General features: G+C 36.9%; 96 protein-coding genes and 6 pseudogenes (1 of these 102 running past the window's edge). 71 read left to right on the top strand and 31 right to left on the bottom strand.

Annotated features, from left to right (window positions below):
* From GHC26_RS05705 to panD, 3 genes are all read left to right on the top strand, one after another.
* Nucleotides 1-1,504 carry the final stretch of an AAA family ATPase gene (locus GHC26_RS05705; protein WP_163970302.1) on the top strand. It extends 1,589 nt beyond the left edge of the window, so only the last 1,504 of its 3,093 coding nucleotides appear in the window; its start codon lies beyond the left edge, outside the window; the stop codon is at nt 1,502-1,504.
* A 106-nt stretch (nt 1,505-1,610) separates the two neighbouring features.
* Nucleotides 1,611-2,036, top strand: a complete 426-nt coding sequence (locus tag GHC26_RS05700; protein WP_163970301.1) for an OsmC family protein — start codon at nt 1,611-1,613, stop codon at nt 2,034-2,036.
* A 112-nt stretch (nt 2,037-2,148) separates the two neighbouring features.
* Nucleotides 2,149-2,541 (top strand): aspartate 1-decarboxylase, encoded by a 393-nt coding sequence (panD, locus tag GHC26_RS05695; protein ID WP_163970300.1) that lies wholly within the window; start codon nt 2,149-2,151, stop codon nt 2,539-2,541.
* 497 nt (nt 2,542-3,038) lie between these two features.
* On the opposite strand, the gene GHC26_RS05690 is transcribed toward panD, so the two are convergent.
* The 3 genes from GHC26_RS05690 to GHC26_RS15895 form a co-directional block, all read right to left on the bottom strand.
* On the bottom strand, nt 3,039-3,416 hold the full coding sequence (locus tag GHC26_RS05690) for a hypothetical protein (protein ID WP_163970299.1): 378 nt from the start codon (nt 3,414-3,416) through the stop codon (nt 3,039-3,041).
* Between the two features lie 41 nt (nt 3,417-3,457).
* The gene (locus tag GHC26_RS05685; protein ID WP_163970298.1) at nt 3,458-3,664 is read right to left on the bottom strand and encodes a hypothetical protein; all 207 of its coding nucleotides are present in this window, start codon (nt 3,662-3,664) and stop codon (nt 3,458-3,460) included.
* A gap of 190 nt (nt 3,665-3,854) precedes the next feature.
* Entirely contained in the window at nt 3,855-3,932 is a 78-nt protein-coding gene (locus GHC26_RS15895) for a YgaP-like transmembrane domain (RefSeq protein WP_226376880.1), read from the bottom strand.
* Nucleotides 3,933-4,247: 315 nt separating this feature from the next.
* Between GHC26_RS15895 and GHC26_RS05675 the strand changes: the two genes are divergently transcribed.
* A complete protein-coding gene (locus GHC26_RS05675) occupies nt 4,248-6,191 on the top strand; it encodes a C40 family peptidase (protein WP_163970297.1) in 1,944 nt (647 codons plus the stop codon).
* A 312-nt stretch (nt 6,192-6,503) separates the two neighbouring features.
* Nucleotides 6,504-6,886 (top strand): annotated as a pseudogene (locus GHC26_RS16185) (EAL domain-containing protein).
* 22 nt (nt 6,887-6,908) lie between these two features.
* Here the strand turns inward: GHC26_RS16185 and GHC26_RS05660 are convergent.
* A complete protein-coding gene (locus GHC26_RS05660; protein ID WP_226376869.1) occupies nt 6,909-8,915 on the bottom strand; it encodes a bifunctional diguanylate cyclase/phosphodiesterase in 2,007 nt (668 codons plus the stop codon).
* A gap of 314 nt (nt 8,916-9,229) precedes the next feature.
* Here GHC26_RS05660 and GHC26_RS05655 point away from each other — a divergent pair, with 314 nt between their 5' ends.
* From GHC26_RS05655 to GHC26_RS05550, 23 genes and pseudogenes are all read left to right on the top strand, one after another.
* The gene (locus tag GHC26_RS05655) at nt 9,230-11,299 is read left to right on the top strand and encodes a PAS domain S-box protein (protein ID WP_163970294.1); all 2,070 of its coding nucleotides are present in this window, start codon (nt 9,230-9,232) and stop codon (nt 11,297-11,299) included.
* A 171-nt stretch (nt 11,300-11,470) separates the two neighbouring features.
* On the top strand, nt 11,471-12,601 hold the full coding sequence (locus GHC26_RS05650) for a glycerate kinase (protein ID WP_163970293.1): 1,131 nt from the start codon (nt 11,471-11,473) through the stop codon (nt 12,599-12,601).
* Nucleotides 12,602-13,419: 818 nt separating this feature from the next.
* The gene (locus GHC26_RS05645; protein WP_163970292.1) at nt 13,420-13,722 is read left to right on the top strand and encodes a metal-sensing transcriptional repressor; all 303 of its coding nucleotides are present in this window, start codon (nt 13,420-13,422) and stop codon (nt 13,720-13,722) included.
* A 13-nt stretch (nt 13,723-13,735) separates the two neighbouring features.
* On the top strand, nt 13,736-16,120 hold the full coding sequence (locus GHC26_RS05640; protein ID WP_163970291.1) for a heavy metal translocating P-type ATPase: 2,385 nt from the start codon (nt 13,736-13,738) through the stop codon (nt 16,118-16,120).
* 69 nt (nt 16,121-16,189) lie between these two features.
* On the top strand, nt 16,190-16,396 hold the full coding sequence (gene copZ, locus GHC26_RS05635) for a copper chaperone CopZ (RefSeq protein ID WP_163970290.1): 207 nt from the start codon (nt 16,190-16,192) through the stop codon (nt 16,394-16,396).
* A gap of 664 nt (nt 16,397-17,060) precedes the next feature.
* Nucleotides 17,061-17,279, top strand: a complete 219-nt coding sequence (locus tag GHC26_RS05630; RefSeq protein ID WP_163970289.1) for a hypothetical protein — start codon at nt 17,061-17,063, stop codon at nt 17,277-17,279.
* A 33-nt stretch (nt 17,280-17,312) separates the two neighbouring features.
* On the top strand, nt 17,313-18,764 hold the full coding sequence (locus tag GHC26_RS05625; RefSeq protein ID WP_163970288.1) for a sodium:solute symporter family protein: 1,452 nt from the start codon (nt 17,313-17,315) through the stop codon (nt 18,762-18,764).
* 30 nt (nt 18,765-18,794) lie between these two features.
* Nucleotides 18,795-19,370, top strand: coding sequence for a hypothetical protein (locus GHC26_RS05620; protein WP_163970287.1), 576 nt, complete (start codon nt 18,795-18,797; stop codon nt 19,368-19,370).
* Between the two features lie 338 nt (nt 19,371-19,708).
* On the top strand, nt 19,709-20,395 hold the full coding sequence (locus GHC26_RS05615) for a Crp/Fnr family transcriptional regulator (protein WP_226376868.1): 687 nt from the start codon (nt 19,709-19,711) through the stop codon (nt 20,393-20,395).
* Between the two features lie 187 nt (nt 20,396-20,582).
* Nucleotides 20,583-22,193, top strand: a pseudogene (locus GHC26_RS16180) (SLC13 family permease).
* A 549-nt stretch (nt 22,194-22,742) separates the two neighbouring features.
* Nucleotides 22,743-23,975, top strand: coding sequence for an arginine deiminase (gene arcA, locus GHC26_RS05600; RefSeq protein WP_163970285.1), 1,233 nt, complete (start codon nt 22,743-22,745; stop codon nt 23,973-23,975).
* A gap of 33 nt (nt 23,976-24,008) precedes the next feature.
* A complete protein-coding gene (locus GHC26_RS05595; RefSeq protein ID WP_163970284.1) occupies nt 24,009-24,689 on the top strand; it encodes a M20/M25/M40 family metallo-hydrolase in 681 nt (226 codons plus the stop codon).
* Between the two features lie 20 nt (nt 24,690-24,709).
* Nucleotides 24,710-26,200, top strand: coding sequence for a YfcC family protein (locus tag GHC26_RS05590; RefSeq protein WP_226376866.1), 1,491 nt, complete (start codon nt 24,710-24,712; stop codon nt 26,198-26,200).
* Nucleotides 26,201-26,319: 119 nt separating this feature from the next.
* Nucleotides 26,320-27,318, top strand: a complete 999-nt coding sequence (gene argF, locus GHC26_RS05585; RefSeq protein WP_163970282.1) for an ornithine carbamoyltransferase — start codon at nt 26,320-26,322, stop codon at nt 27,316-27,318.
* A gap of 309 nt (nt 27,319-27,627) precedes the next feature.
* Nucleotides 27,628-28,599 carry a carbamate kinase gene (gene arcC, locus GHC26_RS05580; protein WP_163970281.1) on the top strand — a complete coding sequence of 324 codons (972 nt, stop codon included), beginning with the start codon at nt 27,628-27,630 and terminating at the stop codon, nt 28,597-28,599.
* Between the two features lie 702 nt (nt 28,600-29,301).
* Nucleotides 29,302-29,475: pseudogene (locus GHC26_RS15885) on the top strand (cation-transporting P-type ATPase); the annotation flags it as partial.
* A complete protein-coding gene (locus GHC26_RS15880) occupies nt 29,473-30,708 on the top strand; it encodes an HAD-IC family P-type ATPase (protein WP_318936990.1) in 1,236 nt (411 codons plus the stop codon). The pseudogene GHC26_RS15885 and the gene GHC26_RS15880, both read left to right, overlap by 3 nt.
* Nucleotides 30,659-31,993 (top strand): HAD-IC family P-type ATPase, encoded by a 1,335-nt coding sequence (locus GHC26_RS15875; protein WP_226376865.1) that lies wholly within the window; start codon nt 30,659-30,661, stop codon nt 31,991-31,993. The genes GHC26_RS15880 and GHC26_RS15875 overlap by 50 nt, the downstream gene beginning before the upstream one ends.
* 17 nt (nt 31,994-32,010) lie before the next feature.
* Nucleotides 32,011-32,995 (top strand): annotated as a pseudogene (gene uvsE, locus GHC26_RS05570) (UV DNA damage repair endonuclease UvsE).
* 100 nt (nt 32,996-33,095) lie between these two features.
* Entirely contained in the window at nt 33,096-34,445 is a 1,350-nt protein-coding gene (gene mgtE, locus GHC26_RS05565; protein WP_163970280.1) for a magnesium transporter, read from the top strand.
* Between the two features lie 122 nt (nt 34,446-34,567).
* Nucleotides 34,568-36,136, top strand: a complete 1,569-nt coding sequence (locus GHC26_RS05560) for an NAD(P)H-hydrate dehydratase (RefSeq protein WP_163970279.1) — start codon at nt 34,568-34,570, stop codon at nt 36,134-36,136.
* 373 nt (nt 36,137-36,509) lie between these two features.
* A complete protein-coding gene (locus GHC26_RS05555) occupies nt 36,510-38,495 on the top strand; it encodes a S9 family peptidase (RefSeq protein WP_163970278.1) in 1,986 nt (661 codons plus the stop codon).
* 480 nt (nt 38,496-38,975) lie between these two features.
* The gene (locus GHC26_RS05550; protein WP_163970277.1) at nt 38,976-39,266 is read left to right on the top strand and encodes a hypothetical protein; all 291 of its coding nucleotides are present in this window, start codon (nt 38,976-38,978) and stop codon (nt 39,264-39,266) included.
* Nucleotides 39,267-39,291: 25 nt separating this feature from the next.
* On the opposite strand, the gene GHC26_RS05545 is transcribed toward GHC26_RS05550, so the two are convergent.
* The 4 genes from GHC26_RS05545 to GHC26_RS16045 all read right to left on the bottom strand — a co-directional run bounded on the left by GHC26_RS05545 (nt 39,292) and on the right by GHC26_RS16045 (nt 42,710).
* The gene (locus tag GHC26_RS05545) at nt 39,292-40,065 is read right to left on the bottom strand and encodes an ABC transporter permease (RefSeq protein ID WP_163970276.1); all 774 of its coding nucleotides are present in this window, start codon (nt 40,063-40,065) and stop codon (nt 39,292-39,294) included.
* Entirely contained in the window at nt 40,062-40,790 is a 729-nt protein-coding gene (locus tag GHC26_RS05540; protein WP_163970275.1) for an ABC transporter ATP-binding protein, read from the bottom strand. The genes GHC26_RS05545 and GHC26_RS05540 overlap by 4 nt, the downstream gene beginning before the upstream one ends.
* A 48-nt stretch (nt 40,791-40,838) precedes the next feature.
* Complete coding sequence (locus GHC26_RS05535) at nt 40,839-42,425, bottom strand: peptide chain release factor 3 (RefSeq protein ID WP_163970274.1); 1,587 nt, start codon at nt 42,423-42,425, stop codon at nt 40,839-40,841.
* A 162-nt stretch (nt 42,426-42,587) separates the two neighbouring features.
* Nucleotides 42,588-42,710, bottom strand: coding sequence for a hypothetical protein (locus GHC26_RS16045; protein ID WP_264175952.1), 123 nt, complete (start codon nt 42,708-42,710; stop codon nt 42,588-42,590).
* A gap of 536 nt (nt 42,711-43,246) precedes the next feature.
* Between GHC26_RS16045 and GHC26_RS05530 the strand changes: the two genes are divergently transcribed.
* Nucleotides 43,247-44,032: a sulfite exporter TauE/SafE family protein gene (locus tag GHC26_RS05530; RefSeq protein ID WP_163970273.1), complete on the top strand. Its 786-nt coding sequence runs from the start codon at nt 43,247-43,249 to the stop codon at nt 44,030-44,032.
* Nucleotides 44,033-44,191: 159 nt separating this feature from the next.
* Entirely contained in the window at nt 44,192-45,268 is a 1,077-nt protein-coding gene (locus GHC26_RS05525; protein WP_163970272.1) for a DUF5050 domain-containing protein, read from the top strand.
* A gap of 44 nt (nt 45,269-45,312) precedes the next feature.
* Here the strand turns inward: GHC26_RS05525 and GHC26_RS05520 are convergent, their stop codons facing one another.
* The gene (locus GHC26_RS05520) at nt 45,313-46,035 is read right to left on the bottom strand and encodes a Crp/Fnr family transcriptional regulator (protein WP_163970271.1); all 723 of its coding nucleotides are present in this window, start codon (nt 46,033-46,035) and stop codon (nt 45,313-45,315) included.
* Between the two features lie 150 nt (nt 46,036-46,185).
* Here GHC26_RS05520 and GHC26_RS05515 point away from each other — a divergent pair.
* The 5 genes and pseudogenes from GHC26_RS05515 to GHC26_RS15865 form a co-directional block, all read left to right on the top strand.
* Nucleotides 46,186-46,542, top strand: a pseudogene (locus tag GHC26_RS05515) (SDR family NAD(P)-dependent oxidoreductase); the annotation flags it as partial.
* A 163-nt stretch (nt 46,543-46,705) separates the two neighbouring features.
* Nucleotides 46,706-48,529 (top strand): MotA/TolQ/ExbB proton channel family protein, encoded by a 1,824-nt coding sequence (locus GHC26_RS05510; protein ID WP_163970269.1) that lies wholly within the window; start codon nt 46,706-46,708, stop codon nt 48,527-48,529.
* Complete coding sequence (locus GHC26_RS05505) at nt 48,519-49,217, top strand: OmpA family protein (RefSeq protein ID WP_163970268.1); 699 nt, start codon at nt 48,519-48,521, stop codon at nt 49,215-49,217. The genes GHC26_RS05510 and GHC26_RS05505 overlap by 11 nt, the downstream gene beginning before the upstream one ends.
* A gap of 205 nt (nt 49,218-49,422) precedes the next feature.
* Nucleotides 49,423-49,767, top strand: a complete 345-nt coding sequence (locus GHC26_RS15870) for an enolase-like domain-containing protein (RefSeq protein WP_226376864.1) — start codon at nt 49,423-49,425, stop codon at nt 49,765-49,767.
* An 87-nt stretch (nt 49,768-49,854) separates the two neighbouring features.
* On the top strand, nt 49,855-50,541 hold the full coding sequence (locus GHC26_RS15865) for a mandelate racemase/muconate lactonizing enzyme family protein (protein WP_226376863.1): 687 nt from the start codon (nt 49,855-49,857) through the stop codon (nt 50,539-50,541).
* Between the two features lie 190 nt (nt 50,542-50,731).
* On the opposite strand, the gene GHC26_RS05495 is transcribed toward GHC26_RS15865, so the two are convergent.
* Together GHC26_RS05495 and GHC26_RS05490 are read right to left on the bottom strand one after the other, a co-directional pair.
* Nucleotides 50,732-51,202: a CoxG family protein gene (locus GHC26_RS05495; RefSeq protein WP_163970267.1), complete on the bottom strand. Its 471-nt coding sequence runs from the start codon at nt 51,200-51,202 to the stop codon at nt 50,732-50,734.
* A gap of 178 nt (nt 51,203-51,380) precedes the next feature.
* Nucleotides 51,381-51,824, bottom strand: a complete 444-nt coding sequence (locus GHC26_RS05490; protein WP_163970266.1) for an Lrp/AsnC family transcriptional regulator — start codon at nt 51,822-51,824, stop codon at nt 51,381-51,383.
* 289 nt (nt 51,825-52,113) lie between these two features.
* Here GHC26_RS05490 and nikB point away from each other — a divergent pair, with 289 nt between their 5' ends.
* The 7 genes and pseudogenes from nikB to GHC26_RS05455 all read left to right on the top strand — a co-directional run bounded on the left by nikB (nt 52,114) and on the right by GHC26_RS05455 (nt 59,172).
* Nucleotides 52,114-53,055, top strand: a complete 942-nt coding sequence (nikB, locus tag GHC26_RS05485) for a nickel ABC transporter permease (RefSeq protein ID WP_163970265.1) — start codon at nt 52,114-52,116, stop codon at nt 53,053-53,055.
* A gap of 79 nt (nt 53,056-53,134) precedes the next feature.
* Nucleotides 53,135-53,971 carry an ABC transporter permease gene (locus tag GHC26_RS05480; protein WP_404821768.1) on the top strand — a complete coding sequence of 279 codons (837 nt, stop codon included), beginning with the start codon at nt 53,135-53,137 and terminating at the stop codon, nt 53,969-53,971.
* Between the two features lie 21 nt (nt 53,972-53,992).
* Complete coding sequence (locus tag GHC26_RS05475; RefSeq protein ID WP_163970263.1) at nt 53,993-55,549, top strand: glutathione ABC transporter substrate-binding protein; 1,557 nt, start codon at nt 53,993-53,995, stop codon at nt 55,547-55,549.
* An 8-nt stretch (nt 55,550-55,557) separates the two neighbouring features.
* Nucleotides 55,558-56,553, top strand: coding sequence for an ABC transporter ATP-binding protein (locus GHC26_RS05470; protein WP_163970262.1), 996 nt, complete (start codon nt 55,558-55,560; stop codon nt 56,551-56,553).
* Nucleotides 56,528-57,499, top strand: a complete 972-nt coding sequence (locus GHC26_RS05465; RefSeq protein WP_163970261.1) for an ABC transporter ATP-binding protein — start codon at nt 56,528-56,530, stop codon at nt 57,497-57,499. Before GHC26_RS05470 ends, GHC26_RS05465 begins: the two co-directional genes overlap by 26 nt.
* Nucleotides 57,500-57,654: 155 nt before the next feature.
* A pseudogene (locus tag GHC26_RS16115) lies at nt 57,655-57,729 on the top strand (hypothetical protein); the annotation flags it as partial.
* Between the two features lie 15 nt (nt 57,730-57,744).
* Nucleotides 57,745-59,172, top strand: coding sequence for a serine hydrolase (locus GHC26_RS05455; protein WP_163970260.1), 1,428 nt, complete (start codon nt 57,745-57,747; stop codon nt 59,170-59,172).
* Between the two features lie 195 nt (nt 59,173-59,367).
* On the opposite strand, the gene GHC26_RS05450 is transcribed toward GHC26_RS05455, so the two are convergent.
* Both GHC26_RS05450 and GHC26_RS05445 read right to left on the bottom strand, forming a co-directional pair.
* Complete coding sequence (locus tag GHC26_RS05450) at nt 59,368-59,982, bottom strand: hypothetical protein (protein WP_163970259.1); 615 nt, start codon at nt 59,980-59,982, stop codon at nt 59,368-59,370.
* 29 nt (nt 59,983-60,011) lie between these two features.
* The gene (locus tag GHC26_RS05445) at nt 60,012-61,190 is read right to left on the bottom strand and encodes a M20 family metallopeptidase (protein WP_226376862.1); all 1,179 of its coding nucleotides are present in this window, start codon (nt 61,188-61,190) and stop codon (nt 60,012-60,014) included.
* A 254-nt stretch (nt 61,191-61,444) separates the two neighbouring features.
* On the opposite strand from GHC26_RS05445, the gene GHC26_RS05440 reads away from it, so the two are divergent.
* From GHC26_RS05440 to GHC26_RS05385, 12 genes are all read left to right on the top strand, one after another.
* Nucleotides 61,445-63,166 carry an ABC transporter substrate-binding protein gene (locus tag GHC26_RS05440; protein ID WP_163970258.1) on the top strand — a complete coding sequence of 574 codons (1,722 nt, stop codon included), beginning with the start codon at nt 61,445-61,447 and terminating at the stop codon, nt 63,164-63,166.
* 65 nt (nt 63,167-63,231) lie between these two features.
* On the top strand, nt 63,232-64,209 hold the full coding sequence (locus tag GHC26_RS05435) for an ABC transporter permease (protein WP_163970257.1): 978 nt from the start codon (nt 63,232-63,234) through the stop codon (nt 64,207-64,209).
* Between the two features lie 5 nt (nt 64,210-64,214).
* A complete protein-coding gene (locus GHC26_RS05430; RefSeq protein ID WP_205599200.1) occupies nt 64,215-65,069 on the top strand; it encodes an ABC transporter permease in 855 nt (284 codons plus the stop codon).
* Nucleotides 65,066-66,097 (top strand): ABC transporter ATP-binding protein, encoded by a 1,032-nt coding sequence (locus GHC26_RS05425; RefSeq protein WP_205599199.1) that lies wholly within the window; start codon nt 65,066-65,068, stop codon nt 66,095-66,097. The genes GHC26_RS05430 and GHC26_RS05425 overlap by 4 nt, the downstream gene beginning before the upstream one ends.
* Nucleotides 66,094-67,176: an ABC transporter ATP-binding protein gene (locus GHC26_RS05420; RefSeq protein ID WP_163970256.1), complete on the top strand. Its 1,083-nt coding sequence runs from the start codon at nt 66,094-66,096 to the stop codon at nt 67,174-67,176. The genes GHC26_RS05425 and GHC26_RS05420 overlap by 4 nt, the downstream gene beginning before the upstream one ends.
* Nucleotides 67,157-68,539: a M20/M25/M40 family metallo-hydrolase gene (locus GHC26_RS05415; RefSeq protein ID WP_163970255.1), complete on the top strand. Its 1,383-nt coding sequence runs from the start codon at nt 67,157-67,159 to the stop codon at nt 68,537-68,539. Before GHC26_RS05420 ends, GHC26_RS05415 begins: the two co-directional genes overlap by 20 nt.
* Before the next feature lie 4 nt (nt 68,540-68,543).
* Nucleotides 68,544-69,902: a M20/M25/M40 family metallo-hydrolase gene (locus GHC26_RS05410; RefSeq protein WP_226376861.1), complete on the top strand. Its 1,359-nt coding sequence runs from the start codon at nt 68,544-68,546 to the stop codon at nt 69,900-69,902.
* 86 nt (nt 69,903-69,988) lie between these two features.
* Nucleotides 69,989-70,648, top strand: coding sequence for a GntR family transcriptional regulator (locus GHC26_RS05405; protein WP_163970253.1), 660 nt, complete (start codon nt 69,989-69,991; stop codon nt 70,646-70,648).
* 22 nt (nt 70,649-70,670) lie between these two features.
* A complete protein-coding gene (locus tag GHC26_RS05400) occupies nt 70,671-71,876 on the top strand; it encodes a CaiB/BaiF CoA transferase family protein (RefSeq protein WP_163970252.1) in 1,206 nt (401 codons plus the stop codon).
* 20 nt (nt 71,877-71,896) lie between these two features.
* Nucleotides 71,897-72,685, top strand: a complete 789-nt coding sequence (locus GHC26_RS05395; RefSeq protein WP_163970251.1) for an enoyl-CoA hydratase-related protein — start codon at nt 71,897-71,899, stop codon at nt 72,683-72,685.
* A complete protein-coding gene (locus GHC26_RS05390; protein WP_226376860.1) occupies nt 72,642-73,217 on the top strand; it encodes a gamma carbonic anhydrase family protein in 576 nt (191 codons plus the stop codon). Before GHC26_RS05395 ends, GHC26_RS05390 begins: the two co-directional genes overlap by 44 nt.
* A gap of 212 nt (nt 73,218-73,429) precedes the next feature.
* Nucleotides 73,430-74,689, top strand: coding sequence for a M20/M25/M40 family metallo-hydrolase (locus GHC26_RS05385; protein ID WP_163970250.1), 1,260 nt, complete (start codon nt 73,430-73,432; stop codon nt 74,687-74,689).
* A gap of 50 nt (nt 74,690-74,739) precedes the next feature.
* Here the strand turns inward: GHC26_RS05385 and GHC26_RS05380 are convergent, their stop codons facing one another.
* From GHC26_RS05380 to GHC26_RS05360, 5 genes are all read right to left on the bottom strand, one after another.
* Nucleotides 74,740-76,002, bottom strand: a complete 1,263-nt coding sequence (locus GHC26_RS05380) for a M20 family metallo-hydrolase (RefSeq protein ID WP_163970249.1) — start codon at nt 76,000-76,002, stop codon at nt 74,740-74,742.
* A gap of 22 nt (nt 76,003-76,024) precedes the next feature.
* On the bottom strand, nt 76,025-76,741 hold the full coding sequence (locus tag GHC26_RS05375) for a small-conductance mechanosensitive channel (protein ID WP_163970248.1): 717 nt from the start codon (nt 76,739-76,741) through the stop codon (nt 76,025-76,027).
* 44 nt (nt 76,742-76,785) lie between these two features.
* On the bottom strand, nt 76,786-77,493 hold the full coding sequence (locus GHC26_RS05370; protein WP_163970247.1) for a DUF5058 family protein: 708 nt from the start codon (nt 77,491-77,493) through the stop codon (nt 76,786-76,788).
* 29 nt (nt 77,494-77,522) lie between these two features.
* A complete protein-coding gene (locus GHC26_RS05365) occupies nt 77,523-78,731 on the bottom strand; it encodes a M20 metallopeptidase family protein (protein ID WP_226376859.1) in 1,209 nt (402 codons plus the stop codon).
* A gap of 121 nt (nt 78,732-78,852) precedes the next feature.
* A complete protein-coding gene (locus GHC26_RS05360) occupies nt 78,853-80,286 on the bottom strand; it encodes an amidase (RefSeq protein WP_163970245.1) in 1,434 nt (477 codons plus the stop codon).
* Nucleotides 80,287-80,527: 241 nt separating this feature from the next.
* On the opposite strand from GHC26_RS05360, the gene GHC26_RS05355 reads away from it, so the two are divergent.
* The 4 genes from GHC26_RS05355 (at nt 80,528) to GHC26_RS05340 (ending at nt 84,741) form a co-directional block, all read left to right on the top strand.
* Nucleotides 80,528-81,172, top strand: coding sequence for a GntR family transcriptional regulator (locus GHC26_RS05355; protein ID WP_163970244.1), 645 nt, complete (start codon nt 80,528-80,530; stop codon nt 81,170-81,172).
* Between the two features lie 734 nt (nt 81,173-81,906).
* Nucleotides 81,907-82,704, top strand: coding sequence for an enoyl-CoA hydratase/isomerase family protein (locus GHC26_RS05350; protein WP_163970243.1), 798 nt, complete (start codon nt 81,907-81,909; stop codon nt 82,702-82,704).
* A gap of 1 nt (nt 82,705) precedes the next feature.
* Nucleotides 82,706-83,917, top strand: coding sequence for a CaiB/BaiF CoA transferase family protein (locus GHC26_RS05345; RefSeq protein ID WP_163970242.1), 1,212 nt, complete (start codon nt 82,706-82,708; stop codon nt 83,915-83,917).
* 20 nt (nt 83,918-83,937) lie between these two features.
* Nucleotides 83,938-84,741, top strand: a complete 804-nt coding sequence (locus GHC26_RS05340; protein ID WP_163970241.1) for a P-loop NTPase family protein — start codon at nt 83,938-83,940, stop codon at nt 84,739-84,741.
* A gap of 61 nt (nt 84,742-84,802) precedes the next feature.
* On the opposite strand, the gene GHC26_RS05335 is transcribed toward GHC26_RS05340, so the two are convergent.
* The gene (locus GHC26_RS05335) at nt 84,803-86,290 is read right to left on the bottom strand and encodes a BCCT family transporter (protein WP_163970240.1); all 1,488 of its coding nucleotides are present in this window, start codon (nt 86,288-86,290) and stop codon (nt 84,803-84,805) included.
* A 177-nt stretch (nt 86,291-86,467) separates the two neighbouring features.
* On the opposite strand from GHC26_RS05335, the gene GHC26_RS05330 reads away from it, so the two are divergent.
* Nucleotides 86,468-86,791, top strand: a complete 324-nt coding sequence (locus tag GHC26_RS05330; RefSeq protein WP_163970239.1) for a DUF4870 domain-containing protein — start codon at nt 86,468-86,470, stop codon at nt 86,789-86,791.
* A 630-nt stretch (nt 86,792-87,421) separates the two neighbouring features.
* Here GHC26_RS05330 and GHC26_RS05325 read toward each other — a convergent pair.
* The 4 genes from GHC26_RS05325 to GHC26_RS05310 form a co-directional block, all read right to left on the bottom strand.
* Complete coding sequence (locus GHC26_RS05325) at nt 87,422-88,786, bottom strand: sodium/glutamate symporter family protein (RefSeq protein ID WP_163970238.1); 1,365 nt, start codon at nt 88,784-88,786, stop codon at nt 87,422-87,424.
* Nucleotides 88,779-89,999 carry a lysophospholipid acyltransferase family protein gene (locus GHC26_RS05320; protein ID WP_163970237.1) on the bottom strand — a complete coding sequence of 407 codons (1,221 nt, stop codon included), beginning with the start codon at nt 89,997-89,999 and terminating at the stop codon, nt 88,779-88,781. Before GHC26_RS05320 ends, GHC26_RS05325 begins: the two co-directional genes overlap by 8 nt.
* A 431-nt stretch (nt 90,000-90,430) precedes the next feature.
* Nucleotides 90,431-90,592 carry a hypothetical protein gene (locus GHC26_RS05315; protein ID WP_163970236.1) on the bottom strand — a complete coding sequence of 54 codons (162 nt, stop codon included), beginning with the start codon at nt 90,590-90,592 and terminating at the stop codon, nt 90,431-90,433.
* Nucleotides 90,593-90,605: 13 nt separating this feature from the next.
* Nucleotides 90,606-92,078 (bottom strand): aldehyde dehydrogenase family protein, encoded by a 1,473-nt coding sequence (locus GHC26_RS05310; protein ID WP_163970235.1) that lies wholly within the window; start codon nt 92,076-92,078, stop codon nt 90,606-90,608.
* Nucleotides 92,079-92,484: 406 nt separating this feature from the next.
* Here GHC26_RS05310 and GHC26_RS05305 point away from each other — a divergent pair, with 406 nt between their 5' ends.
* A complete protein-coding gene (locus GHC26_RS05305) occupies nt 92,485-92,766 on the top strand; it encodes a VOC family protein (RefSeq protein ID WP_163970234.1) in 282 nt (93 codons plus the stop codon).
* A gap of 98 nt (nt 92,767-92,864) precedes the next feature.
* On the opposite strand, the gene GHC26_RS05300 is transcribed toward GHC26_RS05305, so the two are convergent.
* Nucleotides 92,865-93,254: a hypothetical protein gene (locus GHC26_RS05300; RefSeq protein WP_163970233.1), complete on the bottom strand. Its 390-nt coding sequence runs from the start codon at nt 93,252-93,254 to the stop codon at nt 92,865-92,867.
* A gap of 293 nt (nt 93,255-93,547) precedes the next feature.
* Here GHC26_RS05300 and GHC26_RS05295 point away from each other — a divergent pair, with 293 nt between their 5' ends.
* From GHC26_RS05295 to GHC26_RS05275, 5 genes are all read left to right on the top strand, one after another.
* Nucleotides 93,548-95,167, top strand: a complete 1,620-nt coding sequence (locus tag GHC26_RS05295; protein WP_163970232.1) for a glutathione ABC transporter substrate-binding protein — start codon at nt 93,548-93,550, stop codon at nt 95,165-95,167.
* A 256-nt stretch (nt 95,168-95,423) separates the two neighbouring features.
* Nucleotides 95,424-97,028 carry a glutathione ABC transporter substrate-binding protein gene (locus tag GHC26_RS05290; protein WP_163970231.1) on the top strand — a complete coding sequence of 535 codons (1,605 nt, stop codon included), beginning with the start codon at nt 95,424-95,426 and terminating at the stop codon, nt 97,026-97,028.
* A 477-nt stretch (nt 97,029-97,505) separates the two neighbouring features.
* Nucleotides 97,506-98,165: a DUF3889 domain-containing protein gene (locus tag GHC26_RS05285; protein WP_163970230.1), complete on the top strand. Its 660-nt coding sequence runs from the start codon at nt 97,506-97,508 to the stop codon at nt 98,163-98,165.
* A 472-nt stretch (nt 98,166-98,637) separates the two neighbouring features.
* A complete protein-coding gene (locus GHC26_RS05280) occupies nt 98,638-99,543 on the top strand; it encodes a hydroxymethylglutaryl-CoA lyase (protein WP_163970229.1) in 906 nt (301 codons plus the stop codon).
* A 53-nt stretch (nt 99,544-99,596) separates the two neighbouring features.
* Complete coding sequence (locus tag GHC26_RS05275; protein WP_404821767.1) at nt 99,597-100,214, top strand: helix-turn-helix domain-containing protein; 618 nt, start codon at nt 99,597-99,599, stop codon at nt 100,212-100,214.
* A 45-nt stretch (nt 100,215-100,259) separates the two neighbouring features.
* On the opposite strand, the gene GHC26_RS05270 is transcribed toward GHC26_RS05275, so the two are convergent.
* Both GHC26_RS05270 and GHC26_RS05265 read right to left on the bottom strand, forming a co-directional pair.
* On the bottom strand, nt 100,260-101,522 hold the full coding sequence (locus GHC26_RS05270; RefSeq protein WP_163970227.1) for an MFS transporter: 1,263 nt from the start codon (nt 101,520-101,522) through the stop codon (nt 100,260-100,262).
* A gap of 58 nt (nt 101,523-101,580) precedes the next feature.
* Nucleotides 101,581-102,726 carry a winged helix-turn-helix domain-containing protein gene (locus GHC26_RS05265; RefSeq protein ID WP_163970226.1) on the bottom strand — a complete coding sequence of 382 codons (1,146 nt, stop codon included), beginning with the start codon at nt 102,724-102,726 and terminating at the stop codon, nt 101,581-101,583.
* A gap of 306 nt (nt 102,727-103,032) precedes the next feature.
* Here GHC26_RS05265 and GHC26_RS05260 point away from each other — a divergent pair, with 306 nt between their 5' ends.
* The gene (locus GHC26_RS05260; RefSeq protein ID WP_226376858.1) at nt 103,033-105,798 is read left to right on the top strand and encodes a UPF0182 family membrane protein; all 2,766 of its coding nucleotides are present in this window, start codon (nt 103,033-103,035) and stop codon (nt 105,796-105,798) included.
* A gap of 609 nt (nt 105,799-106,407) precedes the next feature.
* On the opposite strand, the gene GHC26_RS05255 is transcribed toward GHC26_RS05260, so the two are convergent.
* Both GHC26_RS05255 and GHC26_RS05250 read right to left on the bottom strand, forming a co-directional pair.
* Complete coding sequence (locus GHC26_RS05255; protein WP_163970224.1) at nt 106,408-106,572, bottom strand: YjcZ family sporulation protein; 165 nt, start codon at nt 106,570-106,572, stop codon at nt 106,408-106,410.
* Between the two features lie 56 nt (nt 106,573-106,628).
* Nucleotides 106,629-106,739 carry a YjcZ family sporulation protein gene (locus GHC26_RS05250; protein ID WP_163970223.1) on the bottom strand — a complete coding sequence of 37 codons (111 nt, stop codon included), beginning with the start codon at nt 106,737-106,739 and terminating at the stop codon, nt 106,629-106,631.
* A gap of 201 nt (nt 106,740-106,940) precedes the next feature.
* Between GHC26_RS05250 and GHC26_RS05245 the strand changes: the two genes are divergently transcribed.
* Nucleotides 106,941-107,207 (top strand): hypothetical protein, encoded by a 267-nt coding sequence (locus GHC26_RS05245; protein WP_163970222.1) that lies wholly within the window; start codon nt 106,941-106,943, stop codon nt 107,205-107,207.
* Between the two features lie 72 nt (nt 107,208-107,279).
* Here GHC26_RS05245 and GHC26_RS05240 read toward each other — a convergent pair whose 3' ends face one another.
* A complete protein-coding gene (locus GHC26_RS05240; RefSeq protein WP_163970221.1) occupies nt 107,280-108,068 on the bottom strand; it encodes a DUF2268 domain-containing protein in 789 nt (262 codons plus the stop codon).
* Nucleotides 108,069-108,874: 806 nt separating this feature from the next.
* Nucleotides 108,875-109,324 (bottom strand): Hsp20/alpha crystallin family protein, encoded by a 450-nt coding sequence (locus GHC26_RS05235; protein WP_163970220.1) that lies wholly within the window; start codon nt 109,322-109,324, stop codon nt 108,875-108,877.
* A gap of 247 nt (nt 109,325-109,571) precedes the next feature.
* Between GHC26_RS05235 and GHC26_RS05230 the strand changes: the two genes are divergently transcribed.
* Entirely contained in the window at nt 109,572-110,834 is a 1,263-nt protein-coding gene (locus GHC26_RS05230) for a metal-dependent hydrolase family protein (RefSeq protein WP_163970219.1), read from the top strand.
* Between the two features lie 316 nt (nt 110,835-111,150).
* Nucleotides 111,151-112,995, top strand: a complete 1,845-nt coding sequence (asnB, locus tag GHC26_RS05225) for an asparagine synthase (glutamine-hydrolyzing) (protein WP_163970218.1) — start codon at nt 111,151-111,153, stop codon at nt 112,993-112,995.
* Nucleotides 112,996-113,051: 56 nt separating this feature from the next.
* Here the strand turns inward: asnB and GHC26_RS05220 are convergent, their stop codons facing one another.
* Nucleotides 113,052-113,708: a hypothetical protein gene (locus GHC26_RS05220; RefSeq protein WP_163970217.1), complete on the bottom strand. Its 657-nt coding sequence runs from the start codon at nt 113,706-113,708 to the stop codon at nt 113,052-113,054.
* A 187-nt stretch (nt 113,709-113,895) separates the two neighbouring features.
* On the opposite strand from GHC26_RS05220, the gene GHC26_RS05215 reads away from it, so the two are divergent.
* Nucleotides 113,896-114,333 (top strand): CBS domain-containing protein, encoded by a 438-nt coding sequence (locus GHC26_RS05215; protein ID WP_163970216.1) that lies wholly within the window; start codon nt 113,896-113,898, stop codon nt 114,331-114,333.
* A gap of 233 nt (nt 114,334-114,566) precedes the next feature.
* Complete coding sequence (locus GHC26_RS05210; protein WP_163970459.1) at nt 114,567-114,986, top strand: universal stress protein; 420 nt, start codon at nt 114,567-114,569, stop codon at nt 114,984-114,986.
* Nucleotides 114,987-115,343: the final 357 nt, after the last annotated feature.

The following is a 115,343-nucleotide window of genomic DNA, read 5'->3' as shown; positions in this document are numbered from 1 at the left end:
TAATAAAGCGACTAACACTGATGAATTAGTAACAAGAGAACAATTACAAGCAGTAAAGAAAGAGCTAGAAGCTGTAGAAAACCAATATCGCGATGTTTATCTAAACTATAAATCCAATCTTACACAGTTATCGGAAAAAGAAACAGCCTTAAAGGATTATCATATTCAACCAGGAGAAGCAGTAGAAGTTAATAAACAGCTAGTAGAGAAGGGGAAAAAGTGTAATGAGGAAGTGACCTCATTAGAAAAACTTCAAAAAGAATTACAACAAGCAAAAGAAAAACAAGATAAAGAAAATGAAGCGTTAAAACAGCAGGAATTAAAGAAAGAAAAGCTAGAAAAAAACTATCAAGAATACCGAACATCCTTTGAGACAAGGAAGGCTGTTTATGAGGAGCAATTGCGTCATATTCCTGAGGAGTTAAGAGAATTAGAAAAACTAAAGGAACAAATTACGGTTATTTCTCGTAAGAAGATTGAACTGGAGCAAGCATGGGAAAGAGCACAAACTACGCTGCAACAGGAAAAAGAGGAACAAACAAAAGCAGCATCGAATTTGACACATGCACAAAAACAGGTGAAGGAAACAACTGAAAAGCGCGAGGAAGCAGTTTCTCAATTCCACAAGGCTCTTGAAAAAGCGGATTTTGAAACGGTTGAAACGTATCAACAGGCAAAACTACCTGAATCAGAAAGAGAATCTCTAAAAACGACAATTCAACAGTTTAAAGAGAAACTTTCCATCACCAAACAGCAAGTAAGCGAATTAAAAGAAGCATTAAAGGATAAAAAACGTGTTGATTTGACGGAGGTACAATCACTTTTAGCGCAGTTAAAACAAGCATATGAGCAGGCCTTAAACGAGCTGCACTTATCGAAGGAATATTACGAGGAAGCAACAAAACTAAAAGCGAATATCATTGAAACACATGAACAAGTCGTACAGAAGGAAAAGCAGTTTGCTACTATTTCCGATTTGTATGACGTGATGCGAGGACAAAATAATCAAAAGATTTCCTTTGAACGATATTTACAAATTGAGTATTTAGAACGAATTATTGAGGCCGCGAACGGACGGTTGAAGCGCCTTTCTAATGGACAATTTTATTTACAACGCAGTGATCGCCAAGAATCCCATGGAAAGCAAAGTGGGTTAGGGTTAGATGTATATGATGCATACACAGGTCAAACACGTGATGTAAAAACTTTATCGGGTGGAGAAAAGTTTAATGCATCGCTATGCCTAGCTCTTGGAATGTCCGATGTAATTCAACGTTTCCAAGGGAATATTTCGATTGATACGATGTTTATTGATGAAGGATTTGGCTCCTTAGATGAAGAATCATTAAATAAATCGATAGATACGCTTATTGATTTACAAAAGTCAGGACGTATGATTGGGGTTATCTCACATGTGCAGGAGCTTAAATCAATGTTTCCAGCTATACTCGAAGTATCCAAAACAAAAGAAGGGTTTAGTCAAACAAAATTTGTTTTAAAGTAATAAATTAGCAGCATGTTTTTACTGTAGAGATTCCTACCACAACTTTAGAAAGACGTGGTAGGAAGCATCTCTTTACATAAACTAAAAGAAAAAGGAGCTGATTTAAATGGAATTAACCGTTAAATGGGATGGGAAAATGGCTTTCTCCAATGAAACCCCATCAGGCCATTCGATAAAGATGGATGCAGCTGAAGCAGTAGGTGGGGAAAACACAGGCCCAAGACCAACAGAAATATTATTAAATGCGGTAGCAGGTTGTACGGGGATTGATATTATATCCATTTTAAAAAAGATGCGCTTAGAACCTACTTCCTTTCAAATGGAAGTAAAAGGAGAGCGCGCAGAAGATCATCCGAAAAAATTCACAACGGTTATGATTCATTATGCATTGGATGGAGATCTACCAGAGGACAAAGTGGTTCGTGCAATTGAATTGTCCAAGAATAAATACTGTTCTGTTTCTCATTCATTAAGTGCCGAAATTAAAGTAAACTATTCTATTAATGGGAAAAAAGGAGAAAAAACAATATAGTGCTTATTTGTGTTGCACCAATCGTCTTTACTGGCATTATACTAAAATTGTGACTTGTTGGATTTTATGCTATATTAAAATCAGTTTTAGTAAACAATAAGGAGTGTTTTATGTGCAACGCATGATGTGCAAAGGGAAAATTCACCGTGCAAGAGTAACCGAGGCAGAACTAGATTATGTGGGAAGTATTACGATTGATCAAAAGCTAATGAAAGAGGCAGACATTAAGCCATATGAGATGGTACAGGTTACTAATCTTAAAAATGCTACTCGTTGGAAAACATATGCAATTCCCGCACCAGAAGGTTCAAAACGTATTTGTTTAAATGGACCACCAGCTCATTTGTTTTCACCAGGGGATATTGTAATTATTTTAAGCTTAGCTTTAATGGATGAGAAGGAAATTGAAGAGTTGAAACCAAAAGTCGTGTTTATGGATGAAAATAATGACATTACGAGTATAGAAGAACATGATTTACATTGGCCAGAAGGGGTAGAATTATAATAAACTAGATTTGATCTAAGTAGTTCACCTAACGTGGAAAAAATAACATATGTTAAGGGGAATATCTTTAATATAAGACTTGAGTTAACACGAAAAATGCTTTTTGCAGGCGTTTTTCGTGTTTTTATTTACACGTTAGGAGTATAAAAATTTTAGCGAAAAAGTGTATTCGACGTGGCTGAAATTTTAATGTCCCAGGTATAAGAAAAACTAACACATTCGCTAAGGACGAGCGAATGCGAGTTTTTGTAATATTGTCATATTCAACACAATATTTTATCCACGCTTTATAAGAATTAGCGATCTGAACTCTCTTCGGATCCCAGTTGTGTGATTTCGAATCGACATTCCATTATTTACCGAAAAACCCTAGTTTAGTGCCTGCAGTAGTAGATCCTTATTCTACCAGCTCCAGCAGTTTCTGAGTGATAAATCCTCCATTAAACGCGATTGGGTATGTTATGCCATTTAACTGTTAAAGAGGCTTTTCCTCGTTCTTAATCATCATTTGATATAAACTCAGCCTGGTAAGAGTTCTTCCCTGCATGCACAGACACTAATGTATTTGCAAACCCTACAAGTCGGTTGATAATTTCGTCTGTAAGTATATAGATAAAGGAAGCGTATTGGGAGTGGTATAGCTCAGTATCATCCCAAATAATAGTGGTATTGATAAAAACGTCACGATTACCATACAAGTTATAGTGGATAATCACTTTACCTGCTGCTCCACTAGATTGCCTTTCTTGATAACTAGGCAAAAATACATACCATTCTTCAGCAGATGCAGATCGGAAGTTTTTTGTGAATGTCATTCCTTTTATCTCGTTATGATATTCTTTTTGACTATTTTCACTTGGTATATGATGATCCATGAAACAGAGTCCCTTCTAAATAGCTTGTGGTTTGTCTTCTTTTACATCAAATGAAAGTCATGCTGCTGTAGGGTTATCGCAATGCGCTCTGTTGAAATTCTTCTATTATCAAAGGCGATTTTTACTTCGCCATCATCTGCATCTACTAAAACGCGCTCAATGCCAGTTAAGTCATTCAGAATTTGTTCCACTTGTTGTATCGCAGTTCCGTTGTTAGCTTCTTTAATAAACATGGTTACTTCCGTCATAATTCCTACTCCTTTGATTGTTTTTCATTTTCATTATTCCATAAATTACGGGATTTATAATCCATCTTAATTTTTTGTGCAACGTAGCAACATGATTTAAGTTACTACCAGCTTCTATATAGCTTAGGTCTGATTTTTAGAAAACAGCCTTATAAAAAAACTTTTAATCTAAAGGTTTTTTTTTATTATGTCACCTAGAACAGGTATTAAGTCCAACTAGTCGATATAATGGACAAAACTTAATAAAACCTGAAAGTAATAATAGCAATAATTAAACTAGTATAGCTCCAGCCAGAATCTAAAAGAAAAATAGTAAGATAAAGACAATCCCTAGCACTATCCGAATTAATCTGTCCGTAGTATCGACTTCAATTTTCATTTTAACAGCTCCTTATCATCCTGTTTGGGAGCTGGAAGCAGAGTACCAATACCCCTACTACTATTATAAGAATCATATTCCAATAAATGGCTGTTATTATACATTTGGCCATTCACTTATTCAAACCATTCTAAAAATCAGGGAGTGAAAGGTCCTGTTTTGGAAATACTAATGAACTGATAGTTAGGTTAGGGGGTTGAATTGATGGATTTTGTAGAACGGCATGAACTTCGAAAAATTGATGGGAAACAGGATGAATATGAAATAGTAGTTTATTTAAATAATTTTTCTGTGGAATTTGGTGGGGAGCTTGGCAAGTCTCCTAAGAACCAAACGAATGTGGTTGAATTTGCAAAAGAAATGGTGGAAAAACGTTATCCGAAGTTGAAGGTAACAATGGTGAAATTAATGATAGGTGGAATGGCAGTAACATCGATACCGTTAATGGGTGCCAATGCATCCGCAGTAGAAGCAAGTACTGCTGATACAACACCACAGACAACACAAGTTTCTCAGGCTGATTCCGCTTTTTATCAAGTTAAAGCAGGTGAAACGTTGTGGGGAATTGCTCGACAGTTTGATACATCCGTAGATCTGATTAAGCGTGCTAATAACCTAACTTCTGATGGTGTTCGAGCAAACCAACAGTTACTTATTCCAAAAACATTTCATACAGTGGACAGTGGTGATTATTTAACGGTTCTAGCCAAGAAATATGGTACGTCTGTTGAGGCTATTAAAGTAGCAAATGGATTAACGAGTGATATCACTCAAGTTGGCCAAACACTGATTATCCCTGCAAATCTAGCTTCACAGGGGACTTCACCAACAGCAACAAATCAAACGCCAACAGAAGCAAAGACAACTTCCTATACGGTTGTTCCTAGGGACAGCTTATCAGCTATTGCGAAACGATTTGGTACAAGTGTTGAAGCAGTAAAGAGTGTAAATAACTTATCGTCTGATGTAATCCGTGTTGGTCAAACATTGACGATTCCAAGAGAAGCATCAGCAACACCTCCAGGAACATCAACACAAGCGACAACACATACTGTTTCAACAGGAGATAGCCTATGGGCAATTGCCAATAAATATAATGTCACTGTAGATGGATTGCGAAGTGCAAATAATTTATCTTCTAATGTACTTTCTATAGGACAAACGCTCACGATACCAGGCGAAAATCAAAGTAGCACGCAAAATAAGGAAATTCCAACGACTTCTAACTCCCAGTACACTGTGAAATCTGGGGATAGTTTATGGGGAATTTCATCAAAACACAATGTAAGTGTTGATGCACTACGCAGTACCAATAACTTGGACAGTGATCGTTTACAAATTGGACAAACACTTGTCATTCCAAAAGGGGAATCAGGGGTCACCAGTCCTGCAGTTACCCCAGCACAAAATACGACAAGTTATACCGTTACTTCAGGTGATACACTATCAAGAATTGCAAAAAAGTATAACACAACAGTTCAACAAATTAAATCAACGAATAATTTAACAGGTGATACGATTCGTCTTGGCCAAGTATTAACAGTACCAGCTGTTGTGGGACAAGCTTCTGATTCAACGACTGAACAAGCACCTTCTGCGACAGCGGGTTTAACGGATGTCCAAAAAAGTTTACAGATCTTAGGCTATGCCGTACCTGCTATGTCAGGAAGTTATGATTCAGCAACTACGCAAGCTTTAAAGAAGTTTCAGGCAGATTATGGCCTATCTGTAACAGGTGAAGTGAATGAAGCAACCAAAACGGCTATTGATCGAGCAATCGTTAAAGATGCACTTGTAAAAGATACGAAAAATTATTTAGGAGTACCATATTTATGGGGTGGTACGACTCCTTCTGGTTTTGATTGTTCGGGTTTTGTCTACTATATGTTTAATCAGCATGGAGTGGACATGTCACGAACAACGTCAGCAAGTCTGTATAATCAAGGTACAACCATTTCAAACGCTAACCTACAACCTGGTGATTTAGTATTTTTTGCGGTGAATTCTCCTAATACCATTTCGCATGTTGGGTTTTATATGGGGGATAATCAATGGATCTCCGCCACCAGTTCAAAAGGAATTGCGATTTACTCGATGGATAATTCCTATTGGTCCAAGTATTATGTCGGTGCAAAACGGGTGTTTTAGGAACAAAGAATGAGCAACAAATCCTGTTGAAGGAATCTGTTGCTCATTTTTTACACTAGGAAAGCATGATCCGACGTGGCTAAGATTCTAATGTCCCAATATACGAAAAAGAACACTTTCGCTAAGGATGAACGAATGCTCATTTTTTAATGTAATGGCTTCAAGCGGGATATTCGCCTATTTGTGTCTCTGTTAATCTTTATGCACAACAGTTTATGCAAAGAAATCTTCCTGAAAAAATTGCTGCAATCTTAGCAGAAACGGCATTACCGGCTCATTTGTTAGAAATTGAAATTACCGAAACAATTGGTTATGCAAGATACAGAGATGTCTGCCTGGCAATTACAAAAAGTACGTGGTATGGGAGTAAAAGTAGCTATTGATGATTTTGGTACTGGGTATTCTTCTTATCAGTATTTGAAAAACTTTCCAGTCGACAGCTTGAAAATTGATCGTGCCTTTATCATGGATATGATACAAATGTAAACACAAAGTCGATCATGAAATCAATGGTACATCTAGGACATGACTTGAATTTACGTGTGATCGCCGAGGGAGTAGAAACCGAGCAGCAGCTGTGGCATTTACAGAAGGAAGCTTGTGACGAAATACAAGGATTCTTCTATTATAAACCGTTACCACCAGATTTTGATTGGAAGACATTGCTTGCACCTAAATCAAGTCAACTTTCCTAATGTAAAACGAGTAGCTAGTTGGCTACTCGTTTTGTGTGAATGAGCGACACCATTTTTCAAATGACTCAACTGGTAGAGGTCGACTATAAAAATAGCCTTGTCCATGAACCTGATGTTTTTTCAAAAGATTTAGTTGATCGTATGTTTCGATTCCTTCAACGACAACGTCTGCTTGAAGCTTCTTCCCAATTAAGATAATGGATTGCAGGAGCGATTGGACACGATGATTTTCTAATGCGTCTTGTAGAAATGATTGATCAATTTTTAATTCATCCATTGTGATATGTTTTATCATACTTAATGATGAATATCCTACCCCAAAATCGTCTATCGAAATGTTAATTCCTAAGTCTTTTATGGTCTTGATCGTGTCTTTTGCTTGTTCATAAAATAGCAGTGCTGTTTCGGTAATTTCCAATGTTAAAAAGCGTGTATCAACATCTTCTTGTTGAATAATTTCGGTTAATCGATCTCCAAAGGTTCGCTGTAGAAGCTGCTTGGTTGATACGTTTACCGAAATAGGAAAAGCTGGTAGTCCATTTATCGAAAAGCGTTTTAAATGCCTACATGCTTCTTGTATTACCCAGTCCCCGATTGGAGTAATGAGTCCCGTCTCCTCTGCAATAGGTATGAACTCATCTGGCCTAACGTTGCCAATGTCTGAATTCCAACGTAATAATGCTTCTGCTCCGACTAATTGATCGGTTGTGATATTTACTTTTGGTTGATAGAAAAGTGCTAATTCATTCTTATACAAAGCATTACGTAGTTTTGTTTCTAACATTAATCGTCGTTTCAATTGATTATTTAAGATTTGATCATAAAATTGATAGTTGTTTCGACCTGTTTCCTTTGCTGTATACATAGCAAATTCTACTTGTTCTAGTAACTCATTGGTATTAGAAGTGTCACCTGGTTCGTATAAGCTAATCCCGATACTAGGTGTTACATATATTTCTGTTTGATTAATTAAGTAGGGAGCTTTCATTTTATGGATAATATCCTTGGCAATATCCTCACTATGAGATTTCGTTGTATCTCGTAGGAGGATAAGAAATTCATCTCCACTTTGTCGGGAAATTGTATGGTCATTTGGCAAAATGTGTTGCATGCGCTGGGAAATCTTTTTAAGTAGGATATCGCCAGTTTGGTGTCCAAATGTTTCATTGATTCGTTTGAAATGATCAGAATCAATTAGCATAACTGCACATGTTTTAGCTCGTTTGGTAGCTTCTTTTAATTGTTCTTCTAAATGGGATTTGAACCAGTTTCGGTTCGTAAGTCCAGTTAATTCATCTATATAAGCAGCTTTATATAACTTCATCTCTGCTTCTTTTTGTGCGGTTATATCTAGGATTACGCCATTAACTTTAAAAACTTCTCCTTTTTTATTGATTGATGGTGTACCACGATCCTCGACCCAACGTATTGTGCCATCAGGACGAATGATTCGATAAGTAATCTTTGTTTGCTCTCCTTTTTCCTGTTTTTGGATTCCTTGTTGGAGTATTTCTTGGTCCTCTGGATGGACAGCATCTTTCCAGAGATTCGGGTTTTTCTCAAAAGCATCTCGAGAGACCCCATAAATTTTCGCATTCCCTTCTGATGCCATCACTTTTCCTGTTTTTAGGTATCTTGTCCAGAATGTAATATTGTTATTGTTGATGACCTCTTTCATTTCATGTTCTGCTATATGAATTTTTCCTGCTAAGTATCCAACTAAAAGGCAGGTGAAAAAGCCAATCGCGTGGACCATTAGTGTTCTCGTTAATTCCTCGGTTGTAAGGAGTTGGAGTGTTTGCAAATCCATTCCGATATGTATGATAACAATAATAAAGATTGAAATGATTCCAGTTATAATTCCACCATAATAGGTGAATAACGAAATGGTAACAAGGTTGAAAGCCCAAAATAGGCCTGATTCTTCCTCTGGTATAAGGAGCATTTCTACAAGGATGGAACTAGTTAATAGGATGATTGCTACTGCCCAAATATAACGGGGGATTTTTTTATTGTTTGGTTGATACATATTCTTCACCTTAGTTTACGAAATTTCAGATGTAACTTGTCTGACTAAACATTCGTCTAGACAAAAGAAAAAACACGTTTGCTTTTGCAATATGCATTCGTTGATTTCCTTCTCTTGACAGGTTTTATCATGATTACACACTATTGAGTTGATTTGTGCCTTATAACAGTACGTTATTCCTACTAGTAAAGCAAGATCTTATTTAGTTAGTTTATGGGGTTTTCTAATTATCATGAAGGAAAATATAGGAACTCAGCTAATCAGTGTAAAAAATAATAGAATCGACAATCCTATAGAAGAGGAGGACTAGGAATATGGTACGAGAGTTTTTACATAAAATGGCTCAAAACGGGCAAACATTCCTCGATATGGTTAATTCGATAGAGGATTTAATTTTTGTGATGAAACAGGATGGACAATCTTTTCGTTATGTGTATGTCAATCTGGCAGGACTAGAGAAGCTGGATGTTGATGAATCTATCCTCGGTCAAACGATTGAAGATGTTGTACCAAGAGAGATAGCAGCTACGTTAACATCTAAGTACCATCAAGCGGTTAAGACGAAACAACCGATTTATTTTGAAGAAATACTTTACAAACGAGAAGGTGAAATGATTGGGGAGACGTTACTTAACCCAGTTGTAACTACAGATGAAAATTGTGAATACGTATTTGCGATTGTACGGGATGTAACAGATCGAAGGCAAAAAGAACAACAGTTATCGGAAATTAAAAAACGGGTAGAGCGAAATCAAAAGCGAATAGAGTCATTGGCTACGTATAATGGCGATGCTGTATTTGAGATAGATGCAAAAGGAAACTTTGTGACTGTTAATAATAAAGTAACCGAATTAACAGGATATGAGGAAGAGGAATTAATTGGCCAATCTTCTTTTCAATTAATTGTAAAGGAAGACCTCCCACGTACAAGGGCTAATTTTAGACGTGCGTTACAAGGGGACCCTATCGAGTATGAGATCTGGATTCATCATAAAGATGGACAAAGGCTATTATTACAGCTAAAAAATATCCCGATTATAGTGGATGGTGTTCTTGAAGGAGTATATGGGATTGCAACAGATATTACGGAAAAAAGAAAGATGGAAAATGATTTAGAAAATTTGAAAAATGAGCTCCAAATTGTGTGGGACCATAGCACAGATGCCATTTTTTTGCTTAGTTATGATGGGAAAATAATCTCCATTAATCCTGCGTTTGAGGAGATGTTTGGCTATACGAAGGAGGAAGTAAGAGATACGAATCAGATCGTTTTTTTTCCGTTTCATGAAATGGGGAATGTAACGGAATATTTAGAACCATTAAGAAGAGGTGAAAAGATCATCAATTTGGATGTACAGCGATATACCAAAGATGGTCGCTTGTTAGACATTATTGCTTCTTATATGCCAGCAAATAAAGGGCATATTTTGGCGGTCGGCATGTACAAAGATATTACAGATCGAAAAAAGATTCAGGAAAGGCTAGAAGAAAATGAAAAAGGATATCGGCAAATTGTCGAGCTTTCACCTGAAGCGATTGTTATTTTTAAAGAGTATCGTATTAACTATTTTAATAAAACGAGTGTCGATTTATTTGGTATAACACAGGAAGAAGTATTGGATACATCACTTCTTCAATATATTCATAATCGGGATCAGGCCCGTTTTGACCAGTTTATCGATCAAGTCAAATCATTGAAACATCATGACCTTGATGAACTAGACCCAATCGAAGTGCGGATTATTCAACCAGATGAAACAGTGGTACATACTGCTGTATCAGCAGCTCCAATACAAAAGGGTGGAGAGAAATTTATTCAAGCTATATTTCGGGATATTTCGGAACGGAAAAAACAAGAGGAACAACTTACGTTTATGGCCTACCATGATCCATTAACAGGATTGAAAAATCGACGTGCATTTTCAGATGAAATGGAGCAAGCAATAGAGAAAGCACTTTCAAATAAGGAAATGCTAGCTGTTTTGTATTTGGATATGGATAACTTTAAGGAGATTAATGATGCCTTAGGACATGAGATAGGAGATGAATTGTTAATCCAATTTGCCAATCGACTCAGTCAAAATGTTCGTGGAGATGATGTCTTATGCAGGATTGGTGGAGATGAATTTCTTATATTGCTTACACATATCACAACGAAAGAGCGAGTTATTGAAATCGCCGAACGTTTACAGCATTCATTACAAGACCATTATGAGATTAATGGAAACGATCTTCAAGTTACGTCAAGTTTTGGTATTGCACTATATCCTGAAGATGGATGGTCGGCAAAGCTACTCATTCACCATGCAGATGCCGCATTGTATCAAGCAAAAGAAGTACGAAATCGATATCAGTTTTACTCAAGGAATGGCATAACCGAATAGTGCCTGTCACTCCCCGATATTTGTCGAATGATGAGACTGATTCAATGGAGGGGTTTCCTCCATCTTGAATTGGTCTTTTTTTAATGGTTTAAAGGAAATTAACCATATCCTTGTCGAATAGAATGAGATAGGAGAACATGATTCATTGTCATGTAGGGAGGAGGGTTAAAAATGAAAATAGTATTAGCACCAGATTCGTATAAGGGAAGTTTATCGGCTAATGAAGTAGTAAAAGGGATGAGGCAGGCGATTGAATCGCTCCCATACCAAGATACCATTATCGAAAAGCCGATGGCAGATGGAGGGGAAGGGACTGTAGATGCATTAACTACTGCATCCCGTGGTCAAAAAATACATCTAACATGTACAGGCCCTTTAGGAACTCCAATCGAGACGTATTATGCAATGTTACCAGATCATACAGCCGTGATTGAAGTAGCAAATATTGCAGGACTGACACAAGTGCCAATAGAAAAGCGAAACCCTGATGATACTACCTCCTATGGATTGGGAGAAGTAATTAGGGATGCACTTGACAGAGGAGCGTCTAGCCTGATTATAGGTCTAGGTGGAAGTGCAACAAATGATGGTGGACTTGGGATGTTACAAGCACTTGGAATGGAGGCTAACCAGCAAGACGGTACAAAGGCTGGAATCTATGGAAAAGACCTTCATGCCGTTAAGGAAGTTAAACTAGAAGTATTGGATCAACGATTAAAGCGGACTTCTATTCAAGTTGCTTGTGATGTAGCTAATCCGCTAGTTGGGGAAAATGGTGCAAGTGCCGTTTATGGACCGCAAAAAGGATCTACCGAAAACCAGATTGCACAATATGACCAAACATTAGCTCAGTACGCGAAGCTTATCGAAACAAAACAGAGGCAATCCTATCAATCAATGGAAGGATCTGGTGCTGCTGGTGGCCTAGGTTTTGCTATGTTAGTATTGGGAGCTGATCTTGTCTCAGGTGCCAAATTAGTAGCAGAAGCTGGAGACCTTGAGATTGCTATAAAGGAAGCTGATCTTGTCATAACTGGTGAGGGACAAAGTGATGAACAAACCCTTTATGGAAAAGCACCAGGATATATTGCCGATCTTGCTAATCGTTATAATACCCCTGTTATCCTGCTTTCAGGATCACTTACAGGGAAACAAGATCCACTTCGGAACAAGTTTGCTGGCTGTTTTTCGATTATTAACGAGCCCTTAGCAGTAGAAACCTCTATGGCTAAAGCAAAAACACTTGTTACAGAACAAATGAAACATATAAGACATTTTATATCTCATTTAAAACATAATTAAATGAAGAAAGGCTATTACTAGGAAAAGGAGGTAATAGTCTTTTTTAGTACTTTCGGAAAAACTTCGATTTCACTACATCAGTTAAAAGTGCGACATCTGTTCAAACTTGTGGCCCGTGATGAAAGTAACTGTCCGAAGCCAAAAAAAGATACGATGTTATAAAAGTATCTACTTAAAAACCCTACTTTAATGAAGGATCTTTTCGCATTCTTTGTTGTTTTTAAAGTGCATCTTCTATATATTGCATTGTACTTAGTCTATTTATTAAGATTCATACTCGATAAACGTTAGTCTTCCACTTTTATCTAGATGAAATTAATATAGATTATGGTTTTTTCAATATTAGCGGAACAAGGAACCACCTACTATTATTGATGAATCGTCATTCCGTTATTTCCGAAAAACACATGTTTGGAGTATGGTTTGTAATCCTCGTTCCGTTATTTGTGGTTTTCTCCATCAAAATCCAATGATTTAATGCTAATAGCGGAACGTGGATTCATCTTGACCTTAGAAATAGCACTTTTTTAATGATTAGCGGAATGAGGAACCGTCTAGTTTTATTGATGAATCCTCATTCCGTTATTTCCTGCAAATTCCAGTTAGGGATCCTCTTCCATAATTTATATTAATTTCCACCAAAAGTAAATTACTTGTCAGAAGCGGAAATATAAACCGAAAAGTTACATCGCATATAAGAATTATACCTGAAAAACAATAATCTTTTGGAAAACACCCCTAATAAAAAAGCCTTATTCTTGACACTAAATACAATAGGGGGGTATAGTATAAGTAGAAGGAAGAAAGGATGAGATGAAATGGGAGAGCATCTTCATGATCACCCTACAACACCAAGGACAAAAGACGAAAAGCAAGCAATTGTGAATCGTCTCAAGCGAATAGAAGGTCAAGTTCGCGGGATACAAAAAATGATAGAAGAAGATCGTTACTGTGTTGATGTATTAGTCCAAATTAGTGCGATTAATGCAGCCTTGAAAAAGGTTGGGTTTTCCGTAACAGAACGACATATAAAACATTGTGTTAGTGATGCGATAAAATCTGGGGAAGGTAATGAAACCATTGAAGAATTAATGGAAGTTATGCAACAATTTTCAAAGTAAGGGGGGAAGTACCATGAGTGGAACGAAGCATATTACGGTTGGTGTCACAGGGATGACATGTGCGGCATGCTCTAACCGTGTTGAAAAAGTGCTTAATAAAATGGATGGTGTTGACGCACAAGTTAATTTAACAACGGAAAAAGCAACGATAGATTACGACCCATCCACAACCAGTGTGCAGGATATTACTGCAAAAATTGAAAAGTTAGGCTATGGTGTACAAACGGAAAAGGCTGAATTCGATGTCATGGGGATGACGTGTGCAGCCTGTTCCAATCGTATTGAAAAAGTCTTAAATAAACAAGAAGCGATCTCAGTTGCCAATGTGAACTTAGCAACGGAAAGTGCAACAATCGAGTACAATCCCAATTTGATGCAGGAATCAGATATTATTGGTCGCATTCAAAAGTTAGGCTATGATGCTAGGCCAAAAGCTGAAAAACAAGCGAAACAGACACAAAAAGAAAAACAAATACAACGAATGAAAACAAAACTTATTGTATCTGGCTTATTGTCTGCACCACTACTCGTTACAATGCTTGTACATTTATTTGGTATCAATATTCCAGCTATATTTATGAATCCATGGTTTCAATTTCTATTAGCAACACCCGTTCAGTTTGTCATTGGTTGGCAATTTTACGTTGGCGCCTATAAAAACTTACGTAATGGTGGGGCCAACATGGATGTATTAGTTGCATTAGGAACAAGTGCAGCATATTTTTACAGTTTAGTAGAAGCGTTTAAAACTATTGGAAATCCAGACTATATGCCGCATTTATATTTTGAAACAAGTGCCATTTTAATTACGTTAATTTTGTTTGGAAAATACTTGGAGACAAGTGCGAAAAGCCGTACTACTGTTGCGATTTCTAAGCTTCTTGATTTACAAGCTAAAGAAGCACGTGTCATTCGCAATGGGGAAGAAACAATGGTCCCTGTCGATGAGGTGCAGGTTGGTGATCGGTTAGTCATTAAACCTGGGGAGAAAATACCGGTAGATGGTATTGTGATAAAAGGAAGATCTTCAGTGGATGAATCGATGATTACAGGCGAATCCATTCCGATCGAAAAAGATGTCAATGCAGATGTTATAGGTTCAACCATCAATAAAAATGGAACGATGGAAGTCGAGGCGAATAAGGTTGGAAAAGATACAGCACTTGCTTCTATTATTAAAGTAGTTGAGGATGCACAAGGCTCCAAAGCACCAATCCAACGTTTAGCTGATGTAATTTCTGGCTATTTTGTGCCAATTGTTGTTGGGATTGCTATTATCACATTTATCATTTGGATTACACTGGTGACACCAGGAAATCTCGAGCCATCACTGGTTGCGGCAATTGCAGTCTTAGTAATTGCATGCCCTTGTGCATTAGGGCTTGCAACACCAACCTCAATTATGGTGGGAACTGGGAAAGCAGCTGAAAGTGGAATATTATTTAAAGGCGGGGAACATCTAGAACGTACACATCAATTAGATGCTGTGATTTTTGATAAAACAGGAACCATTACAAAAGGAAAACCAGAAGTAACTGATTTTACTGCAAATGACTCCATACTCCAATTGGTAGCAAGTGCAGAAAAAGGATCAGAACACCCATTAGCAGAAGCGATTGTTGCCTATGCAACCGAAAAAGATGTAGAACTGAAAGATGCTGATGACTTCTCTGCTATACCTGGGCACGGTATTGAAGCTACGATTGATGGAAAACGTGTGTTAGTTGGAACGAGAAAATTAATGCAAGACCATCAGATTGATGTAACAGATACTGAAAAAGGGTTAGTGGATGCAGAATCGAATGGTAAAACAGCGATGTTAATTGCAGTGGATGATAATTATGAAGGAATTGTTGCTGTTGCTGATACAGTGAAGGAAACAGCGAAAGAAGCAATTAAAGACCTTCAAGATGAAGGCATTGAAGTGATTATGCTAACCGGTGATAATGAACGTACTGCTCAGGCAATTGCCAAAGAGGTTGGCATTGATCAAGTAATTGCACAAGTCTTGCCAGAGGAAAAAGCAAATAAAGTCAAAGAAGTACAATTACAAGGAAAAAAAGTAGCTATGGTTGGGGATGGTATTAATGATGCACCAGCTTTAGCGATTGCCGATATTGGTATTGCAATTGGAACAGGTACAGAAGTGGCGATTGAAGCAGCTGACGTAACCATTCTTGGTGGAGAATTATTGTTAATTCCTAAAGCGATAAAATTAAGTAAAGCCACCATTAAAAATATTCGTCAAAACTTATTTTGGGCATTTGCCTATAATAGTGCTGGTATTCCAGTAGCTGCGTTAGGATTATTGGCTCCATGGATTGCTGGTGCTGCAATGGCCTTTAGCTCTGTTAGTGTTGTATCCAACTCGCTGCGTTTGAAGCGGGTTAGAATATAAATAGGCTGGCTAACGGGTGAAGCCGTTAGCCACATAAATCATTATATTCGAAGGAAGGGGATTCTTTTTATGCAAACTACATTAGATGTTCAAGGAATGACTTGTGGTCATTGTAAAATGGCTGTAGAAGGTGCACTAAATGAACTAGATGGTGTCAGCGCGGTTGAGGTTGATTTAGGAACTGGTAAAGTAACCGTAACCTATGATGAATCACAAGTTACGCTAGAAGCGATGCAAGAAGCAATTGAAGACCAAGGCTATGATGTTGCATCATAACTTTAATGGAAGAGCACTCTGCTAAAAACAGCGAGTGCTCTTTTTATTGGCTCTTTTCGCATACTTTGTTGTTTACTAAGACGTATAATCTATATTGTGCGCAGTAAGTTAAGGCGATGTTTAGAGTGTTTACCCGTTCCGGAAATACACTTCGCTTTCCGCAGGCGGCTGTTGAGCCTCCTCGTGCTACGCACTGCGGGGTCTCACCTAGGCCTCTTTTCCTGCAGGAGTCTACGTGTTTTTCCTCCACTGATATGATCAACATTTGCTATTATTGTTAATACAGTAGTTGATTGGAGCGTAAGACAGTCGACTCCTGCGGAAAAAACAACAGCTGAATATCCCACAGGAAGCGGTTTTTGCTTCCGAGGAAGCTGAAGCGTTGTCCGCGGAAAGCGACTGTCTGGAGCGGAAATCAACAGCACTTTTTTATTGGGTATAATACATCCTATATGCATCATGTTTCATGCTAAAACCAACATTCTGTTAGAAAACAGTCTTTTTTAGCTGAGAGGATTCTTCTTTTTTCTTATACTATCAAATTAATTTTTGCAAGATTCAAAATCAAATCACTTTCCATCTCTTATACTTATTGATAAAATTTTTACTATAAATAGAATAATTCATTAATTATTCTATTATAATTTTATGGGAGGTGGTTTTGGTGTCATCTAGATCCAAAATGAAAGATCCAGGATTAATACTAACGGTCGTCTTGGTGCTTTATGCTGGGTTTGTGTTTGTTTGGTGGCCTACTGACGTTTATTATGTTGGCATTTCCCTTGTTGCGTGGTTAATGTTTATTGGGTTATTTTTCTGGTTTTTATTGGCTATTGTATATAGTCTTTGGATTGAACGGTTAGATGAGCAAAACAAAAAGTAGGGTTAAAATCGATAACTAAGGAGGGAAAAAGCGATGCAAGTTACAGAGGCAATTATTTTATTTATTTACTTACTTATCGTGACGTTCATTGGTATTTACTTTTACCGTCGTGCGCGACAATCTGAAAGCGATTACTTTACAGCTGGTAAAAGTATTAATACCTTTGTAGGCGCATTTGCGATATTTGCTGCAGTTGCTAGTTCCAGTTCCCTAATGGGTGCAGTTGGCTCAGGGGTAGCCCTTGGAGTTCCGTATTTTTTCACCTATGCATTTGGGGTTATTGCGATCCTGCCGTTTGCCATGTTTCTTATTTCAGGTCAAATTCGTCGTTCTGGTGTGAAAACCATGCCAGAGTTTTTCCAACAACGATACGGTAACTCGGTGCAAATGGTTGCAGCGATAATCGTTGTTATTGGAATGACATTTTATATGGTACCACAGTTAACGGCATCTGGTTTAATCGGTTCCTATGTATTAGGGATTGACTATAAAGCGGCTGTTATTATTCTTGGATTAGGGTTTACCTTATATGCTGCACTTGGAGGTATGTGGGCGATTACTTATACCGATTTAATTCAAGGTGCAGTGATGTTAATTGGGATCGTACTTCTGGCCGGTATTATCCTAGTAGATCATGGTGGCCTCAACTCTTTAATTAGTGCTGCCTTATCAGTTGATCCTGCATTTGGAGATATTACACAACCGTGGATGTCCTATTTCGGTTTATTTATTGCCTTTTTATGGTTTGGCATTATCTCGCCATCTGTTGTGATGCGTAACTTTGCCTCTAGGGATGCAAAAACAGCACGTCGTTCGGCAATGTGGGCATGTCTACTCTATTTAACGTTATTTATTGCTGGGTTTATGGTAACAGCAGCAGGTGCAAACTTAGGGATTGTTGGTACATTAGATAATACTGATATGATTTTCGTATCGGTTATTGAGCATTACTTACCACCAATCCTAGGCGGTATTATGCTAGCTGGGTTAATGGCAGCCATTATGTCATCAGCCGATGCCATGCTACTCGCGGTCTCCGCAGCTGTTGCACATGATTTGTATAAGGCACATATTAATAAGCAAGCTAGTGAGCGTTTTGTAACAGGTCTCGGGCTTATTGTGATGGTAGTAGCCAGTATTATAGGTATTTTAATTGCGATTGAACCACCTGGATTAATTGCGATTATGGTTGGTTGGGTCGGAGGATTTTTACTATCTGCCTTTGGCTTTCCAATCGTACTTGGAATTTGGTGGAAGCGGGCAAACAGACAAGGTGCCTTAATTGGGATGGTAGGTGGTGCCATTGTTTTCTTGATTTTAGTCATTGGTCAATGGCTACCAACCAATGCGGAACCAATTATCGCAGCACCAATTTCCCTAGTCTTAATGATTGTTGTTAGTCTAATGACAGACCCACCATCCAAAGAAGTGCAAGCACAAGTGGACTATTACCACACGCATTTGGATGATGAACAAACTGCTTAATAAAACTGCTTAATAAAGGATGGAGATCATATGCCAAAAGTCGATACCAAATCTAAAACGATCCAACGTATTGGAACTGAAACAGCTATTACAGATGAAACGTCATTGAACCATTATATTTTAAAGAGTTTACCATTACGCTTACGAATGCAACGAGATATCAATGTAGAATATTTACAACAATATACGGTGAAAAAGGATTTGATCTACCATCCTTTTTGGATTGCTAAAACATTAGTGGTGGCAGAACGCCCCCCATTTCCAGCAAAAAAAATGCCAAATGTTATTTTTGTTGATGCTGTATCTGGTTATAGGGGAGTATTTTCAAAAATACCACCATTACAAGAAGAACAGGTGGAAAAGGATTCACTTGTCAGCTTAAAAGTTACGGATGAAGACAAAGCACGCAGCTATGTGAAGGATGTACAGGAGCGACAAATTAATCGTTCTTACGTTTTGAAGAAGCCAAAGCATGAAATCCACTCGATTGAACTTGTCTATTTACCTTTGTGGCGGGTAAGTATACGAAGCGGATTGTTGAATGAAACATTTTATATTAATGCAAATAATGGTGAATCAGAGAAACATATGAGCAAGCAATGGTAGGGCAGTGAGGTATCCATAGTTTCGCTCGATTTGACGTTAATAAATAATAGAAATGCAACATTATCACAGTGATAATGTTGCATTTTTTAACTTTTGACATTTTTACAACAATTATATAAAAGGAATTGAAGCATGTTATTCATGTGGGCTATGATAGAGGTATAAAGTCCAAACAGTGGGTGTTTCTACGCATAGGACAAGGGAGCTATGACAGCAATACATTGCCCGAAGCAAAAATGCTTTTCCTTTGCGAGGATGTGTTGTTCATAGTCAACCTGTCAGTTACATGTGGGATAAATTAAATTACTAAAAACACTCCAATTTTAGGGGGGAGACATTTGAGAACGATACCAGAAATAGATTTGAGCTCTTTTGAGATTTTTTCAACACTCTGTGATTCCGATCTTAAGGAAATGAAACGAATGATTTTTAAACGAACATACAAAAAGAATCAGCTTTTGTTTACAGAAGGCGATCCAAGAGAAAGGATCTTTTTGTTAAATGAGGGGTACGTAAAGTTAGAAAAGACCAATCAAGAAGCGACAATGCTTTATATAAATTACATTAAACCCAACGATATTTTTCCATATGTTGGTTTATTTAATGAAGACTTCTATCGATACTCCGCATATGCACTTACTGATATTGATGTCTATTATATTCCAACCAAACATTTTGAATCGCTAATTCGGGATAAAAATGATCAATTATATTTAATCTTGAGACGATTAGATATACTAACAAAACGACACCAAGATCGCCTGCAAACGATATCGACTTCGTTTGCAACAGACCGTGTAGAACAATCGATTTATTATTTGGTACAAAACTTCTCCGTGGAAACAGAGGAAGGCTATTTTATTGATATCCCCATAACAATGACAGAACTTGCTAAAATTGCCGGAACAACTCGTGAAACAGTGTCCCATGTATACCATGATTTAAAAAATGATGGTATTGTATCGATGGAAGGAAGGCATGTTATTGTTCATGACATCGACTATTTCTCGGAAAAAAGTACTTAGATCTATTTTGAGGTTTTGCTAACAAAAGCGTGAAATTCTTGTCATGTAATTGGTAGAAACGCTTGCAATCTATTATCAGGGATATTCACAACATTACTGTGAATACAGGAACAACACAATAAAGAGATCTCCTCTATGATGAAGGTATAGAAAGAAATACTTTAGGTTAGGAGAGGAGATTATTTTTATGAAGAAGAAAAATATAATTGCTTTCTTCGTTGCTTTAGCCGTTCTAATAATTATATTACTTTTACCAAACCCTGAAGCCTTACCAATCGCTGGCCAACGTGCATTAGCTGTAATGGTTTTTGCGGTTGTGTTGTGGGTAACAGAAGCCGTCACTTATCCTGTGAGCGCAGTTATGATCGTGAGTTTATTAGCCTTGCTGATCGGATTATCACCGACACTTGAGGTTCCATCTATCTTATATGGAACAAAGGATGCTTTAGGTTTGTCGATAGGTGATTTTAGTTCAACCGCTGTTTTGCTAGTTGGTGGGGCGCTTGTGTTAGCTGCCGCAATGGAAATTACCGGGCTTCATAAACGGATTGCTTTAATGATCATGTCGAAAGTAGGTACTAAACCTAATAGTTTAGTGATTGGAACGATTCTAGTCACGTTTATCCCGCATGTAACGGGCAGTAAGACCCCCACTTCAAGATTTCGAGGAGATCCAAGAAAGATAAGTGGGGGATCAAACTGCCCGTAAATGTCCGATTCGTTCAACTAACAATCAGTGGGGGAGGAAAGGAAACCCCACTGATTGAAGTTTCACTTTATTCTTGCTTTATTTGTTCCAAGTGCAACAGCACGAGCTGAAACGCTTGTACCCATATTGTTAGGGATTGTTGCTGCTTTTGGATTATCAAGAGAAAATAAATTAGCATCACTATTAATTATTACGGCTGTTCAGGCTACTTCCATTTGGAATGTTGGAATTAAAACAGCTGCTGCACAAAATATGGTTGCTTTAGGATTTATCGAATCAGAATTCGGAGGAGACGTTACGTGGGGGGAGTGGTTTTTATATGCTGCACCATGGTCTATTCTAATGTCAGTTCTATTATACTTTGTGATGACAAGATTAATTAAACCAGATATTGGAGATATTGTTCAAACAGATCATATTAAAAATCAGCTAGATGCTTTAGGAAAAATTAGTAAAAAAGAATGGAAGCTTATTGTCATCGCCGTATCTTTGCTCTTCCTTTGGCCTACAGAGAGTCTTATTCATTCATTTGATTCTACGATGGTTATGATTATTGCAGTAGGGATTATGATTACACCAGGAGTTTGTATTTTTTCTTGGAAAGAAGTACAGCAAAAAGTTCCTTGGGGTACACTTATTGTCTTTGCAACAGGTATTTCATTGGGAATGGTATTATTGGAAACAGAAGGTGCTACATGGCTTTCCAATAATACCTTTGAAGCTATGGGTGTAGCAACCATGCCATTAGTCGTCATGGTTGGTGTATTAGCTTTATTTAATATCTTGATTCATTTGGGTTTTGCAAGTGCAACAAGTCTAGCATCTACTTTTATTCCAATTGTGATTGCTCTAGTAGGTGGAATGGATTCTATCTCTTTCAATGGAATCGGATTTGTACTTATCATGCAATTTGTCATTAGTTTTGGTTTCTTATTACCGATCAATGCACCACAAAATATGCTTGCTTATGGAACAGGAACCTTTACGACCAAACAATTTCTTAAATCTGGTATTCCAATCACCATTATTGGGTACATTTTAATCATCCTATTTAGTGCAACATACTGGCAATGGGTTGGCTTATTATAATGGATAAGTTAATAGGGTTAGTTGTAATAAAAATGCTTAGAGAAAAATTCCTCTCTAAGCATTTTTTTATGTCAGATGGTTGCTAGTGAACGGATCAGCTGGAAAGTAGCAATAAATAAAAAGAGGAAGCACGTTGATGCACTAACGGCAAGATAGAATGCCAGATGTAAATCAAGGATGTATGTCAATGCAGAATTCATGTATAGGAACCCTAAAATTACATGGATCGATCTTCTCGATACACAAATCAAGTAGAGGAATTTCCAAAATTAAATCAATCGATCTTCTCATTTCACAAATCATCAATAATAATAGCAAAAAGTAAATCAAGCTCCACTATATACCGAATTCCCCCAATCCCCCTTAAAAGAAAGTACATAATTATTCCCAAATTACAGTGAAATCCTTCACGACCCCAATGATAAAACCTTGATGATGGGATTGATAGATAAATTACATCTCGAGTGAGAAAGGGTTTACAACATGATCCATACGGGTCCTTTACTATAAAAGTGTAAGGAAAAATAATACTTCGAGGAGGTTTTCAAAATGAAACATCAATTACATGTCACTTCTGAAATAGGAGAGTTGAAAACGGTGTTGCTTCACAGGCCTGGGAAAGAGGTAGAGAACTTAACACCGGAGTTTTTACCACAATTATTGTTTGATGATATTCCTTATTTACCAGTTGTTCAAAAAGAGCATGATTACTTTGCAAACACATTGCGTAATCGCGGGATTGAAGTTCTTTATTTAACAACACTCTTAGAAGAAGCATTACACACAGAGGAAATAAAAAAATTATTTGTTGCTGATATTTTATATGAATCAAAGGTAACGGTCAATGGTTCCTATGATACGATTTTTGATTATTTAATGTCATTTAATACAGGTGACATGATCAACAAAATCATCGCTGGGGTCTTGAAACAAGAAATTCAGGATAATAAAAAAACACATTTATATGAAATGCTGGAGGATCATTATCCATTTTATTTAGACCCAATGCCAAATCTATATTTCACAAGAGACCCTGCCGCGGTAATTGGAAATGGGATTACGATTAACACGATGCGAGAAGAAGCACGAAGGCGGGAATCATTATTTATGAGCTATATTTTGAAATACCATCCACGTTTTCGTGATCATGATATTCCTGTTTGGTTGGATCGGTATTTTGAGTACCCAATTGAAGGTGGAGATGAGCTTGTATTGTCAAATGACACAGTCGCCATTGGCATTAGTTCAAGGACTGCTGCCAAAACCATTGAACGATTAGCCTTAAACATCTTTACCAAACAAGATAACATTAAAAAGATTCTTGCGGTTGAAATTCCAAAGACGAGGGCATTCATGCATTTAGATACCGTTTTTACAATGGTTGATTATGACAAATTTACAATCCATCCAGCCATCCAAGGTCCTGCAGGGGATATGTCTATCTATATCTTGGAAAAAGGAGAGGACAAAGAAACAGTTAACATTACGCCGAAAACGAACTTAATGGAAACCTTACAAGAAGTTCTTGGCTTGGAAGAGGTAACATTGATTCCATGTGGTGGCGGTGATGTAATTGCCGGACCAAGAGAACAGTGGAATGATGGCTCCAATACATTGGCTATAGCTCCTGGGGTTGTCGTTACGTATGACCGAAACTATGTATCTAATCAACTATTACGTGAAAGTGGAATTGAAGTCATCGAAGTAATGAGCTCCGAATTGTCTCGAGGACGTGGCGGGCCACGTTGTATGAGTATGCCACTCGTTCGTAAGGATATATAAGTATTGACATGTCATGATAAGGGAGGTGATGGAATGGACGCCTATCAATTGGTACGGAAAGAACTAGACCGGTTAAAGCCTGAATTTATTAATTCAGTTGTCGAACTAGTCAAAATTCCGAGTGTTTACCGAGAGGATACAAGTCCATATCCATTTGGCGAATCGATTAACCAAGCACTAGAAAAAACGCTACAACGATGTAAACAGCTTGGATATAAAACGTATTACGATCCGGATGGGTATTATGGATACGCAGAAATTGGTGAAGGAGAGGAACTTTTCGGGATTCTTGGTCACTTAGATGTAGTGAGTGAAGGTCGACTAGAGGATTGGGACACACCTCCGTTCGACATGCGAATTCCAGTTACTGCTAACAAAGAGGAATTAGTTACAAAACTAACGGATACCGCTATGAAATACAACTTAGCATATGAGGAATTTGATTATTTACCGTCCATCTACATTCCAATGGATAGTGAGTTAGTCCAAACACTACTAGAAGCCTATCAATCTATTACAGACGATGCAAAAAGTCAACCTATCACATCTGGTGGTGCAACATATGCTAGAGCAATGGACAACTGTATAGCCTTTGGTGCTATCTTTCCAAATCAAGAAAAGGTAGAGCATCAACCAAATGAATATATGGATATCGAGAAAATGATGCAGGCCATGGAAATTTATGCAAGAGCGATTCTTCAATTAACCACTTAATCTAGCTAGGAGGGAGAATGATGGAAAAAAAGAAAAGAAAGTTTAAAATGCCTACAGCTTATACGTTATTGTTTGCCATTATTGTTGTGATTGCTTTTTTAACATGGGTTGTTCCAGCAGGTGAATACGAAGTTGTAGATCCAGAATCTGGCGAGTTTGAGCCAATTCCTGGAACATATTCAGAAGTAGAACAAAATCCTCAAGGTGTTTGGGAAGTACTTTATGCACCGATCCGCGGATTCTTTGATGCACAAGATATAGCCTTTTTCGTATTAGTAATCGGTGGTTTTATTGGGGTTATGGTAAAAACTGGCGCTATTGATGCTGGTATTGGTCGAATCGTCCGGGGATTAAGGGGGAAGGAGCATTTACTGATTCCTGTTTTAATGACGGTATTTGCATTAGGTGGTACAACCTATGGAATGGCAGAAGAAACAATAGCCTTTTATCCATTACTAATTCCCGTCTTAATTGCCGCTGGATATGATTCATTAACAGCAGTTTCGATTATTGCTTTAGGTGCAGGTGTTGGGGTATTAGGATCTACCATGAACCCATTTGCAACTGGTATCGCATCTGGCTTTGCCGGTATATCAATCGGGGAAGGAATTACCCTACGCTTGATCATCCTTGTACTAAGCTTAGTCATCGCAATTGTATTTGTGATGCGTTATGCCAAACGGGTAAAAGAGGATCCAGGTAAATCGCTTGTTGCTGATATGAAAGAAGATAACGAAAAACACTTCCTAGAAGGTCAGTCTGGTGAAATACCTGAATTCACACGTCGGAGAAAAGCAGTCTTATGGGTGTTTGGGATCACGTTCCTTATTATGATTCTAGCGGTTATTCCTTGGGCTTATAAATTCAATATTCCACTCTTTGAAAATATAAATGACGTGCTCCTGGGGATTCCAGTTATCGGTCCATTTTTAGGGAATATCATCCCACTCGGGGACTGGTGGTTTGGGGAACTAACCCTATTATTCTTATTCTCTTCCATTATCATTGCCTTTATGTATCGTATGGGGGAAGAGGAATTCACCAGTACATTTGTTGATGGTGCACGTGATTTATTAGGCGTAGCGTTGATCATTGGTATTTCCCGCGGTATTTCCGTCGTCATGAGTGATGGTGGTATGACGGCTACAGTCCTACATTGGGGCGAGATGATGCTGGATGGGATTGGTCCAGTTGCATTTGCCAACTTATCTTATTTATTTTATTTGCCACTATCCTTTTTGGTCCCGTCCACTTCTGGTTTAGCTACTTTATCAATGCCGATCATGGCACCACTTGCAGAATTTGCTGGAGTCGGCGGAGAAATGGCAGTTACCGCATTCCAAAGTGCATCTGGTCTAGTGAACTTAGTAACACCAACTAGTGCTGTTATTATGGGTGCATTGGCTATAGCACGTGTTCCATATAACGTTTATTTTAAACACGTGTGGAAACTATTGATCGTACTATCCGTTATGGTAATGGCAGTAATGAGTATTGCAGTAGTAATTTAACTAAATTATTCTGTGTTTTATAACAATCGAAGCTAGATAACGAAAGCAAAAACCGCTTCCCGGGACCTGGAAAAGCAACATAATCTAAAAAACTATTTGCAAAATGAGGAGGAATTACCATGTTAAAACCAAATTTATATGGTCGTAATTTCCTAAAACTAACCGATTTCTCAGAGAAAGAAATAAACGAGCTTATTGATTTTGCACAGGATTTAAAAAATAAGAAACAAGCAGGTATTGTTCACCAATATTTAGCCGGACAAAACGTTGCACTACTTTTTGAGAAACCTTCCACCAGAACAAGATGCGCATTTACCGTTGCATGTGTGGATTTAGGTGCACACCCTGAATATTTAGGGAAAAATGATATCCAATTTGGAAAAAAAGAATCTGTTCGTGATACAGCGATTGTATTAGGACGAATGTTCGACGGCATTCAGTTTCGCGGATTTGATCAGGAAACGGTAGAAGCTTTAGGAGAATATGCTGGTGTTCCTGTCTGGAACGGACTAACGAATGAATTTCACCCAACGCAAATACTAGCAGATTTTTTAACGATTAAAGAGAATCTAGGTCATTTGAAAGGGATTCAGCTAGTGTATGTTGGAGATGGAAGAAATAATGTAGCGACTAGTCTATTAATTGGGGGAGCCAAAGTCGGGATGGATATCCGTATCTGTTCTCCAAAAGAACTATTCCCAGATAAAGAAATAGTAGCACAAGCTCGTATTATCGCAAAAGAAACGAAAGCAAAGGTAATGGTCACAGCAGATGTTGATGAAGCAGTTGAAGGAGCAGATGCCATTTATACCGATGTCTGGGTTTCAATGGGGGAAGAAGATCAATTCCAGCAACGAATAGATTTGCTATTACCATATCAAGTCAATCAAGAAATGCTAGAGAAAACAGGTAATGACAATGTTCTTTTTCTACACTGTCTACCAAGCTTTCATGACTTAGAGACAGAAGTCGGCCGAGATGTATATGAAAAATTTGGTTTAACTGCAATGGAAGTAACAGATGACGTATTCCAAAGTAAAAATTCTGTTGTATTTGATGAAGCAGAAAACCGTTTGCATACGATTAAAGCCGTAATGGCAGCAACAAATGGTAAATAAAGAATGAAAGTGATTAGCGACGTACGGACTGGACTGAGCCGTAGGAGATAAAGGAAATACGGCGACCACAGGGAGTCTATGTTGACTTTATCGGCGTTGGTCACGTCCTGTGACCAACGCCGATACTAGACCATCCGGGTCGTCGTACGGAGGTGAGGGAAGTCTCACTAGTCGCTTGTTGCTGGAGCTAAACATGGCAATTCCTGTTGTTCAGTTATCCATAGGTCAAAATTATTATGGTTTTCTAAAGAACAAAGGGAGAAGGATTCTTTCTGCTTTCTCCTTTCCAAACTTAGCGAGGTGATTTAAATGAGGCAGAAAAAAATAGTAGTGGCACTTGGAGGAAATTCAATCAAATCTGGTGATGGTACCGCACGAGCACAGCAAAAAAAGTTAGAAATGACAGCAATTCAGCTCGTTAAACTTATTGAGGAAGGACATCAAGTCGTGATCACACATGGAAATGGCCCTCAAGTAGGGAATATCTATTTACAGCAAGTACAGGCTGAATCTCCACAAAACCCTGCAATGCCACTCGACACATGTGGTGCTATGAGTCAAGGAATGATTGGCTATTGGTTGGCAAATGCAATCGACTTGCGTCTAAAGGAACATGGTATCGCTAAACAGGTTGCACCTATCATTACAAGAGTAGAAGTAGATCCAATGGATATCGCCTTTTTGAATCCTTCTAAACCAATTGGTCCATTTTATTCAGCGGAAGAAGCAAAAGCATTAATGGAGGAAACTGGCGAAACGTATGTAGAAGACGCAGGTAGAGGCTGGCGTAAAGTCGTTCCATCCCCACAACCAGTAGCTATATTGGAACACCCTATAATTGATACGATGCTAGAGCATGACCATATTGTAATCGCTGCAGGTGGCGGAGGAGTTCCCGTCTATTATAATCGCGGAAGGTATGTCGGAATTGAAGCAGTCATTGATAAGGACTTTGCCTCTTTAAAACTAGCTGAAGCAATTGATGCAGATGTGTTAATGATGTTGACGGAAGTGGATCATGCTTATATTCATTTTGGTACCGATAAAGAAGCACCTTTAACCACCATTAGTTCCAAGGCATTACACCATTATATGAAAGAAGATCATTTTGCACCTGGTAGTATGTTGCCCAAGGTACAGGCAGCAATTGACTTTGCAGATTCTAGGGATGAAAGAGAAGCGATTATTACGTCCCTAGAACATGCATCAGAAGCGTTAGATGGTGTTGTTGGAACAAGGGTTATTGCTGAAAGCGTACATGGTTATGCTGGTGCCTATTGATCTAATAGACACCTTCTTTCCATCAATCTTTCTCAAACGCGGTTTTCTAAAAGATTGTTGCTTTTTCAAGTATAAATCTTAATGAATAGTTGGTAGATTATGCGTATTAATTCTGAAATGAAATGTTGTGCTTGTGCTATTACTCGCTCAGAAAGACACTACGCTTTCACCAGGAGCATAAGTGCAACATCTGTTCAAACTTTTCGTTTTCACAGTGTCTACTTTACCGCGGGCGTCTGGTGAGCCTCCTCGAGACTGTCGTCTCTACGGGGTCTCACCGAGGCCTATCCTCCCGCAGGAGTCTCCGTGTCTTTCTTCCGCTGATTTTGTGCTTACCTAATTCTTATTACTGTTATTGTAAAACAATTTGTATATTGGAGTTCAGACACTTGTTTTTACAAAAGGTATAGCAATATTTTCTTTTAATAAAGAACGGAATAGAGCGCCATAGCGGAGGCAGAATACGGAGACTCCTGCGGGAACAGCACGTGTCCGAAGACCCCGCAGGAAGCATTTTTTGCTTCCGAGGAGGCTGAGGCCGTTCCCGCGGAAAGCAAGTATTCTGCCGGAGTGAATTCCAAGCATTCTTCCATCACGAGAAAGAAAGCGAGCAGACCAAAGTTAATGAACACTTTATAGAAGTTGCGACGTTAAAAACGAAAAAAGAATACGAAGAGATCCTTCTCAAAAGGAGTGGTGTTCATGAATGTAGATAGGGATAACAAACGAAAATGGTATCAAGTTGACGTTGAAACGGTTTTAGATGAACTTCAGACAGATGGCACGAAAGGACTGCGGTCAACTGACATCAAACAAAGGAAGGAACAATTTGGTACCAATCATTTAACATAACGAAAAAAAGAATCAAACGTCATGAAGTTTATCAAACAATTTCACGATGTATTGATTTATGTCCTAATTGTCGCAGCCATTATTACGCTCCTATTAGGACACTATATTGATACAGTCGTGATTGGGATGGTTATTATTATTAATGCGACCATTGGATATATTCAAGAAAATAAAGCCGAAAAAGCACTTGATGCGATTAAAAATATGCTTTCTCCTCATGCAAATGTTATTCGAGATGGGGAGCGGAAGGAAATAGATGCCGCTGATTTAGTAGTGGGGGATATCCTCTTATTAAGCCCAGGTGACAAGGTGCCTGCTGATTGTCGATTAATAACTTGCCATCATTTAACTGCTGAAGAATCTACGTTAACAGGAGAATCAATCTCTGTCGAAAAATCTACGAAGCCGATAGAAGAGGAAACAGTGCTCGGTGACCAACTTAATATGGTGTTTTCTGGTACCTCTATTTCGTCTGGAACTGGGATTGGAGTTGTTGTCGCAGTAGGGGACCAAACAGAACTAGGAAAAATTAATCAATCCTTGGCAGCAGTGGATGATCATAAAACACCATTACTAGAGCAAACAGCGACATTTGGTCGTCAATTAACGATCGCGATTTTAGCTATTGGTCTGTTTATTTTTGTTTTTGCTTACTTTTTACGTGACTATAAACTAGGTGAATTAGCACTCTCTGTTATTGCTTTAATTGTAGCTGCCATTCCAGAGGGACTACCAGCTATTATGTCCATTATATTAGCGATTGGTGTCCAAAATATGGTTAAGCGTAAAGCGATTGTTCGTAATCTACCTTCTGTGGAAACCCTTGGATCAGTTTCTGTTATTTGCTCGGATAAAACAGGAACCCTAACGAAAAATGAAATGACAGTTCGGTCAGTCGAGACGACAAATGATACGTATGAAGTAAGTGGGTTAGGGTATTCTCCTGAGGGGAAAATACAACAACATGGTAAAGAGATAGTCATAGACGAGCATCCGCAATTAATGAAATTGTTATTATGTGTACGAACAGCTAATGATTCCAGTCTGACAAAAGATAATGGACAGTGGGTAATGAATGGTGAACCAACAGATGGTTCTTTGATGACATTAGCGGAGAAAGTAAGTGGACAACTACCAAAACTAACTATCACTTCAAAAATTCCGTTTGATTCGGAATATAAGTATATGGCAGTGTTAACGACTTTTTATGGCGAAAATTATATTTTCACAAAAGGTGCTCCAGATCGAATTATTTGATATGGCGACACATGAGGCGACTGACACTTCTTCGACACAAGCTTTTAATCGTAAGAAATGGGAAGAAAAAATGAAGAAACTGGCACAACGAGGAGAACGAGTCATAGGTGCTGCATACAAAAAAGTTGGTCCAAATGTAACAAGTATTGATCATAGTGACCTTCAAGATGATGTCGTGTTCCTTGGCTTAGCAGGAATTATGGATCCACCGAGAGAAGAAGCAATTGCTGCGGTGGAGGAGTGTAAAAATGCTGGCATTCGCGTGAAAATGATTACAGGAGATCATCCTGAAACAGCTTATGCGATTGGGAAACAATTAGGAATTGGAAATGGTCATGGTGCAATTGATGGAAAGTCGATTGACGCACTTGATGACAACGAGCTAAGTGATGTTGTGATGCGTTATGATATTTTTGCACGTACAAGCCCACATACTAAATTGCGGTTAGTCGATGCACTTCAGAAAAATGGTGAGGTTTGTTCCATGATTGGTGATGGTGTGAATGATGCACCATCTTTGAAAAAAGCGGATATAGGAGTTGCCATGGGAATTAAAGGTACCGAGGTTGCCAAAGATGCTTCTAAAATGGTACTGGTTGATGATAATTTCAAAACGATTATCAATGCAGTTGAAGAAGGTAGAAGAGTCTATGATAATTTGAAAAAGACCATTCTGTTTATTTTACCGACAAATGGTGCTGAGGCAATATTAGTAGCTGGTAGCATTGTGATGGGCATGTCTATGGCTTTATCCCCAGTACAAATTTTATGGGTCAATATGATAACGGCAGTCACAATTGCGATGGCATTAGCTTTTGAAGGAATTGAAAAAGGGGCTATGAATAGACCACCACGGAGACGAAAAACAGCGTTACTCAATTCCTATTATCTATTTCGAATCGTGTATGTTTCCCTGATTGTAGGGCTGAGTTGTTTGTACATGTTTACGAACTTAACCAATAATGGATATACACATACAGATGTACAGACGATTGTTCTAAACGCAATTGTGTTTGCTGAAATGGTTTATTTGTTTAACTGTCGAAATGAGCTAGCACCAGCTATTGGGAAAGATTTTTTTGCCAATAAAATTGCCTTTCTGGTATCTGGTTTATTAGTATTATTTCAACTGGCCATCACATATGTACCTTTTTTGAATACAGCACTAGGTACTGCACCAATGGAATTAGCAGAATGGGGATATCCTCTATTACTTGGCATTCTCGTGTTTACTGCAGTAGAAATAGAAAAAGGCATTACCCGAAAAATAAAGCAGACTAGTTAACAGGTAAAAATAGGATTATGGGAACACTTCATCTAAAGGAAAATGTAGAGGGAGTGTTCTTTTTGACTTTTGTACGTCTTGGATATGTTGCAATGAGTGTTCATGTACAAAACGCTTCTCCATCGAAAACAATGACCTATGCAACATTTTCTAAAATGGAAGACCGACAAGCAGCAATTCATAAGCTGGAGCAACTTGCAAACACAAATTTAACGAATTGCTTACGTTTATTACGACATAACCTTGCGCATGATATTCATTTTTTTCGACTTTCATCTAAACTCATTCCATTAGCAACTCATCCTGAATTAGAAGGATGGGATTATATGAGAGCCGTAAAGGATTCATTAATCAGATCAAGTCTTTCCTAGATGAGCATGAGCAATTCAGAGTTGATTTCCATCCAGATCATTTTGTATTACTTAATTCACTTGGAAAGTATGTTTTACAAAATGCTATCCATACATTACGGCTTCATTACAGGTTATTGAAAGGAATGGGGATGAAACAGACACACCGCTGTGTATTACATGTTGGTGGTGGGTATGGTGATAAAGAAAAATGGTCCCGACTGATTTACAATCGATGATTATGCTGGAAAATGATGATAAGGTATTTACCTTATGGGACACGTTATATTTATGTGAAAAGTTGTCGATTCCAATGATTTTTGACTACCATCATCATTTAGCCAATTGTCCAGAGAATGGGAAATGGGAAAAAGCATGGGATCGTGTGTTAGGAACATGGCGTTTATCTGAACTACCAGTAAAGATGCATATTTCCAGTCCACGATCTAAGCAGAAATTTCGTGCACTTGCTGATTATGTGAATTCCGATATGTTTATGGGATTTTTGCGTACCATAAAAGGAAGTGTTAGTGAAATCGATTGTATGATCGAAGTCAAACAAAAAGATGATGCCTTATTTAAATTAATGGAGGATCTAAAACAATATTCAGAGGTGGAAATTATAGATGGTGCTAGTTTTTATATTCACTAATTTGAGCCAACAAAAATAGGGATTCATTGCGGTAAACTACACCATTTTTGGGTATCCTATTTTAGTGTCTTCTAAGATAAAAATGAGGTAGGTGAATATCGTGACTTTATCACTACAGGAAAATGAAATAGTAAGTGAGTTAGCTAGAGCTCTTACAGAGGGTGATCGGGAGGAGTTCCAACAGCATATTAATGAAATACAACCATATGATTTAGCGCAATTATATATTCATTTACCGATTAAATACCGTAATAAATTTGTTCTTTTTTTATCGATTGAACAATTGACAGATGTTATTCAAGAATTGGAAAAAGAAGATCAGTTAGACGTGTTACATAAGCTGGGAATTGAAAAGTCAACAAAAGTGCTAGATTTAATGGAAAACGATGATTTAGCTACATTATTGGTGAATCTTGAGCCAGAAAAGATGGAAGAGCTCTTATCTGAAATGAAAAAAGAGGAGATCGCAGTTGTAAAAAATCTCCTTAATTATCCACCAGAAACCGCTGGTCGTATTATGAACAACCGGTTTGTTTGGATTCAAAAAAAGTATACGGTGAGAGAAGCAGTTGATAAATTAAAGCACTTTGCAGAATTAGCGGAGTACTTAAATTATCTATATGTGATTGATGAGCATAAAAAATTAGTCGGAGTTGTTTCGTATAAAGATTTATTGTTAGCTGATTTGCACGATACAATTGAAAATATTATGTTTACAAGGCTAGTAAAAGTAGATGCTTATACTGATCAAGAGGAAGTTGCAACCTTAATCAGTCGATATGATTTCGTATCAATCCCAATAGTAGATGAAGATAACACCTTAGTTGGGGTTGTGACAGTTGATGATGTAATTGATGTTGTGATTCGAGAAGCAAATGAAGATATTGAAAAATTATCTGCTTCTGGTAAAGCGATTGATTTTAATACAAAGCCATTTGTAGCTGCCTATAGACGTTTGCCGTGGCTAATTTTGTTATTGTTTATCGGATTAGTATCTGGGAGTATAATTAGCGGATTTGAAGATACCCTTGCACAAGTTGTTGCACTCACTTTCTTTATGCCAATGATTGCTGGTATGACAGGAAACACGGGGACACAGTCACTAGCAGTTGTTGTACGAGGATTAATTACCAATGATGTAAACTTCAAACAATTACTGAAGTTAGTGTTTCGAGAATTACGAGTCGGAATCATTATTGGGGTTGTATGTGGTTTGTTAATCTTAGGTATTGCTTATTTTTGGCAGGGAAGTCTTAGCTTAGGGATTGTCGTTGGTAGTTCATTACTATTGACACTCATTATCGGGACTCTTGCTGGAACGATTATTCCGCTTATTTTATATAAGATTAACATAGACCCGGCCATCGCATCTGGGCCACTCATCACAACCATTAACGACATTCTATCCCTACTCATCTACTTCGGCATCGCCACCATCTTCCTTTTGTAGGTGCCTGTCACCACCCGTATTTTGCCGGTTTATGTCGAATGAGTTCTGAGGGTTCTGTATGATGGTTGGATATGGTTTATAATGGGTTTAGAAGAAGTAGAGGTGAGAGAGGGGGAAGGACTATGTTTAGTGCAGGACAAAAAGAAATGAAAGAAATGGATGATTATACGATCAATAGATTGGGGTTACCTGGTGTTGTGTTAATGGAAAATGCAGGTGTCCGTGTGGTCGAGGAAATAATGAGAACGACCGCCAAAATGATCTCATCGAAATCACACACAAATATTGTTGTGCTTGTTGGTGGGGGGAATAATGGTGGTGATGGGTTTGTCATAGGAAGAAGGCTAGTGGATGCAGGCTTTCCATCACATGTATGGCTACTTGCCGATAAAGATCGCTTAAAAGGGGATGCCAAAACTCATTATGATGTATATATGAATCGAGGATTACCAGTATATTCCCTTCATGACCATTCGTTGGATGACTTGCAACAACAACTAACCCAAGCAGATATCATCGTGGATGCAATACTAGGTACAGGGGTTCGTGGTGCGGTACGAGAACCAATAGCAGAAATTATTTCGATGGTGAATCAATTCTCTGGTGAGAAGCCTATTATCGCTGTGGATATTCCGTCTGGTGTGAATAGTGATACTGGCAAAGTAGAGAACATCGCTATTCAAGCATCAAAGACCGTTACCTTTGTTTGTCCAAAAAATGGATTCTTTCTACAAGATGGTCCGCGATATGTTGGGGAGTGGAAAGTATGTGATATTTCCGTACCAACAACGATCGGCAATCAACTCAACACCAAACTACCTGAAATCATAACAGAACAAAAAGTGAATGCTTCTCTTCCAAAACGTCCACCTCATGGACATAAAGGTACATTTGGACATGCACTTGTAATTGGTGGTTCACGTCACTTTGTTGGAGCACCAATGTATACAGCCAAAGCAGCATTTCATACAGGTGCTGGACTTGTAACAATTGCTATACCAGACTCGATTTACCCAATGATTGCAGCACAAAATCCAGAATTGTTGTTATTGCCGTTACCTGATGAAGCGGGACATCTGATACCTGAAGCGGTGGATACACTCATACCACAATTACCAAAAACCGGTACAATTGCTATTGGTCCAGGTATGAGTCAGTTTTCTAGCGGACAGATGTGGCTGGAAGCACTCTTTTCAAAATTAGATACCCAAACACTTGTGATTGATGCCGATGCAATTTCCTTTACAAGACATCGTTTACAGGACATTCAGGATTATAAAGGAGACATAATACTTACACCACATCCTGGTGAAATGGCTAGACTTATGGACACAACTGTCGCTGAAGTCGAAGCAAATCGACTTGACGTGGCCAAAACATTCGCTCAAAAATATGGCATCTATGTCCTGTTAAAAGGTCATCGTCCGATTATCGCTACACCATCTGGGACACTGTACATTAATCCGCATGGCCATGATGCACTCGGAAAAGGTGGGAGTGGTGACATCTTAACAGGATTAATTACAGCTTTTCTTGCACAAGGTGTCTCACCACTGGATGCAATGATTAGTGCTAGTTATCTTCATGCTAGGTCAGCAGAAGAAAAAGCAAAAAAACTATCTCATTTTGGTGTAACCCCTATGGATGTTATAGATGGGGTAAAAGTGTTGTTAAATAGGATTACATCTTAAATTTTTGTTAGGTTTTGCACCCTTAATAATTTCCTGAAATAATTAGACAAGTAATAAAGTAATACACTTTCTGGAGATAAATGTATGAAACTGAAGTCATGTAATAAACAAAGGGAGCGATGGATAGCAGAAAGAGGATTCATTCATAAAACTAGATGTGGTTTGATATTTACTTTACGTGAAATCAAAGTAACCAAACGCATAACCATCGGTAAATGACTATTTACCTAATTAGGTATAGCGCACCTTCAGGGTTACTTTTAGGAATTATCCGAATTTTGTCGAACTTTTTAGAGGAAATAGTTTAGTCCATATAGAATACATATAAGAGTGAATGATGAAAATTTACGAATAATTTGAGGGGGACATGAACTTGGGTAAACGACGTATAACGACAGAGGATTTAACGAGATTGCGCTTTGTAGGGGATCCTATTGTTTCGCCAACAAAGGAAATCGTTGCGTATGTGTTAACGGAAATGAGTAAAGAAAAGGATGGGTATTTCTCGTCTATTTACCTAACAACACTAGATGGAGAAAACCGACAATTAACCTATCATTATGATGATACTCGTTTAATTAAAGATACAACACCAAAATGGTCTCCAGATGGTACTACACTTACCTTTCTATCTAATCGAACAGGCCGTAATCAAGTGTGGCAGCTGCCTGTTGAAAATGGTGGGGAGGCAAAGCCGTTAACTTCCATAGCTGGAAATGTCGTGGAGCAAACATGGTCTCCAGATGGAAAGCAATTAGCTTTAACAGTAGAAGAAAACCCAGAAGAGGAAGCTTCCAGTGATGTGAAAGTGGTGACACGCCTCCGCTATAAAGCAGACGGGACCCATGACTTTTTAGAAAAGCGAAAACATATTTACCTATTTAACCTTGAAACGAAAAAGGCAACGAAGATTACTAATGGAGATGTTGACTTTTTGAATGTCTGTTTTTCACCAGATGGTACGCATTTGTTATTTGTAGGTAGCAAAGAAGAAGATGATGAACTAGAATATATTCCTTCCATCTGGAAATACGACTTAACAACAGAAAAAGAAACACTATTTTATAAAGGGAAAGGTGCTATTAATTCAATTTCCTATGCACCAAATGGGAAATGGGTAGCCTTTATTGGCCATGATAAAGGGGAGAACATGGCATATGGTGTGCATGTATGGGTGATTTCAACCGAAACAAAAGAAACCGTGAATGTTAGTGGCTCACTTGATCGTTCTGCTGAAACAATCGTTCGAACTGATATTCAATATGACACAGGTGCACCTAGTGTCGTTTGGGATGAAACAAGCTCCAGCATTTATTTTGTCATTACGGATCATGGAAGTGTCCAGCTTTACCAAACAACACCTGAAGGGTCTGTTTCAGGACCTTTAACAGAAGATAAACATCATATTACATCATTTGATCTGATTGACCAACAAAATGCGGTATTAGTTCAAGGACATCCAGAATCTACAGGTGATGTGGTACTACAATCATTAGAACAGGTTGATGCTAAAAAACAACTAACCAATTGGAATAAGCACCTTTATGAGGAAGTGGAAATTTCTACACCAGAACATTTTTCTTTTAAAAGTGTCGATGACCTTGAAATTGATGGATGGTTCATAAAACCAATTGGACATGAGGATGGAAAAAGATCCCCACTGATTTTACAAATTCATGGTGGACCTCATTCCTCTTATGGATTTGGATTACAATTTGAATGGCAATTAATGGCTGCCAAAGGCTATTGTGTTTTATATATGAATCCAAGAGGTAGTAGAGGCTATGGACAAGCATTTGCTGATGAAGTGTTAGGTGATTGGGCAGGCAAGGATTATGAAGATCTAATGAATGGTTTAGATTACGTATTAGAGAAGCATTCATTTATCGATCAAGATCAACTGTTTGTAACAGGTGCAAGTTATGGTGGCTATATGACCAATATGATTACGACAAAAACAAATCGGTTTAAAGCTGCCATCACGCAAAATTCAGTTACGAACTTATATAGTATGTTCGGTACTAGTGATATCGCCTTTTACTTCAATCGCTTTGAATTAGATGTTCAGGATTTGTGGGAAGATGAAGAAAAAATTATGAAGTTCTCCCCAATTCGATATGCACCAAATGTGAAAACACCAATGCTTATTCTTCATAATGAAAAAGATTACAGGTGTCCAATGGAACAGGCGGAACAATGGTATTTAGCATTACGCCGGCTAGGAGTCGAAACGAAATTTATCCGTTTTCCTGAAGAAAGTCATGGCTTGTCGGCAAAAGGAAAACCTGTACACCGTCAAGAACGTTTAGATTACATTATTGAATGGTTTGAGCAATATCGAACAACTACCGAAAAGTAGTATGATTTCCCATGTCAACGAGTACCTTGTGAAGTGCAAATAATAAAACGAGGGAACAACTAACAAGACAACCTATTTTGGAAAAAAGGGAATAAGTTTACTTCTCTGTGACTGGATGAGTAAAATAAGTTGCAATAAAGTAATTGAGCCTGCTTCTCTATGTCCAAACAAGAATGGAAAATGATGAAGAAGTAACCGAATAGCCTTCTCAGTGACTAATTCATGTTAAACATTCATAAAAAAGTAACAGAGAACCTTGGTCAGTAACTAAATTGATAGCAAAAGTCACAAAAAGGTAATAGATCACGCTTGTTGGAAGAAGTCTGTAAAGCATTGAAAAGTTAACCCGTGTGTGTACTATTGACACTCCTAAAGTATTACCTTAATAGCCAGTTTTTGTTTTTCTCTCTAAATTACAAATACACTTTCCCAATACAGGACAAACTAATGATATACATCTAACTGTAGAGGAGTGACATCATGTCCAATGAAGAAGTAGAGGGAAATATTATTGCTGGGACGTTTGATCAACTACGTGATGAGTTTACGGTAGAGCGCGTTAAACATTTTACCACACAATCAACGCTCAATAATAAGCAATTAGATGCCGTTTACAATTATTTAGACAAACGAAAGGGAGAGGTAGATGGTCAGGTGCTCACATTATTTGATCAATTACCTGTTCAATTAACCCAGGAAGAAATCCATGATTTACTCGATGATCTCAAGCAAATTCGAAACAAACAACACCACCTGCGTGAGGATATGTAATCCACTTCAGGTGGTGTTGTTTTCTTCAGTCTTCATCATCTTCCTCTAAATGGTCACTTAAAAATTGCATCCGTTCGTTAAATAGTGTTGGGTAGGATAAATAGCCTAGCATGATGCTGGTAACAACTGCTGTAGTCAACAGTAAGAATAAGATGAGTAACTGGAACATGACAGCTTGAACTGGGTCAGCACCAGCAATAATTTGACCACTCATCATCCCTGGTAATTGTACAAGTCCTATCGTTTTTTGGCTTTCAATGGTTGGGATGGTACTTGCTTTAATGGAATTCAACAACTGTGTTCGAATCGCTTGTTTTGGTGTTCCGCCAAGTGTTAAGATCAATTCTGTTTGATCTTGATGGGTTGTCATTTCCGATGTAAATCGATTCAAAAATAAGATGGATAGAACCATGGAATTCCCAACAACCATCCCGCTGATTGGAATAATATATTGAGCAGTAGCCGGTGTAATACCTAAACCGAGCAATATACCTTGCGTTAGCACCTCTACAAAAACAAAAGTTACAATTAATTTCCATGTGATCCCTTTAATGGAGGCACCTTTTTTCCGCGCATTTTGTGTAGCAGCTGCAATCATTAATAAGACCATCAGAAATATATAGATGAGCTGTTCTGCATCAAATACAAACTGCAACACATACCCAACTGCAAGCAATTGGATAATCGATCGAACAGTAGCAATGAGGGTATCCTTTTCTAACCCTAATTTCAAGGTCTTGGATAAAACTAGTGGGATCACAACAAAGATCAGGGTGATCGCTAACGTAAGATAACTCACTCTACTTCACCCCTTACAAAGTTTCGTACTCTCTCGTTCGTCGGTGCTTCTAATAGTGAACTTTCTCCTGTTTCGACTACTTCTCCTTCCATCATGACCCACGTATAGTCTCCGATGTCTAATGCCTGTTGTAGATTATGGGTAATCCAGATAATGGTTGTACTAAACTCTTTATTAATTTTTACAATCAGTTCTTCAATATCTTGTTGGGACACACGATCAAGGGAAGAAGTGATTTCATCCAGTAACAGGATTTCTGGCTTATTCACCAATGTTCGTGCAATCGATAATTTTTGTCGCTGTCCACCAGATAAATCCTTTATGTTACGAGATAAAAAGCTTTCATCTAAGCCAACTACGGTCAATAACTCCTTTGCGCGTTCCTCGGGTAATTGTTTTCCTTGTAAAATCATCGGAATCGATATGTTCTTTTTAACCGTACCACTTAACATCGTAGCTTGCTGGAGCGCAATCCCGACAAACCGTCGTAACGTTACAGGATCATAGTCGTCAATCTTTTTACCGTTAATGAGAATTTCACCGGAATCAGGTGATTTTAACCCATTACAGAGCTTGAATAACGTGGACTTCCCAGCACCTGAAGGACCAACTAATGTTGTGATTTTTCCTTTTGGAAAGGAACCGGTTATATCGGTTAAAATGGTGTCTCCATTAACGGAATAGCTCACATTTTTAAACTGGATGGCTGCTTCAAGTGACAACATGCTCACTTCCTTTATGTCCGAGGGAATTCCCCGTAATACTAAAACAGCTTAATATTGTTGTTCATAGGTGTTTACCTCAAATAAGTCGATTAAATCAATATCTGGATGTTTGTCTTGGAACCAACGTAGGGCAAAATCATTTTTAAATAATACAACAAAGTTATCTTCACGATCGCGTACTAGCATGTTCCGTTCGTCAAAAAGAGATTCATCAATTTGTTCACGTTTAACCCAGCGTGGGATTCGTTCCCCAATTGATTCAAATACTACTTCTACATTGTACTCATTTTTCATGCGATATTGAAATACCTCATATTGCAGTTCACCCACTGCTCCAACAATATAGGATTCTGTGTGTGCCTTTTTGAATAGTTGAATAGCACCTTCTTGCACAAGCTGTTCGAGACCTTTTTTAAATTGTTTGGATTTCATCACGTTTTTAACCATCACTTGCTTAAATAATTCAGGGGGAAATTGTGGTAATTCGTTAAATTCGTAGGTTTCTTTTCCCTCTATGATTGTATCCCCGATTCGATATACATTTGGATCATAAATACCAATAATATCTCCTGCATAGGCTTCTTCAATGGTGTCCCGTGATGAAGCAACAAATTGCTGTGATTGAGCGAGTTTTATTTGCTTATTGGTCCGTGCGAGTTTTACATTCATGCCTCGTTCAAATTTTCCAGAGCAGACACGTATAAATGCGACCCTGTCACGGTGTTTGGTGTTCATGTTTGCTTGAATCTTAAAAATGAATCCAGAAAATTCTTCTTTCTCAGGGCTAACAGGACCATCTGTTGCTTGTCTTGGGGTAGGTGCTGGTGCCATGGAGATAAATGTATTGAAAAACGTTTCCACACCAAATGGTGCTAATGCGCTTCCGAAAAAGACAGGAGTTTGTTTTCCAGAAAGAACTTTTTCCATGGAAAATTCATCTCCAGCCTCGTCGACTAAGGCAAGTTCTTGTTTTGCATCTTGATAGGTTGCATGTGTTACCAGGTCCTTATAAGTGTCTTGCTCTAGTTCATCATATGGGATATAGCTTTCCTCTTCATTCCCGTTATATTGAATGAATTGTTCATGATGCCGGTCAAAAATACCAAGGAAACGCTTGCCCATCCCTGCAGGCCAGTTCATTGGGTACGTTTCGATATCGAGCACTTCTTCAATTTCCTCTAATAATTCTAGTGGTTCTCTTCCTTCACGATCCAATTTATTGATAAACGTAAAGATCGGAATCCCACGCATCCGACATACTTTAAATAATTTAATGGTTTGTGCTTCGATTCCTTTTGTCGCATCTATGATCATGACAACACTGTCTACAGCCGTTAACGTGCGGTATGTGTCTTCACTGAAATCTTCGTGGCCTGGTGTGTCTAAAATATTGACTTGATATCCATTATAAGGAAAATTCATTACACTGGAGGTAACCGAAATCCCACGTTGCTTCTCAATTTCCATCCAGTCAGATGTTGCAAATTTTCCTGATTTTTTCCCTTTAACCGTTCCAGCTGAGCGAATTAAATTTCCAAATAACAATAATCTTTCTGTTAGAGTCGTTTTCCCTGCGTCAGGGTGTGATATGATCGCAAATGTCCGTCGTTTGTTTACTTCATCTTGTAGATTCATTCAAAATCCCTTCCTATTATAAATTTTCGTTTTGCTTTATGGATTTGGGATTGTTCACTTACATCGGCATAATTCTCCTTTAATGGCGTTATGTCTCATACCTTCAAACGATAGCAAAGAAGAGGGGGACACGTCAACACAAGTTAAGTCCCATTTAATCAATTACTCTTTTAACAACTGTTTGTCTTTTTCATTAAAATGAAAGGCCTTTAAATCCTCACCTACTAAGTCAAGGTGATGTATTCCTCTTGCCTCATAATCTGGATGATCAAAAACGGGATGCAAATTTCTCGAGATCTCTCTTTGTCACGTGTTAACTGGCAGTAAGCCCCCACTTCAAGACTTCGAAAAACAAGGAAGTATAAGTGGAGGATAACTCCAGTAAAAGGTGGGGATAAAGGGAAAACTCCCTCCAAATGAATTAAGCTTTAAATTTTTTGGCGGATTTCAGTTTCTCAAGAGAAATGCTCCTTATTTATTATCTCCATTTACTATACTACAGATGGTTGGATTCTTGTAATGAAGTCATTAATTTTAACAATTTCTTTTCTTTTGTTAGGCAGATAGGAAAGTATAAAACTCTCCTCCTGCATAAGTGCAACTAAGGCTATCTCCACTTGGCGACAAGCCAAGCTTTCTAATCGGGGGTGATCAAGGCGCTTGCGCTTTTGTTCAAATTTACTGGAGAAATGTATTAGTCTCTATAGTTGGTAACATAAAGTAAATTGTGTATCATATCCTAAAGAAGATGTAGCAATTGTGCTACAACATTCTGGCATTCTTTTTGTTGGATTTTACATTTCAAATAAGGAGTTTTCAAAATGGAAATCAACTTGCTATTAATTGTGACATTATTTCTAATCGGCTTTATTGGGTCCTATATTTCTGGAATGGTTGGAATAGGTGGTTCCATTATTAAGTATCCTATGTTACTGTACATTCCACCCATGATAGGATTAACTGCCTACTCTGCACATGAAGTTTCAGGAATTAGTGCAGTCCAAGTGTTGTTTGCGACAATTGGAGGGGTCTGGGCCTATCGGAAAAGTGGATATTTAAATAAAGTCCTCATTATTTATATGGGTGTGAGTATATTACTTGGAAGTATTACTGGTAGTTTTGGTTCAGAGCTTATGCCTGAAAATGTGATCAACTTAATTTATGGAGTACTAGCTGTTATCGCTGCTGTAATGATGTTCATCCCAAAGAAAGGACTCGATGATATCCCGCTGGATCAGGTTACATCTAATAAATGGCTTGCTGCATTCTTTGCCTTTCTAGTTGGTATTGGTGCGGGGATTGTAGGAGCTGGTGGTGCCTTTTTATTAGTGCCAATTATGTTACTTATCTTACGTATTCCAACTCGGATGACGATTGCAACCTCACTAGCCGTTACATTTATAGCATCTATCGGGACGGCTACTGGGAAAATTTTAACAGGTCAAGTGTTATTCTTACCAGCCATTATTATGATTATCGCAAGCTTGATCGGCTCGCCATTAGGTGCGAAATTTGGACAACGAGTTAATACAAGCATTCTACAGGGCTTCTTAGCTATTTTAATTTTAGGGACAGCTATTAAGATTTGGATTGATATTTTAAGTTAGGAAAAAGGAAATGGTTATTTGCAACAGTAGCCGATGTTGAGCTTTTGAGCTTTTGAGTAGTGGTTGTCGAGCGTTGTAAAAAAATAAATCTAGCAAAAATCGATTTTTCCGCTATAATAATACTAGTTATTGAAAATAGAATAATAGGGAGCAAACAACATGAAAACGATCATAAAATGGTGGGGTATATCGTTCATCATACTGGCTAGTCTATTAGCTTGTAATGAGGACACAAAATCAGATGACAGAAAAGCCATAGAAGAAGACACCGTACAAGCAACAGATTTCAAGCAACAGGAAACAACTGTAGATACACAGGGAGAAATTGCAACAGAGGAACAAGAAGCACAAGCACCTGTAACAATAACATCTGAAAGTGAAGCCTATTTAGATGGCAATGATGTGGCAGCAAAGCTAACTTATGAAAATGAAGAATGGATCTATACAACGATAGGGGAAGCCGTTACAGTGACCAATAAACGTGATGATCAACAATCCTATGAGATACGATTCGATAACCTAGAGGAATATGAAAATGTTGCTGCATTAACTGTCAAAGGGGATTGGATTTATTATCTATTAAGTGGATCAATTTGGAAAATGCAGTTAGATGGAAGTAATAAACAGGAAATCTATCCAAGTGGAAGGGTAGTAACCTTTATAGTGGATGAGAATGCCATTTATTTGATTAATAATGATCAATTTCCAGGTAATGCCAAAAAAGACATCCTTTATCGTGTTGATTTAGATGGGAACAATGAACAGCAACTATTCGAAAGTCCAACAGAACAATTAATGACAACACTTGTGATTTCCGATGGTTACTTATACATTCAAACCGATAATGTGGAAGAAACAAAAATAAAACGGATCGATTTAGCTAACCCACTAGAAGCAGAAGACTTCTTTCCATTGTCAGGTATAACAAATGACTTGCAAATGTATCAGGATAAACTATATTTTATGGAAGGGAATATGTTTAAATCGATAGATGAAGTAGATCGAAAAGAGATTTTGGAAGAACCAGATATGTCAGGATTCAAGATATTTGATGATCAATTATTTTATGTTACAACAACCGATACACAGGAAGAAATTATCCGATACGATTTTGAAACACAGGAGAAGACCGTAATTGTTCATAGTACAAACTTTATAAGTGATTTTAGTGTGACATCCAAAGAAGTAAAGTATCTGGAACTTGGAGACGATTTACTTTATATAGAATCCTATTAATAGAAACGCCACCAGTCGGAGTATAAAAGGCTGGTGGCTTTGTATTAATTTACATTATATAGGTCATATGGGCAACTATCACACCCAACTTCTTTCCGTAAAAATGTCATATCTTTAATAAGAATTCGTTTGACATGATCACTATCAATCACATTTTTATTTCGGAGGTCTCTTAGGGTGCGATTGACACTTTCACGGGTGGTAGCACAAAATTGAGCAAGCTCCTGGTTCGTTAGTGGTATATCAATTAAAATACTGCTATCTCGTTTTTCCCCATAACTATTTGCGAGACGGATTAAGGTGGAATAAATGGCGATTTTTACCCCATTAAAAAATAGATCTTTCAATTGATATTCAAATTTTTTCATATGATTACTAGTAAGTTTCATAAATTCAAAGGTTAATCTGCTATCTGCTAGAAGCCTTTCCTTTAGTCTATCTTTATTAATCACTAATACTTCGGCGGGTTTTAGAACGGTAGACGTATGAAGGTATTTGGGATCATCATTAAATACAGATATATCCCCAAGCATGTCACCTTGTTGGCACAATCGTAGTACCAATGTCCCACGGTCTTCTGTTTCCATACTGATCTGTATCAGACCTGATTTTATGAGGAATAGATGATTTGCACTCATGCCTTGCTGAAACAAATGTTCATGCTGTGTATAGTGGGTAAGTGTTCCAATATGATGTAAGATAGCATTTAATCGTCCTGGTATAGAATGTTGGGTACAATTACTTGTTGCTTTTAATTCGGTATTCATAACAAGACCTCCTTTGTTAAATAACAATTTCCTATCCTTTATGGGTATAGTTTAGCTTGTTGAAAGGTTAGACAGTATGATAAATCGCACATTTTGAATACCCAACATTGACAAATCTATGATGCTATCGTGAATGTATTGTGAACATGTGAGGCTTTGTCACGCACAGGAAAAGTAGATATTTTGGTTAACAACGCAGGAATTGCGGGAAATGAGGGACCGTTCCATGAAATATCTATTGAGAAATGGCAGCGTACACAGGATATTAATTTGACAGGTACTTTCCTTGGCATGAAGCATGTGATTCCAAACATGTTGGACAACGGTGGGGGATCAATTGTAAATATTCCTTCAATAGCTGGATTAACTGGTGGGAGTGGCGCAAGTTCTTACACTGCATCAAAAGGTGCTGTAAGATTACTGACAAAGGCAACAGCCATTGACTATTCAAAGAACAATATTCGTGTAAATTCCGTACATCCTGGTTATATTGAAACACCAATGACTTCCCTATGAATTCACGATGGTGTATATCACCTCTGTTCGTTTCCACTATTAAACTTCAAAACATGTTTTGTCCAACCCCCGAATACTATTATAAAAAGGAGTTTCATAGACAATTGATGATGGACATCTTGTTGTCGGAAACTTTTCAGGAGGGGGAGTATTAATGCTGCAATCCATTCTAGAAATAGTTACTAGTGAACAACAGGCGGAATCCATATTATCAAATCCGATTATTGAACTCATTTTTGCAGTTTTATTTGCCACATTTTTCATTACGATTCTGATTCACTTTCTTTTATTTAAAAAGCTTAATAAAATAAGAAATTACCTAAAAGACACAAATCGGATGGATATGGAACCACTTAATACGTTTAAAGAACAGTTTGATCATCGAAATCAAGCTGAATCCGTCAAAGCCGAAACGTTTGTTCAAGAGAAATTTTCCAGCTGGAGAGTATTTAACGTGCCAGTTGTTAATCTCATTAAAATGGTTCAAATGACAGTTTCCGTTTTTATATTAATAGGGGTATTGGGAACATTTATTGGCTTAACCATGTCCTTAGGAAGTATTAATGCAGATGGCGATCAATTGGTCGAAAATGTAGCTGCTGTTTTATCAGGAATAGATGTAGCATTTTATACGAGTATTGCAGGTATGGGATTCTCGTTAATCATGACCATCCTTATAAAAGTATGGAATACAGAACATCTGCTTACCGATATTATGCTAAAAGTAGAATCTATTCTAGAAGGAAATGAACAAGATGGGATGAACCGGCTAATTGATGCTTCTGAAACCATTAATCAATCGATTTTGCAGCTTCAACAATCAAATCAGCAATCGCTAGGTAAGATCGAAAAGGCATTTCAGGGGTTTCAGGAATATACATCTGGTCTACAGCAATCAGCAGCTGATTTGGCTAAATTTAATGAGGGGCTTACTAAAAATCTACAGGAATTTCAGGAACTGTTCCACAATATGGAGGAAGTGACAGATGGGTTTGGGGAAGCTACAGAAAAGCTGAACAATAACTTTAGTTCCTTATTTTCCTATTTCAAAAAGATGGACGGTAAAAATGAGCGAATGGCTAAAGCATTTGAAAATACCTATGAACGAGTGAAAGAAGTTTCGACAACCCAAATGGATACACTGCACGAATTCCAGGAATCTGTAGTTGAACTAAAAGACTTTACATCTTCAATAATGGATAGACAGGAATCCACTCAAGCTGTATTTGAGAAAATTCACCAAAAAGGTCAAGATTTAGCGGATAAAATGGAAGCACACAATAATGAGTTTAAGCAAGTTTTTGGCAAAGATCTTGAATCAAAACTAACAGGAATCATCGCTTACTTAGGAGAGCTTTCCAAAGACTTTAATAAACTGGGAGATTCAGTTGTCCAATTACCTGAAGCACTTGACGTCATTAATCGAACACAAGCAGAATATAAGCATCTCTTGTCCGATCGTTTTGAGGAACTAAAGGAATTTAATCGAACATTTAATCAGCATTTAAAAGCACATTCCGAAGACTCGAAGACATTTGAACGACAAATGACGGAAGCAGGAAATTCGTTTGAGAAAATGGGAAGACAGAACAATCAACTAATTCATGATATAAATGCGACTATTACCCAACTAAATAATACATTCCATCAACAGGATCAGCACATGGAAGCGAGTGTCCGTGTATTGAAAGAAACACTTTCTAACTATGTTATGAGTTTAGAGGGAACGCTTGGAGACAAGCTGGGCTCAGTTGTTCGGGATATGCAGCAATCAGCAGAACAGACAAATAATGAAATAAAGAAGGAATTCAAGGAATTACAGCGAACCTATGAAGAAATGGAACAAAACAATGGTCGTCATATGGTCCAAATGCTGCAAGAACTCCGTTGGGAGATACAACGATTAAATCGGCAACTTACTGATTTTAATCAGCAGGCAAACAAAAATGGTACTGGGTTGAGACACAATGACTACTAAATACCAGAAGTTATTTAAAAAGGAACAGGATGAAGGGCATTTTTGGCCATCTTTTACTGATTTATTGACGGTTATCTTGCTTTGTTTTATTTTAATCTTTATAGCGATGATGATTATTAAGTCTTTGCAAATAGAAGAGATGAAACGAACGATTGATCAAATTATGGGAGTGCGTGAACAGCTTGTTAGTAATTTAAAAGCGGAATTTAATGGTAGTGATTCAGATCTAGGTATTGAGGTGGATGAGAAAACAGGTGCCATTATTTTTGATACGGAAATTTTATTTGAATATGATGATTCGGCGTTGAAGGACGAATCCTTTCAATTTTTGGATGAATTTGTTCCAAGGTATCTCGATACGTTGCTTGAAAGTGGATATGAAGATTATATTGCTGAAATCATTATTGAGGGTCATACGGATCGTGATGGCAGTTATTTATACAACTTGGAACTTGCACAAGAAAGAGCGTACAGTGTTGCAGCATATATCCTTTCTGATGACTTTCCTTATCCAAACATACAAGACCAATTGGAAGAAAAGCTGACGGTTAATAGTAAATCCTACACCGATTTTCGCACTGATGAACAAGGAGATTACAGTCCAGCTAAATCCAGAAGGGTAGAATTCAAATTTAGGTTAAAGGATGAGGAAATTCTTGATAAGACAAGAGAGATTTTAGGAGAGTGATATATAGCAATAGTTTTATCACGTGTTAACTGGAAGTAAGACCCCCACTTCAAGACTTCGAGAAACAAAGAAGTATAAGTGGGGGATAACTGCCAGTAAAAGTGAGATAAGTTCAACTAACATTTAGTGGGGGATGAAAGAAAACCCCTACTGAATGAATTTGTCTTTATTAGACCACGCATAAATTCCAGGAAGGAGCCAGGATATGAAAATTACAAAAGTCGAGATATATCAAGTCGCATTTCCGCTAAAAGAGCCGTTTGTTATTTCGTATGCTTCCTTTGATAAAATGCTAGCAATCATTATTAAGGTATACACAGATGATGGTTTCATCGGGTATGGAGAAAGTGTTCCAGATGAGCATGTTACAGGAGAATCGATATATAGTGTTTTTGCTGCGTTAAAGTATCAACTCATTCCGGCAATAATTGGTGAGGATCCCCGAAATATATATCAGATTCATAAACGAATGAATCGTGCCCTAGTTGGAAATGGTGCAGCCAAAGCAGCTATTGATATTGCTTGCTATGACATTCTCGGTAAATTGTAGTCAACTACCAATATATCATTATTAGGTGGTAGAAAAGAAGAACTACCATCTATCCCAAAAGTATTAAGTATAGATGAACCTGAAAGGATGGCTCAACTAGCGAAGAATGCTGTCCTAGAAGGGTATAAGGATATCAAAATGAAGCTTGGAATAGATCCTAAAAAAGATGTAGAGCGTGTAACAGTCGTACGAGAAGCAGTTGGAAATCAAATTCGTATAAGAGCAGATGTCAACCAAGGTTGGGGTACGGTACAGCTGGCACGAGAAATGCTAAAGCAGTTGGAACCTTATCATTTAGTATGGGTGGAACAACCGATTGCCCAATCAGATCGTTCCATGTTTTGTCAGCTTCAAAATGGATCATCTATTCCGTTAATGGCTGATGAAAGTTTTGTAACGATACAAGATTTACGAACATTTGGTGAGCAGCAATCGATTGACTATCTGAATATTAAGCTAATGAAGTGTGGCGGAATTTATCCATCGTATCAGTTTGCAAATCAGGCAGCATTGTTCGGCATACAATGTCAAATAGGATCCATGGTCGAATCGAATATTGCATCTGCTGCTGGATTTCATGTAGCACTTGCTTCTGAAAATGTTGTTTCTACTGAAATTTCTGGACCAACGAAATTTTCAGTGGATGTGGGAAATCTTACGTACAATTTACCTTTTGTTCATTTAGAAGATAAGCCTGGCTTAGGGATCGATATTGATGAAACTGTTTTAATGGACATTAGTGAAAAAGTGGAAGAAATATTTGAGGGGAACTGATATTAAAAAGCTCGTATCTAATTCTATATTAGATACGAGCTTTTTTGATTAAAAGTTTTCCAAGTGTTTGTATTTATTTGGTGTTGAAATAAGTTTTAAAGATGTAATTTATACTAAATTGAAGGGATGCATGTTGAAAAGAAATATGGGGTCATAGACTTTTTGAAGAAAGGCTTTATATGTAGCCTTTTTATTGCATAACGGTTTTTGCCTTTTTTGGCTTTGTTTTCATTATATGGTTTGCAACGGTTTCAGTAAATTCTTTTGTTATTTTTGGAACAAACGACTTGAGGACAGAGTTGATCATTGGTCCCGTCATTCCCTTAGCATTGATGTTTAGATGTCCAGTTACACTAGTTGCCTCATTTGTTAATGCTTCTGCTTCAAAGTAACCATTCCCTTTAAAGTTTTCATTTAATCCTGTTAAGTCAAATGTTACTTTGTTTGGCTCTTGCCATTTTGTAATATCAATTTTCATATAAATAGTTTTTTGGACAAATCCCAAATCCCCTTTAAATTTCCAGTTAGACTGTTTATCGTTCAAAATTTCATGATGAATATAGCCTGGGACTAGTGGTGCCCAATTATCCACATTACTGACAAAACGCCAAATATGCGTAATTGGCAATTCTAACGCGACTTTGTGACTTCCACTCGGCATTTAACATCAACTCCATTCTCCATTTTCTTCAATGCTTAATTATAAGACATTTATTATCTTATGTTTTGGAGGAGGTGGTTAGAACGGGTGATAAAAGTTATTAGTATGTATAAGACATGTTCTGGGGTTGTCATTACCTTTTGATGAAAACTTCTATAATAACCTTAGTGCAATTTTTTTATAAATTTAGCCCACTTCGACTTTTAAACCTTTTAAGTAGAATGTGACTTTCTACCCTTGTGATGCCAGATAAAGAGTATAGATCATTATTGATGAATGATTCCAATTCAGTAAAATCTTTTACTAAAACATGCATATGCAATGTACTTGGACCTGTCATTTGATAACAACTGGCAACACTAGAGTTTTCTGCTAGTTGTTCTGCTACTTCTACTAAATGACTTGGCTCACAATCTACTTCAAAAAATGCTGATACTTTTTTTCCAACCTTTTCACTATTTACAACACATGAAAACCCTTCTATTACCTCCTCTTGGACTAACTGATTTACTCTGGCTCTTACTGCAACCCTTGACATATTAAGTTTTTTTGCAATATCTGTGTAAGAGATTCTTCCGTTATTGATTAATAGTGACAAGATTTTTTCATCCTTTTCGTCCATGGAATAACCCTCCAAATTTTATATTTCTCTCTATCTTACAGTGATTTCTAAGTTGTTTGCAAATGAAGTATACCGAAAAATTAATTTAATATGAATATATATAAAATGATAAATATATAGAATTTTTTATTTACTTTTGTGGTATTAGGTTATATAATAAATATTAAAAATAAATACAATTGTTAATAAATTATTTAAAAAAGTAAACAGAACGGATGTGAAAACATGGATAATCCTTACCAAATAAAAACAAAATGTCATTTCTATTTACATACAAAGGGGGATATAAATGATAGGTTTAATTATTAGACGGTTATTTCAGTTATTATTTTTACTTCTAGGAATATCATTTTTAGTATTTATGAGTATGCACCTAGCTCCTGGTGATCCTGCACAAATTATTGCTGGCCCTACTGCTTCTTCATCAGATTTAGAAGCGATTAGGGAGGACTTGGGATTAAATAAACCTGTAATGGTTCAATATGTTGATTATTTAGGAAGTATTTTACAAGGCGATTTTGGTTATTCATATCAAACAAATCAGTCAGTTTCTGAAGCAATTCTAACTAGATTTCCAACTACAGTTAAATTAGCTACAGCAAGTATGATCCTAGCTATAATTATTGGAATAGTTGCAGGGATGATTTCTGCGATGAGACAAAACAGTTGGATTGACGTTTCAAGTACAACCATTTCATTAGCAGGTGTATCTATACCCAACTTTTGGTTAGGAACTATGTTGATTCTCCTATTCTCTGTAAACTTACAATGGTTACCAGTAGGTGGTCTAACTGAACCGTGGTATACCGTGGAAGGGATTAAGGAGTTAATACTCCCTGCCATAACATTAGGAACAGCCTCGGCTGCATTGATTACAAGAATGGCTCGGTCATCTATGTTGGAAGTGATTCAGTCAGATTATGTACGTACTGCACGTGCAAAGGGGGTAAAACGGCACTCAATAACCTGGGTACATGCACTTCGAAATGCTATGATACCAGTTATTACAATTATAGGGATTAACTTCGGATCATTACTAGGTGGGACAATTATTACTGAACAAGTGTTTGCGATTAATGGTATCGGCAGATTGATGATAGACGCAATCGCAGCAAGGGACTTCCCTGTGGTACAGGCAACTGTACTTCTAGTTGCAGGTATATTTGTTGTTGTAAATCTAATTGTAGATATTATATATGCAATAATCGATCCACGAATTAGTTACGAATAATGGAGGAGGTGTCAAGGTGGCAACAAATGTAGCAGCAAGTGAAGATGTAAAGAAATCTACTAATAAGGAAAAAAATACAATAGTAGTTGTTAAGCGTATTTTAAAAAATAAGTTAGCTGTTATTGGGTTAATAATTATATTCATATTATTTATTATGGCTATCTTTGCTCCAGTATTACAAACACAGGATCCTTATCAACAGTCTCTAACAGAAGCTGAACTAGGAATAGGAGAACAAGGATATATTCTTGGTACAGATAATTATGGACGAGATATTTGGTCGCGGATGGTACATGGTGCTAGGATATCACTTGTCGTAGGTATAACATCTGTATCCATAGGTTTAATAGGGGGGGTGTTACTTGGTTTATTAGCTGGATATTATAAAAAGTTAGATGGAATTATTATGAGAGTGGTAGATTTATTATTTGCTTTCCCAGGTATATTACTGGCAATGTTAATTATTGCTATGTTAGGTACCAGCCTAGTAAATGTTGTAATTGCAATAAGTATCTGGTCCATACCAGGTTGTGCTCGTATTGTTAGGGGTAGTGTTTTATCGATTAAAAAGCAAGAATATATCATGGCTATGAGAGCAGTCGGTGCAAGTAATATAAGAATTTTATTCAAACATATTTTACCAAATTGTACAGCACCAGTTATTGTATATGCGACAATGCGGATGGCTACAACAATCTTGTCTACATCTGCTTTAAGTTTTCTTGGTCTTGGCGCTCAACCACCAACTCCAGAATGGGGAGCAATGATTGCAGCAGGTCAGGACTTCATGTGGAGTGCTCCACACATGTCAATTATTCCAGGTATAGCAATAATGCTCACTGTTTTTGCATTTAATGTAGTTGGAGATGGTTTACGGGATGCATTAGATCCAAATATGGAATTAAGTGATAACTAAATTTAAATGGAGGGGAAAATTATGAAGAAGAACAAATTTATTGTAATGTTGTTAATGACAATTATGCTACTGTTTATAGCTGCATGTAGTAGTGATAGCAGTTCTCAGGAAGGAGAGTCTTCTGAAAATGGTAGTAGCGATGCTGAGCAAACAATTACTTATGCCTCAGTATCTGATGTAGTAGGATTATCACCTATCGATACAAATGATTCTGTTTCATCAAATATGAATAGACAAATATACGAAACATTATTTACAAGAAATCCAGAAACTATGGAAATTGAACCGTTACTAGCAGAATCTTATGAAAATCCTGATGATACTACATGGGTAATTAAACTAAAAGAAGGGATAACTTTCCACGACGGTACTGATTTTAATGCTGAAGCTGTAAAATATACATTTGAGGAAATGATGGATCCTGAAAGAGCGGCTCCAAGGGCATCTTTATTAGATCCTGTTGAATCAATTGAAGTTCAAGATGAATATACAGTTGTTATTAATACTAAAAACCCTTATGGTCCTTTATTAGCTGCACTTTCCCATTCTAATTCAGCGATTGTTAGTCCTACCGCTGATCAGGAAGGTGATATAAATACAGAAAATCCTACAGGAACAGGTCCATTCATGTTTGAAGAGTGGGTTGAAGGGGACCGTGTAACATTGAAAAAGAACCCAGATTATTGGCAAGGAGAACCACAGTTGGAAACTGTAACTATGAGAGTAGTACCTGAATATTCTACCGCAGTATCCATGCTGGAAACTGGAGAAGTTGACTTTGTTGATGGGATTCCATCAGAACATTTATCTAGAATTGAAAATATTGATAATGTAGAAGTAGTAACTAAAGAAGGTACACCAGTATATTATTTAGGTTTTAATATGGATAAAGAACCTTATAGTGATCCTGCTTTTCGCCAAGCTGTTGCACATGCAGTTGATTCTCAAGCTTATGTTGATCAGTTAGATGGTTTAGGAATCCAAAATGATAGTATAATAGGACCTCAAGTATTTGGGTACAATGAAGAGGCCTCAGATGCAGGATATGAATATGATCCTGAAAAAGCTAAACAATTACTAGAAGAAAATGGCTATGATGGACATGAAATAACTTTATTAGCTTCAACAACTGGTAGTTATATGAAAATGGCGGAAATCGTACAGGCGCAACTAACAGAGGTAGGATTAAATGTGTCAATTGAATCAATGGAATGGGGTACATTTTTAGATACAACTACAGAAGGTAATTTTGAAATGACCTTCCTTGGCTGGACTAACAGTACAGCAGATGGTAGTGAACTTTTATATCCAACATTGCATTCTGATAATATAGAGTCTTCAAATAGAATGAATTATAATAATTCAGAGTTTGATAAATTAGTAGATGAATCTCGTGAAACAGTAGATCAAGATGTTCGTCTGGAAAAATTACATGAGGCAAATATGATTGCCATTGAGGATGCAGTTTGGAAAACAATGAATCATGGAGTAGTATCTATAGCTTATAACGACAGTATCAAAGGTATTGAATTAAAGCCAACACAAGAGTGGTCGCTTTACAATGTTAGTAGAGAGTAGGTGTAACATTGGAAGAATTACTTAAGGTGGATAATTTAGTAACACAATTTCGAACACCTAAAGGGAAGTTATCGGCCTTGCGTGAGGTATCTTTTTCTGTTGACAAGGGTGAAACACTATGTATAGTGGGTGAGTCTGGTTCCGGAAAAAGTATCACATCTCTTTCTATTATGGGTCTGCTTCCATCTAATGGTGAAGTTTCTGATGGATCAATACAATTTAAAAATACGGAGTTAGTAGGTAAAAGTGAAAGGGAACTTGAAAGGCTAAGAGGAAATGAAATGTCAATGATATTTCAGGATCCTATGACAGCACTTAATCCAGTGTTTACTATTGGCTATCAGTTATGTGAGCCGTTAATGATTCATAAAAAACTATCAAAAAAAGAAGCAATACATGAAAGTATTGAATTGCTAACAAAAGTAGGAATACCAAATCCAAGTGAAAAATTAAAAAACTACCCCCACGAACTTAGTGGGGGAATGAGACAAAGAGTTATGATTGCTATGGCATTTGCATGTGAGCCATCCCTATTAATCGCGGATGAACCAACTACAGCGTTAGATGTAACAATCCAAGCACAAATTCTTGATTTAATTTATGATTTAAAAGAACAAATAGGGATGGGAGTAATATTTGTTACACATGACATGGGTGTAGTGGCAGAAATTGCCGATAAAGTAATGGTGATGTATGCAGGGGAAGTAGTAGAGGTTGGTGACGTTGAAACATTATTTAATGACCCACAGCATCCATACACAAAAGGATTGTTGGCAGCTGTACCAAATGTAGACGATAAGGACCAAAGTTTGAATACAATTGAGGGATCTGCACCAAGTTTGGATGAACCTATTAATGGTTGTCCTTTCCATCCGCGATGCCCATTTGTGATGGAATCATGTAAAGTTGAAAAACCACCTCTATTCAAAGTATCTGATTACCAGGAATCTAAATGTTGGTTACAGGAGGAATCTGCAAATGACAAATCAACAGTCACTTCTTGAAGTCAATGAATTAAAAAAATACTTCCCAATTAAAAAAGGTATTCTACAACGGACTAAAGGATATGTGAAAGCTGTAAAAAATGTAACCTTACAAGTTTCTGAGGGGGAGACTCTGGGAATTGTAGGTGAATCAGGATGTGGCAAGTCAACATTTGGTCGGACTGTTATAGGACTTGAAAAAAAAACGGATGGAGATATTAAATTTCAAGGTGAAAATATTGGAGATTTATCAGATAGGGAACTAAAAAAATATAAAAAAGATATGCAAATTATCTTTCAGGATCCTTTTGCATCATTAAACCCACGTCAACGAATTGGGGATGGATTAGAAGAAGTATTGAAAATCCACACAACTTTATCAAAAGCGGAAAGGGAACAAAAAGTAAATGAGCTTTTGAAAGAAGTAGGGTTAAAAGAGGAATATAAAGACAGATATCCTCACCAATTTAGTGGTGGTCAGCGCCAACGCATTGGCATCGCAAGAGCTATTGCATTAAACCCATCGTTAATAATATGTGATGAAGCCGTATCTGCTTTGGATGTTTCAGTACAGGCACAAATAATTAAGCTGCTAAAAGATTTACAAACCACTCACGATTTAACTTACTTATTTATTTCACATGACTTAGGTGTCGTTAGACATGTGAGTGATCGAGTAATGGTTATGTATTTAGGTACTTCTGCTGAACTAGGGTCATCAGATCAAATTTATAGTAATCCATTACATCCATATACAAAGGCATTACTATCTGCTATCCCTCGTCCAATTCCTGGAGTAAAAAAGGAGCGTGTAAGACTGGAAGGGGATATTCCTAGTGCATCTGAATACCCTAGTGGTTGTCCATTTCATACAAGATGTCCTATAGCAAAAGCGCATTGTAAAGAAAGTATACCAGAATGGCGTGAAATTGAGGAAGGTCACTTTGTTGCATGTCATGAAGTATAAATTCATTTTATGATCTATCTTAATGTAAAATATAGAGTGTTAGGGATTTCAATCCCCTAACACTCTCGTTTTTGTCATTAATATGTAAGTAAGTGATCGAATTTTGGTAATGTATTTAGGAGGAATTGGTAAATCGATGATATAAAAACTTATTTAAAGAACCATTGCATCCTTATACACAAGTATTAATTGCTGCTGTAGCAATTCCAGATCCTTTAATAAGATTATAGAAAAGGAGTTTTGACATGACAAACAAAGTATTAATGGGAAGCTTTGAGGAGTATGCTGATAAACTAATTCACGATTATCAAATACCTGGAGTTTCTATTGGGTTAAATCAAGATGGGAAACCTGCCTATTATAAAGGGTTTGGCTATCGAAATGTGGAAGAAAACTTACCGGTAACCGAGGACACAGTCTTTGGAATTGCGTCTATTACCAAATCTTTTACTGGTGTTGCAATTATGAAATTACAAGAAGCAGGTAAATTATCGGTTCATGATAAAGTTGTTGATCATTTACCAGAATTTAAAACACCTGATCCAGAAAAAACAGCACAAATGACCATTCATCACTTTTTGACAAATTCATCGGGACTTCCACCATTGCCATCACTAGTATATGCCAATAAACGGAGTATGGATAAAGATCCGTCAAGGGATGATTATCCAGGGTTAAACATTACGGGAAATTCTTCCCAAGGCCCAATCGACACGTATGAAGACTTAATGCAATTTATAGGGGAATTAGATTTTGAATTGCTAGGATCTCCAGGACTGCATTTTAGTTATTCAAATGATGCGTTTGCTCTATTAGGAGCAATTATTGAACGAGCAAGTGGGCAATCCTATGAATCTTTTGTAAAAGAAAACATACTAGAACCTGTGGGTATGGCAAATAGCTCGTTTAATTTAGATGATCTAAGTGATCATGATGATATAACGATGCTTTATGCAACAAAAGAAGACGATGGCCAAACGAGTGTGTATCCAGCACCGGTTTGGTGGGATTCTCCTGCTATGAGACCAGCTGGCTATTTAAAATCCACGGTAAATGACATGTTAAAGTACACGGAAATTTATCGCAATAAAGGTGTTGTTAATGGGGTTCGTATCCTCTCAGAAGAAAGTGTTAAACAAATGACCTACCCTTATATTGAGGCAGAACCTGGTAAGTATTATGGATATGGGTTAATGATTACACCAGATTACTATGGAAATACATTGGTGGAACATGGAGGTAATTTAAAAGCAATTGCTTCCTTTATGACTATTGTTCCTGAAAAAGGGATTACTGGCGTAATTTTAACCAATCTTGCAGGGGTGCCAGCCTCTAGCCTTTTAATGGGAGCATTAAATGATTTTCAAGATAAGGAGGTGACGGCATCTCATAAAAAGCGTGAAGATTTTGATATGCCTACTGCACAATTGCAAAAGTATGTTGGGACGTATACATCTAATGAAGGGATGCAATTGACAATTGGTGTTGAAGATGACAAACTTACATTTTTCACGCAAGGTTCCTATCATCCAATTCGATGTGTAGGAGAGGATATATTTGTTGTGCAAATTAAGGACCAGGAAGAGACGATCCGTTTTATTACAGACCATAACGGCGAAGTAGATCGCATTGCGTATCATTACCGACAATTTCCAAAAGAGCAAGATAAATAGGCCTTACAAAAATAGGTGCTTACAACAAATGAGTATATCTAAGTAAACTAATTTATCTAGGTCACTTGTTTATAAGGAAGAGTCTGGTTATGAAACAGCATATACGTTTTCGAAATAAACCTATGATCATTTTATTAATCAATCTCAATAAAAAATAAGAGTGTTACGGATGCTAAATCCATAACACTCTCAATTTTAACGAAATATATAGTTGTATAATGACTCTTTTGTAAACTTCCCTTTAATTCCTCGTTTTAATAAGAAGTATTCTGCTACTGCTTCATCTGTTAGGCCTAGTTCCAATAATCCCCGTCCAATGATTGATAAATAAGTAGACGGAGGTATGGTAAATGTTTGATCAGTCATTGGTTCGGTATTTGTAAATGTAAACATCGGATTACCATTCTTATCTCCTAAGTACATCAGTCTTCCGTACCAACCAGCATTGATATCTAAATGTCCTTCACTGATAATCTTATTAACATCGATGTCTAAACGTTGATTATTGTTCTCTTGTTCCACCACTTCACAAAATTGTTCAGCTGTGATTAAATACTTCCGAGCAATGGTTAGTTCCTCACGTTTTGTTTCATTTCCGATAAAGGCAACACCACCCTTACCCCATTTACTTTTCTCCTTGGCAAAATAAAGAGGATAAGGAATTTCTGCTTTCTCACTTCTTTTTGGTGGTGTTTTATCATGACAGCCTACTTCTCGTTTTTCAGATCCTTCTGGTGTGCCTCCGTAGATGTAGCATAGAAAACGATCCTCACAAATATTGGACCCATAGCTTACATACCAGACATCCATTATACGTATCCTCCTCTGGGTTAAAATGGTTACTCTACATGTTTAGCGAGGTTTTTATCTTTTTTTAACGCATATTGTAAGCTCGTTTCGGCTACTAATGCACAACGCTCTACAAACATATCAAAAAGTATATGCTCATGTCTTGCGTGTGGTCCATCACCCGGGATACCTAGACCATCAAGAGTTGGAACGCCAATGGCAGATGTGAAATTGCCATCACTGCCACCACCAACATGTGTTGCTTGTACATTAATTCCAATTTGCTCACTGGCCTGTTTTGCAAGTTTAAATAATGCTTGATTTGCATCGTTCTTTTCCAATGGTGGACGATTTAAATCACCATTAACTTTTAGTTCAGTACGACTATCTTCTGGAGTTAATGATTCGATGATTGCTTTAATTCGATTTCCTTCATCAGCTGTTTTAAAACGCAAGTCAACATCAATTTCGGCAGAATCTGGAACAACATTTGTCCCACTACCACCACGAATGGTACCTACATTGACAGTTGTACCTCGTTCATAATCAGTTAAACTCTCCAGTTTTTGAACAACTTTAGCCATTTCTAAAATAGCATTGACCCCATCTTCATGGTGGTTACCTGCATGTGCACTAACCCCTTTTACTATTATGTGGAAGATCCCTACACCTTTACGTTCGGTTTTTAATGCATTTGAATGGGCAGCAGGTGGTTCCATAATAAAAACAGCATCACAGGTTTTTGCTACATCTTCAATAATTGGTCTAGAAGATAGGCTACCGATTTCCTCATCTGATGTAAATAAAAATACAGGGGAGATAGGAAGTTCGTCTTCAGTTTGCGTCAGTGCATAAATTGCCCAGATAGAAGAGAGTAGACCAGCTTTCATATCAAAAACACCTGGTCCATAAATACGGTTCTCTTGTTCTGTTATTTCTAAATCTCCAATATTCCAAACCGTATCAAAATGACTTAGAAACAGTATGCGTGGTTTTTGGCTGTTTTTAATTTCATATTTGAGATGTGGACGCCCATCTTCATCATATTCTGTTAGGGTAAAGGTTTCCTGCAACTTCTCTTCGAATAAATCTTTCAATACGTTTGCACAGGTATGAATTGCAGCTAGGTCTTCACTTGGAGATTCAGCATGAACAAGTTTTAATAATTCTGCCTTAATTTGTTCTTTGTTTTTTTCAAGAAATGTATAACTGTTAGAAATGATAATCACCTCATTTGTATAATTAATAAATATTAGTATACTCCTAATTTACTGGTTATTCAATTCTCAAAAATCTTTTAAATTGTATCATAATACAATTTTATTGGGAAAATACTGATTATTTAATATAAAAAAATAAAACAAAATATTGACAATATTTTAAATCGAGTATATACTTTTAAGAAATATCAGTATATTGGATCCAGGATTCTGTATCCAGGATACCAATATTCGGGATATAAAAAGTATTAAGGAGGAGGACAATGGTTAAAAGGAGTATATTTTTTATTATTATTTTTTCATTCCTCATCACAACAGGCTGTATGTCCGTTTCAAAAGATTCAGATGAGAATGAGCAGCAATTACCAGTTACTGAAGATCTCCCAGAAGACCGAAAAGTCAGGGAAGTTGTCATGAATGTAACAAACCCAGAATATGATGCTGTACGTTATGAATTTGGATTAATGATTGCAGAGGAATGGAAAAAGTTAGGGTTTGACGTTGAGACTGTACCCCTTGAATGGAACAGGCTATCTGAATTAGGAATGCAACAAAAAGATTTTGATTCATTTACACTGTCTTGGGCAGGAAGAGCGGAAAGGATTGACCCCGATCACTTTATTTATGGAACCTTGCACTCTTCTCTATCAGGCTATGGTGGATATAATATTGCAGGTTACGATAGCGAAGAATATGATGCTCTAGCTGAAGAACAAAGAGCGGTTTCAGATCCTGAAGAAAGGAAGAAAATAGTTAAAAAGGCAGAGGAACTTTTTCTTGAGGATATTCCATATGCACCTGTTGTCCATCGTGACCAGATAATGCCTTTTAATACATCAAATTTCACAAATCTAACATACATGTTAGGTGAAGGGTTGAATAGTTTTTGGACATTTATGGAACTTGAACCAACGGGAGATGAAAAGTATGTGCGTTGGGGATACCCAAGTGATATCAATTCTGTAAACCCGCTTAGTTCTACAAATTCACATGACTTCCAGGTTACTAGGTTGATTTATGATAGGTTAGTTAGGATCACAGAAACTGGGGAACCAGAAAATTGGGCTGCTGAGTCAATTGAGGATGTTAATAGTGATGGGAAAACATATAAGGTAACGTTACGCTCTGGTATGAATTTTCATGATGGAGAACCTGTTACTGCTGAAGATGTAAAATTTTCATTTGATTTAGTAAAAGAAATAGAATCACCATACTTTATGGGAATGGTAGAACCAATTGACTCTGTGGAAGTAGTGGATGATTTAACAGTGGAGTTCAGCCTTAATGACTCATTTGCACCATTCATAAGTAATACCCTAGCACAAATGTATATTTTCCCACAACATTATTGGGAACCTATATTAGAAAGTGAAGGAGCTAGTGGTGTATTAGATCATCAAAACGAAGAAGCTATAGGAAGCGGTCCGTTTACATTAGATTATTGGGAAAGGGATCAAGAATTAAAATTAGACACTAATACAGATTATTTCTCTCCTGCTAAAGTAGATGGTATATTAAGCATTCCTTATTCTAATACGGAAAATATGGTCGCAGCAGTTGAACAAGGTCAAGCGGACATTGGAGGTTGGTGGATAGAGCCAATTCAAGTTGAACAACTTGAGGAAATCGAAAATGTTGAAGTTATATCAGTCCCTGACCATGGCCTATATCATATTAACTACAATATGAGAAGAATGCCGTTTGATGACGTGGCTGTTCGTAAAGCTATGACTTCAGTAATACCAAAAGATAGGATTATTGACGAAATACTTGAAGGATATGGAACTAAGGCAACATCTGTAATTGGTCCAGCAAATGAATTTTGGCATAGCGATGATCTAGAGGGCTATGAATATGATTTTGACTCGGCTGTCGAGATATTGCAAGAAGCTGGTTATGAATGGGATGAAGATGGAAAAATATACTATCCTGAAGGGAAGACTGACCAAGATAAAGAAAATGGGATTATTAGAGAAGTAGAGTAAATATTTTGGGGGAAGATAAAATTCTCCCCCTCCTTACTTCACAGTAAGAAAGGATGTAAAACTATATGGTTTCATTTATTTTTAAAAGATTAATCCAAACAATTATAACTCTTTATATTCTTATAACATTATTGTTTTTTATGTTCAGAATTCTTCCTGGTGATCCTACAACCATGTTTGTGGATGCTGCTTTGCCTTTAGAAGCGCGAGAAGCAGTTCTGGAACAATTTGGTTTAGATAAACCATTACATGAACAGTACTGGTTATATATGAAAAATTTCGTCCAGGGAGACTTTGGAATATCTTTTAACTCAAGAGAACCAGTTGTAGACCTTATCGGGCACTATTTAATGCCGACAATTTTCTTAATGGGCTCAACGATTTTATTAGCACTTGTAATCGCTATAATTTTAGGTGCCGTTACTGCATGGTATCGTGGAAGTAAATTTGAAGCAATAGCGGTATCTGTTGCCTTATTCTTCCGTTCTGCTCCTATATTCTGGATAGGAATGGTTGCTTTAGCATTTTTATCTCATCAACTAAATTTATTTCCAATTGGTGGGATGCATGAACCAGGTCAGGGCTCAAATGGTTTTTTTGAAACATATTTCACCTTAGAATTTTTACATCACTTAATACTACCTTCTATAGTAGGAGCGGCTTATTATGTTGCAAGCCCAATGTTGGTAATGAGGAGTTCTATGATAGAAATTATGGACGAGGACTTTATAGAATTAAACAGAGCAAAAGGTCTTTCAGAGAAAGCCATTTTGTTTAAACATGCAGTGAGAAATGCATTACTTCCAGTAGTTACGGAAATTGCCTTAATTGTAGGTTTTGCAATTGGTGGGCAAGTTTTATTAGAAGTAGTTTTTAATTGGCCTGGTATTGGACGTTTAATTGTTGATTCAATTTCTCGTAATGATTATCCAGTTGCCCAAGCAACCTTTTTCTTGATGGGAGTAATAGTTATTTTCCTTAATTTAATAGCAGATATTTTATATGGATATCTAGATCCAAGGGTTACTTATAAAAAGGGGTGAGTTTTGTGAAATGGAAAAGGGTGTTTAGACTATTATTAAAAGATAAATTAGGATTGATTGGATTTGCGTTAATGGCATTTTTTATAGTTGTTGCTATATTCGCACCTTTTATCATTACGCATGATCCCCAGGCACAGCATTATTCTGATAATGGTGATTTATTGAATATGGCGAAACCATCTAGTGAACATTACTTTGGTACAACTAATATGGGTAGAGACATATTTAGTCAAGTGGTGGCTGGAACACGTGTTGCATTAGTAGTTGGATTAACGTGTGCGGTAATGGTAACAATAATTGGTACTGTTATTGCACTTGTGGCAGGGTATTTTGGAAAATGGGTTGATGACTTATTAATGCGAATTACTGATATTGTATATGGGATTCCATTTTTGCCTTTTGCAATGATAATGGTAGCTGTGCTTGGACCAAGTATATGGAATATTATTATTGCAATTGTATTGATTTCTTGGCGCACAACAACAAGGGTTATAAGATCTGAGGTGTTGTCCATAAAACAAAGAACGTTTATCCAAGCAGCCAAATTAAATGGAGCAGGATCTTTTAGAATTATCTTCAGACATATCGCACCTAATATTATCCCATTATCATTAGTTTTTGGATCCTTAGCTATGGGCTGGGCAATAATTACAGAAGCCAGTATCAGTTTCCTAGGCTATGGAGATCCTTTGCTAGTTAGTTGGGGGAAAATATTGTTTGATGCATATATAGCACATGCAATTACAGAGGCATGGTGGTGGGTTATTCCACCTGGATTATCTATTACACTTTTAGTAATGTCTGGCTTTTTTGTAAGTAGATCCCTAGAGGAAATCTTGAATCCGAGGTTGAGTAGATGATGAATAGTTTATTAGATATCAAGAATTTAAGTACTAATTATCAGTCCTTAGCAGGCCCCGTTAGGGCAGTAGAAGATGTGAACATTACATTGAATCCCGGTGAAAGTCTAGGTCTAGTAGGTGAATCAGGTTGTGGTAAAACTACGATAATTAAGTCAATAATGAGACTTTTACCAAAAGATGCCACTTCAACAGGAGAGATTATTTTTGACGATAAAAACTTACTTGAAATATCAAATTCTGATATGAGAAAAATTCGTTGGGATAGAATATCAATTGTAACTCAAAGTGCAATGAATTCACTTGACCCTGTATACAAAGTAGGAGATCAAATAGTTGAGGCAATTCGTACCCATGAATCTGTATCAAAGCAGGAAGCATGGAAACGTGCAGAAGAATTATTTGAAATCGTTGGGGTAGATAAGGATAGACTTCATGAATATCCACACCAGTATAGTGGTGGTATGAGACAACGTGCAATAATTGCTATGGCTCTTGCGTTAAATCCAGATTTAATTGTTGCTGATGAGCCTACTACTGCACTGGATGTGGTAGTTCAAGCACAAATTTTAAAGAGAATCAGAGAGATACAGAAAAGAACCAAAAGTTCAATGATTATGGTTACACATGATATTTCTGTTGTTGCAGAAACATGTCAAAAAGTTGTTGTCATGTACGCAGGAAAAGTAGTGGAATCTGGTAGTGTAAAGGAAGTTTTTGAAGAACCACATCATCCATATACAATGGGGCTTAAAAATGCCTTTTCTGATATAAAAGGTGAAAAATTTGAACTTATATCGATACCAGGGTACCCACCAGATTTGGTTAATCCACCAAAAGGCTGTAGATTTGCGGAACGTTGCCCATTTGCTACTGATATATGTTATGAAACAACACCAGATAATACAGAAGTGAATAACGGGCATATAGCAGCCTGTCATCATGTTGATAAAGTTAATGAGATGAGAGAAGAAGCTAAAAAACGCGAAACATGGTCGAATTTTGATAAGGGGGTGGCGCATAAATGAATAATGTTTCTACAAAAGAGAGTGTGGAACTTCAAGACAAAACAAATGATTTAGTTACACAAAACGTTGTATATGATCTAAAGGGTGTTAAAGTTCATTTCCCAGTAAATCAAAGATTCCTTGATAAATTTAACAAAAATAAAAAGCAAAAATTTGTAAAAGCAGTAGATGGAATTGATTTGATGATTCGTCAAGGAGAAACAATTGGTCTGGCTGGAGAGTCTGGTTGTGGGAAGTCAACACTTGCCAAAACATTAGTCAAGTTACAGGAACCTACTTCAGGAGAGATAGAATTCAAGGGTAAGAACATGGAAGACTTAGATAAAAATGATATTAAACAGTTTCGGCAAGATGCTCAAATGGTTTTTCAGGATCCGTATGAATCATTAAATCCAAGATTTACGGTTAGGCAAACATTAGAAGAATCACTGATAATCCAAGGGATGAATAAAAAGGATAGAGAAAAGAGAGTACTCGATACCTTAACTATGGTAGGACTAAGGCCAGCTGAATCTTATATTGATCGTTATCCACATGAAATGAGTGGAGGACAGCGACAACGAGTTGCAATAGCTAGAGCCTTAGTTATAAGGCCAACATTCTTGGTGGCAGATGAACCTGTATCCATGCTCGATGTATCGATCCGGGCTAGTATTTTAAATCTTTTAGAGGATTTAGTAACAGAATTGAATTTAGCTAGTGTTTATATATCGCACGATTTATCTTTAATAAGATATGTTTGTGATAGCACGGCAATAATGTATCTAGGTAGAATTGTAGAATATGGTGATACAGAAGAAATTATCAAAAATCCTTTACACCCATATACTCAAGCATTATTAGAAGCTGTACCTAATCCTGACCCTAAGAGTGAGGGGGTTACGGTTTCATTGGATGATGAAGCACCAGATCCTGTTAACCTTCCTACTGGTTGTAGATTTCAACCAAGATGTCCTTTTGCGACTGAAATGTGTAGGAAAGTAGAACCTACACCTAATAACGTTGATGGTAGATTAGTAGAATGTCATATATATAATGAAGAAAAAGAGGTGGGAGAATATGTCGCACCTAGCATGTGACATTCAAAAAAATGTCCTTAAAAATAAAGAGAAGTTTATAAATGATTTATTTGATTTTTTAAAAATTAAAAGTATTTCAGCGCAAAATAAAGAGATGGAAAGCTGTGCGAATTTTTTAAAGGATTTCATGATCCGCCAAGGAGTTCAATCAAAAATTCTTAATATCGATGGAGCTTTACCAGTTGTATATGGTGAAGTTTTAAATTCGAATGCTAATAAAACAATTCTTATTTATGGACATTATGATGTTCAACCAGAGGATCCCATATATTTATGGGATTCTGATCCTTTTGACCCTGAAATAAGAGATAATAAGATTTATGCAAGAGGAGCAACAGATGATAAAGGTAATCTGATGGCAACAATCTTGGCTGTAAAAACATTATTAGATATAAAAGGAACGGTTCCAATTAATATCAAATTCTTTTTTGAAGGTGAGGAAGAAATAGGCAGTCCGAATCTTAAAAGCTATTTAAAGAAATATAAAGATTTATTGGAATCTGATTATACAATTTTGTGTGATAGAGGCATACATGAATCTGGGAGACCCCAAATTTATTTAGGTAATAAAGGAATCACGCATGCTGATATTACAGTATATGGAGCGAAAAGAGATGTACACTCTGGCCAGGCTCCTTTAATTCCAAATCCTTCATGGGAGTTAGTATGGCTACTTAACAAAATGAAAGATGATCAAGATGAAATATTAGTAGATGAATATAAGAATGAAGTCATTGAACCTAGTGAAGAAGATCTTAAATTACTTAAAAACATTCCATTCGATACTAAGGAATTTTCTGATACGTATGGTATAAACCGTATAATTGGAAATAAAAAGAATACCGACGGGGTTGACCTTTTAGTTAGACTTTTATATGAACCAACCATGACCATAAATGGTTTGAGTTCAGGGTATCAAGGTGAAGGTAATAAAACGATCATACCGTCTAGAGCAACAGCAAAGCTAGACTTTAGGTTTGTAAAAGATATGGATCCAGCAAAAAGTGTTGAAAGAATAAAGTCATATATTTCAAAAGTATTCAAAGGGAATATAGATATAAAGTTTGGAGACGTAAGAAATCCATCGAAAGTATCTCCAAATGAGAGTATTGTTCAAACAAGTATTATTGCATTAACAGAAATGTATGATAATGGTCCAGTAGTATGGCCTTTATTAGATGGATCAGGACCAATGTCTTTATTTGGAGAAATACTAGATGCACCTGCAATTATTATTGGCTTGGGATCACCGTTTTCGTTGGCAAATACTCATGCGCCAAATGAAAATATTGGGGTCGATAACTATTTGAATGGAATTATGAGTATGTCATATATTTATTATTTATATGGGGAGGATCAATAATCTAATGTTAAAGATTAAAGAACATATTGAAAGTAACCAGGACGATTATTTGGAGTTGCTATTTAAGTTTTTAAGACAGAAAAGTATTAGTGCCCAAAATGTTGGCATGGAAGAAGCTAGTACGATGCTAAAGGGAATTATGGAAGATATAGGAATAGAAACTAGATTAATTGAAACAGATGGACACCCAGTAGTTTACGGTGAATTGCATAATGACAAAAATGATTTTACGTTACTGATATATGGGCATTATGATGTTCAGCCGCCAGATCCAGTTAATGAGTGGAATTCGCCACCTTTCGAGCCAACAATTAGGGATGGGAGAATTTATTGTAGAGGAGTAGGAGATAATAAAGGCCAATTAATGGCACAGTTGCTTGCAATCAAAACATTTAAAGAAGTTCACGGTGATAATCTTCCAATTAATATAAAATTTGTATTTGAAGGTGAAGAGGAAAGTGGAAGTCCGAATTTAGCTAAATTTGTTGAAACCAATAGTGAGTTGCTAAAAGCTGATTTAGTCTATACATCTGATGGTCCGATGCATGAAACTGGTGCTCCTTTTGTATTACTAGGTGTCCGAGGGATGCTATATGTAGAGCTCAATGCTAAAGGTGCAAAATGGGATAACCATTCAGGAAATAAAGGTAATATCGCACCGAACCCTGCGTGGAAGCTAGTAAATTTATTAAACACTATGCGTGATGAAAATGGAAAAGTATTAATAGACGGCTTTTATGATGATTTACGGGAGCCTACACAAAGTGAATTAGAACTAATTTCAACATTACCATATGATGCAGACCAAATAGCTCAACAAATAGGTTATAAAAAATTTGATATGACAAAAGAAGATTACTATCATAAATTGACCATGGAGCCAACATTAAACATCGCTGGATTTCATAGTGGTTATGGTGGAGAGGGATCAAAAACAATTATTCCAGCAACAGCACAATTAAAAATTGATATGCGTTTAGTAGTGGATCAGGATCCAGATGACATATATGAAAAGTTCGTTAAACACGTTCATAAATATGATCCTAATATTGAAGTAACCAGACATGGTTCAATGAAGCCATCTCGAACTTCATCTGATTCAGAAGTTGTTAGTATTATTAAACGTGCAGTTGAAAATTCTTATAGACAGAAGCCAATATTACAACCAAGTCTTGGTGGTAGTTTACCTGATTATGTATGGACACAGATACTAGGTGTTCCTTCTGTAGTGGTGCCTTATGCAAATTCTGATGAGGCTAATCATTCTCCAAATGAAAATCTAAATATTGAAAACTTTTTTAACGGAATATTGTGTACTTGTCATGTTATTGAAGAGTTAGGTACGTCAAAATTTGACAAATAATTGTGAAACAACTTATGATCTAGGTTGTAATATCAATATCCGAATTTGTTTTAACTTATATATTAAAGAAAGAGATGTGACGTTCTATGGAATTACAACAAACACAACCACTATATCAACAAGTGTATGAGCAAATGAAAAAGTTAATCTTAACTGGGGAATTGCAACCTGGATCTAAATTAAGTGTTACAAGGTTAGCAGAAGAATATAAAATTAGTCGAACTCCGCTACGAGAAGCTTTGCGTCAACTTCAGAAGGAAGGGTTACTAAGGCAGGAACAGAACAGGACGACTGTCGTGGAATTAAATAAAACTGACTTCGAACAGTTATGTTCGTGTCGTTTAATTTTGGAAAAAGAAGTAATTAAGCTAGCAGTAAATGAAATAACAGATTCTACACTTAATAAAATGGAAGATTTACTAAATAAATCAAAGGCATATATAAGAGATGGAGATAATTTAAAGAACTTTTTAGAAGTAAACACTAAATTCCATGAATTAATCATATACTCAATTTCTAATAAGCATCTTACAGATCTTTTAAATCATGTTAGATCCTTGTTATTAATCTATCGTGCTAATATTATACACAATAAAATGGATAATAGTGTAGCAATTATCCAGGAACATGAGAATATATTTAAAGCTTTAAAACTAAGAGATACGGCAAAGGCAGTAAAATCAATAGAACATCATTTACAACAAGATAAACTCCGGGGTGATAATATTTTTCGTAAATATTTATAATTTATGAATTTGAGGTGATTATTTGGGACCATTAGATGGACTTAGAGTAGTTGATGCTTCACAAATTATGGCTGGTCCATACTGTACTATGGTTTTAGCGGATCTAGGAGCTGAAGTGATCAAGATTGAAAAAGTTAATGGTGGAGATGACTCTCGCCAAATGGGTCCGTTCGTAAATGGGGAATCTACTTGTTTTTTTCAAATTAATAGAAATAAAAAAAGTATTGCTTTAAATTTAAAAGAAGATGAGGGCAAAAAAATTTTTAATGACTTGATTAAAAATTCTGATATATTTGTAGAAAACTTTCGCCCAGGGATTACTAAAAAACTAGAAATTGATTATAATTCTCTGAAGAAAATCAATGAAAGTATAATATATTGTTCGATTTCTGGGTTTGGCCAAACAGGTCCTTATTCACATAAAGGTGGATTTGACTTAGTAGCACAGGGGATGTCTGGGATTATGAGCATGACAGGTGAACAAGAAGGACGCCCGTTAAAATCAGGAATTGCTGTATATGATATTGGTGCTGGAATTACAGCAACATATTCAATATTAGCTGCATACATTAATCGACAAAAAACAGGGGAAGGTCAACATATTGATGTTTCTCTTGCTGAGAGCGGTTTTCCTTGGTTTGTTTGGGAAGCAGCAGCATATTTCTCAGAAGGAACTATACCAAAAGCAACTGGTCATAGGCACAGGGTATCAGCACCATATCAAGCCTTAAAAGTGAAAGATGGATATATAATGCTTGGATGTGCAAATCAACGAACATGGGAGATGTTTTGTAAAGAAGTAATTGAAAAACCTGAATGGATAGAGGATACTCGCTTTTTAAAGAATGAAGACCGGCAAAAAAATGTAGAGGAGTTAGAAAATCTAATAGAGGATATCCTATGTACAGAAAACATGGCATTTTGGAATGAGAAATGTGAGAAAGCTGGTGTTCCTTCAGGCCCTATTAATAATTTTGCACAAGCAGTTGAGGATCCACATTATAATGCTAGAGGTATGATACAAGAAATATCCCATCCTGTTCTCGGAAATATGAAGACCTTAGGTATACCAACAAAATTTTCGAGAACTCCTGGAGAAATTAAAACGGCTTCACCATTATTTGGTCAACACAATAAAGAGATTTTATCCAATTTAGATTATTCAACTGATGAAATACAACGTTTATATGATAAAGGTGTTGTTACGGAGGATTATCCTGAGTCTTAACTACAAAGGAGGGTAGTACGTTGGAAAAAAGTGAATTAGTATCCTTAGATATACAAAATGGTATTGGTACGATATATCTTAATAGAGGAAATAAGAGAAACGCTCTGAATTATGAGATGTGGGTTAAGATAACCGAACTAATCAATGTATGTAATGAATCAAAGGATGTTATTATTATTATTTTAAGAAGTTTAGATAATAAAGCTTTTTCTGCAGGAGCAGACATAAGTGAATTTAAAGAAATAAGATATAATGCAAATGATGCATATAAATATAATAAAGTAACACATGAAGCGGAAAAGGCAATTATGAGTTCATCAAAGCCAACTATTGCATTGGTACAAGGATTTTGTGTTGGTGGAGGGTGTGAAATTGCCTTAGCATGTGATTTTCGTTTTTCTGACTCAGAGGGTAAATTTGGAATTACACCAGCTAAACTTGGATTAGTTTATAATTTACCTGGAACTAAAAATCTAGTTGATATAGTAGGTCCCTCAAAAGCAAAAGATATTTTATATACAGGGCGTCTAATTAAAGCTGAGGAAGCGTATAGAATAGGATTGATTGATCACATTTTTGAAAGAGATAAAATCGTATATGAAACATATCAATATGCAGAAATGATTAAAGAGAATGCACAGTTTTCAGTAAGAGGTGCAAAGTTTGTTATAAATAAAGTTCTAGAAGGAGAGATAGAAGATACGGATGAAATCAGCCAACTAGTTCTTGATTCTTTTGAAACAGAAGATTATAAAGAAGGAGTTAATGCTTTTCAAGAAAAAAGAAAACCTAATTTTCAATATGTATAATGTAAACAAGGCGATTAAAGTGAGGTATAGTATTAAAAAGGGAAGTCCTATTATATCGGAAAGTACTTATATAGCACTTGGAGCAAAAGTGATTGGCCATGTTAAGTTAGAAAAGAATACATCAATTTGGTTCAATGCGATATTAAGAGGTGATAATGATAAAATAACTGTTGATAATGGTTCCAATATTCAAGATGGAGCAGTTATCCATGTTGATCCTGGATATCCAGTAAATATTGGTAAACATGTAACTATTGGTCATAATGCTATAATACATGGCTGTACTATTAAAGATAACTCTCTAGTTGGAATGGGAGCGACGATATTAAATGGAGCTGTTGTTGGTGAAGGATCGTTAGTTGCTGCAAATGCGTTAATTCCAGAGGGTGAAATAATTGACTCTGGTGCTCTTGTAGCAGGTGTACCTGCACGAAAAGTCCGTGACTTATCAGAAATAGAGTTGAGGAAATTAAAAGAAACTCCAAATCATTATATTGATAATGCGATATTATATAGTGATTCTTTAGAATGAAAGAAAAAGTGGGTAATGTAAAAGAGTAGCTGTCTTAAAACGGTTCTATAAAAAGACAGCTATTCTTTATTATTGAGGAAACAATATAAAAAGTCTGCTATCACCTAATTATAAAAGCTAAATAAATGATTCGTTAGTTTTGATTGAGATAATGGTATCAACTAATTATTAAATATATTATTGTGTTATATTGTTACGAAGGAGGCTATGTTATGAGTAATAAAACCTATGATTCTATTTCTTCTACGGTACGTAATAAATACAAAGATTTAATGAAAAACCAAACAATCCAAGAAACACTAAAGTTTATTGAATCAGACCATTCCCGTACTGTAGAAGAACAAATTGCTATTACTGAAATTCCAGCACCACCATTTAAGGAAGAAACGCGTGCCAAAGATGTGAAAAAAAGACTAGAAGATTTAGGACTTTCAGATGTTCAAATGGATAAAGAAGGCAATGTATATGGTATCAGACGTGGAACAGGAAAGGGACCAAAGTTATTTGTGTCAGCACATCTGGATACTGTATTCCCAGAAGGCACAGATGTACGTGTTACAGAAAAGGATGGTATCTTATACGCACCAGGAATTAGTGATGATACAAGAGGATTAGCAGAGTTACTTGGTGTTATACGAGCGTTTAATCATGCCGATTTACCAACAGTTGGTGATATCATTTTTGGCGGAACTGTTGGGGAAGAGGGTGCGGGAGATTTACGTGGTGTTAAGGCATTCTTTGATGAACATCAGGATATTGATGGTTTTATTTCGATTGATGGTCCAAATGCTAATAATATTGTTTACTTAGGTACTGGAAGTTATCGTTATACCATAACGTTTAAAGGGGATGGGGGTCATAGCTTTGGTGACTTTGGTATTCCAAGTGCAACCCACGCCTTAGGTAGAGCAATTGCTGCAATTTCCGATATCCAGACGTCCACTGATCCAAAAACAACCTTTACCGTTGGAGAAGTTTGGGGTGGAACATCGGTCAATGCAATTGCACAAAAAGCGGGAATGACAGTGGATTTGCGCTCGAATGATCAAACGGCTTTAAAGCAATTAAATGAAACATTCCTAAATATTATTCAGGAAGCTGTTGAGGCTGAAAATGCTAGATGGAATAGTGATGTAATTAAGGTTGATATTCAAAAATTTGGTAATCGTCCACCAGCAAGTCAGTCCCAAGACGCTCCAATCGTAGAAGCTGCATTTGGCGCAATTGAACAAATTGTAGGTAACCCAACTTTAGCAGGTGCAGTCAGCACTGATGCCAATCATCCAATGAGCTTAGGGATCCCTTCTATTACTATGGGGTTAGGTGGTAAGGCAGGATCTGCGCATACACTGGAAGAATGGTATGATCCAAAAGGCGCCTATGTTGGTGTACAAAAAGACTTTCTAACAATACTTGGATTAGTAGGGATAGAGGGTATTTGTGAGCCATTACTAGGGAAACGTAAACAATAAATTCATACCCAAAAGAAAGTCCAGCCGCCATGAAGCGACTGGACTTTCTTTTAGTTAGATGTTGTCATGTTAATAGTGGTTTGCAATAATAATTCTGTTCCAATGGAAATATCTTCATCTGTAGCATATTCCATTGGATTATGACTAATCCCATCTTTGCATCGAACGAAAATCATTCCATAATCACATGCGTCTGCCATAATCAGTGCATCATGAAATGGGCCACTCATTAAGATAGGTACATCCATTCCCATTCGATCACTTGCCTTTTGCATAGAATGGATAATCTCTTCGTTACAGTATTTTGGTGCATTATTGGTATCTTCTTTTATTTTATATTGAAGTCCAATTTCGTTAGCTACGTTTGCAATGCAATCACGCAATTGTTGTTCGTATTGATCCCGCCTTTCTTTATCAATATCGCGTAAATCGACAGTAAAACGAACTCTCTCAGGAATAATACTGCGCCCATTTGGAAATACTTCTAAATTTCCAACGGTTCCAACTGTCGGTGCATCAGGGTCTGTCTTCACAATCTCGTTTAATGCAGTTACTATTTTCGATGCACCAAGTAAGGCATCATTCCGCAAATGCATTGGTACAGAACCTGCATGGCCCGCAAAACCAGTTAGTTCAATTGTTAACCAAAGCGGTCCTGCAATCCCACTTACAATCCCAACTGGGACATCTTTTGCTTCTAAATAAGGACCTTGTTCAATGTGCATTTCGATATAGCTTCCTAATGAGGCAGGATCATATTCTGATTTATGGAGTTGATTAGGATCACAACCAAAAGTCTTTAGGGCATCCTTTCTCGTAACACCATCCTTATCCGTTCGATCTAATTCATCTGGATCCAACTTCCCTAAAATACCTCTGGATCCAAATAATCCTTTCCCGAAACGATGCCCTTCTTCATCACAAAACGATATAATTTCAATTGGCCTATCGGGTATGATATTGTTTTCTTGCATCGTTTGAACAACTTCTAGTCCACCTAAAACACCAATCGAACCATCAAATCTTCCACCATAAGGCTGTGAATCGATGTGTGACCCAATCATATGAATAGGTTCATCTGGATTTTTTCCTTCCAATTGGCCAATTAAATTACCAAAATGATCAAATCTCGTTTTAAGTCCTGCCTCATCCATCCACTCTCGAACAAGCTCAAGACCTTCTTTATACTCTTCTGATAATGCTAATCGATAAACACCAGTTTCACCTATTTTTCCGACTTTAGCTAGTTTGTGAACACGCTCACTAAGTCTTGCTTTATTGATGGTTAGTTGATCTAGTATCACAGGTATCATGCTTCCTTTTTGGGTTATTTAACTAGGAATTTGATTTTTTATCTTTTTGTTTTTCAATTAACATAATGAGAGTAATGGTTAATGCTACACAAACTACGATCTTAATTAAGCCAAAGATAGGGGATAAAAAGACACCCATACCAATAGCCATTGCCAGAACACCATAAGTAGGTGTTTTATATGCAAATTGTCCTAATACTGCACCAAATATTGCTGGAAGAATAAAATTAAATGCTCCTTCTACTGATGGCGGTAAAATGGAAAGGATATAGGTTCCCCCCAAAATAATTAGGACAATAATACAAATGTTAACCAATGATGCAATGGCAATCCCAAATACACCAGCAATTTCTGCTTTTCTTGAACCACTTTCAGCTCCTATTGCTTTTTGAGCTGCGGAGGAACATGGTAAACACATGTTGGCGATATTTCCAGTTAAAAATGCTAAGTACGTCCCAGCAACTCCAAGTGTTGGATAATACGTTATTGGTTCTAATACCCACATGATCCCAACGAACGCCGCATAACCTAATAAACCTCCTCCGATGACACCCCATCCTGGATGGGCATCTAAAACAAATGAGAGGTATAGTGGTGGCAGTAAACACATTACCATTAATACCCATAGTGTTGTACGTCCCCAAAAATGTGCACGGTTATGAAAAGTATCCATCGCACTATCCATCGCAGCTTCCGTTGTCACATTTTCCGTTACAACTTTTTCCGGATTTGCACTCATATTTTTCCTCCTCTTATTGATAATAAAAAATTTAGGCCTATTTTTTACATCATCGTTGTTAAATAACCGATCGTCATTCCAAGTGCCATTGAAATTCCTAATGCCCATTCTTTTAGCCAAGCAATTTTTTGTTTATCAGCAATAATCATAATAATAACCATGGCTGCTAATGCAATGGCACCTGCAATAGTATGATTAACACTTGAAATCATTTGTTCACTTGCTAAGTAACCAAACGCACCAAGCATTGCTGCAGATGAAATAACAGTCATCGCTTTTGGATTGGTTTTCTCAATTTTCTTCTGTGTTTTTCCTAATCGTTTAGTGAATAGCGCAGTGAATAATAGCCATCCCATACCACCTAAACACATGGTCCATACCACTGCTGCTAATGCTTGTGCAGAAAAATCATCTCCTCCTAATTCTGTTCCAAATGCATCAGCACCAATTGTTGCAGCACCTGATTCCGTTGCTGCTGATCCAATAATTCCAATCCGCATTAATGTAAGAGGGGATCCTAACAATGCAATTAAGGATACTAGTACGATTGCAATAGCAAATGAAGGTCCAATTGAACTGATAAAACCAGTCCTTATTGCAGTCTTTACTTCATTTTGTGTCATCCCAACATCAGGTGCAGATTTTTTTGCAATCCGTAAAAAAATAATAGCTTGGAACATTACAATTCCAACAACAATAAAGGCAATAATCCAAAATGGAGCACTATTGGCAATCTGTAATACATCTCCCAATGTATGATTCCTCCTTTAACATAAGTCTATTAAACTTGCTTTTGTTCTGATGGAACGTTATTTTCTTTCTCTAAGTAATCAAATACTGTTGCAATAAATAATTTTCCAATATAAAGCATCGATTCTTCTTGGACATTGAATTTAGGATGGTGATGTGGATAAACATCCTCATTGTCTTCCATTGCTCCGCCTACCCAGAAGAATGTTCCAGGTGCTTCCTTCACATAATAGGCAAAGTCTTCCATACCCATTTGGGCTGGGATTCGTTTTACGTTCTCTTTCCCATAGAGTTCACTAGCAATTCTTTCAACACGATCTGTTTCCTCTGGATGGTTCACAACAGCAGGATAGCCACGAACATAGTTGCATTTTGCGGATGCACCAAATGCATTAGAAGTAGAAATGGCAATTTTTTCAATCGATTCCTCCACCCAATCTCTTACATCTGGATCAAATGTTCGAACGGTACCTTTAATCGTTGCTTTGTCTGGAATGACATTAAAGCTGTCTCCACCATTAAAAGAAGCTACTGATACGACAGCTGATTTTAATGGATCCGTTTGCCGGCTAACAATTTGTTGTAGGTTTAACATTAATTGGCTGCCGACAATAAGTGGGTCAACTGTTAAATGCGGCATTGCAGCATGCCCACCTTTACCAGAAATTTCTATTTCGAAAGTATCCCCATTTGCCATGGCATTACCTTCTCTTACCCCAACACCACCAAGTGGGTCTGTGGAGCTTACGTGTGCACCGTAAACAACATCCACACCGTCCATAGCACCATCTTCAACCATAAATTTGGCGCCTCCAGGAATCACTTCTTCAGCAAATTGGTGAATAAATACAATCGTTCCTGCTAGAGAATCGCGCTTTTCACTTAATACTTTTGCTACTCCTAGTAGTCCTGCTGTATGAATGTCGTGACCACATGCATGCATAACACCTGGAATTTGTGATTTATATTCCACATCTTTTTCATCCTGGATTGGTAAGGCATCAAAGTCTGCACGTAATGCGATCGTTTTCCCAGGCTTTCCTCCTTTTAAGATACCGAGAACACCACGTCCGCCGACACCAGTTTTCACTTCTAATCCTAAGTCTGTTAAAAATGCTGCAACCTTTTTCGGTGTATTTACTTCTTTATGTGATAGTTCAGGGAACATGTGTAAATCTCTTCTAAATGCTACTAAGTCTGGATAAATTTCTTCTAATCTGGCGAATAATTCTTCCTTCAAGAAAATCATTCCTTTCGTTTGGGCTTTTTTAGTACTTTTTTACAGTAAATGGGAGCTATTGGCACATTATTAAAATATACTGAATATATCCACCCCCTTAATATTTAGTAGAATTTAATTTTTATTTGGTTTTAACTGACTCCACAATAGATGGTCTTGTTTTTGCATAGTTAGTAGCTTTTTCGTATGCATGGCCAATACGCAAGACTTCATAATCAGCTCGATGTTGTCCAACAATCTGAAGGCCTAATGGTAGTCCTTTTGCTGTAAATCCACTAGGTACAGACAGTGCAGGGTTGCCAAGTGCTGAAATATAGTAGCTAGAACGCATCCAGTCAATATAATTTTCCATTTTGACACCATCAATTTCAGTTGGATACTCTTGATAAACATCAAATGGAGGGACTTGGCTAACAGGTAATAATAAAACATCAAAGTCCTGAAAGAAAATACGCATACGATGGTATAGTTTATTGCGTAACCGTTCTGCTGTCCCAATTTCTGGTCCTGTAAGTTCTCGACCTTTATTGAAGTTCCATATAAAGCTTGGTTTCATGACCTCTTGATAACGTTCAACCAGTTCTCTGTTTGACATTTCCATTTCCCATGCACGGAAAACGTGAAATACCTCGTCAGCTTCTGATAGATCAGGACATGCTTCTTCCACATGACAACCTAAATCTTTGAATATATTAACCTGTTGCTCGATATTAGCTCTTACTTCTGAATCAACAGGGAGCATTCCACCTAAATCTGCTGACCATGCTACACGTAGTCCACGTATGTCATCATTAAAAGGTTGTAAGAAATCCTCACCAGATTGATCAATCGAAATAGGGGAGAGATCATCAGGTCCAGCCATAACAGAAAGCATAAAGGCTGCATCCTCTGTATCTCTTGTAATTGGTCCTTGCGTTAATAGAGTTGAGAATAATGCTTGTTTTGGGTATGTAGGGACTCTTCCTGGTGAAGTTCTTAAACCAACAACATTATTGAAAGCAGCAGGGAAACGACACGATCCTCCCATATCACTTCCGTCTGCAAATGGAAGCATCCCTGTGGCGACTGCTGCAGCAGCACCACCACTACTACCACCTGCTGTATGTTTTAATGTATAAGGGTTTTTAGTTGTGCCAAATACCTCATTAAATGTATGGGCACCAGCACCAAATTCAGGTACATTTGTTTTCCCGATGATAATAGCTCCTGCTTCCCTAATTCGTTGTACATGTAGGTCATCTTCCGTTGCAATATTGTCACGTAAGGCAAGTGAGCCACTAGTCATTGGAAAGCCCTTTGCATTGTGGGTATCTTTAATGGCAATCGGTAGACCGTGAAATGGCCCAACATCGTTTCCTTTTACTAGTATTTTATCTGCTTTTTTTGCTTCTTTTAGAGCATGTTCTTCATCTAACGAGACAATTGCATTCACATCTTGATTTATTTTCTTAATCTGGTTTAAATGCGCTTTCATCACTTCAAGTGCTGATACTTCTTTTTTTCGTATAGCTTTTGCGAGTGATCGTGCGCTTGTAAAACAATCTACATTACTCATCGTTTCCAACCCCTTTAGTTTAAGAAATCGCTTACATTTTGGTCAATTGTCGACTAAATAAAATTGATAATACATAGTATATAGTACAAAAATTATAAATTCAACATTTTATTGACAATTTTCAAATTTTAATTGATATTTTATTCTGTGGCATAGAAATTAAATTGCCAGATGTTAGGGAGATATACTATAATGAGGGCAATTAAGTTGGCCTAGAAGTGGAGATAGGGTGATTAAATAAATGGTGAAAAATAAAAACACTTTTCCTGACAACTCATTATCTAACCAGATTGCGGAGAAAATCACACATGAAATTATTACAGGTAAGTTGGAGCCTGGTGAGAAAATTATTGAATCTGCATATGCAGAAGAATTTGGTACAAGTCGAGCACCTATTCGGGAATCGTTATACCTATTAGCAACAGAAGGATTAATTGAACGAATCCCTCGTAAAGGTGCTGTTGTAAAAGACTACTCAGAAGCAGAAATATATGATATTTGTGAAGTTCGAATGGTTTTAGAAAGTCTAGCGATGAAGCGGATCAAACAGAATGGCGTAAAACATGAGGTACAAAACAAAATGGATGATATTGTAGACAAGATGGAGTTAGCAAAGGATGATATTACTGAATACACGTATTTAAACCAGGAACTCCATAAATGCATCATTGAAATGAGTGGCAGTAACATTATTAGTGATATGTACTGGCGGTTGGGAAGACCATTACTTACATTACAGCGAATATCATTTTTACAAGAACAATACATTGAAAAATCATTAGAAGATCATAAAGAAATTATCCAATTATTACTTATAAATGATTTTGATAAGGCAAGCGCGTTATTAGAAAAACATAACCAAGATGTAATACAACGAATTATATAATGGTTGCTTAAACCAACTGTAAGGGATACTCACCTTATGGTTGGTTTTTATTATGGGGGAAGAAAGCATAAAAACCACTTGATTGGCTAGGCGCAGTTCGTATGTTGCTTCGACGCAAAGGATGTGGCGTTTTAAGGCTGTTAAGGTGTTTAGCTTTTATTAAAAGATAAGAAAATATAAAAAGTTGGACTCATTACTGCCTTTTATAGGAAAGGCCACATCCAGCTCCGAGCGATTGACGTCCTAGTGCCGATAGACATAAGGACGCCCGAGTTTTCATCGGCCAGAGCCTACCCCCTCGAGGTCATAAGTTAATCCACATTACGCGCAAAAAGCGCCACGTCGAGGCTTGGCTTATGCTTGGCAGATAAGAAAAACTTTCTTACTGCATAAGTGCAACTAAGGCTTTCGCCATAAGAACTTGACGAAAAGCCTAGTTTTCTAATCGGGGGTAATCAAGGCGCTTCTAGCTTTTGTTCCACGTTAGGGAGGTATAAAATTTTAGCTAAGAAGTAGACTCGACGTTGCAAAATTTTAATGTCCCAAGTATAAGAAAAACTAACACCTTCGCTAAGGATGAGCGAATGCGGGTTTTTCTAATGGAAAAGTTTTTTGAAACATATTTCTGAAAAGTTGTTGAATTTTAACTACTTTATACATATAATGGTATGTAATCGATTGTCGACAATTTAAAATTGATTGAGAAATCTCCTGTTTGGAATGGAGGAAATAACATGAAAGTAACCATAAGTCGGTTTGATACTGATGGAAAAATCACCCTGCAGGAAAGTGGGGGAATAGCGATTGTTACCATGCATCGTCCACGATTAAAAAATGCCATGACCAATAGTATGTGGCGCGAACTTGCCGATGTCAGTAAACGGATTGTTAAAAATCCTAAAAATCGCGTCGTCATTTTAAAAGGCGGAAAAGACCAGTTTACAGCTGGTTCTGACATTAAGCAATTTGATCAATTATCCATTGAAGATGCAAATAGTGCGTTTGATGATATGGAAAAAGCTATTGCATCTTTTGAAAAACTGCCGCTACCTACAATTGCATTGATTAATGGTCCAGCAATGGGAGCTGGTTTTGTCCTAGCGTTAGCATGTGATCTTCGGATTGGGACACCTGATGCAAGGATGGGAATTCCGGTTGGGCGTCTTGGCATAACACTAAGCCAGGCTTTTGTTAACCGGATTATGTCTTTTGTTGGGAAAAGTAGAACATTAGACCTTGTTTACACTGGTCGAATTATTCATGGAGACGAAGCAGTCAATTTAGGGTTATTAAATTATATGGCTCCAGATAAAGAAGAACTTATCCCCTATACGTTGAAAATTGCGGAAAGGATAAAGGAACAGTCCCCTGCATCTTTGTTAGCGGTCAAGCGATCAGCAGCTTTTAGTTCGCCAAGTGTTTCTATTCCTTGGCAAACAGGAGTAGACACGAGTGTTGATCCATATGATTTTCCAGAAGGGGTACGTTCGTTTGTAGAAAAAAGAAAACCGTCTTTTAAAAGGAGAAGATAATATGTTGCCATTAGAAGGAATTAAGGTAGTTGATTTAACACGAATATTAAGTGGACCATACTGTACCATGACCTTAGCTGATTTAGGTGCTGAAGTCATTAAAGTAGAAAGTCCAACTGGTGATGATACTAGACAGTGGGGGCCACCATTTATTCAAGAGGAAAGTGCCTATTACTTAAGTGTGAATCGTAATAAAAAGAGTATTGTGCTGAACTTAAAAATGGAAAAGGGAAAGGAAATTTTTCGTGAATTGGTAAAAGATTCAGATGTTGTAGTGGAAAATTTTCGTCCAGGTACACTAGAAAAATTAGGTATTGGCTATGACGAATTAAATAAAATAAACCAGCGAATTATTCTTGTGTCGATTTCAGGATTTGGCCAAAGTGGTCCTTATGCGAATAAACCTGGTTATGATGTGTTAGCACAAGGAATGGGTGGATTAATGTCTGTAACTGGTGAACCCAATGGCACCCCAGTCAAAGCAGGATATTCTATTGCTGATATTGGTGCTGGTATGTGGGCGACGATTGGTGTCTTAACTTCTCTGTGGGAAAGAGAAAGATCAGGTAAGGGTCAATGGGTAGATGCTTCCTTACTTGATACAATGATATCATGGCAAACATATCTTGCAGGAAATTATTTTGCGACACACGAAAATCCAAAACCATTAGGTGGTGCACATCCAAATATTGTCCCTTATCAAGTGTTTAGTGCTTCTGATGGTCACTTTGTATTAGCAGTTGGAAATGATAGTTTATGGGAACATTTTAAAGAAGCAATGGGTATGAAAGAATTAGAGGATCCAAAATTCCAAACAAACCCAGATCGAATCGAAAATCGAGATGAATTAATTCCGATGTTAGATGAAGTATTTGAAACAAAGCCAAAACAGGAATGGGTGGAGTTGTTCGAAAGCTATAAAATACCATGTGGACCTGTCAATGAGTTTTCTGATATCCTGCATGATCCACATGTAAAAGAACGCGAAATGGTAGTAGAAATGGAGCATCCTTCTTTAGGAATTCTCCATCAATTAGGGGTTCCTGTAAAGTTGTCAAGGACACCTGGTGCCGTTAAGGATGCTCCGCCAAGTCAGGGGGAACATAGTGAGGCTATTTTAAGACAAATTGGTTATCAGGATGATGAAATTCAGAAATTTATCCAGGAGGGTGTAACTGGAAATGATCAGGAAGTTTCATCGGTGAAAAAATGATGTCTGAAGGAGTATGAGGGATGGAGATTTATGGATTAGTTGGACCCAGTGGTACAGGAAAAAGTACAAGTGCATTGTCACTTGCGTATGATAAACAAATTCCTGCAATTATCGATGATGGATTATTGATTATTAATGGGGAGCGAGTTGCTGGGAGATCAGCTAAGTTTGAAAAAAATAGTATTACGGCTATCAAACGTGCTACCTTTCACTATCAGGATCATGCTGATGAAGTAAAAAAAATAATTGGTTTACATGCTTTACCGAAATTACTAGTTATTGGCACATCTACTAATATGGTAGATTTAATTGCCTCCCGGTTAGACCTTGGGAGTATTCATCATTATATTCATATTGAAGATATTCGTCATTCTAGTGAAATAAAACTAGCAAAATTTGCACGGCAAACAACTGGAAGTCACGTTATGCCAGTTCCAGTTATGCAAGTGGAACAAAGCTTTTTTAAGCGACTAATTGTAAGAGGGTTTAAAATATTTTCACCAAAAAAGGAAATAATTGGAGAGACAACTATCGTACGACCTAATTTTCATAAGGACTCATTAATCATAGCAGACGAGGTCTTTAAAAAAATCACGAAAAGTGTCTGTCAATCTAGTGAAGCTGTCCACTCTTGTGAAAAAGTACATGTAACATTAGAAGGTCTCCCATCAGTAAAAGTGGTTGTGAAACTTCATCACGATCAAGATGACCTTAACTTGTTGGATAGCCTAAAAGCGATCCAAAAGAAAATAAATACAGCCTATCAGCGTTATTTTGGATTAGAACTTTTTTCAATTGATGTACATTTAGTTAAACTGGTTTAACGGATTAATTAAAATGACAATCTCATGTTAGAAAATGAGATTGTCATTTATTAATATATCTTTAATCCGAAACAAGCTTTAAAAATGACAATAACAATAGAACCATGATGACACAACATGGTATTGCGACCATAATCGTTACAGTTTGCAAGGTTGTTAATCCCCCTACAAACAATAAAGCAATCGGAGGGAGTGCAAGTGCAAATGCCCAGAATAGACGGTTCCAGCGTACTGGTTCTGTTTCGACTGTCCGTTGTGTGACTGATGCGATCATATATGAAGATGTATCAAAGGTTGTCGCCATAAAGATAACGGCCAAAAGAATAAACAATGCAACAACAATATTTCCAAATGGCAACGTATTTAAGATTGAAATAATCGCTTTATGAGCACCCTCCACTTGAATGATAGCCATTACATCTAACATATTGGTCGCTTGTAAAAATAGACCATAATTCCCGAGTACAAAGAAAAATAACCAACAACCGAGTGATCCGAATGTAATGGTTCCAATAATCATTTGTTTTATGGTACGACCACGAGAAATTTTGGCAATAAACAATCCAACAAATGGGGCATAAACAATCCACCATGCCCAATAAAATAAGGTCCATTTTTCTGGGAAACCAGATTGAGCTATGGGATCAATCCATGTATTTAACCGTAGGAAATTGTTTAAAATTAACCCAACACTATTGGTTGATACTTCTAAAATAAAAATAGTTGGACCTAAAATCACTACAAATAGTAAGAGAAATACGGCTAAATAAATATTTACATCACTTAATCGTTTAATCCCTTTTTCTAACCCTGAGTATACACTAACCGCAAAAACGGAAGTACAGATAAGTAATATCGTAATATCTAGGAAAAAGTTTTGCTCAATCCCTGTTACTTGTTCCACTCCTGCTGCAATCATTGGTACACTAATACCAAGTGATGTCCCAGCAGCTCCTAATAATCCAATAATAAACGATAAATCAATTAGTTTTCCAATCAATCCATCACTATGATGCTTTAAAACAGGACGACATGCTTCACTAATTTTTAGAATGGGACTCCCCTTTACATGATATAAATAAGCGATTGGTAATGCTGGAAGACAATAAATCGCCCAAGCTGTTGGACCAGAGTGAAATAACCCATATGCAGCACTCCATTCAATTGCTGCTGGTGTTTCTGGATTAAGTCCTAATGGGGGGTCTAAATAATAATACCCCCATTCAATCGTCCCGAGGTAAATAACACTAGAACCAATACCTGCACAAAAAATCATGGCAATCCAACTGAATGTGGAAAAAGGTGGCTTCTCCTCTTTTTTACCAAGTTTAATTTGTCCATATTTACTAAATGCGACCCATCCTAAAAATAATAGGGATGAAAAACCAATCCATAAATAAAAAATACCGACAACTTCCGTTAACTGTGTATGGATGTTATGAAACAAATTATAAATTTCCGTTGGATATAAAAATATACTGCCACATATGATCACTAATAGGGCTACAGATGTAATAAATAATGGCGAGTCAATAATTGGTTTCTTCAAAATGACATCTCCTTGTCAAACGGTTTTCGCTATTGGTGCTTGTACAAATCATTCTATAAGTAACTCTATGTCGTCAATATGAAGGACATGACAAGCTTTTATGAAATGTCATTTTGATAAATTTTTTCTAAGATGATCCTATATGGTAGGATAGAAAAAGAGAAGGGAGGCATTGATATGACTAGCAATGATGAACGCTTATTTGCCATGCTGATTTATTTAGTAAGTTTGTTCTTTCCAATATTAGGGCCATTACTTATCTGGTTGTTAAAACGCGATCAATCAGACTTTGTGGACTATCATGGAAAAGAATACTTTAATTTCTTCATTTCCTTTACAATTTATTCCATTGTAAGTGGTATACTTGTTTTAGTATTAATAGGTTTTGTCTTATTGTTTGTTGTAGGGATTTTAGCATTTATTTTTACACTTATTGCATTGTTCAAAGCTTATGGTGGAGAGAGATACCAAATTCCGTTAGTGATTCGGTTTATTAAATAAAAAGTTATTTAAGACAATTAGAAAAGGGAAGCGTACTTTTAAATGTAACGTATGCTTCCCTTTCTTTTATGGAACGTGATAGTTTAGTTACAATGCTTTTGTCATTTATGCTTATTCATTGGCACTGGCACTTTTCGTATTCTTAGTTTTTTAATGACGCATAATCTATATAATGCGCAGTAAAATAGTGAGGTTGATTTCCGCTCCAGACAGTCGCTTTCACCACGGGCATAAGTGCGACATCTGTTCAAACTTTACGTTTTCACAGTGTCTTCTTTACCGCAGGCACGGCCTCAGCCTCCTCGGAAGAAGATCACTTCCTGCTCAGGTCTGGACACGTGCTTTTCCTGCAGGAGTCGACTGTCCTACGCTCCAATCAATATCGTATTAGCATCAATGATGATATTAATAAGAAATTGAACAGGAGCTAGCGAAGGAAATACACGGAGACTCCTGCTGGAAGAGAGGCATAGGTGAGACCCCGGAGTGCGTAGCACGAGGAGGCTCAACAGCCGCCCGCGGAAAGCGAAGTGTATTTCCGTAGCGGTACTCAGCTAAAACTACTGCGTATAATCCATCAACTATGCATAGATTTAAACTTGAAAAAACAACAAACTTATAGAAAACAGCTTAATCATTTATTTTTTTGGAACGAAAATGCAAAACGGTCATTAAAACGAAAAAGTAAAGAATTAATCCACCTAATGTATAAAGATATAACATTGGATTGTTTTCAATAAACCCTACAATAGGAATGTTTAATAATAAAAGCAGTGGGAATCCAAACATAATGGCTGTTGCACTACCAACAACTAAATTATCTGTTGTATTGGATTGGAATTCTGGATCAACTGCTTTTACTAGCGCTAATCCAGTGGATATCGTACCAGTCGCCATCCCAAAAAAACCTAACGTGTTTGGTAATGTATCTGTTGGAAAAAGACGAGGTACAACCCAAACTAAAAAGAAAATGGTTACCAATCCACCAAGGCTTGTTAAAACAATAATCGGTAAGAGGTAATCCTGTAATGCGTATATCGAAATCGCAGCAATGGATGCAGTGATCATATAATCAAAGGCAAACCCTGAAATTCGTTGTAATAAGAAATTATTTGGTTCATGTTCAAGTTTAAATTCTCTTCTTTTTAGTTTATTTAATAGGGTTCGAAAAATCATTGCATAAATACTACCGATAATGAAATGAAAACCTATTAATAACTGTGCTAAAGTTGATCCAAATGTTCCAAGTGGTGTCAGGATTATTTCTAAACCATGAAGTGTGAGATACGTAATAAAATAAATGATTCCTATTAAGGCAACTTGATACGTGAGTTTATCGATGGCATCTGCTAGTGGGATTTCATCTGGTGCGGAAGTTTCTACGATATCTTCATGAGCTGTTTGTTGTTTCGGATGAAATGTAAACTTTTTCTTTCGTATGAGTAGATTCATGACAATTATACCTATAATAGTTGCCCATAAAAATCCTATACCTGCTATCGTTAGCCCAATGTTTCCACCACCAATAGCACCTAGCTCCTCCCATTGTGTCCCAATGGAATAAGCCTGTCCTGGTCCCTGACCAAAGCCTAATGGCAAAAGCAGCCCAATTCCAGGGAAGAATTGAGGATAAAAGAAGTGAACTAGAAATAAAAAGAAACTAAATCCAATAATTCCTTGTATTAAATAAGTTGAAACAATTATCATACCTGAATTAAGCATAGCAGGCTTTCTATTAACTTGACGCTCTTTTAGCGATAAAGCGATAAATCCAATTCCCATTAAATGATAGACAAGTTCTCCTAGCATATCAATATCAAACTTCAACCATCCAAGGAATTCGGGGCCGAGTAGAAGCCCTAAAAAACCAGCAATCATCGACGTTGGAACAATCCATTTTTTGAAAAATGGTATTCGTGCCTTTAATACAGTCGCAATGCCAATTAATAAGGAAATTAGTAAAAAATCAATTACAAATGACCACGATTCATTCATGAAATACCTCCTTCTTCTTTTGCTCAACCTCCATTTTAGCTTGAATGATGTTTAACCATTTGTATGCCGAAGTTCGAGGTTGGTAAAAAAGGAGTCGATACAATTTATCTTGTACAAAGAAATCAAGTCGGTGATGTAGTTGAATATTTAGTCCTTCTATTTGCTCAATTGGAAATGTGTGGTCTTCTTTATCATCCCCAACGAAAGATAACTGATTATTTGTGGCTAAATCCCAAGTTAATAGACCATTTGATAGAAGGGAGAAAGGTTGTCCATTTTCCGAAACAAATAATTTCACATGATCTTGCATTAATTCCTTCCAATCTATTTGTTGTTTCTGTAAGTTTTCTGTAATAAATTTAAGTTGCCATCTATTCCAATCGTTCGTAGTACTATGGATGACATCATGATTTACTTTATCAAAATACCCATACGGATTGTATCTTACTGTATAAAGACAATGTTGACATTGAAAAAGGTCATTGTTGGACTGTAGTTTACCTGGCGTGTGGCAGTGTGGACAAACAAAGAGAAATCGTTCTAGATAATTTGCCAGCTCTTTTCCTTTGTAAGGTATTAATTTTTCCTTTTGCCATTTGCTTTCATTGTGATGTAGTGCGTTAGAAACTTCACGATGAATGGCATTGGGGGAAATGTCACTTAAGTCTTCTTTATCAAAAAGCTTAACCATTGATAGATAAATCGTTCCTTTCCGATTATTCTTTGCCCATCTCGGATGTGACAAGTGCCCTCCTTTAATTGTTACAATCACTACAGGTATCTCAAGACGTTTGATTAATTTTGCTGTAGTAGCGGGAAAAGACTCAGTATTTCCATCCCAGTTTCGGTTCCCCTCTGGAAAAATTCCGATAATGCGATTATGTTTTTTAGCCTTTATAATACTTCGAATGGTTCGTGTATCATTGATATACTTTGTTTTAGGAATTGCTCCAATATAATTTAAAATTCTTTTTAATAATGGATTACGAAATAAAGGTTCACCTGTAATATAACTAATCGGTTCCTTCACAAATAGATTAATAAAAAAAGGATCCCAATTGTTAACATGGTTTGAGAGGATAAAATAAGGACCTTCCATATTTAATGTATCATTTTGTTCGACGACGATTTTTGTTCGCCTACTAATTATAATTTTAAGGCAAAATCGAAGTATATTTTCTATCCATTTAGTAGGCTTTTTTTCAAGGCTCATTTGTATCACTTCCTAGTAGTTGTTATAACCAAGGCTATTTTCGCATACTTTGTGTTTTTTCTTGTCTTCGGAGTTGATATAAAATGCGACGTAACAACTGCATTAATTTACACTCTAGACAATTGCTTTTTCTCTTCAATGATGGTTGGGTGCTTTGATTCGTTCCAGCAGAATAATCCGACATTCTTTTATAAAATAGCTATAACCAAAACAATTCATATTTTATCATAGAATGGAATGGATAGAACAAAAAAAACATAAAATAGATTGAATAATTTTTTAGATTACGAAAGATAAACGTTGGTCAACAATCTTTATTAAACAGGATGCAAATGGAAAACATTTATACAAAATAAATAAAAAGACGACATTCCATTTAAAGTGAATGGATGTCATCTTTTTTCAGTAGGTTTTCTGACAGCTTTGTCTATCTATTTTTCGCTCGGATCATATTCATCATAAGTAAGCCTTGTAACAGTAGTTGTTTCATCTTTTTTTATATCGGATTTAGAAGCTTTTTCGCCATATGATTCGTCTGGATCTATTCCTGGTGCTACGGTATTCTCTTCTTTTTGTTTGTTTCGTTTGCCCATATAATTTTCCTCCTTAGTCTAGATAATTTGCATGATAAGGACTTTCACGTTCTTCTGATTGGATAGATATCCATTGCATAGTTGTGAATTCTTCTAGGGAGCGTTCACCACCGAATCGTCCTAATCCAGAATCTTTTTCACCACCAAATGCGATTAGTGGTTCGTCATTAACACTTTGGTCATTCACATGGACCATACCAGTAACAATCTGTTTTGCTACTTTCACACCTCTTTCAGGTGATCCAGCATGAACTGCACCGCTAAGCCCATACTGTGTGTCATTTGCAATATCGATAGCTTCTTCATCACTGTCTGCTGATATAACAGTAGCAACTGGACCAAACATTTCATTTTTAGCTGTAGCGACATCGTTCGTACCTGTTAAAATATACGGATGCATCACATTTCCCTCGACTTTTCCTTCTAGCACAACATTAGCACCTTGCTCTTGCGCTTTTTCTATATCACGCAGAATTCGTTCAATCGCTCCCTTATTAATTAGTGGTCCAATTAAGGTATCTTTGTCTTGTGGATCGCCTACCTTGATGGTTTTTGCTTTTTTCACAAACAAATCTACAAATTCGTCAAATTTACTTTGATGAACGATGATACGGTTAATTGCCATACATATTTGTCCATTATGCATAAATTTACCAAACAACGCAGAGTTCACAGCACGTTCAATATCAGCATCTTCTAATACGAGTAAAGCATTATTACCACCTAGTTCGAGTATGGACTTTTTAATATGTTTCCCACAAAGTTCGCCAATGTGACGACCAACAGGGGTGGACCCTGTAAAGGAAATTAATCTTGGGATTGGGTGCTCAATGACAGCATCTCCTACTTCTTTTACAGCAGGATGAATGATATTTAATAATCCTTTTGGAACACCAGCTTCTTCAAATGCTTTTGCAATTAGAATACCACCAGTAATCGGTGTTTGTTTGTCAGGTTTTACCACAACGCCATTACCAGTGGCAATAGCAGGAGCAACTGAGCGCATTGCAAGATACATTGGAAAATTAAATGGCCCAATAACTCCCACGACACCGATTGGTTTTCGATAGATACGATTTTCCTTTCCCGCAATTAGTGAAGGTACGATTTCACCATGCATTCGTAATGGAAAAGAAGCAGCTTCCCGTGTAATGGCAATGACAAAGTCCATCTCGACATTTGCTTTAATGTAGGAAGAGCCACTGTCTTGTATTAGATGTTGAATAAATTCCTCACGTCTACTTTCTAATATGTGTACGGCCTTTTCCATAACCGAAGCACGTTCAAATGGATTTCGTTTTTCCCATTCTACTTGCGCCTTTTTTGCTGATTGATAGGCTTCATCTATATCTTCTTTACTTGCAGATTTAACCTCCCCAATGACCTCATTATGATAAGGGTTCCTATTTTCATGTGTGGTTTGTCCATTTCCATCCCGCCATATGCCTGCAATATAATTTTTGGTTAAATCTTCATATGGTTTCATGTGCTTCACTCCCTATTGATAGTCATTGCTTATCATTTCCAAAAAGAAAACTTTTACCAGAGCAGGAGGCATTAAAAAAGGGGAGTATTGGGCACATGATTCATAAAGGTGAAGCATAGTATGGAGTAATTTTTTTTTTGCACGTTAGGAAAGTATAAAATTTTAGCTAAGAAGAAGACTCAACGTTGCTAAAATTTTAATGTCCCAAGTATAAGAAAAACTAACACATTCGCTAAAGGACGAGCGAATGCGAGTTTTTCTAAGTTTGGGTGATTTACTCTAGTGGAAGGGGAGAAGTAAATGGATAATGTCATGCATACGACCATCCCATGTAGAGATTTAGATGAAGCCCTACGCTTTTTATGAAAAATTAGGGTGTTTGCCTATTAAAAAGACGGATAAATATATGCTAATTGACTTTTTTGGACATGAATTAGGATGTTATGTAAGTCCAAAAATGATGGATCAACATCCAACAATGTGTCCAGGTCATTTTGGTATTACATTTTTGGAAATAGAAGCATATAAGGAAACCTTGAAATTGGCAGTACAACATGAGGTATTATTTTTTAAAAAACCAATGATTCATCTTGAAGGAACAGGTGAGGAGCATATGACATATTTCTTGCTTGATCCCACTAACAACGTCATACAATTCCGTTATTATAGTTATTTATACAAAAAATAATGGGAGTGTCTCTTACACTTGAGTTGAAAATTTATATACCATTAACGAATAACAAGAGTAAAGGCCATGCTCTGCTACATAGCCTCTCTTCTTAACATTTACACTTCCTTCACAACAATTGCTTTTGTGACTTTTGTTTGTTTACAGTCCTCAAATGCACCCTCTTCTACAAAACCTAATTTTATGGCTGATTCTAGTTTATCTGTGTCTGGCCGTTTTTCTACAACAATAAATTCGTTTAGGTTTAATCCCTCTAGTTTTTCTACCGTTGGCTTGTCCTTGTAGGTAGTAGATGAGCGAATTTGCCGTTGTACTTTAAGGTTACCACGCTCAATTTCTCCTTTTTGATCTTTTCCGACTGTGTCATCAAGAAATTCATTAAACTTTTTCTTTAATACATTCATTTCTTGTTTGACTTCTTTTTGCAGCTTGTTTAATTCGTAATACCGTTCAATATCCTTCTCTGTAATCGTAACAGCGTCGGCCATCCTGAACGCCCCCAGTTTTATATCGTTAGTTCATATCTATGTGTACATCGAAAAAATATGACGGTGAATCAGTGACAGGAGTGCTTTTTTCATGGGTTTAATTTAGAAGTTTTGTAGGGGGGTTTTCTTATCAGTTTGTAGTGGAATTTATTTATTTTAAATTGAAAACGGATACATTTTAAAAATTTTACAAAAGTTATTGCAATTAAATTTATTATGATTTATAGTATTAATAATCTTTTCACCAAATTTCGATATTTAACATCAAACAAAAGAAAAGGGAGGTTATTTAGGTGAAATTTACAAAAAGTTCTATCTTATTTTTAGTTGTAACAGTAGTATTAAGTTTAGTACTTGTGGCATGTGCCAGCGAACCAGATGAGGAAACATCATCATCGGGTGGTGATGATAGTAGTAATGATAGCGGTGGTGAAGAATCAGCTGGTGGAGATTTGGTCATTGCCAAAAATTCGGATGCTGTTACATTAGACCCTGCTGGTGCAAATGACGTTCCCTCATTTGATGTTCAATATAATATCTTTGAAACCTTAGTCACAAAAGATGGTGAGATGGAAGATCAACCAGGACTTGCGGAAAGCTGGGAAATGGTAGATGACACAACATGGGAATTCAAGCTTCAAGAAGGGGTAACATTCCATGATGGAGCTGAATTTAATGCTGAAGTAGCCAAAATGAATATTGAACGTATTCAAGATCCAGATGTTGCTTCTCCAAACTCACACTTATTTGAAATGATTACGGAAGTGAATGTAGTTGATGATTATACGTTGGAGCTCATAACAGAATACCCATTTCCATCGCTAACATCTAACTTAGCACATGGTATCGGTCAAATGATTTCTCCAAATGTGATTGAAGAAGATTATGCTGCAATGGAAAATGGGGAAGATCCAGGAAGTGTTGTCAACGAGAACCCTATTGGTACTGGATATTTTAAATTTGATGAATGGACACCAGGTCAAGAAATACGTCTAGTAAAAAATGAAGATTATTGGGATGAGCCAGCTTTACTAGATTCGGTTACATTCAAAGTTGTACCAGAAGATTTAACCCGTATAGCTGAACTTGAAACAGGATCAACACATGTCTCTAGTCCATTAAGTCCTTCCGATTTAGCACAAATAGAGGGAACAGATGGATTATGGGTAAATCGTCAAACAAGTACAGGTATTGACTACCTCGGATTTAATATGAGTAAAGAACCATATGATGATAAGCTAGTACGTCAAGCGATTACACACGCAATTGATAAAGAACAAATTTTAGAGGGTATTTATAATGGTGTGGGTATTCCAGCACATGGTCCACTAGCACCAAGTGTAGTTGGTTATGATGATAGTATTGAAGGTTTAGAATATGATCCAGAGAAAGCGAAAGAATTGTTAGCAGAAGCCGGTTTTGAGGATGGCTTTTCCACTACAATTTGGACAAATGATAATCGTGAGCGTATCGATATTGCAACAAATGTCCAACAACAGCTTGCAGAAGTTGGTATAGAAGTAGAAGTGGAAGTATTAGAGTGGGGTGCTTACTTAGATAAAGTCATGAATGGTGAACAGGATATGTATATTGTTGGTTGGTCAAACTCTACAGGGGATGCCGACTTTGGTCTATATCCAATGTTCCACTCTAGTAATGTAGGACCACCAGGAAACCTATCATTTACAGAAAATGATGAGCTTGACCAGTTACTAGAAGATGCACGCAGAGAAACCGATGAAGAAAAACGATTAGAATTATATAGTGAAGTACAAGAAAAATTGATTGATCTTGCGCCATTAAATTATATTCTTCACCAAGAATATTTAACAGGTGTACGGGATGAAGTAAAAGGTTTATCTCAATTGCCAACAAAACGTTTTGAATTAAAAGATGTTTACTTAGAGCAATAATTTTCTAGTATTGGAAGGCTGTCTCTTAATCTCTTAAAAAAGTGTAGAGACAGCCTTCATTTTATGGTACACTTTATCACGTGTTAACTGGAAGTAAGACCCCCACTTCAAGACTTCGAGAAACAAAGAAGTATAAGTGGGGGATAACTGCCAGTAAAAGTGAGATAAGTTCAACTAACATTTAGTGGGGGATGAAAAAAAACCCCCACTGAATGAGTTTGTCTTTATCATATTAAAATAGTTGGAGGTTGCTTAAATGAAATTATCTAAAAATTTTCTTTTATTAGCGTTTTTTACAATTTCGCTAAGTTTTTTACTTGTCGCATGTGCAAGTGAACCAGATGAAGAATCTTCATCTACAGCTGATAATTCCAGTGAAACAGAGGATAAAGGAGGAACCTTAACCATTGCAACTGTCTCTGATGCTGTCACCCTAGACCCTGCTGGTGCCAGTGATGTTCCTTCTTATAATGTTCAATACAATATCTATGAAACATTGGTAGAGCAAAACGATAATATGGAACCACAGCCAGGGTTGGCTGAGAGTTGGGAAGCGATAGATGATACAACTTGGGAATTTAAACTAAGAGAAGGAGTTACCTTTCATGATGGATCCGAATTTAATGCAGAAGTAGTAAAAATGAATATCGAACGGATTTTAGATCCGAAAGTAGCTTCTCCAAATTCGCAGTTATTTGAAATGGTAACCGATATTAAGGTAGTAGATGACTATACGGTCCAATTTATCATGGAATACCCTTTTGCGGCATTACCTGCACATCTAGCACATAACGCTGGTGGAATGGTTTCACCGAAATTAATCGAAGAAGATTATGCAGCAATGGAAGAAGGGGAAGATCCAGGTAGTGCTGTTAACAATCATCCTGTAGGGACAAGTTATTTTCAATTTGAAGAGTGGCAGCCAGGGCAATATGTGAAATTAGTAAAGAATGAAGACTACTGGGGTGAGCCTGCATTCTTAGATTCTGTAACATTTAAAGTGGTGCCAGAGGATTTAACACGTATTGCAGAATTAGAAACAGGTGAATCTCATATCTCCAATCCGTTAAGTCCCGCCGATATTGAACAAGTAGAGGCGATGGAAGGCTTGTCTGTCACAAAGCAAGGAAGTACAGGTATTGATTATATGGGATTTAACTTTGAAAAAGAACCATTTGATGACCAACGGGTACGTCAGGCTATCTCTATGGCAATTGATAAAGAACAAATTTTAGAAGGAATATACAATGGTGTAGGAATTCCTGCTAAGGGACCATTGGCACCAAGTGTATTTGGGTATGATGAAACTATTTCTGGGATTGAATACGACCCTGAAGGTGCAAAAGAATTATTGGCAGAAGCAGGCTTTGAAGATGGCTTCTCTGCAACGATCTGGACAAATGATGATCGTGAGCGTATTGATATCGCAACAAATGTCCAATCACAGCTTTCTGAAATTGGGTTAGATATTGACATTGAAATACTTGAATGGGGTGCGTACTTAGATGAAATCGATAATGCGCAACATGATATGTTCATTTTAGGTTGGTCGAACTCAACAGGTGATGGAGATCAAGGATTACAGCCTCTATTTAATTCAAAAAATGTTGGTTCATCTGGAAATAACTCGTTTATTCGAAATGATGAAATTGATGCGTTATTAAATGAGGCACGTAAAGCTACAAATGAAGAAGAGCGATTAGAATTGTATAGTGAAGTTCAAGAAAAATTAGTTGATCTTGCACCACTCATTTACTTACTTCATAAAGAATATTTATTAGGTGTACGGGATGAAGTAAAAGGATTATCCCAATTACCAACCAAAATGCTACAGCTAAAAGAAGTGTATATTGAAGAATAGCTCAAACGTTGTCTCCTTGGTTTCAAGGAGGCAATTTTTTTGGCAGTTAGGAAAGTATAAAAACTTTCCTACTGCATAAGTGCAACTAAGGCATTCACCAATAAAGATCTGGTGAATGCCAAGTTTTCTAACACGTTAGGGAAAGTATAAAATTTTAGCTAAGAAGAAGACCCGGGCGTTGCTAAAATTTTAATGTCCTAAGTATAAGAAAAACTAAACACATTCGCTAAAGGACGAGAGAATGCAAGTTTTTCTAAAAGTTAGGAAATCAAGAGTCCATCGAATTAGCTGGAAAATATAATAAGGTAGGAGCGAGTGTCATATATCGCTTTAGGCTTCAAAGGCAAGTCCATCTTTTATTTTTCGCTCTAGTTTTTCCGAGACTATGGAAATTTAAGTAGGTTATACGTCACAAGTCAACCGTATAATGGCATAGGCTATTAATGATTTAGGATGATGATCATAGGAGGTAACGAAATGTACTATTATACACCTTTTGTAGGAACCACATATCCATATTATCCTTATCCAGTCGCCCCACAAGTACCTTTTCCAACTTACCAAGAAGCTAGTGTTTATCCATTCGTAACAAGACAACAAAATATCGAAGGACAGGCGACATGGACTGAGGGAGGACGTGTCACACAATGTAATATACCCTGGTCTACAAATGAATATATGACCGCTGCAGTTGGTGACAATGCACCATACCAATGTGGACAAAACCTAAAAGTTAGAAACTTATCCATGCCTGGTAGAGAGATTATTATCACGGTAGTAGATAAAGTACCTGGCTATCCTGCAAATAGGATAAATCTTCATCGGAGAGCTTTTATTGCGCTTGGAGCAGACCCGAATATCGGTGTTATGGATGTGGAAATCACACCACATTTAGAACTAGAAAAAGAGAAATGGGGGAAATATTTATTAGAGATTGTTCAATCTGCTTATCCTAATTACAGTGTAACGGATTATAACGCTATCGATAAAACATCAATTTCTGCCGACCAAACAAAAGAAACATTTGATTATATTCTACAATCACAACAAGAAACGATAAAAGTACGAGGGAATGTTATTTATAACCCAAATACAGATCGTGTCATTTCGTTTGATCTCAAAGAAATGACAGAATGACGAAAGGGTTCTATCCACCTGACCATTTTGGCAGGTGACTTTTTTTGTAACGCTCACTTTCAGTAAAGGATACATTCTGCTCCGACAGACAGGAGTCCTAGTACTGTTGTTGTGATTGACGTGACGGTTTTAGCCAGTAAGACAGATAGGATGTCCTAGTGCCGATAGACATAAGGATACACGAGTTTTCCACGTCCAGCACCTCCCCCTCGAGGTCATAAGTCATTTCTCATCAAGGTCATAAAATGCGCACATTATGGCTCGTCTTATGCTTGTCGAGGGTGTTCAAGGCCTCACCACTTTTGTCCAAACCAATAATATTGACGTTTTCGGAATATTTATTATATACTATATTCAACATTGTTGAATAATTAGAAACACAATTGAATAAGATGTACTATGCATTAATTTAGGTATGGAAAGTGAAAAAAACTTGTTATGTCATAACAAGTCCACCAAAGGGGGTAGGGAAATGGGACGTTGGCCAAATTTTGTTCAGTTGAAAGAGGTTGGACCGAGAGATGGCTTGCAAAATGAAAAGAGACAGGTTTCCACTGAAGATAAGGTACGATTTATTAATATGCTTTCAGACTCTGGGGTAAAGGAAATTGAATATTCTTCTTTCGTTCATCCGAAATGGGTGCCGCAATTATCAGATGCATATGAAGTAGGAAAACGAATTAAACGAAATCCACAGGTTCGCTATTCTGCTCTTGTGCCAAATCAAAAAGGACTGGAATTAGCTTTAGAAGCAGGTATAGATGCTGCGTCAGTTTTTATGTCTGCAAGTGAAACACACAACAAGAAAAATATCAACAAAACTATTGCCGATACCTTTCCAGTTTTACGAGGAGTTATATCAGAGGCGAAAAATGCAAATAAGCATGTAACTGGGTATGTTTCTACTGTGTTTGATTGTCCGTATGAAGGAAATATTTCTCCATCTCAAGTGATCTATGTATGTGATACTTTACTAGAGGCGGGTGTTGATGATATTTCCTTAGGCGATACAATTGGGACTGCGGTGCCTTCTCAAGTAGAACAATTGCTAGAAGAAATTTTAAAGCGTTATCCAAAGGAGAAAATTATAATGCATTATCATGATACAAGGGGGATGGCAATCGCCAATATTATGACATCGATGAAGTATGGTATTACGCGTTTTGATAGTTCAGTAGGAGGACTAGGTGGTTGTCCATATGCACCAGGTGCAGCGGGAAATGTGGCAACAAATGATGTATTATATTTAATGCATGGGATGGGAATAAAAACTGGTATACAAGAGAGAAAAATTCAACAGAGTGCCTTCTATATGCAAGAAAAGCTAGGGAAAGCCTTACCAAGTAAATCGCTTACCTATTATGCAGCACAAGAATAGGAGTCTCTTCTATTATCCACACAATGTACAATCCTTTTCTTGACGAGTTCCCTATACTATTCTATTATATAACCATTCATAGTACGGTCAAGAAAGGGGAGATCCCAATAGATATTCAACATATCGGACAAAAAATAAAAGAAGCACGCATGCGACATAAAAAAACACAACAACAAGTAGCAGATGAATGTGGCATATCAAAAAGCCTTTTATCAAAAATTGAAAATGGTCAAACATCATCAGCTGTAGCAACATTATCGAAAATCTCTGAGGTACTAGATGTGCCTTTATCTTGGGTATTAGATGGCCACCCTGAAACAGATATAATGGTCCTCCCTAAAACGAAACGTCAATTTAAAGTAGGCGATGAAAATATGGGGTATTCCTTTGAATTGCTTGCAAATCGGTCACGTTTTTCAAATATTGAACCTACCATTGTATATGTTACTCCGAAAGATGCTAATTATCGTGTTGATGCATATACACATTCCCAAGATGAGTTTATTTATATTTTAGAAGGATCTATTTTATTATATTACGATGGAGAAGAACATCAGATGGAAAAAGGGGATACCGCATATTTTAAAGGTGAAAACCCACATCTGTTTGTGCCTGTTGATAATGAAGGTGCAAAGGTATTAACGATTTTTATAGAGAGATATTATAGATAAAAAAACCTAAGTCTAACACGAGTAGACTTAGGTTTTTTCTTTAGCTTACATATAATTATGTGTATTATTATAAGTCTTCCATAGTATACGTTGAAAAACAATTCCACTCATACCGATCACGCTGATACAGATTCCAATTAGTTGGAAAGTTAGTGTAACTCCGAGCCACTGTACAATGATACCACCAGTAATTGGTGCAATAAGTAGAATGAAACCAGTAACAGAATTATATAATCCAGACAGTTGCCCAATTTTGCCTTCAGGACTTTCTTTTTGTAAAAGATAGCTAAAGCCAACACTAAATAATCCTGTTCCCATTCCTACCACAAAACATGCCATTATTGGCCAAACATAATGCATTCCTGGTTGCATAAATCCTAAAAGACTAAAACCTAATCCAATTAATAAAATACTTCCACCTAATATCCAACCATAAGAATTAATCGTCTTTACGCTGTTTAATGCAATCATGACAATTACTGCTCCTAATCCAACGGTTGACATACTCCATCCAAGTAGCGAAGGCTCATCGGCGGCGAAATTTCGGAACAAAACTGCAAATTGGACATCCACCAACTGAATGGCAGTAAAACCAGTTAGTGTAAATAGGAAACTAACAAATAGAACTTTTGCGTTCCATAATAGTTTCCATCCATCTTTCCAAATGGCAAAAAAAGTAGTCTTCTCTTTATATGTGGCAGCAATTTCGACTGTTTCATTTTCGTCGATATGTCGAAGGGAATAAAGAAGAAAACAGACAGATAAAAGAAGTGCAATAACATAAACAGCTAAGCTAGCCTTCGGTGAAATGGCAGCGGCTAAAGTTGCTCCTAAAAATGGACCAATGATTTTGGATAATTGATTAACCGTCCCGTTTAAGGTAACAGCTTTTAAAATAAGGTCCTTTTCGACGATTTGTTGAATGACTGCCTGTTGTGCTGGAAAGTGTATGGTAACAACCGTTCCTCGCAATAATAGGATCCCTAAGACGATGTACGGATTTTCGATAAAGATGAGTAATAATGTTAAGATTGCTGTGAGTATATCAGCGATGAGCATAAGGTTTATCTTTTTGCCTTGGTCAACAATAATTCCAATAAATTGACTAAATAATGCTGATGGCAGAGCATACATAATGGGAATGAGTGAGATCAATAAGGGTTCGGATTCCCATGTATACGTAAATAGTAGAATAATAGCAATCATGTCGAAAAATTGTCCCATCACAGAAATGGAATACGAGCTAAAAAGCTTCAAAAATGCTTTATTTTTCCAGATAGATAGTATTTTATTGTCTGTTTCTTTCATTATTTTCATCCCCTATATCGTGTTATCTTTAGCATAAGGAATGTATGTCAGAGGAATATCAGACAAAAGAATTTACTTGCTTTGTTATTTCGGGTGTTAAATGGAACAATTGATGATCCTGAAAAAACTTGTTCTCCATCTTTTTGTAGTCATTTCGCAATGTACTATTACTATCATAAATTTCCAGAAAATGATTGATTACCTTATATGCAAAGAGAAAGTAGTAGGTATGTCGTGAATTTGCAATAATATCTAATCCTTTATTTATTAATTTTTGTCCTGGTATGTGTTTAGAGGTCGTTACGATGTCATAAAGACCTTCTAAAATGGTGAATAATCCAAGTTCACGCTGATATGGTCGTTGCTTGAAAAAGTTTTCCATTAACTTCATGTTTTCCTTTACCGCATCTAGATTTCTTATTTGCAAAAAAATCATCGTTTCTAGAAGGGTTAATAACGGATAGTAGCCATGTTCTGGTGTCGATACATGGTTCTTAGCAGTATTTACTAAAGCAATGGCACGTTTTACTTGATTAGTTTGGAGATAGACAAATGGCAAGTTGAACCACTCGATTTCAGACTTGAGATGTTCTGGTAAAAGTCGTTTATCAAGTGCAGCTTCCAATTTAACAATTACTTTGTGAAGGTCTGTTTCAACATAGGAGTATAAGTACAAAATCATGAACATCTTTTGCGATTGTGGAAATGTATCAGTTTCAACGATTGTTTTAAAATCACCTTTTAGCAAGGTAAGGTATATTTTTTGTTCATTGGTAATAGGAAAACCAAGCGATTTGGTAGTTGTTAGTGTATGGAGTGCTGTTCCTTGACCGTACAAATAATATAAATGAAATAATTTTCTTGTTTGTTCACCAAATTCTTTATCACTAAGCATTGGGTGAGAATTTTTGTCCGTTTCGTCATGAATCAATAAACGATATCCATATCCTTTAACAGTCTCAATAAAGAAAAGATGTTCCCAATCTCCTAGCTTCTTACGCAGACGATATATATGGTCATCCACTGTTCGGTCACTTGGTGTTTCAAGCTTCCACACCGCATCAAGCAATTCATTACGAGTGAATGATTGTCCTTTGTTTTTATATAAATAGGAGAAGAGTAAAAATTCCTTTCGAAGTAGTTGTATGGTTTCATTCTCATAAGAAATCGAAAAGGTACGTTCGTTCAGTTGTAAGTCAATCATTGTTTAGCCTCCACTGTCTTAATGCTTACCTTTATTATATAGGTTTTCAAATTAGTTTATCTACACCTATCCATTCACTAGTTTATTTCTTTTACTTTATAAAAAAATTTGAAACCATTCTTCACTCAATACGTATAGATAAAAGAAAGTTTTCTAAATTTCTGGTATGATAGATATATTACGTGTTAACTGTCAAACGGACTAAGATTATCACGTCCTATGATAACGTCAGCACTAGCAGGGGTTGAAAAATCAACCGAGTAAGTTATGCTTTACCATAATGAAAGAATTATAGGGGGGTCTATTTTGGATTTTGGAGATAATATATCGGAACAACAGGTGGAACGATGGAAGAAACGATTCCGCTTTCTAGGCTATATCGTCGGAATTATTATCTTTCTATTAATCATTGGATTATTTGTTTTAAACTATGTCACAGATTATATATGGATGGACACAATTGGATTTGGTTCTGTGTTTACAACGATCTTAGGAAGTAAAGTCTTATTAGGTGTTATAGGGTTTGTCCTATTTTTTGGTGTAACATACTTTACGTTTTTTTGGATTCGTCGTTCTTATTTAAGCCATTTTGATGAACATCAACTACCAAAAATCATTTTAAGCCGTAAAATAAGTAATGCAATTATCGCTGCTATTGGTCTATTTATAGGGTTAATTGGTAGTTCGGTAATACAAGGATTCGGCTGGGAACCTGCATTAAAAGTATTAAATTATGCTTCATTCGGGGAAACCGATCCACATTTTAATCTAGATATCTCATTTTATGTATTTTTATTACCGTTCTTACGCTTTATCGTGTTTGTATTGTTAGGTTTAAGTATTCTTACATTATTATTAGAAGTAGGTGCTTATTCCGTCTTTCATATGTACCGATTAAGCCGATCAGCACAGTGGCATATGGGGATGACTCTTGGCATAATTGGTATATTACTAGCTGGACATCATTTATTAGAACCATATGGAACATTGCTGACCAATAAAGTAAATTTATTTCAAGAGAGTGTTGTGTACGGCTTAAGTTATACGGATAAATTGATTAATATTCCTGCAGCTTATGTATTAGCAGCAGTTGCTGTTATTGGTAGTATTTGGATGATTGTTGCTCTCAGTAGGGGAAAACTAAATGCAATGGTTATCCCTGTTATTGCATATGTCGTGCTACTAATAGGTGGACAAATAACTTCTGTGGTCGTTCAGAACTTTGTCGTGTCTCCGAATGAGTTTTCTAGAGAAACGCCTTATTTAGAACAAAATTTGAACTACACAAGAGCAGCATATGACCTTGATCAAATTGAGGAAAAAGAGCTCAGTGGTGATGCCTCTCTAGATGAGGACATTGTAGAACAAAATGAATTAACCATCAATAATGTACGTATTAACGATGTAAGACCACTATTAGATGTTTATAATCAGATTCAAACTATACGGTCCTACTATCAATTTAATGATGTCGATGTTGATCGTTATGAAGTCGATGGGGAATATGAACAAGTCTTTCTTGGCGCAAGGGAATTAAGTATGGAAAACCTTCCTTCTCAAGCGCAAACATGGGTTAACCGCACATTACGCTATACACATGGTTATGGGGTTGCCATGAGTGACGTGAATGAGGTGACTGCCCAGGGACAACCAGAGTATATGATTAAGGATTTACCACCTCAAGGAGTAATGGATGTTGAAAAACCACAAATCTATTTTGGGGAAGAATCTTATCAAAATGTAGTTGTAAAAAGTGAAGTAGATGAATTTGATTACCCTTCTGGGGATGAAAATATGTCTACACGTTATGATGCAAATGCGGGTATCCCATTAACTGGGATCAATAGACTTTTGTTTGCAATAGATGAAGGTTCATTCCGTATGTTTGTATCAGATCAAATTAATGATGAAAGTGAATTACTTGCAACGCGAAATATTATGGATCGTGTCAACCGAATCGCTCCATTTTTGGACTATGATAACGACCCATATATTGTGGTACGTGATGATGGATCACTCACATGGATCATTGATGCTTATTTAACAGCTGAACGGTACCCATATTCTGAAGCACATGATGGGAATGTGAATTATATCCGTAATTCGGTAAAAGTTTCAGTGGATGCCTATACTGGTGAAGTTGATTTTTATGTTGTTGATCCTGATGATCCATTATTACAAACCTATCAGTCGATTTTTCCAGATCTGTTTACAGAAGATATACCAGCTGATATAGAAGCACATTTCAGATATCCAGTTGATCTATTCTCGATTCAATCTTCCATGTATGGTGTTTACCATATGTCTAACTTAGAAGTGTTTTATAATCGGGAAGACACGTGGCAGTTCCCAACGGAAAAATATTTTAACGAAGACATTGAGATGGAACCATATTATATTACGATGAAGTTACCTGAATATGAGGAAGAAGAGTTTATTTTAATGATGCCATACACCCCTAAAAATCGCCAAAACATGATTGCATGGATGGGGGTACGAAATGATGGAGAAAATTATGGTGAATTATTTGTCTATCGTTTTCCAAAACAACGAAACATCTACGGTCCACAGCAAATTGAGAACCGTATTAACCAAGACAGTGTGATTTCACAACAATTAAATTTATGGTCTCAAGGAGGATCAGATGTAATACGTGGTAATTTATTAGCAATTCCGATTGAGGATACCGTTTTATATGCAGAGCCAATTTATATTGAATCAAATAATGAAACATCTCTTCCAGAGGTGAAACAGGTTGTCTTAGCGTATGAAGATCACATTGTCATGGAAGAGACATTTGAGAAATCGCTTGAAAGGATGCTAGAAATTATCAATCCTAATGTGGATGTAGAAGAACCAGAACTACCAGATGAATTAGAGGAAGGACAAGAAGAAACCGAAGAAGGCCAGGAAGATATGGATGAATCTGTACCAATAACTGATGCAGAGGAAATGCTAACTGAGTTTGCTGATCTTTTTGACGCTTACCAAGAAGCCTTATCACAAGGAAACTGGCAAGAAGCAGCAGAACTGTTAACGGAAATGGAAGAACAGGTAAATGAAGTTGAATAATAAAAAAGCGTGCATCTAGATGCACGCTTTTTTTGTACGTTAGGAAAGTATAAAATATTAGCTAAGAGGTGGATTCGACGTGGCTAAAATTTTAATGTTCTAAGTATAAGAAAAACTAACACATTCGCTAAGAACGAGCGAATGTGTTAGTTTTTATAAAAAGATAAAAAACTATAAAAAGTTGGCTTTATTTTGTTCATATACAGGAACAGCCACGTCCAGCTTCGACGGACAGGACGTCCTAGTACTGGCGTTGTCACAGGACGCGACGATTTTAGCCAGTGAGAGCGATTGACGTCCTAGTGCCGATAGACATAAGGACGCACGAGTTTTCATCGACCAGCGCCTACCCCCTCGAGGTCATAAGCCAATCCACATTACGCTCAAAAGTGCCACGTCGAGGCTTGGCTTATGCTTGGCAGATAAGAAAAACTTTCTTACTGCATAAGTGCAACTAAGGCTTTCGCCACTTGGCGACAAGCCAAGTTTTCTAATCGGGGGTGATCAAGGCGCTTGCGCTTTTGTTCCTAAAAGAGGTGTTTTGTGGAATAGAGGTATGGCAGCCAATTCATTTGGCTGCCATTACTTGGTAAAGCGTATATTTCTATCTTATAGCCAAGCTGCGCCTACAATGATAAGAAGGATGAATAGTACAACGATTAATGCGAATCCTCCGCCAGCTCCATAGCCAGCTCCTGCTCCTGCTACTGGTGCTCCGTATCCAGCTCCTGCTACTGGTGCGCCATAGCCACATGCTCCATATCCAAAACTCATAAATTAATCCTCCTAACCTAAATTTTTAGTTATTTGTTTTTATTCTGAGGTGTTGGTTAATATCCAAAACCAACATATGCAGAACCTACAATGATTAGTAGGATAAATAATACAACTAGTAGGGCAAAACCACTGCCATATCCAACCCCTGCAACTGGTTCACTCATTAGTACACCTCCATATCGCTTTACTATCAATATATGTGAGATATCCAATGATGATATGGACACTATCCCAATTTCACTAAGATTTTTTATGTCTTATGTTCATAGATAGAACTTTTCAAAGATCTATTATATTTGTCCATTACGGATTATTGGTTCCACACATATACTGCCATAGTTTCATTATGATATGGGGGTGATGTTATGTCAGTGAATCATTTTTATGGGCTTTGTCAGCGGTATAGAGGTCGTGCGGTTGAGATTAGAACTCATGACGGCGGAGTTCATCGTGGAATCATTCAGCATGTAGATCATCATCAAGTATATTTACAGCCACTTGGCCGACCTGGTAACTTAGGTGGATTTGGTTACGGATTTTATGGTCCTGGCTGGGGTGCAGGGCGATTTGGCTTTGGGCTTGCGTTAGGATCTATTGCAGCATTAACGTTATTACCATTCTTCTTTATTTAATGGTAACATCAATATTGTTTAATAAAGAAAACTCGGTATCCTTTATTAAAATGAGAGGATACCGAGTTTTTGTTAGTCATCTGTAATGCCAGCAATTTCATTGGATGGAATCGAGAGGAGATCTTTACTTGTTGCATTGTGTGTAGTTGTATATTTCTGTACTAAATAATATCCAACACAATACCCAATCATTTTTGGGTAAAATCGAAAGCCATATAGAATATCCCGATGTTTTTGGATAAATTTGGGTGCCTTTCGATTAGGGTATATTAATCTATGCCAGATTTTCTGTAAGTCTTTTTCGGAATAATACGTTGTCCAGTCTGCCATAAATTTATTCCCGAAACGCTCGTAAACAGCATGTTCTGCTAATCCTTCCATAATAATGGCATCTAATAATGTGATATCTTCTTCATTTGGTGATGGAAACGCGTTTAACCGACAAACATGATTATATTCATGGGTGAACAATGCCTTTATTTCTTCGATGGCATTTTCCTCGGAAAAAAATAAAAATAGTTTATCCTTAAAGGCGAGGCCAGACTTACCATTATGGTCCTTTTGTAAGGAGTGGTTTGTAGTATCAGAAGGGAAGATGTAGACGGGTACATCTGGACCATTCCATTTCTGTTGTAATTGTTTTAATTCTTTTTGAAGGATTTCCCAACTATTCTGTTGTTTTAGTAAATCAATGGTTTTACGCCCATCTTTTAATGGTATTTGATACATCCCATGCTGGAGTAGATGAGTGTAAATATCAGAACTACTTGCGTGTGAAAATTGTGACCTTAATCGATCACACATTTTTAATGGTTGGTCATATAAATGTGTTAACCATTTGTCTGTACGTATAATACCCATAGTCATTCCCCTAAACAAGATATTTCCTTTTATCCCGCATGTAATTGACAGGCCGACTAAGAATCCCACATCCCCGAAAAAGAAAATCACTTTTACTTCGTCCGATGTGTCGCTGTCATAGTTTTCCTTGTCCTCTTGCAACCGTCAGCACTAGTACGTCCTGCGAATCGAAACCTCAATTGATTGAAGTTCCACTTTATACAATAATATGCGATAGCCTAATAAATGTGAGAACAAAAGCTAGAAGTGCCTTGGTCACCCCTGATTAGAAAGCTTGGCTTGTCGCCAAGTGGCGAAAGCCTTAGTTGCACTTATGCAGTAAGAAAGTTTTTCTTATATGCCAAGCATAAGCCAAGCCTCGACGTGGTGCTTTTTGCGCGTAATATTGACTTATGACCTCGAGGGGGTAGGCGCTGGCGATGAAAACTCGGGCGTCCTTATTTCTATCGGCACTAGGATGTCAATCGCTCTCACTGGCTAAAATCGTCACGTCCTGTGACAACGCCAGTACTAGGACGTCAATCGCTCGAAACTGGACGTGGCCTTTCCTGTAAAAGGCAGTAATGAGACCAACTTTTTTATTCTCTCTTACTTTGTAAAAAAACTAGTAATCTATGTGCGGATTACTAGTTTATAACTATTTATCCCGCATGTAACGGGCAGTAAGCCCCCCACTTCAAGATTTCTTCTTAAGAGATCCAAGAAAGATAAGTGGGGGATCAAACTGCCCGTAAATGTCCGGTTCGTTCAACTAACAATCAGTGGGGGAGGAAAGGAAACACCCACTGGTTGAAGTTTCACTTTATTTAGGATTCATCAATATCTATATAATTAATGTTACGGTCCTTTTTAGGAATGGAAATTTTCAAGATCCCCTCGTAAAAGGAAGCTTTGGTATCCTGTTCAGGAATAGGATAAGGTAATGTAACAACTCGTTCGCTTCTAAAAAAGGATTGTTCCTTGTTTAGAAACTTTTTCTCATCGTTTTTTTCTTCTAAAGTGGCATTGTCTTCTACCGCAATACGTAATTGATTTCCGATTGCTTCCAGTTCAATTTGATTCGGCTTATATCCAGGTAAATTTGCTTCCACTACAATGTCTTTATTTGTTTCATACATATTTACTTCAAATGGTTTTTGCTGAAAGAAGTCATTAAATTGTTTAACAGATTCATTTAAAAATTGATCCATTTGTTTCATGAGTTGGTGGAATGATGTGTGATCAAATCCTTCTGGTAAATTTTTATTGGTGCTCAATTGCATCACTCCTTTTTTTCAAATGTTTATTAATAACCTATGCAAAATCAGAAAAATGTACTGGGCTAGTATGCTAATTACTGAAAATGAGTATTAGTTAGGCAAGAAAATTTCAAATTGAATCAAATTATCTGAAAAAAGTATAGACATGCAGTAATTCTGGTGGTATAGTAATTATTAAATTTTAACAATAGGAAAAGAATTTGTTCAATTGTCTGTAAGGGCAAAATGGATAGGAGGAATGAAAATGGGAAAAACAGTAATTAAAAATGGTCAATTGATTGATGGTAATGGTGGTGACGTTCAACAAGGTGCGATTGTTGTGACGGAGGATGAGCGCATTATTTATGTTGGTCCAGAAAGTGGATATAAGATTAGTGGAGAAGAAACGGTTATCGATGCAGAAGGTGGAACGATTTTACCTGGATTAATTGATGCACATGTACATATGATGATGGAGTTCTCACCAGTTTCGCAACGACTAGAAACACCGTTCTCTTTCATGTATTATCAAGCAGAAAAGTATTTAGAAAATACGCTAAAAGCTGGGATTACGTCTGTTCGTGACGCGCTTGGTGCTGATTTAGGTGTAAAAAAGGCAATTGAGGATGGCTTCATTACTGGACCACGTCTTCAGTTAAGTATTAATGCATTAACGATTACTGGCGGACATGGAGATGGCTATACTGTTTCAGGAAATGTAATTGATTTATTACCATCTAACTATCCAGGAATGCCTGATGGAAAATGTGATGGGGTAGAGGAAGTACGTAAGAAAACGAGAGAAATGCTTCGTGCAGGTGCAGAAGTGATTAAAGTACATGCAACTGGTGGTGTATTAAGTGCAACCGATCATCCAGAATTCACGCAATTCTCCTTAGACGAATTAAAGGCTATTGTGGAAGAGGGAAGGTTCCGTAAAGGTGTTAAAGTCATGGCACATGCACAAGGATCTGAAGGGATTAAAAATGCAGTGAAGGCAGGTATCCATTCTATTGAGCATGGTATTTTCTTAGATGATGAAGCAATTGAATTGATGTTAGAAAATGGAACCTATTTAGTCCCAACGTTACTTGCTCCCGTTGCTGTATTAGAAACAGCGGAAGAAACAGGTATGCCAGCATCCGCAGTTGAAAAATCAAAAGAAGTAATTGAGCAACATAAAGCAAGTTTTACAAAAGCCTATAAAGCAGGTGTTAAAATTGCAATGGGAACCGATGCAGGGGTTATGAAACATGGCACTAACCTACGTGAGCTTGGACTAATGGTCGATGGTGGAATGACACCGATGGATTCCATTATTGCTTCTACAAAAACAGCAGCCGAGTGTATGGGATGGGACGATAAAGTTGGAACAATTCAACAAGGAAAATTAGCCGATATTGTTGTAGTGAAAGGAAATCCATTAGAAGATATTTATTCTTTAGCAGATAATGCTACGATTCAAGTCGTTGTGAAAAATGGAAAAATAGAGAAGAACACATTATCAGATGTTGCTGTAATAGGCTAACTAAAATGGGTTGTTCACTTTCGACGGGAAAAACTTAGCATACCAATCGTGGTTGGTATGCTATTTTTCGTTGATACCATAGACTAAGGTGGTTCCTCGTTTCGTTATTGGATAGAAAAGAGGTACTTTTAAGTCTGAGATGAATCCTCTTTCCGCTAAAGGTGTTAAATCTATTGAATTTAGCCAAAAAATTCATACATAGATCAAGGCGGTTACTCGTACTGCTAAAGACACGTAGTTAATGTTGTGTGCGTAACATTTGATTTGAAGTTTGCATAAGATGTTTCGCATACTTTTTTAAGAAAGGTTGAGGCATATGTGTGGGATTACAGGAATCGTTAATTGGTACGATGATGTAAGATCTCAACAAACAACATTACAAAAGATGACTGATACATTAGAGAAACGTGGTCCAGATGATACACAATTTTGGGTGAATGAAAATGTTGGTTTTGGGCACAAAAGACTTTCCGTAGTTGATATAGAAGGCGGTAAACAACCAATGGTAAAGGAGATGAATGGAAACCGATACATTCTGGTATATAACGGAGAGCTATATAATACAGAGGAATTACGAAATATATTAACAAATAAAGGGTACCAATTTGAAACGATGTCCGATACGGAAGTAGTATTAACTGCATATATAGAATGGAAAGAAGCCTGCGTGGACTACTTAAATGGTATCTTTGCTTTTGGCGTATGGGATGAAGATAGAGCTCAATTGTTTATGACAAGAGATCGCTTAGGGGTAAAACCGTTATTTTTTCGTCATGATTCTCACTCCTTTTTATTTGGTTCCGAGCCTAAGTCCATATTAGCCCATCATGATGTTGAAGCATCCGTAGATCGGGATGGATTAGCCGAAATTTTTGGGTTGGGACCATCAAAAACACCAGGACACGGTATTTTTAAAGGAGTACAGGAGCTACGTGGAGGACATTCTTTGTGTTTTTCAAAAGATGGATTAACTATTTGGCGCTACTGGAATGTACAAAGCAAGCAACACACTGATTCTATTACGGAAACAGCAGAAAAAGTGAGATCTTTATTCACAGATGCAGTCGAGCGACAGTTGGTGGCAGATGTTCCGGTGTCAACCTTTTTATCTGGAGGACTTGACTCAAGTGCAATAACTGCAATCGCTGCTGATTATTTCCAAAGTAATGGCAATGGTGTTCTTAAAACATTTTCAGTGGATTACGAGGGGAATGAAAATTACTTTGAAGAAAGCAAATTTCAACCTTCTACTGACCAGCCTTGGATTGATAAAATGGCACAAGCTTACTCGACAGATCATCATAATAAAGTAATATCTGGTTCTAAGTTGGCCGACTTGTTAAAGGAATCTGTTTTATTGCGGGATCAACCTGGTATGGCAGATATTGATACTTCATTATTCTGGTTCTGTCAACAAATTAAAGAGCATACTACAGTTAGTTTATCTGGTGAGTGTGCTGATGAGATTTTTGGTGGTTATCCTTGGTTCCATGATCCTTCCAATGAACACGAAGGATTTCCTTGGATGAGGTCATTAGACGCAAGAATTGACTTGCTTAACCCGGAGTGGCAAAAGAAGTTAGATTTACAAACTTATGTTTATGATCGATATTGTGAAACGATCGCGGAAACACCAAGGTTAGATGGAGAAACATATGAGGATGAGAAAAGACGTGAAATGTTCTACTTGAACATGAATTGGTTTATGGCACAACTACTGGACCGAAAAGACCGAATGAGTATGGGAGCAAGTTTAGAAGTGCGTGTTCCATATGCTGATCATAAATTGGTGGAATATGTTTGGAATATACCTTGGGAAATGAAAGTGTTTAATGGGAAAGAAAAAGGGATCTTACGTAAGGCCTTAGAAGGTATTCTTCCCGATGATGTTTTATATAGAAAGAAAAGCCCTTATCCGAAAACATTCCAGCCATCTTATACACAAGCAGTAATGTCTTGGATGGAAGATATTCTAGCGGATAGAGAGTCACCATTGTTTGAATTTGTTTCTCGTTCTAAAATTGATTCTATTGTAAAAAGTGAAGGAAAAGAATTTAAAGAGCCTTGGTATGGTCAACTCATGAAAGGTCCACAATTAATTGCACATTTATGTCAAATTGATTATTGGTTACGGACTTATGATATAAAAGTTCATTCATAATAAAAAACATGGTGTACATCTTGATGAAAAAAGGGTACACCATGTTTTTAGATTAATTATTTTTCTAGATCAATTTCAATATCAATTTCTTCGCCAACATCTTCCCAGTCTTCATTTGATGGAGCGCTAAAAATTAAGCGGATAGACTCAACATCCTCTGCTTTGGAATTTTCTAATATATAGTGAGAAGTCCCAGTCTTAGTTACTTGCCCTATATATTCACCATCAATATGATCACTTAACCACATATCTGGTTCAAGTTGTTCCCCAGTATTAGTAGTCATGACGGCTTGTGAAGCATAAAAGGTTATGTTTTCTTCTGTAGTGTTCTCAACTGTCATATCAACCTGAATGTATTCTAACTCCTCTGTTTCCATCATTTCAGCCATTTCATCACTTAGTTTTCCAGAAACCCCATTTGCTTTATCAATGGTTAACTTTATTGGACCAGATTCAAATGTTCCAACATCATCTGTACGACTAACTAAGGTCATTTCCCCAGCTTCATTGGTTATTGTATCACCAACTTGCGCCTCCCCAGTGTCTTCAACTTCTTCTTCAGGTTCTTCCTCATTGGTTTCACTTTGTTCTTGTTCTTCATTTGTATCTTCAGAAGTTGTATCTTCTTCACCAGTGTCATTGGTATCTCCGCCACACGCAACTAAAACAATTGAAATTGACATTAAAAATAAAAACATGCATAACTTCTTCATTATTTTATCTCCTCCTTTTGGTTATATCTTTTCCAATGGATGAAAAATTATTTTCATGCTTATTATAAAGTGAAAGGTGTGCAATTTAATGTATAGCTTTAATGTAGAAGTTGAAATTTGGTAAAAAGTGTACTTAATATTTTTTTACTTAAGGCTCATGCTAAGAAACGAAAGGGGAGGTTATTTCATGCAACAACAATTACGCAATCTAATGACTTCAGATGTATACACTGTTAAAGAAAATCAAACTGTACAAGAAGCAGCAGCCATTATGAGTGAGCATAATATTGGTGCTGTACCAGTTGTGAATAATAGTGGTCAAGTAGTTGGAATGGTAACAGACCGTGACATTACTCTTCGTTCAACTGCACAAGGAGAGCAAGCACAAACTCCTGTAACAGAGATAATGACATCACAGCAAGTTGTACAAGGTACACCAGACATGGATGTCAATGAAGCAGCCGAATTAATGTCACAACAACAAATTCGTCGTTTACCTGTTGTGGAAAACGGCCAAGTCGTTGGGATGGTAGCATTAGGTGACTTAGCTGTACAAAATCAATATGATGATGAAGCTGAAGAAGCGTTGTCTAATATCTCAACCCCTTCCAAACCTCAACAATAACAATGTATAATGTGTTTGGTTGCTTTACAGTCAAATGGCTGTGAAGCAACCATTTTTTATGTTTACGGTTGTTAGTTGTTCAATATAAAATGAAATAAAAAAGATTGTATAATATAGAAGATAGTACATAAGTAGTGGAACTTACTGAACGTTCTAAGAGGAATGATTAATCTCGCCAAGAAGGTTTATGTTTCAATAATAATAGAAAGATTCTTTAAGGGAGGTCATAGATGATGTATCATAAAATTTTATTAGCTACTGACGGGTCAAACCATGCAATTCGTGCTGAAGAAAATGCTTTAACCCTTGCTAAGGGAAATTCAAACTCAAGCATAGAAGTTGTTTATGTTGTTGATGCAGAAAAAGCTAAGTCAGATGTATTAAATTATTGGAATAGAACAGATCTAACTGATACTCGACAGGGACGACTTAATGAATTTGAACAAATTGCAAAAAAGGCTGGTGTGAATTATAAAATAAATATTCTACGGGGTGAGCCAGGACCAGCAATTGTTGATTACGCTAATAGAAACAACTTTGACGTAGTTGTCATTGGGAGTAGAGGCTTAAATACGCTTCAAGAGTTTGTGTTGGGTAGCGTAAGTCATAAAGTAGTCAAAGAAGTAAAATGTCCTGTACTGATTGTAAAATAACATGTGTATAAAAAAGCATTGACATGCAATTGAAACCATTGTATTCTATTTGTTGTCGCTCAAAACGAGCCAAAGGATATTGACACTAACAATGTTAAGTGATATAATTTTATTCATGTCGCTAATATGACAGACGCAATAAAATAACTTATTGACTATGATGTCGGTAGATGGTATACTAATTTAGTCGCTCTAAAAAAGGTGACACAAGATCACAAAAAACATATTGACTTGAATTAGTTGATATGATATAATTAATAAGTTGTCGCTAAAGCAGCACTTTAAATTTTGCTCCTTGAAAACTGAACAAAACAACCAGTATGTCAAGTACGAATGAAAGCTAAGAATTTCGTGAGA

The sequence above is a fragment of the Oceanobacillus halotolerans genome (assembly GCF_010993955.1).
In the GTDB taxonomy this organism is placed as follows: domain Bacteria; phylum Bacillota; class Bacilli; order Bacillales; family Amphibacillaceae; genus Oceanibacillus_A; species Oceanibacillus_A halotolerans.
This window is presented reverse-complemented; position numbering and strand designations above follow the sequence as displayed.

What these genes read in the sequence shown, in the direction of transcription:
- GHC26_RS05700 (WP_163970301.1), top strand. Translation starts at nt 1,611, where the DNA reads ATGGAATTAACCGTTAAATGGGATGGGAAAATGGCTTTCTCCAATGAA.
- GHC26_RS05690 (WP_163970299.1), bottom strand. Translation starts at nt 3,416, where the DNA reads ATGGATCATCATATACCAAGTGAAAATAGTCAAAAAGAATATCATAAC.
- GHC26_RS05685 (WP_163970298.1), bottom strand. Translation starts at nt 3,664, where the DNA reads ATGACGGAAGTAACCATGTTTATTAAAGAAGCTAACAACGGAACTGCG.
- GHC26_RS05675 (WP_163970297.1), top strand. Translation starts at nt 4,248, where the DNA reads ATGGATTTTGTAGAACGGCATGAACTTCGAAAAATTGATGGGAAACAG.
- GHC26_RS05660 (WP_226376869.1), bottom strand. Translation starts at nt 8,915, where the DNA reads ATGTATCAACCAAACAATAAAAAAATCCCCCGTTATATTTGGGCAGTA.
- GHC26_RS05655 (WP_163970294.1), top strand. Translation starts at nt 9,230, where the DNA reads ATGGTACGAGAGTTTTTACATAAAATGGCTCAAAACGGGCAAACATTC.
- GHC26_RS05650 (WP_163970293.1), top strand. Translation starts at nt 11,471, where the DNA reads ATGAAAATAGTATTAGCACCAGATTCGTATAAGGGAAGTTTATCGGCT.
- GHC26_RS05645 (WP_163970292.1), top strand. Translation starts at nt 13,420, where the DNA reads ATGGGAGAGCATCTTCATGATCACCCTACAACACCAAGGACAAAAGAC.
- GHC26_RS05640 (WP_163970291.1), top strand. Translation starts at nt 13,736, where the DNA reads ATGAGTGGAACGAAGCATATTACGGTTGGTGTCACAGGGATGACATGT.
- copZ (WP_163970290.1), top strand. Translation starts at nt 16,190, where the DNA reads ATGCAAACTACATTAGATGTTCAAGGAATGACTTGTGGTCATTGTAAA.
- GHC26_RS05625 (WP_163970288.1), top strand. Translation starts at nt 17,313, where the DNA reads ATGCAAGTTACAGAGGCAATTATTTTATTTATTTACTTACTTATCGTG.
- GHC26_RS05620 (WP_163970287.1), top strand. Translation starts at nt 18,795, where the DNA reads ATGCCAAAAGTCGATACCAAATCTAAAACGATCCAACGTATTGGAACT.
- arcA (WP_163970285.1), top strand. Translation starts at nt 22,743, where the DNA reads ATGAAACATCAATTACATGTCACTTCTGAAATAGGAGAGTTGAAAACG.
- GHC26_RS05595 (WP_163970284.1), top strand. Translation starts at nt 24,009, where the DNA reads ATGGACGCCTATCAATTGGTACGGAAAGAACTAGACCGGTTAAAGCCT.
- GHC26_RS05590 (WP_226376866.1), top strand. Translation starts at nt 24,710, where the DNA reads ATGGAAAAAAAGAAAAGAAAGTTTAAAATGCCTACAGCTTATACGTTA.
- argF (WP_163970282.1), top strand. Translation starts at nt 26,320, where the DNA reads ATGTTAAAACCAAATTTATATGGTCGTAATTTCCTAAAACTAACCGAT.
- arcC (WP_163970281.1), top strand. Translation starts at nt 27,628, where the DNA reads ATGAGGCAGAAAAAAATAGTAGTGGCACTTGGAGGAAATTCAATCAAA.
- GHC26_RS15880 (WP_318936990.1), top strand. Translation starts at nt 29,473, where the DNA reads ATGAAGTTTATCAAACAATTTCACGATGTATTGATTTATGTCCTAATT.
- GHC26_RS15875 (WP_226376865.1), top strand. Translation starts at nt 30,659, where the DNA reads ATGGCGAAAATTATATTTTCACAAAAGGTGCTCCAGATCGAATTATTT.
- GHC26_RS05560 (WP_163970279.1), top strand. Translation starts at nt 34,568, where the DNA reads ATGTTTAGTGCAGGACAAAAAGAAATGAAAGAAATGGATGATTATACG.
- GHC26_RS05550 (WP_163970277.1), top strand. Translation starts at nt 38,976, where the DNA reads ATGTCCAATGAAGAAGTAGAGGGAAATATTATTGCTGGGACGTTTGAT.
- GHC26_RS05540 (WP_163970275.1), bottom strand. Translation starts at nt 40,790, where the DNA reads ATGTTGTCACTTGAAGCAGCCATCCAGTTTAAAAATGTGAGCTATTCC.
- GHC26_RS05535 (WP_163970274.1), bottom strand. Translation starts at nt 42,425, where the DNA reads ATGAATCTACAAGATGAAGTAAACAAACGACGGACATTTGCGATCATA.
- GHC26_RS05530 (WP_163970273.1), top strand. Translation starts at nt 43,247, where the DNA reads ATGGAAATCAACTTGCTATTAATTGTGACATTATTTCTAATCGGCTTT.
- GHC26_RS05525 (WP_163970272.1), top strand. Translation starts at nt 44,192, where the DNA reads ATGAAAACGATCATAAAATGGTGGGGTATATCGTTCATCATACTGGCT.
- GHC26_RS05520 (WP_163970271.1), bottom strand. Translation starts at nt 46,035, where the DNA reads ATGAATACCGAATTAAAAGCAACAAGTAATTGTACCCAACATTCTATA.
- GHC26_RS05510 (WP_163970269.1), top strand. Translation starts at nt 46,706, where the DNA reads ATGCTGCAATCCATTCTAGAAATAGTTACTAGTGAACAACAGGCGGAA.
- GHC26_RS05505 (WP_163970268.1), top strand. Translation starts at nt 48,519, where the DNA reads ATGACTACTAAATACCAGAAGTTATTTAAAAAGGAACAGGATGAAGGG.
- GHC26_RS15870 (WP_226376864.1), top strand. Translation starts at nt 49,423, where the DNA reads ATGAAAATTACAAAAGTCGAGATATATCAAGTCGCATTTCCGCTAAAA.
- GHC26_RS15865 (WP_226376863.1), top strand. Translation starts at nt 49,855, where the DNA reads ATGGCTCAACTAGCGAAGAATGCTGTCCTAGAAGGGTATAAGGATATC.
- GHC26_RS05495 (WP_163970267.1), bottom strand. Translation starts at nt 51,202, where the DNA reads ATGCCGAGTGGAAGTCACAAAGTCGCGTTAGAATTGCCAATTACGCAT.
- GHC26_RS05490 (WP_163970266.1), bottom strand. Translation starts at nt 51,824, where the DNA reads ATGGACGAAAAGGATGAAAAAATCTTGTCACTATTAATCAATAACGGA.
- nikB (WP_163970265.1), top strand. Translation starts at nt 52,114, where the DNA reads ATGATAGGTTTAATTATTAGACGGTTATTTCAGTTATTATTTTTACTT.
- GHC26_RS05475 (WP_163970263.1), top strand. Translation starts at nt 53,993, where the DNA reads ATGAAGAAGAACAAATTTATTGTAATGTTGTTAATGACAATTATGCTA.
- GHC26_RS05465 (WP_163970261.1), top strand. Translation starts at nt 56,528, where the DNA reads ATGACAAATCAACAGTCACTTCTTGAAGTCAATGAATTAAAAAAATAC.
- GHC26_RS05455 (WP_163970260.1), top strand. Translation starts at nt 57,745, where the DNA reads ATGACAAACAAAGTATTAATGGGAAGCTTTGAGGAGTATGCTGATAAA.
- GHC26_RS05450 (WP_163970259.1), bottom strand. Translation starts at nt 59,982, where the DNA reads ATGGATGTCTGGTATGTAAGCTATGGGTCCAATATTTGTGAGGATCGT.
- GHC26_RS05440 (WP_163970258.1), top strand. Translation starts at nt 61,445, where the DNA reads ATGGTTAAAAGGAGTATATTTTTTATTATTATTTTTTCATTCCTCATC.
- GHC26_RS05435 (WP_163970257.1), top strand. Translation starts at nt 63,232, where the DNA reads ATGGTTTCATTTATTTTTAAAAGATTAATCCAAACAATTATAACTCTT.
- GHC26_RS05425 (WP_205599199.1), top strand. Translation starts at nt 65,066, where the DNA reads ATGATGAATAGTTTATTAGATATCAAGAATTTAAGTACTAATTATCAG.
- GHC26_RS05420 (WP_163970256.1), top strand. Translation starts at nt 66,094, where the DNA reads ATGAATAATGTTTCTACAAAAGAGAGTGTGGAACTTCAAGACAAAACA.
- GHC26_RS05415 (WP_163970255.1), top strand. Translation starts at nt 67,157, where the DNA reads ATGTCGCACCTAGCATGTGACATTCAAAAAAATGTCCTTAAAAATAAA.
- GHC26_RS05410 (WP_226376861.1), top strand. Translation starts at nt 68,544, where the DNA reads ATGTTAAAGATTAAAGAACATATTGAAAGTAACCAGGACGATTATTTG.
- GHC26_RS05405 (WP_163970253.1), top strand. Translation starts at nt 69,989, where the DNA reads ATGGAATTACAACAAACACAACCACTATATCAACAAGTGTATGAGCAA.
- GHC26_RS05390 (WP_226376860.1), top strand. Translation starts at nt 72,642, where the DNA reads ATGCTTTTCAAGAAAAAAGAAAACCTAATTTTCAATATGTATAATGTA.
- GHC26_RS05385 (WP_163970250.1), top strand. Translation starts at nt 73,430, where the DNA reads ATGAGTAATAAAACCTATGATTCTATTTCTTCTACGGTACGTAATAAA.
- GHC26_RS05380 (WP_163970249.1), bottom strand. Translation starts at nt 76,002, where the DNA reads ATGATACCTGTGATACTAGATCAACTAACCATCAATAAAGCAAGACTT.
- GHC26_RS05375 (WP_163970248.1), bottom strand. Translation starts at nt 76,741, where the DNA reads ATGAGTGCAAATCCGGAAAAAGTTGTAACGGAAAATGTGACAACGGAA.
- GHC26_RS05360 (WP_163970245.1), bottom strand. Translation starts at nt 80,286, where the DNA reads ATGAGTAATGTAGATTGTTTTACAAGCGCACGATCACTCGCAAAAGCT.
- GHC26_RS05355 (WP_163970244.1), top strand. Translation starts at nt 80,528, where the DNA reads ATGGTGAAAAATAAAAACACTTTTCCTGACAACTCATTATCTAACCAG.
- GHC26_RS05350 (WP_163970243.1), top strand. Translation starts at nt 81,907, where the DNA reads ATGAAAGTAACCATAAGTCGGTTTGATACTGATGGAAAAATCACCCTG.
- GHC26_RS05345 (WP_163970242.1), top strand. Translation starts at nt 82,706, where the DNA reads ATGTTGCCATTAGAAGGAATTAAGGTAGTTGATTTAACACGAATATTA.
- GHC26_RS05340 (WP_163970241.1), top strand. Translation starts at nt 83,938, where the DNA reads ATGGAGATTTATGGATTAGTTGGACCCAGTGGTACAGGAAAAAGTACA.
- GHC26_RS05330 (WP_163970239.1), top strand. Translation starts at nt 86,468, where the DNA reads ATGACTAGCAATGATGAACGCTTATTTGCCATGCTGATTTATTTAGTA.
- GHC26_RS05325 (WP_163970238.1), bottom strand. Translation starts at nt 88,786, where the DNA reads ATGAATGAATCGTGGTCATTTGTAATTGATTTTTTACTAATTTCCTTA.
- GHC26_RS05320 (WP_163970237.1), bottom strand. Translation starts at nt 89,999, where the DNA reads ATGAGCCTTGAAAAAAAGCCTACTAAATGGATAGAAAATATACTTCGA.
- GHC26_RS05315 (WP_163970236.1), bottom strand. Translation starts at nt 90,592, where the DNA reads ATGGGCAAACGAAACAAACAAAAAGAAGAGAATACCGTAGCACCAGGA.
- GHC26_RS05310 (WP_163970235.1), bottom strand. Translation starts at nt 92,078, where the DNA reads ATGAAACCATATGAAGATTTAACCAAAAATTATATTGCAGGCATATGG.
- GHC26_RS05305 (WP_163970234.1), top strand. Translation starts at nt 92,485, where the DNA reads ATGCTAATTGACTTTTTTGGACATGAATTAGGATGTTATGTAAGTCCA.
- GHC26_RS05300 (WP_163970233.1), bottom strand. Translation starts at nt 93,254, where the DNA reads ATGGCCGACGCTGTTACGATTACAGAGAAGGATATTGAACGGTATTAC.
- GHC26_RS05290 (WP_163970231.1), top strand. Translation starts at nt 95,424, where the DNA reads ATGAAATTATCTAAAAATTTTCTTTTATTAGCGTTTTTTACAATTTCG.
- GHC26_RS05285 (WP_163970230.1), top strand. Translation starts at nt 97,506, where the DNA reads ATGTACTATTATACACCTTTTGTAGGAACCACATATCCATATTATCCT.
- GHC26_RS05280 (WP_163970229.1), top strand. Translation starts at nt 98,638, where the DNA reads ATGGGACGTTGGCCAAATTTTGTTCAGTTGAAAGAGGTTGGACCGAGA.
- GHC26_RS05270 (WP_163970227.1), bottom strand. Translation starts at nt 101,522, where the DNA reads ATGAAAGAAACAGACAATAAAATACTATCTATCTGGAAAAATAAAGCA.
- GHC26_RS05265 (WP_163970226.1), bottom strand. Translation starts at nt 102,726, where the DNA reads ATGATTGACTTACAACTGAACGAACGTACCTTTTCGATTTCTTATGAG.
- GHC26_RS05255 (WP_163970224.1), bottom strand. Translation starts at nt 106,572, where the DNA reads ATGAGTTTTGGATATGGAGCATGTGGCTATGGCGCACCAGTAGCAGGA.
- GHC26_RS05250 (WP_163970223.1), bottom strand. Translation starts at nt 106,739, where the DNA reads ATGAGTGAACCAGTTGCAGGGGTTGGATATGGCAGTGGTTTTGCCCTA.
- GHC26_RS05245 (WP_163970222.1), top strand. Translation starts at nt 106,941, where the DNA reads ATGTCAGTGAATCATTTTTATGGGCTTTGTCAGCGGTATAGAGGTCGT.
- GHC26_RS05240 (WP_163970221.1), bottom strand. Translation starts at nt 108,068, where the DNA reads ATGGGTATTATACGTACAGACAAATGGTTAACACATTTATATGACCAA.
- GHC26_RS05230 (WP_163970219.1), top strand. Translation starts at nt 109,572, where the DNA reads ATGGGAAAAACAGTAATTAAAAATGGTCAATTGATTGATGGTAATGGT.
- asnB (WP_163970218.1), top strand. Translation starts at nt 111,151, where the DNA reads ATGTGTGGGATTACAGGAATCGTTAATTGGTACGATGATGTAAGATCT.
- GHC26_RS05220 (WP_163970217.1), bottom strand. Translation starts at nt 113,708, where the DNA reads ATGAAGAAGTTATGCATGTTTTTATTTTTAATGTCAATTTCAATTGTT.
- GHC26_RS05215 (WP_163970216.1), top strand. Translation starts at nt 113,896, where the DNA reads ATGCAACAACAATTACGCAATCTAATGACTTCAGATGTATACACTGTT.
- GHC26_RS05210 (WP_163970459.1), top strand. Translation starts at nt 114,567, where the DNA reads ATGTATCATAAAATTTTATTAGCTACTGACGGGTCAAACCATGCAATT.